Source organism: Sinimarinibacterium arenosum, assembly GCF_005047655.1.
Taxonomy (GTDB): Bacteria; Pseudomonadota; Gammaproteobacteria; order Nevskiales; family Nevskiaceae; genus Solimonas.
Map to the genome: position 1 here is coordinate 226884 of NZ_SUKF01000003.1, position 115343 is coordinate 342226.

General features: G+C 61.6%; 101 protein-coding genes and 3 tRNA genes (1 of these 104 only partly in view). 74 read left to right on the top strand and 30 right to left on the bottom strand.

The features are described from left to right. Positions 1-55: 55 nt before the first annotated feature. Positions 56-1048, bottom strand: a complete 993-nt coding sequence (locus E4T66_RS07390; RefSeq protein ID WP_136848273.1) for a ketopantoate reductase family protein — start codon at positions 1046-1048, stop codon at positions 56-58. 170 nt (positions 1049-1218) lie between these two features. Here E4T66_RS07390 and E4T66_RS07395 point away from each other — a divergent pair, with 170 nt between their 5' ends. The 5 genes from E4T66_RS07395 (at position 1219) to greB (ending at position 9496) form a co-directional block, all read left to right on the top strand. Further along, a complete protein-coding gene (locus E4T66_RS07395) occupies positions 1219-4464 on the top strand; it encodes an ATP-binding protein (RefSeq protein WP_169577533.1) in 3246 nt (1081 codons plus the stop codon). Between the two features lie 35 nt (positions 4465-4499). Beyond that, complete coding sequence (locus E4T66_RS07400; protein WP_169577534.1) at positions 4500-5291, top strand: outer membrane lipoprotein-sorting protein; 792 nt, start codon at positions 4500-4502, stop codon at positions 5289-5291. 25 nt (positions 5292-5316) lie between these two features. Then, positions 5317-8034: an MMPL family transporter gene (locus E4T66_RS07405; protein ID WP_136848276.1), complete on the top strand. Its 2718-nt coding sequence runs from the start codon at positions 5317-5319 to the stop codon at positions 8032-8034. A 105-nt stretch (positions 8035-8139) separates the two neighbouring features. Next, a complete protein-coding gene (locus E4T66_RS07410) occupies positions 8140-8991 on the top strand; it encodes an SDR family oxidoreductase (RefSeq protein ID WP_136848278.1) in 852 nt (283 codons plus the stop codon). A 10-nt stretch (positions 8992-9001) separates the two neighbouring features. Next, positions 9002-9496 carry a transcription elongation factor GreB gene (gene greB / locus E4T66_RS07415; protein ID WP_136848682.1) on the top strand — a complete coding sequence of 165 codons (495 nt, stop codon included), beginning with the start codon at positions 9002-9004 and terminating at the stop codon, positions 9494-9496. Here greB and E4T66_RS07420 read toward each other — a convergent pair. Then, positions 9490-10167, bottom strand: a complete 678-nt coding sequence (locus E4T66_RS07420; RefSeq protein ID WP_136848279.1) for a TetR/AcrR family transcriptional regulator — start codon at positions 10165-10167, stop codon at positions 9490-9492. The two genes, greB and E4T66_RS07420, sit on opposite strands and share 7 nt — an antisense overlap. An 84-nt stretch (positions 10168-10251) precedes the next feature. Here E4T66_RS07420 and E4T66_RS07425 point away from each other — a divergent pair, with 84 nt between their 5' ends. Beyond that, complete coding sequence (locus E4T66_RS07425; RefSeq protein ID WP_136848281.1) at positions 10252-11871, top strand: amidohydrolase; 1620 nt, start codon at positions 10252-10254, stop codon at positions 11869-11871. 130 nt (positions 11872-12001) lie between these two features. On the opposite strand, the gene E4T66_RS07430 is transcribed toward E4T66_RS07425, so the two are convergent. Then, positions 12002-12078 (bottom strand) — tRNA-Pro (locus E4T66_RS07430). A gap of 8 nt (positions 12079-12086) precedes the next feature. Further along, positions 12087-13055: a polyprenyl synthetase family protein gene (locus E4T66_RS07435; protein ID WP_136848283.1), complete on the bottom strand. Its 969-nt coding sequence runs from the start codon at positions 13053-13055 to the stop codon at positions 12087-12089. Between the two features lie 202 nt (positions 13056-13257). On the opposite strand from E4T66_RS07435, the gene rplU reads away from it, so the two are divergent. From rplU to proB, 4 genes are all read left to right on the top strand, one after another. Then, the gene (rplU, locus tag E4T66_RS07440; protein WP_136848285.1) at positions 13258-13572 is read left to right on the top strand and encodes a 50S ribosomal protein L21; all 315 of its coding nucleotides are present in this window, start codon (positions 13258-13260) and stop codon (positions 13570-13572) included. Between the two features lie 22 nt (positions 13573-13594). Beyond that, positions 13595-13852, top strand: a complete 258-nt coding sequence (rpmA, locus tag E4T66_RS07445) for a 50S ribosomal protein L27 (RefSeq protein ID WP_136848287.1) — start codon at positions 13595-13597, stop codon at positions 13850-13852. A gap of 90 nt (positions 13853-13942) precedes the next feature. Then, the gene (cgtA, locus tag E4T66_RS07450) at positions 13943-15145 is read left to right on the top strand and encodes an Obg family GTPase CgtA (protein WP_136848289.1); all 1203 of its coding nucleotides are present in this window, start codon (positions 13943-13945) and stop codon (positions 15143-15145) included. Positions 15146-15184: 39 nt separating this feature from the next. Then, on the top strand, positions 15185-16315 hold the full coding sequence (proB, locus tag E4T66_RS07455; RefSeq protein ID WP_136848291.1) for a glutamate 5-kinase: 1131 nt from the start codon (positions 15185-15187) through the stop codon (positions 16313-16315). 106 nt (positions 16316-16421) lie between these two features. Here proB and E4T66_RS07460 read toward each other — a convergent pair whose 3' ends face one another. Both E4T66_RS07460 and rpsT read right to left on the bottom strand, forming a co-directional pair. Next, the gene (locus E4T66_RS07460) at positions 16422-19232 is read right to left on the bottom strand and encodes a TonB-dependent receptor plug domain-containing protein (protein WP_136848292.1); all 2811 of its coding nucleotides are present in this window, start codon (positions 19230-19232) and stop codon (positions 16422-16424) included. 258 nt (positions 19233-19490) lie between these two features. Then, on the bottom strand, positions 19491-19754 hold the full coding sequence (rpsT, locus tag E4T66_RS07465) for a 30S ribosomal protein S20 (protein WP_136848294.1): 264 nt from the start codon (positions 19752-19754) through the stop codon (positions 19491-19493). Positions 19755-19930: 176 nt separating this feature from the next. On the opposite strand from rpsT, the gene murJ reads away from it, so the two are divergent. The 6 genes from murJ (at position 19931) to E4T66_RS07495 (ending at position 27947) form a co-directional block, all read left to right on the top strand. After that, positions 19931-21487: a murein biosynthesis integral membrane protein MurJ gene (gene murJ / locus E4T66_RS07470; protein ID WP_136848296.1), complete on the top strand. Its 1557-nt coding sequence runs from the start codon at positions 19931-19933 to the stop codon at positions 21485-21487. Then, complete coding sequence (ribF, locus tag E4T66_RS07475; RefSeq protein ID WP_136848298.1) at positions 21484-22455, top strand: bifunctional riboflavin kinase/FAD synthetase; 972 nt, start codon at positions 21484-21486, stop codon at positions 22453-22455. Before murJ ends, ribF begins: the two co-directional genes overlap by 4 nt. A 105-nt stretch (positions 22456-22560) precedes the next feature. Further along, on the top strand, positions 22561-25374 hold the full coding sequence (ileS, locus tag E4T66_RS07480; protein WP_136848300.1) for an isoleucine--tRNA ligase: 2814 nt from the start codon (positions 22561-22563) through the stop codon (positions 25372-25374). A 59-nt stretch (positions 25375-25433) separates the two neighbouring features. Beyond that, on the top strand, positions 25434-25967 hold the full coding sequence (gene lspA, locus E4T66_RS07485; protein ID WP_136848302.1) for a signal peptidase II: 534 nt from the start codon (positions 25434-25436) through the stop codon (positions 25965-25967). Further along, complete coding sequence (gene ispH, locus E4T66_RS07490) at positions 25967-26926, top strand: 4-hydroxy-3-methylbut-2-enyl diphosphate reductase (protein ID WP_136848304.1); 960 nt, start codon at positions 25967-25969, stop codon at positions 26924-26926. The genes lspA and ispH overlap by 1 nt, the downstream gene beginning before the upstream one ends. Before the next feature lie 49 nt (positions 26927-26975). Beyond that, entirely contained in the window at positions 26976-27947 is a 972-nt protein-coding gene (locus E4T66_RS07495; protein WP_136848306.1) for an NAD(P)/FAD-dependent oxidoreductase, read from the top strand. 17 nt (positions 27948-27964) lie between these two features. Here E4T66_RS07495 and E4T66_RS21785 read toward each other — a convergent pair whose 3' ends face one another. Next, positions 27965-28498, bottom strand: coding sequence for a type IV pilin protein (locus tag E4T66_RS21785; RefSeq protein ID WP_282706989.1), 534 nt, complete (start codon positions 28496-28498; stop codon positions 27965-27967). Positions 28499-28580: 82 nt separating this feature from the next. Here E4T66_RS21785 and E4T66_RS07505 point away from each other — a divergent pair, with 82 nt between their 5' ends. From E4T66_RS07505 to E4T66_RS07525, 5 genes are all read left to right on the top strand, one after another. Next, positions 28581-29183 (top strand): GspH/FimT family pseudopilin, encoded by a 603-nt coding sequence (locus E4T66_RS07505; protein WP_169577535.1) that lies wholly within the window; start codon positions 28581-28583, stop codon positions 29181-29183. 20 nt (positions 29184-29203) lie between these two features. Next, entirely contained in the window at positions 29204-30115 is a 912-nt protein-coding gene (locus E4T66_RS07510; RefSeq protein ID WP_136848308.1) for a prepilin-type N-terminal cleavage/methylation domain-containing protein, read from the top strand. A gap of 22 nt (positions 30116-30137) precedes the next feature. After that, on the top strand, positions 30138-31550 hold the full coding sequence (locus E4T66_RS07515) for a PilX N-terminal domain-containing pilus assembly protein (protein ID WP_136848309.1): 1413 nt from the start codon (positions 30138-30140) through the stop codon (positions 31548-31550). 23 nt (positions 31551-31573) lie between these two features. Next, entirely contained in the window at positions 31574-34660 is a 3087-nt protein-coding gene (locus tag E4T66_RS07520) for a hypothetical protein (RefSeq protein ID WP_136848311.1), read from the top strand. 88 nt (positions 34661-34748) lie between these two features. Next, positions 34749-34824, top strand: a tRNA-Thr gene (locus E4T66_RS07525). Positions 34825-34962: 138 nt separating this feature from the next. Here the strand turns inward: E4T66_RS07525 and E4T66_RS07530 are convergent. Next, positions 34963-35050: transfer RNA gene (locus E4T66_RS07530), tRNA-Ser, on the bottom strand. A gap of 141 nt (positions 35051-35191) precedes the next feature. Here E4T66_RS07530 and E4T66_RS07535 point away from each other — a divergent pair. Next, positions 35192-36205, top strand: coding sequence for a class I fructose-bisphosphate aldolase (locus E4T66_RS07535; RefSeq protein WP_136848313.1), 1014 nt, complete (start codon positions 35192-35194; stop codon positions 36203-36205). Positions 36206-36297: 92 nt separating this feature from the next. Here E4T66_RS07535 and E4T66_RS07540 read toward each other — a convergent pair whose 3' ends face one another. The 5 genes from E4T66_RS07540 to map all read right to left on the bottom strand — a co-directional run bounded on the left by E4T66_RS07540 (position 36298) and on the right by map (position 42839). Further along, complete coding sequence (locus tag E4T66_RS07540) at positions 36298-37308, bottom strand: YheT family hydrolase (RefSeq protein WP_136848315.1); 1011 nt, start codon at positions 37306-37308, stop codon at positions 36298-36300. Then, the gene (dapE, locus tag E4T66_RS07545; RefSeq protein ID WP_136848317.1) at positions 37305-38435 is read right to left on the bottom strand and encodes a succinyl-diaminopimelate desuccinylase; all 1131 of its coding nucleotides are present in this window, start codon (positions 38433-38435) and stop codon (positions 37305-37307) included. Before dapE ends, E4T66_RS07540 begins: the two co-directional genes overlap by 4 nt. A 5-nt stretch (positions 38436-38440) precedes the next feature. Further along, entirely contained in the window at positions 38441-39256 is an 816-nt protein-coding gene (gene dapD / locus E4T66_RS07550) for a 2,3,4,5-tetrahydropyridine-2,6-dicarboxylate N-succinyltransferase (protein ID WP_136848685.1), read from the bottom strand. Positions 39257-39335: 79 nt separating this feature from the next. After that, complete coding sequence (gene glnD / locus E4T66_RS07555; RefSeq protein WP_136848319.1) at positions 39336-42014, bottom strand: [protein-PII] uridylyltransferase; 2679 nt, start codon at positions 42012-42014, stop codon at positions 39336-39338. A gap of 60 nt (positions 42015-42074) precedes the next feature. Next, positions 42075-42839 (bottom strand): type I methionyl aminopeptidase, encoded by a 765-nt coding sequence (gene map, locus E4T66_RS07560; RefSeq protein WP_136848321.1) that lies wholly within the window; start codon positions 42837-42839, stop codon positions 42075-42077. Between the two features lie 222 nt (positions 42840-43061). Here map and rpsB point away from each other — a divergent pair, with 222 nt between their 5' ends. From rpsB to kdsA, 20 genes are all read left to right on the top strand, one after another. Then, entirely contained in the window at positions 43062-43883 is an 822-nt protein-coding gene (gene rpsB / locus E4T66_RS07565) for a 30S ribosomal protein S2 (protein WP_136848323.1), read from the top strand. Between the two features lie 3 nt (positions 43884-43886). Next, positions 43887-44792, top strand: coding sequence for a translation elongation factor Ts (gene tsf, locus E4T66_RS07570; RefSeq protein WP_136848324.1), 906 nt, complete (start codon positions 43887-43889; stop codon positions 44790-44792). Positions 44793-44871: 79 nt separating this feature from the next. After that, entirely contained in the window at positions 44872-45600 is a 729-nt protein-coding gene (gene pyrH, locus E4T66_RS07575; protein ID WP_136848326.1) for a UMP kinase, read from the top strand. Between the two features lie 39 nt (positions 45601-45639). Next, entirely contained in the window at positions 45640-46197 is a 558-nt protein-coding gene (gene frr / locus E4T66_RS07580) for a ribosome recycling factor (RefSeq protein WP_136848328.1), read from the top strand. Between the two features lie 18 nt (positions 46198-46215). Continuing rightward, on the top strand, positions 46216-46935 hold the full coding sequence (uppS, locus tag E4T66_RS07585; RefSeq protein ID WP_136848330.1) for a polyprenyl diphosphate synthase: 720 nt from the start codon (positions 46216-46218) through the stop codon (positions 46933-46935). 22 nt (positions 46936-46957) lie between these two features. After that, a complete protein-coding gene (locus tag E4T66_RS07590) occupies positions 46958-47788 on the top strand; it encodes a phosphatidate cytidylyltransferase (RefSeq protein WP_136848332.1) in 831 nt (276 codons plus the stop codon). Continuing rightward, entirely contained in the window at positions 47789-48970 is a 1182-nt protein-coding gene (dxr, locus tag E4T66_RS07595; protein WP_136848334.1) for a 1-deoxy-D-xylulose-5-phosphate reductoisomerase, read from the top strand. Further along, the gene (gene rseP / locus E4T66_RS07600; protein ID WP_136848336.1) at positions 48963-50318 is read left to right on the top strand and encodes an RIP metalloprotease RseP; all 1356 of its coding nucleotides are present in this window, start codon (positions 48963-48965) and stop codon (positions 50316-50318) included. The genes dxr and rseP overlap by 8 nt, the downstream gene beginning before the upstream one ends. Before the next feature lie 82 nt (positions 50319-50400). Next, positions 50401-52650, top strand: a complete 2250-nt coding sequence (gene bamA / locus E4T66_RS07605) for an outer membrane protein assembly factor BamA (protein ID WP_248679517.1) — start codon at positions 50401-50403, stop codon at positions 52648-52650. A 55-nt stretch (positions 52651-52705) separates the two neighbouring features. Next, positions 52706-53218: an OmpH/Skp family outer membrane protein gene (locus tag E4T66_RS07610; protein WP_136848338.1), complete on the top strand. Its 513-nt coding sequence runs from the start codon at positions 52706-52708 to the stop codon at positions 53216-53218. 151 nt (positions 53219-53369) lie between these two features. After that, positions 53370-54446, top strand: coding sequence for a UDP-3-O-(3-hydroxymyristoyl)glucosamine N-acyltransferase (gene lpxD / locus E4T66_RS07615; RefSeq protein ID WP_136848340.1), 1077 nt, complete (start codon positions 53370-53372; stop codon positions 54444-54446). Continuing rightward, a complete protein-coding gene (fabZ, locus tag E4T66_RS07620; RefSeq protein WP_136848341.1) occupies positions 54439-54885 on the top strand; it encodes a 3-hydroxyacyl-ACP dehydratase FabZ in 447 nt (148 codons plus the stop codon). Before lpxD ends, fabZ begins: the two co-directional genes overlap by 8 nt. 13 nt (positions 54886-54898) lie before the next feature. Next, positions 54899-55678, top strand: coding sequence for an acyl-ACP--UDP-N-acetylglucosamine O-acyltransferase (gene lpxA, locus E4T66_RS07625; protein WP_136848343.1), 780 nt, complete (start codon positions 54899-54901; stop codon positions 55676-55678). 8 nt (positions 55679-55686) lie between these two features. Continuing rightward, on the top strand, positions 55687-56865 hold the full coding sequence (gene lpxB, locus E4T66_RS07630; RefSeq protein WP_136848345.1) for a lipid-A-disaccharide synthase: 1179 nt from the start codon (positions 55687-55689) through the stop codon (positions 56863-56865). Then, complete coding sequence (locus tag E4T66_RS07635; RefSeq protein WP_248679519.1) at positions 56865-57476, top strand: ribonuclease HII; 612 nt, start codon at positions 56865-56867, stop codon at positions 57474-57476. Before lpxB ends, E4T66_RS07635 begins: the two co-directional genes overlap by 1 nt. Beyond that, a complete protein-coding gene (gene dnaE / locus E4T66_RS07640) occupies positions 57473-61120 on the top strand; it encodes a DNA polymerase III subunit alpha (RefSeq protein ID WP_136848348.1) in 3648 nt (1215 codons plus the stop codon). Before E4T66_RS07635 ends, dnaE begins: the two co-directional genes overlap by 4 nt. 40 nt (positions 61121-61160) lie before the next feature. After that, positions 61161-62123, top strand: coding sequence for an acetyl-CoA carboxylase carboxyltransferase subunit alpha (locus tag E4T66_RS07645; RefSeq protein WP_136848349.1), 963 nt, complete (start codon positions 61161-61163; stop codon positions 62121-62123). Between the two features lie 19 nt (positions 62124-62142). Then, positions 62143-63504: a tRNA lysidine(34) synthetase TilS gene (gene tilS, locus E4T66_RS07650; RefSeq protein WP_136848351.1), complete on the top strand. Its 1362-nt coding sequence runs from the start codon at positions 62143-62145 to the stop codon at positions 63502-63504. A 34-nt stretch (positions 63505-63538) separates the two neighbouring features. Continuing rightward, positions 63539-65230, top strand: a complete 1692-nt coding sequence (locus tag E4T66_RS07655; protein WP_136848353.1) for a CTP synthase — start codon at positions 63539-63541, stop codon at positions 65228-65230. Then, a complete protein-coding gene (kdsA, locus tag E4T66_RS07660; protein ID WP_136848355.1) occupies positions 65227-66060 on the top strand; it encodes a 3-deoxy-8-phosphooctulonate synthase in 834 nt (277 codons plus the stop codon). The genes E4T66_RS07655 and kdsA overlap by 4 nt, the downstream gene beginning before the upstream one ends. Before the next feature lie 64 nt (positions 66061-66124). On the opposite strand, the gene E4T66_RS07665 is transcribed toward kdsA, so the two are convergent. Next, positions 66125-68749, bottom strand: a complete 2625-nt coding sequence (locus E4T66_RS07665; RefSeq protein WP_169577536.1) for a M4 family metallopeptidase — start codon at positions 68747-68749, stop codon at positions 66125-66127. Positions 68750-68917: 168 nt separating this feature from the next. Here E4T66_RS07665 and eno point away from each other — a divergent pair, with 168 nt between their 5' ends. The 9 genes from eno to alr all read left to right on the top strand — a co-directional run bounded on the left by eno (position 68918) and on the right by alr (position 75687). Continuing rightward, positions 68918-70213: a phosphopyruvate hydratase gene (eno, locus tag E4T66_RS07670; RefSeq protein ID WP_136848359.1), complete on the top strand. Its 1296-nt coding sequence runs from the start codon at positions 68918-68920 to the stop codon at positions 70211-70213. 9 nt (positions 70214-70222) lie between these two features. Further along, positions 70223-70504, top strand: coding sequence for a septum formation initiator family protein (locus tag E4T66_RS07675; protein ID WP_136848361.1), 282 nt, complete (start codon positions 70223-70225; stop codon positions 70502-70504). 30 nt (positions 70505-70534) lie between these two features. Then, positions 70535-71218: a 2-C-methyl-D-erythritol 4-phosphate cytidylyltransferase gene (gene ispD / locus E4T66_RS07680; protein ID WP_282706991.1), complete on the top strand. Its 684-nt coding sequence runs from the start codon at positions 70535-70537 to the stop codon at positions 71216-71218. 42 nt (positions 71219-71260) lie between these two features. After that, positions 71261-71782 (top strand): 2-C-methyl-D-erythritol 2,4-cyclodiphosphate synthase, encoded by a 522-nt coding sequence (gene ispF / locus E4T66_RS07685; protein ID WP_136848364.1) that lies wholly within the window; start codon positions 71261-71263, stop codon positions 71780-71782. Between the two features lie 149 nt (positions 71783-71931). After that, complete coding sequence (rpsF, locus tag E4T66_RS07690; RefSeq protein WP_136848366.1) at positions 71932-72381, top strand: 30S ribosomal protein S6; 450 nt, start codon at positions 71932-71934, stop codon at positions 72379-72381. 3 nt (positions 72382-72384) lie between these two features. After that, positions 72385-72612 (top strand): 30S ribosomal protein S18, encoded by a 228-nt coding sequence (rpsR, locus tag E4T66_RS07695; protein WP_136848368.1) that lies wholly within the window; start codon positions 72385-72387, stop codon positions 72610-72612. An 11-nt stretch (positions 72613-72623) separates the two neighbouring features. Then, positions 72624-73085 carry a 50S ribosomal protein L9 gene (rplI, locus tag E4T66_RS07700; RefSeq protein WP_136848369.1) on the top strand — a complete coding sequence of 154 codons (462 nt, stop codon included), beginning with the start codon at positions 72624-72626 and terminating at the stop codon, positions 73083-73085. Positions 73086-73234: 149 nt separating this feature from the next. Continuing rightward, complete coding sequence (gene dnaB / locus E4T66_RS07705) at positions 73235-74593, top strand: replicative DNA helicase (RefSeq protein ID WP_136848687.1); 1359 nt, start codon at positions 73235-73237, stop codon at positions 74591-74593. Further along, entirely contained in the window at positions 74590-75687 is a 1098-nt protein-coding gene (alr, locus tag E4T66_RS07710) for an alanine racemase (protein WP_136848371.1), read from the top strand. The genes dnaB and alr overlap by 4 nt, the downstream gene beginning before the upstream one ends. A 34-nt stretch (positions 75688-75721) precedes the next feature. Here the strand turns inward: alr and E4T66_RS07715 are convergent, their stop codons facing one another. The 4 genes from E4T66_RS07715 to E4T66_RS07730 form a co-directional block, all read right to left on the bottom strand. After that, complete coding sequence (locus E4T66_RS07715) at positions 75722-76015, bottom strand: hypothetical protein (protein ID WP_136848373.1); 294 nt, start codon at positions 76013-76015, stop codon at positions 75722-75724. Between the two features lie 101 nt (positions 76016-76116). Then, on the bottom strand, positions 76117-76812 hold the full coding sequence (locus tag E4T66_RS07720; protein WP_136848375.1) for an FHA domain-containing protein: 696 nt from the start codon (positions 76810-76812) through the stop codon (positions 76117-76119). After that, the gene (locus E4T66_RS07725; RefSeq protein ID WP_136848377.1) at positions 76813-77634 is read right to left on the bottom strand and encodes a Stp1/IreP family PP2C-type Ser/Thr phosphatase; all 822 of its coding nucleotides are present in this window, start codon (positions 77632-77634) and stop codon (positions 76813-76815) included. It abuts the gene before it with no gap. A gap of 3 nt (positions 77635-77637) precedes the next feature. Further along, positions 77638-80301, bottom strand: coding sequence for a CHASE2 domain-containing serine/threonine-protein kinase (locus E4T66_RS07730; RefSeq protein ID WP_248679523.1), 2664 nt, complete (start codon positions 80299-80301; stop codon positions 77638-77640). A 107-nt stretch (positions 80302-80408) separates the two neighbouring features. On the opposite strand from E4T66_RS07730, the gene radA reads away from it, so the two are divergent. Next, positions 80409-81767, top strand: a complete 1359-nt coding sequence (radA, locus tag E4T66_RS07735) for a DNA repair protein RadA (RefSeq protein WP_136848379.1) — start codon at positions 80409-80411, stop codon at positions 81765-81767. A 40-nt stretch (positions 81768-81807) separates the two neighbouring features. On the opposite strand, the gene E4T66_RS07740 is transcribed toward radA, so the two are convergent. Both E4T66_RS07740 and E4T66_RS07745 read right to left on the bottom strand, forming a co-directional pair. Beyond that, complete coding sequence (locus tag E4T66_RS07740; RefSeq protein ID WP_136848381.1) at positions 81808-83109, bottom strand: HlyC/CorC family transporter; 1302 nt, start codon at positions 83107-83109, stop codon at positions 81808-81810. Positions 83110-83196: 87 nt separating this feature from the next. Next, the gene (locus E4T66_RS07745; protein WP_136848382.1) at positions 83197-83982 is read right to left on the bottom strand and encodes a cytochrome C assembly family protein; all 786 of its coding nucleotides are present in this window, start codon (positions 83980-83982) and stop codon (positions 83197-83199) included. Positions 83983-84078: 96 nt separating this feature from the next. On the opposite strand from E4T66_RS07745, the gene E4T66_RS07750 reads away from it, so the two are divergent. The 14 genes from E4T66_RS07750 to htpG all read left to right on the top strand — a co-directional run bounded on the left by E4T66_RS07750 (position 84079) and on the right by htpG (position 95819). Next, positions 84079-84849, top strand: a complete 771-nt coding sequence (locus E4T66_RS07750) for an MBL fold metallo-hydrolase (protein WP_136848384.1) — start codon at positions 84079-84081, stop codon at positions 84847-84849. 72 nt (positions 84850-84921) lie between these two features. Continuing rightward, positions 84922-86286 carry a signal recognition particle protein gene (gene ffh / locus E4T66_RS07755; RefSeq protein ID WP_136848386.1) on the top strand — a complete coding sequence of 455 codons (1365 nt, stop codon included), beginning with the start codon at positions 84922-84924 and terminating at the stop codon, positions 86284-86286. Between the two features lie 2 nt (positions 86287-86288). Next, complete coding sequence (locus tag E4T66_RS07760; RefSeq protein ID WP_136848388.1) at positions 86289-86873, top strand: TlpA family protein disulfide reductase; 585 nt, start codon at positions 86289-86291, stop codon at positions 86871-86873. A gap of 67 nt (positions 86874-86940) precedes the next feature. After that, complete coding sequence (gene rpsP / locus E4T66_RS07765) at positions 86941-87192, top strand: 30S ribosomal protein S16 (protein WP_136848390.1); 252 nt, start codon at positions 86941-86943, stop codon at positions 87190-87192. Positions 87193-87195: 3 nt separating this feature from the next. Further along, a complete protein-coding gene (gene rimM, locus E4T66_RS07770) occupies positions 87196-87720 on the top strand; it encodes a ribosome maturation factor RimM (RefSeq protein ID WP_136848392.1) in 525 nt (174 codons plus the stop codon). Beyond that, complete coding sequence (gene trmD, locus E4T66_RS07775) at positions 87720-88469, top strand: tRNA (guanosine(37)-N1)-methyltransferase TrmD (RefSeq protein ID WP_136848394.1); 750 nt, start codon at positions 87720-87722, stop codon at positions 88467-88469. The genes rimM and trmD overlap by 1 nt, the downstream gene beginning before the upstream one ends. A gap of 5 nt (positions 88470-88474) precedes the next feature. Then, positions 88475-88828, top strand: a complete 354-nt coding sequence (gene rplS / locus E4T66_RS07780) for a 50S ribosomal protein L19 (protein WP_136848395.1) — start codon at positions 88475-88477, stop codon at positions 88826-88828. Positions 88829-88989: 161 nt separating this feature from the next. Beyond that, complete coding sequence (locus tag E4T66_RS07785; protein WP_169577554.1) at positions 88990-89841, top strand: SPFH domain-containing protein; 852 nt, start codon at positions 88990-88992, stop codon at positions 89839-89841. A 12-nt stretch (positions 89842-89853) separates the two neighbouring features. After that, a complete protein-coding gene (locus E4T66_RS07790; protein WP_136848399.1) occupies positions 89854-90057 on the top strand; it encodes a type II toxin-antitoxin system antitoxin in 204 nt (67 codons plus the stop codon). An 88-nt stretch (positions 90058-90145) separates the two neighbouring features. Then, on the top strand, positions 90146-90805 hold the full coding sequence (locus E4T66_RS07795; protein WP_136848401.1) for a CerR family C-terminal domain-containing protein: 660 nt from the start codon (positions 90146-90148) through the stop codon (positions 90803-90805). Next, positions 90802-91788 carry an HlyD family secretion protein gene (locus E4T66_RS07800; RefSeq protein ID WP_136848403.1) on the top strand — a complete coding sequence of 329 codons (987 nt, stop codon included), beginning with the start codon at positions 90802-90804 and terminating at the stop codon, positions 91786-91788. Before E4T66_RS07795 ends, E4T66_RS07800 begins: the two co-directional genes overlap by 4 nt. Further along, positions 91785-92735, top strand: a complete 951-nt coding sequence (locus E4T66_RS07805) for an ABC transporter ATP-binding protein (protein WP_136848405.1) — start codon at positions 91785-91787, stop codon at positions 92733-92735. The genes E4T66_RS07800 and E4T66_RS07805 overlap by 4 nt, the downstream gene beginning before the upstream one ends. Then, positions 92732-93868 carry an ABC transporter permease gene (locus E4T66_RS07810; protein WP_136848407.1) on the top strand — a complete coding sequence of 379 codons (1137 nt, stop codon included), beginning with the start codon at positions 92732-92734 and terminating at the stop codon, positions 93866-93868. Before E4T66_RS07805 ends, E4T66_RS07810 begins: the two co-directional genes overlap by 4 nt. A gap of 70 nt (positions 93869-93938) precedes the next feature. Then, a complete protein-coding gene (htpG, locus tag E4T66_RS07815; protein ID WP_136848408.1) occupies positions 93939-95819 on the top strand; it encodes a molecular chaperone HtpG in 1881 nt (626 codons plus the stop codon). Here htpG and E4T66_RS07820 read toward each other — a convergent pair. The 6 genes from E4T66_RS07820 to E4T66_RS07845 form a co-directional block, all read right to left on the bottom strand. Beyond that, positions 95806-97473: an ArnT family glycosyltransferase gene (locus tag E4T66_RS07820; protein WP_136848411.1), complete on the bottom strand. Its 1668-nt coding sequence runs from the start codon at positions 97471-97473 to the stop codon at positions 95806-95808. The genes htpG and E4T66_RS07820 overlap by 14 nt on opposite strands. 17 nt (positions 97474-97490) lie before the next feature. Next, on the bottom strand, positions 97491-97958 hold the full coding sequence (locus E4T66_RS07825) for a C40 family peptidase (RefSeq protein ID WP_136848412.1): 468 nt from the start codon (positions 97956-97958) through the stop codon (positions 97491-97493). An 8-nt stretch (positions 97959-97966) separates the two neighbouring features. Then, positions 97967-98572, bottom strand: coding sequence for a glutathione S-transferase family protein (locus E4T66_RS07830; protein ID WP_136848421.1), 606 nt, complete (start codon positions 98570-98572; stop codon positions 97967-97969). Positions 98573-98606: 34 nt separating this feature from the next. Beyond that, a complete protein-coding gene (locus E4T66_RS07835) occupies positions 98607-99167 on the bottom strand; it encodes a flavodoxin family protein (protein ID WP_211242815.1) in 561 nt (186 codons plus the stop codon). Positions 99168-99229: 62 nt separating this feature from the next. Next, a complete protein-coding gene (trxB, locus tag E4T66_RS07840) occupies positions 99230-100186 on the bottom strand; it encodes a thioredoxin-disulfide reductase (RefSeq protein ID WP_136848425.1) in 957 nt (318 codons plus the stop codon). 94 nt (positions 100187-100280) lie between these two features. Further along, a complete protein-coding gene (locus E4T66_RS07845) occupies positions 100281-100877 on the bottom strand; it encodes a peroxiredoxin (protein WP_136848427.1) in 597 nt (198 codons plus the stop codon). Positions 100878-101116: 239 nt separating this feature from the next. Here E4T66_RS07845 and phoB point away from each other — a divergent pair, with 239 nt between their 5' ends. Beyond that, positions 101117-101809, top strand: coding sequence for a phosphate regulon transcriptional regulator PhoB (phoB, locus tag E4T66_RS07850; protein ID WP_169577555.1), 693 nt, complete (start codon positions 101117-101119; stop codon positions 101807-101809). A 4-nt stretch (positions 101810-101813) separates the two neighbouring features. Further along, a complete protein-coding gene (gene phoR, locus E4T66_RS07855) occupies positions 101814-103247 on the top strand; it encodes a phosphate regulon sensor histidine kinase PhoR (RefSeq protein WP_136848429.1) in 1434 nt (477 codons plus the stop codon). Positions 103248-103383: 136 nt separating this feature from the next. On the opposite strand, the gene pstB is transcribed toward phoR, so the two are convergent. The 4 genes from pstB to pstS all read right to left on the bottom strand — a co-directional run bounded on the left by pstB (position 103384) and on the right by pstS (position 107229). Beyond that, positions 103384-104205, bottom strand: a complete 822-nt coding sequence (gene pstB / locus E4T66_RS07860) for a phosphate ABC transporter ATP-binding protein PstB (protein ID WP_136848431.1) — start codon at positions 104203-104205, stop codon at positions 103384-103386. 29 nt (positions 104206-104234) lie between these two features. Further along, positions 104235-105035, bottom strand: a complete 801-nt coding sequence (pstA, locus tag E4T66_RS07865) for a phosphate ABC transporter permease PstA (RefSeq protein ID WP_136848690.1) — start codon at positions 105033-105035, stop codon at positions 104235-104237. 58 nt (positions 105036-105093) lie between these two features. After that, entirely contained in the window at positions 105094-106026 is a 933-nt protein-coding gene (gene pstC, locus E4T66_RS07870; RefSeq protein WP_136848691.1) for a phosphate ABC transporter permease subunit PstC, read from the bottom strand. Positions 106027-106182: 156 nt separating this feature from the next. Further along, on the bottom strand, positions 106183-107229 hold the full coding sequence (pstS, locus tag E4T66_RS07875) for a phosphate ABC transporter substrate-binding protein PstS (RefSeq protein WP_136848433.1): 1047 nt from the start codon (positions 107227-107229) through the stop codon (positions 106183-106185). Positions 107230-107498: 269 nt separating this feature from the next. On the opposite strand from pstS, the gene phoU reads away from it, so the two are divergent. The 6 genes from phoU to E4T66_RS07905 form a co-directional block, all read left to right on the top strand. Beyond that, positions 107499-108212 carry a phosphate signaling complex protein PhoU gene (gene phoU / locus E4T66_RS07880; protein ID WP_136848435.1) on the top strand — a complete coding sequence of 238 codons (714 nt, stop codon included), beginning with the start codon at positions 107499-107501 and terminating at the stop codon, positions 108210-108212. A gap of 127 nt (positions 108213-108339) precedes the next feature. After that, positions 108340-109092 carry a DUF2057 family protein gene (locus E4T66_RS07885; protein ID WP_248679565.1) on the top strand — a complete coding sequence of 251 codons (753 nt, stop codon included), beginning with the start codon at positions 108340-108342 and terminating at the stop codon, positions 109090-109092. A gap of 300 nt (positions 109093-109392) precedes the next feature. Further along, on the top strand, positions 109393-110436 hold the full coding sequence (locus tag E4T66_RS07890; protein ID WP_136848439.1) for a porin: 1044 nt from the start codon (positions 109393-109395) through the stop codon (positions 110434-110436). 141 nt (positions 110437-110577) lie between these two features. Further along, entirely contained in the window at positions 110578-112902 is a 2325-nt protein-coding gene (gene mrcB / locus E4T66_RS07895) for a penicillin-binding protein 1B (RefSeq protein ID WP_136848441.1), read from the top strand. Positions 112903-112976: 74 nt separating this feature from the next. Continuing rightward, on the top strand, positions 112977-113528 hold the full coding sequence (locus tag E4T66_RS07900; protein WP_169577538.1) for a tetratricopeptide repeat protein: 552 nt from the start codon (positions 112977-112979) through the stop codon (positions 113526-113528). Further along, a protein-coding gene (locus E4T66_RS07905) for an ATP-dependent DNA helicase (protein ID WP_136848445.1) crosses the window boundary here: on the top strand, positions 113525-115343 show its 5' portion. 125 nt of this gene lie beyond the right edge of the window; 1819 of the gene's 1944 nt are visible here — the first part of the coding sequence; the start codon lies at positions 113525-113527; its stop codon lies off the right edge, out of view. Before E4T66_RS07900 ends, E4T66_RS07905 begins: the two co-directional genes overlap by 4 nt.

Here is a 115343-nt window from a genome sequence, read left to right on the forward strand (position 1 = left end):
ATTGCCCCGTCCGGCGGGGCAATTCAGCATTGGTATAGGCGACACCGCTTTGGCGCTAGACGCCCAGGCGTCCGCGCAGTTCCGCCGGGGTCAGATAGGGCGGCTGCGTCATCCCTTCCAGTTTTCTCACCAGGCTGACCAGCTCGGCGTTCACCGGAGTCGGCTTGCCATGCTCCAGGCCCAGGCGGACGATCTCGCCATTGAGCTGGTCGATTTCGGTGGTACGCCCGGCGTCGACGTCGGCAACCATCGAGGGATACGAGCCATCGCGCAGGCCGTTGCGCCAGCGCGCAAACCACCAGGGCAGCCGGGTGCGGCCCGCGATCAGACTCCGATACCAGCGGTAGGGTATCGGTGACGGCAACTGGTAGGTGATGCCGGCGTGTTCGAGCAGGCCGACGGCTTCGTCCAGCACGGCGGTGTAGATTGCGCGCAGATCCTGCTGTGTCAGCAGATCCTTGAACGTGGTGTGGGTCAGCGCGCCGATCGCGTTTGCCAGATTGATCAGCAGCTTGCCCCAGGCGGCCGCTTCGCCGGTCGTTCGGGTGACGTCCATGCCGCTGCCGACGAAGGCCCCGCACAGGCGCCCGGTTTCGCAATCGACCAGGATCTGTGGCCGCGTGGTGATGCGCGCATGCAGGGGTTCCAGCATCTGCCCGTTGAACATGACCGTCAGCGCGACGACGCGTGCTTGCGGCAGACGCTCGTGAATGCGACGCAGCGCGCCGACGCCGTTGAGCGTGCAGACAATGGCGCAGCGCTGCGGAATCGGTGGAAGTGCGTCAAGCACGGTATCCAGGTCGCGAAATTTGACGCACAGGAACAGGAAGTCAACGTCGTCCAGTGACAGCGACTGCGTCAGGATCGGCTTGGGTGCGACGATCGGCGGATGCCCGGCTCCCGCGTGCTCGACGCGCAGGTTCTGGACTGTCTGCAGAGTGGTCACATCCTTGTCGCGTACATAGAGCTTGACCGGCTCCCGTCGCACACTCATCAGATAGGTGGACAGGATCGTTCCCACGGCGCCAGCGCCGACGACCAGAATCATCTGCAATTTCTCCCCGGGCCAGATGGCCCGCCCTTGCTCGCGAGGCCTCAAGCATAGCGCGGTATGTCGGAAGTATCCCCGTGCCGTCAGTCCTCGGGGAACGGATGCGTCGGGTTGCGCCGCGTGCTTCAATAGCTGCCTGCCAGCGCACGAGGAGAGTGACGGAGGCGATGTCGACCGATTCGATCGAATGTCCGGCCTGCGCGCAGCGCAATCCCCAGGAAGCACGCTTCTGCAATCAGTGCGGCGCCCGGCTGCAGGCGCCTGCGGAAGGCGGCTATACGCCGCGTCATCTGGAGCAAACGATCCATCGCCCGGCGGCGGTGCAGGGTGAGCGCAAGCGCGTGACGGTGCTGTTCGCAGACATCAAGGGTTCGACGCGCCTCGCCGAGCAGGCCGGTGCGGAGTTGTGGCATCACATCCTGGACCGTTTCTTCGCGATCCTGGGCGCGGCGGTGCACCGCTACCAGGGCACGGTTAACCAGTACACCGGCGACGGCATCATGGCTCTGTTCGGCGCGCCGCAGGCGCTTGAAGACCATGCCGCGCATGCAGCGTTCGCCGCGCTCGACATGCAGCGTGAAGTGCGGCGCTATGCCGACGAGCTGCGTCTTCAGCACGGCATCAATCTTTCCCTGCGTGTTGGCTTGAACAGCGGTGATGTCGTTGTCGGCCGGATCGGTGACGATCTGCGCAGCGACTACACCGCGCAGGGGCCGACCGTGCATATGGCGGCGCGGATGGAGCAGATCTGTGAGCCGGGTCGGATTTATGTCAGCACCCATACTGCCGGGTTGCTGGAAGGATCGTTTCGCCTGCGCAGCCTCGGCGCGACGCAGATCGCCGGTTTCGATGCGCCGGTCGCAGTCAGCGAACTGGAGGGGGTGGCCAATGGTCTGCGCACGCGGCTGGATCGCAGCTTGGCGCGATCCGGGGCGCCGCTGATCGGGCGTGAGCCGGAGATGCAGCAGCTGATGTCTGCGTTCGAGCGTGTGCGTCAGGGTGAGGGGCAGGTCGTGGCGGTGATCGGCAATGCCGGCATTGGCAAATCCAGGCTGTGTCGTGAATTTGTCGTCGCCTGCGAGCGCGAGGGCGTCGCGGTCCATCGAACCACTGGCGTGCCGTATGCCAGTCGCTTGCCGCTGCTGCCGATCCGGCACCTGCTGCGCAGCAAGCTGGGCGTGCCGGATGATGCGACGCCCGAAGATACACGGCGCTGGGTTGCTGGCGCACTGCTGCTGGAAGATCCGGCGAATGCCGCGGTTCTGCCGCATGTATTCGAATTTCTTGGCGTGCGCGAACAATTCGAGCAACAGCCGGAAACCCTGAACAGCGCGCGCGATCAGATGCTGGAACAACTGGCGGACTACCTGCCATGCAGTGGCGAACCGACCATCCTGCTGGTCGAGGATCTGCACTTTCTCGATGCGGGCAGTGAAGCGTTCCTGGCGCACCTGTGTCGCAGCGTTGCGAGAAAGAATTGCCTGCTGCTGCTGAATTTCCGTCCCGACTACGCGTCGGAGTGGTTGCAGCCTCTGGTGCATGAATCGATTCCGCTGACGGCGCTGAATGCGCAACATCTGTTGCAGCTGGCGCGGACGCTGTTGGGCGATGATCCCAGCATTGCCGAGGTGGCCGAGGTGGTTGCGCAACGTGCCGGCGGCAATCCCTATTTCGTCGAAGAGGCGGTGCTGGCGCTGGTCGACGGGGGCTGGCTGCAAGGCCAGTCGCGGGCGTGGAAGCTGGTTCGCGCAGTCGATGAGTGGCCGATGCCCGATAGTGTGCAGGCGCTGCTGGCTGCACGAATCGACCGCCTGCCGGACGCGGCGCGCAGTCTGCTGCAGGCGGCCGCAGTGATTGGCCAGCAGTTTGATCAGGATCTGCTGCAGACGCTTGCGGGTGTCGATGCGGACCATGTCGCGGCACAGCTGGGGCTGCTTGAAGAGCTGGGATTTGTGCACACGCTCGACGACGGCTTCGCGTTCTGTCATCCGCTGGTGCAGGAGGTGGCGTACCTGGGGCAGCTGGAAAGTCGGCGCCGTGCGGTGCATGCCCAGCTTGCCGAATTGCTGGAGCAACGCCATGGCCAGGACGACACCGCCAGCGAACTTTCGGTGCGGATCGCCGAGCATTGGCAGCGCGCCGGGGAATGGGTACGTGCCGGAAGCTGGAACCTGAAAGGCTTTCGCTGGGCGATGGTGCGGGATGCGGACCTGGCTCTGGATCAGTGCCGACGCGCGGTGATTCATTTTGACCGTGCTGCGGACAGTCCTGAAGTGGCGCGCGGCCGGGTTCTTGCCCGCGCCGCACTAATCCGGATGGCGCAGTTCGCCCAGATTCCGGCCGAAGAAATCGAACGCGCATGGCGCGACGCGCGAGCAATGGCGGAGGATGATTTGGCGGCTCAGGTCGAGCTGCAGATTTCCTACGGCAATGAACTGCTGCATCGCGGCCAGGTCGACGCCGCCGCACGCGTTCATCAGGAGGCTGCGCAGCGATGTCTAGACACCGGACAGGCTGCGCTGCTGAATCGGTTTCGCTTGGCGGTGCTGCTGTCCAGCAATGCGGCCGGGCAGGTGCGTAGCGGACTGGAGATTCTTGATCGCGCCGGGGGCGACTGGCGCCGCCGGCCGATCGATGAAGAAAATCATGCCTCGCGTGGCTTCTACGGACTGATGCTGACCTGGCAGGGACGGCTGGATTTGGCGCGAGCCGAGCTGGACGGGGCCTTGGCATTCGCGGAAGCGCAGCAACAGCCGGTCAGCTGGATGTATGCCAATCGCGTGGATTTTGGCTTGATCAGCGGCGATCTGAGCGGGATCGAGCAGTCGGCCTATCGCAGTCTGGAATATGCCCAGCAGCATGGCAGTCCGTTCTTCCGTTCGGTCGCATTGCGCGCGGTGGCGCTGGCGCATCTGCTGCACGGCAGGGCGCAGCCGGCGATCGATGCCTTGATGGAAGCACGGCCGATGGTAGTTGCCGGCGCTCCCGCACACCAATTTGAGTCCAATCATCTGTCGACGCACGCGCTGGCGTTGTTGGTTGCGCAGCGCGACGGTGAGGCAGAAGACATGGCGCTGCAGGCACGTGACAGTGCATTGCGCTCCGGTTCGCGCGTCTGGGAGATCATCGCACTGGTGGCGTGGCTGCGCCTGGAGCCGACTCCTCAGCGGCGGCAGCGGATCGCGGAAACCATGCAGCGCATGCAGTGGCTGGTTGACGATACCGGGGCGGAGGGATTCCGGCCCTGGCTGGAATTGGCTCGAGGCCATTGGACCACCGATCCCGCCGAGCGCGCCGCCGCGCATCTGCGCGCGCAGCGCGCGTTCGAGGCAATTGGAGCGCGTGCATATGCACGCCGTATCGCCGACAAGCGCAGCGCCGAGCCTGAGGGCATGGGACAATCACTGCAGTGAATCGTGCCGGCGGGACCGGCCTTTGGGGGAAGATGATGCGCATAAAACGAATCAGGACTGCCGTGGGCGCGCTGGCCTGTGCGCTGGCGGCGTGGTCGTCCACAGTCATGGCGGACGAGGCGCTCGACAGTGTCATCGGTTGCATGCGCGCGAACATACCGAACACCGTGCAGATCAAGGAGGTCGAATTGATCTCCACTGACCGCGTGGGTGCCACGCGCACGCTGCGGGGCCGTTTGTACGGCACGCGCGAGGATGACCGCCTGCGCGCGATGATGAAGATCGGGTCGCCCGCCGATCTTGCCGGCGCGGCCTATCTGATGCGTGAGAAGGCGGAGGGCGACGAGATGTACGTGTATGTCCCGGCGCTGCAGAAAGTTCGCCGCATCACCGGAGCCGGTGTTGATGGTGCATTGTGGGGGACGGACATTTCCTATGGCGACGTGCGCCAGCTCAACAATGCATTCACCTCCGGTCGCAGTGTCCTCGAAGGCGGCGGCGAACTCGGCGGGCGCAAGGTGCATCATCTGGCCGTGACGCCGGACCCGGCGGAAGCCTCCCGTTTCTCGATGGTCAAGGTCTGGGTTGATCAGCAGAGCTGTGTCAGCCTGCGCGCCGACTTCATGGAGGGTGGTTTGGTCGGCAAGCGGCTGGAGATCGATCCGGCCTCGCTGCGGCAGTCCGGTACCCACTGGTACGCGGGTGAAGCCTTGATGACTGACCTGAAAGAAGGCACGCAGACGCGCCTGAAAGTGTTGGGTCTGTCCAGCGACGTCAATCTGTCGGGGCGTTATTTCAATCCCAGCACGTTCTACCTGGGAAGCTGAGCGGCAGCGCGTCCGCAGGAATTCGATGCAGCGACTGATTCTCTGGCTGTCGTCTCATCCGCTGGTTGTCATCGCGGCGACCTTGCTGTTGTCGTTTGCAGCGGCGCTGTGCCTGATCGATCCGCGTGACGCGAGCCTGCGTCTCAAGGTCGATCCGTCGCTGGAGCGGCTGCTGCCGACGCAGGACGACGATCGAGCCCTGTTCGACCGGGTCCGCGCGCAGTTCGGTGAGACCGACCCGGTACTGCTCGCAGTCGGCTTTGACAATGTCTACACGCCGGACAGCATCGAAAAGATCGATGCGCTGACGCGCAAGCTCGGCGAGATTGAGGGCGTGCGTCAGGTGATGTCGATCGCCAACGTTGCCAATCCGGTTGCCGATGATTTCGGTATCGACCTCAGCACCTTTGCCACGCAGGCACGCGTTCACCCCGAACGGGTCAAGGACTTTCCTGCGCAGGTCAACGACAATCCGATCTATCGCAATGCGCTGGTTTCGGCAGACGGCAAGGTTGCGGCATTTGCGTTGTCGCTCAACGGCGTCGATGAAAACCGTTTCCGGCGCGAGCATTACACGGACCGAATCCGCTCGCTGGCGGGTGAGGTCACAGGCTCTGACACCGTGTGGATCACCGGAAGTCCGGTGATCATGGCCGAGACCACCAACGCGATTCTGCGGGCGCAGAAATTCACCATTCCTGCGATCTTCGGCTTGGTGGTATTGCTGTTGTACATCGGCTTTCGCAGCGTGCGTGCCGTGCTGTTGTCGACCTTGACCATTGGCCTGGCGCTGTTGTGGACGATGGCATCGGCCGTGCTGATGGATCTGCCGCTGAATCTGGTGACGGCACTGGTGCCGCCATTGGTGACAACCCTGTGTCTGTCGTACGCAGTGCATCTGCTGGCGGAATTCTACGAGCGGCACCATCAGGATGGCGGCGCCTTGCGGCTAGAGCGTGTGTTCCGCCGAATGGGCGTCAGCCTGCTGTTATCCGGGGGCACCACGATTGCCGGCTTCATGGCGCTGGTGCCGGGCTCGCTGCCCGCGGTCGCGCAGTTCGCCGGTCTGTCGGCACTGGGTGTCGCGTTCTCAGTTCTGCTGACCCTGGTGTTTCTGCCGGCCATTCTGACCTACGCCGGACCGAAGCGGCCGCTCAGGATTCTGGGCGATGCGATGATGGCGCGAAAGGCGCGCAAGCTGGCCTTGTTTGATCTGAAGTGGCGGAACTGGATCATCACCTTTGCGGTATTGTTGATTCCGATTGATCTGTATTTCGCCAGCAACATTCGCGTCGGCACCGAATACATCAAGAGCTTCGGTCCGGATGCCACGGTCCGCCGCGACTACGAAGCGATCAACCGGGTCTTCGATGGCGCCAATCCGGTGGCTGTGGTGATCGAGACCTATGTCAACGATGCTTTGACCGATCCGGCGCTGATTCGCGAGATCGAAGGCCTGCAGAAATGGTTGCAGGCGCAGCCTGAAGTCGGCGCTGTGGTGTCCTATGTCGACCATCTGAAGTTGATCAATCGCAATCTGAATGACGGTGATCCTGCCTACTATCGAGTGCCGACCGACGCTACCGCGGTGAAGCAGTTGCTGGTTTTTGGTGGCAGCGACGAAATCCGGCGACTGATCGATTCCCGCTTTCGCACGTCCATGATCGCAGTACGGATCAAGGTGGACAGCTCGATACAGATTGCGGATTTCGTGCAGCGCACCGAGGCGCGCCTGCGCGAGATGCCGCCGCCGCTGAACGGCCGCGTGACCGGAAGTCCGGTCCTGGCAACGCGCACCGTCAATGAAATCGCTTCGGGGCAGCTGACGTCGCTGCTGGTGGCTTTTGGTGCGATCTGGGCAATGCTCGCGCTGATGTTCACTTCGGCCCGATCGGCATTGCTGGCGATGCTGCCGAACATTCTCCCGGTCGGTGTCTACTTCGGCACCCTGGGCTTGCTTGATATCTCGCTCAATCCTACGACCAGTCTGATTGCCTGCGTGGTGCTCGGCATTGCGGTGGATGACACGATTCATTTTCTTGCGCGCCTGAATACCGATGCGCGCGCCAAGGGCAATGAGAAAGCGGCGGTCAAGAGCGCACTGTCGGCAGTGCTGCGACCAGTGACGTTCACGATGATCGCGCTGTGTCTGGGATTTCTGATTTTCACCGGCAGCGAGTTGCAGAACCAGGTGCAGTTCGGTGCGTTGGCGGCGTTCACGATCTTTGTCGCTTGGTTGGCCGACATCACGTTGACGCCCGCTTTGGGATCGAAGCTGCGCATTGTCACCTTGTGGGACATCCTGCGCCTGGATCTGGGCCAGTCGCCGCAGCATACGATTCCGCTGTTGTCGGGCCTGAGTCTGCGCCAGGCGCGAGTGTTCGCGCTGATGTCCAAGCTGGAGCACCACAAAGTCGGCGAGCGCATCATTCAGCATGGCGACTATGCGCGCGACATCTATGTGGTGATCGACGGCGTGCTGCAGGTCTGGGTTGACCGCGGCGGCGAACGCAAAACCTTGTCCACGCTGCAGCGCGGCGCTGTGATGGGGGAAACCGGATATTTCGGACAGCGCCGCACCGCCAATGTCGACGCGCAAACGCCGGTGCGTCTGCTGCGTTTCGATTCCCAGGATCTCGAGCGATTGCGTCAGCGCTATCCGCGCATTGCCGCGGTGATCTATCGCAATCTGAATCGGATTCAGGCTGAACGGCTGGCGCGTGCGACAGCAATGCTGCAGTAGTCAAGCTACCCGGGCGTGTAGCGTCTCTGTGGCCCGGGTCGGCCATAATTCAGGCGGCCGACGTCCTGTGCGACGAGGAGAGCAATTCATGAACAAGGAAATCCAATGAGTCTGAAGAACAAGACGCTGTTCATCACCGGTGGATCGCGTGGTATTGGTGAGGCGATCGCCCTGCGTGCTGCGCGCGATGGCGCCAACGTGGTCATTGCGGCCAAGACGGGCGAGCCGCACGCGAAATTGCCCGGGACGATTTATTCGGTCGCCGAGGCGATTGAACAGGCTGGCGGCAAGGCGCTGCCCCTGCTGTGCGATATCCGCGATGAAGTACAGGTGAAGTCTGCCGTTGAAAAGACGGTGGAAACCTTCGGTGGGATCGACATCCTGGTCAACAATGCCAGCGCGATCGGCCTGACTGGAACTTTACAGACGGACATGAAGCGCTACGATCTGATGAACGGGATCAATGCGCGCGGCACTTTCATGACCGGCAAGTACTGCATTCCGCATCTGAAGAAGGCAGTCAATCCGCACATCCTGACCTTGTCGCCACCGCTGGACTTTCAGGCCAAGTGGTTTGCGCCCCATGTTGCCTATTCAATCGCCAAGTACGGCATGAGCCTGTGCACTCTGGCCTGGGCGCAGGAGTTCCGTAAGGAGGGCATTGCTGCGAATTCGCTGTGGCCGCGCACGACCATTGCCACCGCTGCGATTACCCTGGTCGGTGGCGACGCGGTGACCCGGATTTCGCGTACGCCGGCGATCATGGCCGATGCCGCGCACGCAATCCTGTGCAAGTCCTCGCGCGAGTTCACCGGCCAGTTCTGCATTGATGAGTATGTGCTCAAGGATGCCGGCATCAACGATTTCTCCGGCTATGCTGCAGTGCCGGGCACGCCCGATAGCGCCATCGCGCCGGACTTGTTCCTGCCGGATGGCCTTCCGCCAATCGGCGGCTGAGCACGCGCAGGTGTCGCGCTGGCGCCCGCCACGGCCAAAGTCTTCGCCGCACATCACTGCGGAGGGACATGCGCGGCTGAAGGCCGAGTTCGAGCAGTTGTGGCGCCAGCGCCGGCCGGAGGTGGTGCGGGCTCTGTCGGCCGCTGCCGCCGAGGGCGATCGCAGTGAAAACGCCGAGTATCAATACCGCAAGAAGGAACTGCGCGAGATCGATGCGCGTCTGAAGTACCTGACCACGCGTCTGCAGGAGGTCAAGGTGGTCGATGTGGTGCCGCGAGATGACGGGCGCGTCTACTTCGGGGCCCGCGTCGAGTTGGCGAACGTGGATGATCAGCGCACTCACTATCGCATTGTCGGCGCAGACGAAGCCGACAGTGCGCGGGGTGCGATCAGCGTTGATGCTCCGCTCGCGCGCGCGTTGCTGGGAAAATCGGTGGGTGATGTGGTGACGGTGGACCTGCCCGGCGGTCCGGCAGAATTTGAAGTGCTGGAAGTCGGTTATTGAGCCCTATTTCGGCGCCTTTTTTGTTCTGAGGCTTTGGGCTCAGCAGCTGCGGCACTGCATATCGCGTCAATGATCCACTTCAGGCGGCTTCCGCAGGACTTGACGTTGCCGCCGGCCAGAAATTGCAGAATCAGGCCGTCCATGGCTGCGATGCACGCGGCCGCGATCTGTTCGAGCTGCGCGCGCGGACGGTGCGGTTCGATGTGCGCGAAAGTGTGAAGCAGGATGTCGACGTATCCGTCGTACTGTTTTCGTGCCAGATCCGGGCTGTTGGGGGATGTCAGGGCATACAACGTCAGCTCGTACTGGGCCTTGTGCAATGCCGGATTGATCTGCACGTGTTTCCAGTAGGCCGCCGAGGCGCGGCGAATGGCCTTCTCAAGTGTGACGGCGCTACGTGCACCTTTCTCAATGATCGTTCGTGCCTCGCCATGCATCGCATCGAGTACTGCGAGCAAAAGCTCCTCTTTGCTTGCGAAGGTGTAGTGCAGCATGGCCTGATTCATTCCGGCTTCGAGGGCGACGGAGCGCGTTGAAGTCGCCGGCAGGCCGTCGCGTGCAATCACGCAGATTGCTGCCTGGATCAGTCGCGAATGCCGCTCTGCGGCGCTGATCGGGGTCCAGCGCTTGCGCTCGCTGTGTCGTTTTCCGTCTATGTCCTTGGTATCCATTTCTGCAGTACCATCGGGTCTATTTAGTCAATCGACTAATTAAGTTTTCTCTGACTTCAATCATAGCCGTATGGAGTCCTTCCGATGCTTCTGGAAAATGCAACCGTCTGGTCGGGTCCGACCGCACAGCCCACAGTCGCTTCTCTGGGAGTGCAGGCGGGGGTCGTAGCGTCCTGCGGCGCGACTCGACCAAATGACGCGGCAGGCGGTCCGCGTCGCGATCTTTCCGGCCACCATATCGTTCCCGGCTTCGTCGACGCGCACTCGCATTTGACGGTGAGCGCGTGGATTCCGGAGTGGCTGGATGGATCCGAGTGGACCAATGCGGATCAGGCACTTGCCGCCTTGCGAGATCTGTCTCGAGTGCGTCCGCACGCACCGTGGCTAATTGCCATGCAGGTTGACTTCGATCTGTGGGCAGGCGGCCTGCCAGCCCGGTCGCATCTTGACGATGCCGTGTCCGGTCGGCCGGCCATCATCATGGATGGTTCGTTGCACCGCTGCTGGATCTCGTCGGCAGCCGCCGAAGTCTGCGGAATATCGACCTTGTCTCCCGGCGTAGCGGGTGACATTGAGCGCCGCCGTGGCCGGCCGACGGGGATGCTCTGGGAAGCGGTCAGCGCGATGGCGTTCCAGCGCGCACTGGCGGAGTCGGCGGAGCACCTTGGAGAGGCGGGTTACGACGCCTTGCTGCAGGCCGAGGCGCAGCGGCATCTGTCAGTCGGGATCACCGCCTGTCACGATCCGCTGGTGCCGCCGTCGTTGCAGGACGCGATGCAACGCCTGCGTCGGGCGACGCCACTGCGCCTGTCGTGGTCGAGGGTGTCCGAGGCGAGTCTGTTACAAGCGCCGGAATCCGGTGAGGTCTGTCCCGATTGCGGTGAGGGTCCGGCCAGCGCCAAGCTGTTCATGGACGGAGCGCACCGATGCGCATTGTGTCTTGATCCTGCGCACGTGATGGCGATGGCTGCAGGCGCGATGACGCAGCTGTTCGGGGGCAACACACGGCCGATGCGCGATCTGTTGCGATATCGCACGGTCTATCGGGATCGTCGCTTCTACGTGCCGTATCTGAGAATGAGCGTCGATGCATTGACGCAGCGGTTGGACATGCTTTCAGGTCAGGCTGTTCGACCGAGAATTCACGCCCTGGGTAACCACGCGGTCGCCTGCAGTTGCGCCGCGCTGCGACGGCTCGGTATCCGCGATGCCACACTGGAACACTTGGTGGTGGTGGGTGATAGCGATATGGATGCTGTTGCCGCAAGCGGTGCGCTGGCTTCTCTGCAACCCGGCTTTATCGATCACTATGGCGCTGCGCTGATCGAGCGTCGGACGATGCCGGCGCTGCATGTGCTCCCTGCGGCTTCTTTGCTGCGACGCGGGGTTCCGCTTGCACTGTCATCAGACAATCCGTGCGGTCCACTGAATCCGCTGCACAATCTGCGAGTGGCAGTGGAACGGCGGCTGCCGGATGGTCGAACCGTTGATGCGGACGAAGCCATATCGATCGAGGACGCCGTGGCCGCCTATAGCATTGGCGGCCATCAAGCCGTGCATGGACAGCCGTCGGTTGGATTAACGGTTGGCGCGCCAGCTGACTTTGCGGTGCTGAATGGCCATCCGATGAATCCGCAAACCCGTGTCGTCGAAACCTGGATTGCCGGAACGCGGGTGTGGCCTCTGACGATGGAAGCGAATTGAGCGCCCTGCATTGAGTGTTCAGGTATGCGGACGCAGTGCTTCGCTGGCCGCCCAGCGCTGGGGCCTAGCGAGCAGATCACATAGTGAAGTCGCCAAGGGGGCGGAAATGCCCTTGAGCGGATGACCGAATTGGTCGGGGTGATAGGATTCGAACCTACGGCCTCTTGCTCCCGAAGCAAGCGCTCTACCAAGCTGAGCTACACCCCGTACGTCGGTCAGGCGGCGCGATGCAAGTTGTATTGCGCCAGCTGAACCAGTGCATTTTTATATCGCGAATCGGGAATTTCGCTTAATGACTGGACCGCTTCGCGGCCATGCCGCTCAGCGAGGGCGCGAGTGTACGGAATTGCCCCGGTGGATTCAACAGCTGCGAGCACTTCGTCGAGACGATCGACCTGGCCGCTGCGAATGGCTTCGCGAATGATCTCGGCGCGTGCGGGATCGGCTTCGCGCATGGCCTGGATCAAAGGCAGGGTCGGCTTGCCTTCCGCCAGATCGGTGCCGACGTTCTTGCCGCTGACCGCGGGGTCTGCGAGGTAGTCGAGCAGGTCGTCGACGAGCTGGAACGACAGACCGAGATGGTGGCCGTAAGCAGCCATGGCAGACTGCACGGACTCCGGTTGATCGGCGGCGATAGCGCCGAGACGGCATCCACCTTCAAACAGGCGGGCAGTTTTCAGTTCGATGACCTGCATGTAGCGCGCTTCGTCGACATCCGGGTCGCCGCAGTTGAGCAATTGCAGGACTTCACCTTCGGCGATCGCGTTGGTGGTGTCTGACATCACGCGCATGACTTCCATGCGTCCGCTGTCGACCATCATCTGGAAACTGCGCGAGTACACGAAGTCGCCGGACAGCACCGCGCCGGCGTTGCCCCAGACCGCGTTGGCAGTCTTGCGTCCGCGGCGCAGGCCGGATTCATCCACGACGTCGTCGTGCAAGAGCGTTGCGGTGTGAATGAATTCAATCGTCGCGGCGTGCAGGATGGCTTCATCGCCGCTACACCCGAGCGCTCGGGCACTGAGCAGGACCAGTGCCGGGCGCATGCGTTTGCCGCCAGCATTGACGATGTATTCGCCGATTTCGCGAATGAGAACGACCTGGGACTGGAGCCGGGCGCGAATTGTGGCGTCGACCTGCCGCATGTCGTCGGCGATCGGGGCGAGAATGTCTTGTAGATTCATAGGATCGCGGCGATGCTAGGGACGCGGTGAGGTCGCGTCAATCCGGCATCCGGCACGTCATAGTAGAATGTCGCCGCGCAGCGTCGCTGTCGCGCGCGGCGGTTGTGAATATTTGTTGACGTTTACAGGGTCCGCCCCTACAATTGCGGGCTCTTTGCGGCCGGACCCCCGGTCGGTTACAAAAAATCATTTGGAGTCAACGATGTACGCCGTGATCAAGACGGGTGGCAAGCAGTACAAAGTCGCCCCGGGCGAAACGCTCAAGATCGAGAGCCTGGATGCCGAAGTCGGCAATACCGTGGCCTTCGAAGAGGTGCTGATGGTATCCAACGGCGATCAGTTGACGGTCGGCGCTCCGATGGTTGCTGGCGGCGTTGTCAAGGCTGAAGTGCTTTCGCACGGCCGCGGCGACAAGATCCGCATCGTCAAGCATCGTCGTCGCAAGCACTATCACAAGGAACAGGGCCATCGGCAGAACTTCACGGAAGTGAAGATCACCGATATCGTCGGCGCCTGATTCAGATTCCGGAGTTTACGAAATGGCACATAAGAAGGCAGGCGGCAGTACTCGTAACGGCCGCGATTCCGAAAGCAAACGCCTGGGCGTGAAGAAGTTTGGCGGCGAAGCGGTTATCGCCGGCAACATCATCGTGCGCCAGCGCGGAACCCAGTTTCATGCAGGCAGCAATGTCGGCCTCGGCCGCGATCACACGCTGTTTGCGCTGTCGCCGGGTCGTGTGCAGTTTGCGCGACGCGGTCCGGACAACAAGTCCTTCGTGGACGTGATTCCGGCCTGACGCCCACACAGCGAATGAAAAAGCCCCGGACTCCGGGGCTTTTTTGTGCGCTATCTTTGGCCGTGTTGTCCACCTGAACTGAGAGCTGCCGTGAAATTCGTCGATGAAGCGAAAATACTTGTCGAAGGCGGCAAGGGCGGCAATGGCTGTGTCAGTTTTCTGCGGCTCAAATTCATTCCGTTCGGGGGGCCGGACGGCGGCGATGGCGGCGAGGGTGGAAGCATCTGGGCGGTGGCCGAGCCCAATCTGAACACGCTTGCTGATTTTCGCTATACCCGCAAATTCCGCGCGGAGTCCGGGCAAAGTGGTCAGGGTTCAAATCTGACGGGCTCTGCCGGCAAGGATCTTGAAATTCGGGTGCCCCTGGGTACGCGCATTTTCGATGCCGGAACCGAAGAGTTGATCGGTGAACTGATGCGTCCCGGTCAGCGCGTCAAGGTCGCTCAGGGCGGCTATCGCGGTCTGGGCAATCCGCACTTCAAATCGTCAGTCAACCGTACGCCTTACAAGGCGACTAAGGGTGCGGATGGTGAAGTGCGCGAGCTGCGGCTCGAGCTTTCCCTGATGGCCGATGTCGGTCTGTTGGGCTTGCCCAATGCCGGTAAATCGACCTTGCTGTCAGCGGTGTCCGCAGCGCGGCCGAAGATCGCTGACTATCCGTTCACGACCTTGTACCCGCAGCCGGGCGTTGTGTCCTGTGGTGCCGCGCGCTCGTTTACGATGGTGGATATCCCGGGGCTGATTGAGGGGGCCGCAGAAGGCGCTGGACTCGGCGTGCGTTTTCTGAAGCATTTGCAGCGCACGCGGTTGCTGCTGCATCTGGTCGATGTGTTGCCGCCGGACGGTGGTGACATCGTCGAGCACATCCGCACCATCAATGGCGAGCTCAAGGCGTTCAGCGAGGGGGCTTCAGGCGCTGGTCTGGAGCAGAAGGAGCAGTGGCTGGTCTTCAACAAGACTGATCTGATGCCACCCGATGAAGCTGATGCGCTGATTCGTTCAGTGCTCAAACGTCTGAAGTGGAAAGCCCCGTGGTTCGCGATATCGGCGGCCACCCATGCTGGGTGCGACCAATTGTGCGAGGCGGCAATGGCCTGGGTCGAGACCCACGTGCCACAGATCGAAACGATCAGCCGTGACGAGGCGGAAGAGGCGAAGCCGGCGCCGAAGAAGCGCGCAGCGCGCCCCCGGCGCGACCCCAATGCCGTGGTGCCGAATAAGGATCTCGGACGACCGGTATCGACCAGCACGCGAAAGCGCCGCTCGCCGCCGCCCAAGCGGCCACTGGATTGAAACAGCGGAATTATTGAAGTTCAGCAGACGGAATTCGATATGACGGCGAGTCGTGCCAGACTGAATGGGACGCGACGTTGGGTGATCAAGGTCGGCAGTTCCCTGGTGACCGCAAAGGGCGCGGGTCTCGATCATGCGGCGATTGCCGATTGGTGCGCGCAGATCGCGGGCTTGCGGCGCGCCGGTCTGCAGGTGGTCCTCGTTTCCTCCGGTGCAGTTGCCGAGGGAATGGCGCGGTTAGGTTTACGCAAGCGCCCGGCGATACTTCACGAGCTGCAGGCGGCGGCGGCTGTCGGGCAGATGGGGTTGGTTCGTGCGTACGAGTCCGCGTTCGATACGCACAGCCTCCGTGCGGCGCAGGTACTACTGACCCACGAGGACGTGGCTGATCGCGATCGTTATCTCAATGCCCAGGGCACGCTGAACTCACTGCTCGACTTCGGTGTGGTTCCCGTCGTCAACGAGAACGATACCGTCTCCACCGACGAGATCAGGCTGGGTGACAACGACACCCTCGGAGCGCTGACCGTCAATCTGATTCAGGCTGATGTGCTGGTGCTGCTGACCGACCAGGATGGTCTGTTCGATGCCGATCCGAGGATCAATGCGGATGCCAAGCTGGTCAGCGAGGCGGAGTTGACCGACGCCCGCCTGAGCGCCATGGCCGGCGACAGCAAGGGTGAGTATGGTCGCGGCGGGATGCGTACGAAACTGGCGGCAGCGCACACGGCTGCGCGCTCCGGTGCTTCGACCTTGATCGCGCACGGTCGTCTGCCAGACGTGTTGTTGCGTCTGCATGCTGGGGAGGCGTTGGGCACTTTGCTGAAGCCAGCGCAAAGCGTCATGGCGGCGCGCAAGCGCTGGATCGCCGGGCAGCTGCAGGTGCGTGGAAAGCTGGTCCTCGACGACGGTGCAGTGCGTGTGCTGCGGGAGCAGGGACGAAGTCTGCTGCCGGTGGGTGTGCGCTCCGTAGAAGGGGCTTTCCAGTGTGGCGAGTTGGTGTCCTGTGTGGATCTGCAGGGTCGTGAGATCGCGCGCGGACTGTGCCGCTACGATGCTGATGATGCCCGACGTATCGCCGGTGCGCGGACTGAAGAGATTGCCCAGCGCCTCGGTGGACCGGGCGAACCTGAGATGATCCATCGCGACAATCTGGTGCTGGTGGGCTGAGTGCCGCGCCGCCTTGCGGTGAAATCGCAGCGCGCTGGCTGATGCCGGCGCGCAAAAGAAAAGGGGCCGCGAAGGCCCCTTTCTTTTGACATCAATGCGCTGATGATCAGAAGCGCTGAATCACACGCACGTACGGCATACGGCCCTGCGGCTCGTACAGTGTCTGATCGTAGTATGGGCTGGTCAGATTGAAGTTGGTCGACACGCCGCGATCGAAGACGTCACGGATGCCGAGGACCAGTGACCCATTCCACGGGTTGTCCCACTTGACCTGGACGTCATGAATCGCGTTCGACGCAACGTGACCAGAGCGCTGCAGTGCCAACGGGTTCGGATCGCCCGGATCGGTTGCCGCTGCGGTCGACGGGATGTAGCTGGTGTTCCAGGTCGCGGTGAAGGCGTCGACCGTCCACGGCAGGGTCAAGGAGACGCGGTATTCCGGTACGCCGGGGTCGCCAACCTGATCCCGTGCCGGCAGGACGCCATCATCTTCGGTGTATCCGAGCACATAGCTGACGGCCAGCGACGGACGGATCGAGCCCCAGTTGCCGAAATCAAAGCGCGAATTCAGCGTCAGGTCGATGCCGTCGGTCTGAATTTCGGAGATGTTGTCGGTGGTGGTTTCGACGAAGTCGATCGCGCCCGAATCACGGCGGTTGACCGCCGTGCCGTCAGGTAGGGTCTGGCCCAACAGCTCACGGAAAATGAGGCTCTGCACCGAATAGGTGGTCAACGAGTCCTTGATCGTGATGTTGTAGTAATCCAGCGTAAGGTCGAGCCACTCAAGCGGCTGCATGGCAATGCCGAAGCCGAACTGTGTCGAGGTTTCCGGGTTCAGATCCGGGTTGGCCTTGATGAAAGTGTCGTACTGCGATTCGGCGCATTGCGAATCGGCGACGCCGGCAGCGCGGCAGGTCACCAGATCGCGCGCGCTTTCGGCGCTGAACGCATCCTTGGCATTGAGTTCACTGAGCAGCGGAGCGCGGAATCCCTTGCCGACCGAGCCCCGCACCGTCAGGTTGTCCATTGCCTGCCAGCGCGCCGAGACCTTGGGGCTGAAGGCGCCGCCAGCTGCGTCGGAGTAGTGATCGTAGCGGGCCGCGACGTCGACTTCGACCTGGGCCGGCAACGGCACCACGACTTCGCCAAACATCGCATAGGCATTGCGATCGCCGCTGGACGAGTTGCCTGACGAGCCGCCAACGGTGCCGGCTTCCGACTGCGAGTCGTAGTTGTCAAAGAAGCGTTCCTGGCGGTACTCGCCGCCCCATGCGCTGTCGATGACGCCGCTGGAAGTGTCGAACAGAGGCACATGAACCGTGGCAAACAGCTCGCGGTACTCGGTCAGGCCATCCCGGGTGGTGGTGACGACCATCGAGTTCAGCGTGTCCTGATCGCCCGGGTTCGCCAGATCGAACGGGTTGTAGCTGCCGTCGGCCGCGGCGGAGGCCGCTACCGAGCGCAGCAGGTAGCCGCTGCCCAGCTCGGTGAAGGTGAAGCGGCTGATGCGCGCGCCGCCCTCAATGTCCCAGTCCCCGAAGTTGTAGCGCACCACGGGCAGGATGCTGAGCACGCCGGAACGATTGTTGTTGTCGCGGGTGCCCAGCGGCAGGAAACGATGGGCGACATAAACGTCTTCGCCATACGGGTTGGTGGGAGCGTCGCCCGGAACGAACAGCAAGTCCGGTGCCGGCGCGAAGCGGCCGAAACTCTCCGACTGTGCGTACGTTGCGGTGATCTCGAAGGACAGGTTGTAGTCAATGTCGTAGGCATACTTGACGAACACCGAGCTTGTGGTCAGCTCGGTGGTGTCGGCAGCGAACTGTGTGAAGTCGAAGCCGCACATGTCGCCGCCCTGAATGCCCGTGAAATTGCCGACATCGTCGACAAGGCGGTAGTACCCCAGCGATTCCTGGCAGCCCGCATCAGCGACCGCACGCGTTTCGCTGAAATCGCTGTTGAAGATGGTGTTGCCGAATCCGCTGATGCCTGCGGTTTCGGAGAAATTGTAGGTTCCGTCGGGATTCTGTGCGCCGAACTGGCTGCGGGAATAGTCGCGATCGCGCAGGAAGATCGGCTGTTTGTTGGTGTACGCAGCGCCAAACAGCATGCGGCTGTCGCCAGTCGACAGGCCCGCCACGATCGAGGCGTCTTCCTCGTCGCCGCCCGGATTGACCGGGCTGCCGAGGCCGGCGGAAATTTCGACGCCGTTGAAGTCCTTGCGCAGGATGACATTGATCACACCGCCAATGGCGTCCGAGCCATAGACCGCCGATGCGCCGTCAGACAGGACTTCGATGCGCTCAACTGCCGCGAGCGGGATCGTATTGAGGTCAACACCCGAGCCTTGCAGTGACGGCGAGGTCGCGATGCGGCGTCCGTCGACCAGCACCAATGTGCGGTTTGAGCCCAGACCGCGCAGTGACGCGACGCTCTGGCCCTGGCCGCTGCTGCCGGATATCGAGGTGTAGGAGCCAAAGCTGTTGAAGGTCGAGGAGCGCAGCGCGTCGGCGACCGAAATCTTGCCGCTGGACTGAATGGCGTCACGGCTGATAACGGTGACGGGCAGGGCGCCTTCCATCGCGGCACGGCTCAGGCGTGAGCCTGTCACTTCGATGGAATCAAGTTCAGCAGCGTCTTCGCGCAGCGGTTCCACTGGAACGGAATCGGCGACGACCGGAGCGTCTTCGTACTGAGACTCGGGGAACAGGGGTTCCGCGGGTGGGAGGTCAGCTGGCAGCGGTGCGTCCGCGGAAACGTCGACCGGAGCGCCCTCTGCGTCGATCGCAACCGGTGCCGGCAGTTCTGGATCAATGTCCTGCGCCCAGGCTGGCGCCGCAAAGCAGGTGATGATCGTTGCCGCGATCGCTGTCAGGCGCAGCGAACCCGACGGCGGGTTATGCCGTGAAGAATGCATCGTGTTACTCCCGTATCCCGTGTGAACTTGCCTGCCGCGACGCACGCATCCGGCAGCTTATGTGCGGTCACTGTTCCGGTCGCCGTCCCCACGGCTGCTGGACCGGAAATTTCTGACAACGCGGATCGAATGGTACCGACCCCGTCTGAAATCAGATAGAGGAATTTTACGGAGGTGAAATTGCCCTAACGGGAATCTGCGGGCACGAAAAAGGCGGGCCGAAGCCCGCCTTTTTGCAACTGCGGCACAGGCTTTAAATCAGCCCAGTGCCTTGATCGCTGCCGTCAGGCGTGCCTTATGACGCGCAGCCTTGTTCTTGTGGATCATGCCCTTGGTCGCGTAGCGATCAATCACCGGGACCATTGCGGTATACGCCGCCTGGGCGACCGCCTTATCCTGGCTTTCGATGGCCTTGACGACCTTCTTGATCGTGGTACGGACCATGGAGCGCTGAGCCACATTGCGGGCACGACGCACTTCTGATTGACGGGCGCGCTTTTTCGCGCTGGCAATATTGGCCAAGGTGCTGCTCCTGCGAAACCGGGCTGGACGCCGGCTAAAGAAAAAAAGGGCGCGAAGTATGTCCGTGCTCCGGGTCGTTGTCAATTGAGGGTTCTCAGCCAGGCGTTTTACGGAAGCAGCTGAAAAGGCACGTGTTTACCGGCACCAGTTGACCGGCACCAGTTAAACTGCGCGTCATGTCCCGTTCCCTGCTCAAATCCACCGGTCTAGTCGGACTGATGACGCTGTTGTCCCGCGTTCTGGGTCTGGTGCGCGAGATCATGCTGGCCAGCAAGTTCGGCGCCGGCGGCGGCATGGATGCGTTTCTGGTGGCGCTGATGATCCCGAACTTCGGGCGGCGCATGTTTGCCGAGGGCGCTTTCTCGCAGGCCTTCGTGCCGGTTTTCACTGAGGTCAAGACGACCGGCAGCCATGACGATGCGCGGGACATGGTCGCGGTGGTCGCAGGCACGCTCGGTGGCGTGCTGTCGGTAATCACGGTTCTGGGCTGCATGGCTGCGCCGCTGCTGGTTTGGGCATTCGCATCGGGGTTCGCGGTCGATCCTGACAAGGCGGCGCTCAGCGCACAGCTGCTGCGCTGGACCTTTCCGTATCTGATGTTCATCTCACTGACGTCAATGGCCGGAGGTGTCCTCAACGCCTATGGTCACTTCGGCGTGCCGGCGTTCACTCCTGTGATCCTGAATGTGTGCCTGATCGCGTCGGCATTCATCGATTCAGGCTCGGTGCAGGCGCTGGCGTGGGCGGTATTCGCTGCGGGCATCCTGCAATTCCTGTTTCAGTGGCCCTCACTGCTGCGCCTGCGGCTGCTGCCGCGGCCGCGCTGGGGCTGGCGCGATCCCCGGGTGCGACGCATCGTCAGCTTGATGGTGCCGGTCCTGATCGGATCATCGGTTGCACAGATCAGCTTGCTGCTGAACACCAACCTGTCGACGCATCTGGGTGACGGTCCGGTCAGCTGGCTGTACTACGCGAACCGTTTGATGGAATTCCCGTTGGGAATCTTCAGCATTGCGATTGGAACGGCGATCCTGCCGACTTTGTCGGCCCAGCACGCCTTGCGCTCAACCGAAGATTTCTCTGCAACGCTGGACTGGAGCCTGCGCCTGATGCTGGTGATCGGACTTCCAGCGGCTGTCGGCATGGTGGTCCTGGCCGGTCCGTTGGTGGCGACGGTGTACGGGTACGGCCGCTTCCAAGCCAGCGACATCACGATGACTGCCTATGCGCTGTGGGCCTATGGCGTTGGCTTCATCGGCTTTTCATTGATCAAGGTGCTGACCCCAGGTTTCTATGCCCGGCAGAACACTCGGCAGCCGGTGCGCTACGCGATGATCGGCCTGGCCGTTGGCATGACAGTCAGCGTCATTCTGTTTGTCCTTGCGCGACACTACGACGTCGCATTTGGACACGTGGGTCTGGCGGCATCGACGTCGATCACGGCCTGGGTCAATGCAATGCTGCTGCTGCGTCGCCTGCGCCGCGATGCGGTCTACTTGCCGGGAATTGCGTGGCGCCGCTTTGGCTTGCAGTTACTGGCGGCAAATCTGGTGCTGGCGCTGGTCGCATTCAGTTTTGCCGGCGCCCCGCAGTGGTGGAGCGAGGCCTCTGCTGCAATGCGTGCGTTGCGGTCTGCGGCATTGATCGGAGCGGGCATCTTCGTTTATTTCGGCACGCTCGCAATGACTGGCGTACGGCCGCGACATTTCCGGCGGCAAGTGGTGGCCCAATGAAACTGATTCGCGGCCTGCAGAACCTTCAGCGTGCCGGAATCGATTCCGCGTCCGGATGCGTGCTGACCATCGGCAATTTTGACGGCGTCCATCGCGGGCATCAGGCGCTGCTGACGCGAGCTGTCGAACTCGCAGAGCGCTACGGCGTTCCGGCCACGGTGCTCAGCTTCGAGCCAACACCGCGCGAGTACTTCAGCGGTGAGCGCGCGCCGGCGCGGGTCAGCAACCTGTGCACCAAACTGCTCGACCTGGGCAGTTTTGGTATCGGACAGGTAGTGCTGCATCGGTTCGGCAGTGCATTTGCGCAGCTTGAGGCGACCGTATTCGTGCGCGATGTTCTGGCGAGTCAGCTGGGAGTGCGCGCCATCGTGATTGGCGACGACTTCCGGTTCGGTGCCCGTCGTGCCGGTGATCTGGAGATGCTTCGAAGAGAAGGTGCGCGGCTGGGATTTGAGGTCGACGGGATTGCCAGTGTCTGCGCCGAGGGTTTGCGTTGCAGTTCGACTGCACTCAGGGATGCCCTGGCGGTGCCGGATCTTACGCATTGTGAGGCGTTGCTGGGGCGTCCGTACCGGCTCGTGGGGCGAGTTCGCGGGGGCCTGCGACTGGGGCGCACCTTGGGCATGCCCACTGCCAACGTCAACTTGCGACGGCAGCCGGCGCTACGCCTGGGGGTCTATGCCGTCGAGGCGAGGGCGTTGAATAGTGATGGCACTGGCGGCGAATTTCTGCCCGGCGTGGCCAATCTTGGCGTGCGCCCGACCTTGGGGCTGACCCGCTGTCTGCTGGAGACCCATCTGATCGATCACAGCGAAGACCTGTACGGCCGGCTGCTGGAAGTACGGTTTCGGCAGTTTCTGCGCCCCGAACAACGGTTTGATGATCTCTCGGCGCTGTCGGCGCAGATGCAGCGCGACAAGAGCGACGCCGCCGCCTTTTTTGCCAGCAAAAGCACCGGACCCGCATAATTCGAGGGCTGTGCATGGATCGACCCGCGGAACCGGCGTTGCATTGCCGCCCACAACGGATCGACCTCAATTTTGAAGAACACCGCTGCCGGGTCAGACTCCGCTGTGACCGACTACAAATCGACGATCAATCTTCCGCAAACCGAATTCCCGATGCAGGCCGGCTTGGCCAAGCGCGAGCCGGAAATGCTCGCGCGCTGGCAGCAGCAAGGTCTGTATGCCGCGGTGCAGTCCGAAACGCGTGAGCGGGCGCCATTCTGGTTCATCGATGGCCCCCCGTACGCCAATGGCGACATTCATATTGGGCATGCCGTCAACAAGGTGTTGAAGGATATTGTCGTCAAGTCGGCCCGATTGGACGGCCGCCATGCGCCGTTTACCCCTGGCTGGGACTGTCACGGTCTGCCGATCGAACTGCAGGTCGAGAAGAAATTCGGCAAGGTTGGCGACAAACTCGACGCAGCGGCATTTCGTGCCAAGTGCCGCGAATATGCGGGCGAGCAGGTCGAGCGTCAGCGTGTGGATTTCGAGCGGTTGGGCGTTCTGGCCGACTGGGACAAACCCTATCTGACCATGCAGCCCGCGTTCGAAGCGGAACAGCTGCGGGTGCTGGCGCGGATCGTTGATAACGGACATGTGGTGCGCGGTTTCAAGCCCGTGCACTGGTGCCTGGATTGCGGCTCCTCGCTGGCGGAGGCGGAGGTCGAATATCAGGACAAGCAGTCACATTCGATCTATGTGCGTTTCCGCGCGGTGGCATCACCCGCACTTTCAGCGCTGTTTGGTGACAAGGCCGAGGGGCGTCCGATCGACTTTCTGATCTGGACGACGACGCCGTGGACGCTGCCGGCAAACCAGGCAATCGCAGTTGGTGCGCAAATTCGCTATGACCTCGTGTCCTACGGCGACGGTTTCCTGGTGGTCGCCTCGGATCTGCGCGAAGCGCTGGGTCAGGCCATCGGCGCGGATCTGCAGTCCGTGTCGACGGTCGATGGTGCGCAACTGGAGCACCTGCGTGCACAGCATCCGTTCGCCGCACGCGAGGTTCCGCTGATTGTCGGTGAGCATGTGACGCTCGATGCAGGCACTGGGCTGGTTCATACCGCGCCGGCACACGGCCAGGAAGACTATGCGGTCGGATTGCACTATGACCTGCCGGTCGACAATCCGGTAGGCAGCAACGGGGTATTCATCGAAGGGACCCCCGTTGTCGGCGGACTGTTCGTCCGCAAGGCGGACGCGCCGATTCTTGATGCGCTGCGAGCGTCCGGCGCGCTGCTGCACGATCACGCGATCACGCACAGCTATCCGCACTGCTGGCGTCACAAGACGCCGCTGATCTTTCGCGCCACGCCGCAGTGGTTCATTTCAATGGACGCAGCCGGCCTGCGCAAGAACGCAATCGATGCGATTGCGAAAACGCAGTGGATCCCCGGCTGGGGCGAGAGCCGCATCCGTGAAATGGTGGCGGGACGGCCGGACTGGTGCATTTCCAGACAGCGTACCTGGGGTGTGCCAATGGCGGTGTTCGTCGACCGTCAGGCGCAGACCCTGCATCCGAAGACGTCCGAATTGCTGCGCCAGATTGCGGACCGGGTCGAGCAGGACGGACTGGAAGCCTGGTTCGGATCGTCGCCGTCGGACTGGGGCGTTGACGATGCGCAGTTCGAAAAGTGTCCGGATACGCTGGACGTGTGGTTCGACTCCGGCGTCGTGCATCAATGCGGCTTCAAGTCCGTGGCGCCGGACGTGCTGGACAATGGCCAGGCGCCGCAGGCCGATATCTACCTTGAAGGCTCCGATCAGCATCGCGGCTGGTTCCAGTCGTCGCTGCTGACCAGTGTGGCGATGCAGGGACGGGCGCCCTACAAGGCGGTTCTGACGCACGGATTCACCGTGGACGAGCAGGGTCGCAAGATGTCCAAGTCCCTGGGCAATGTTGTGGCGCCGCAGCAGGTGCTGAAGACCCTGGGGGCCGACGTGCTGCGCCTGTGGGTTGCTGCCAGTGATTACTCCGGCGAAATCGCGATCTCCGACAAGCTGCTGGCGCGGATGGCGGATGCCTATCGGCGTATTCGCAATACCGCGCGCTACCTGCTCGGAAATTTGCACGGGTTCGATCCGGTGCGCGATCTGGTTCCGGTGGATCGCATGGTTGGCGTCGATATCTGGGCGATCGCCGAAGCGCAGCGTCTGCAGGACGAGTTGCGCGCAGCGTATGGTGCCCGCGAGTTCCATCTGGTGTATCACAAGCTGCACAACTACTGCGTGGTGGATCTGGGCGGTCGTTATCTCGATCTGTTGAAAGACCGCCTGTATACCCTGCCGACCAATTCACTGGCACGGCGTTCGGCACAGACTGCCCTGTATCACCTGGCTGAAGCGCTGGTGCGCTGGATCGCCCCGATCCTGTCATTTACCGCGGACGAGATCTGGGCCCTGCTGCCCGGTGATCGCACGTCGTCGGTGTTTGCACAGCGCTGGCACAATCTGCCCGCAACCAGCAAACCGTCGGTGGATTGGGCTGTGTTGTGCGCAGTGCGCGAGGGCGTCAAGAAAGTGCTCGAGGATCTGCGTGCGGGTGGAGCGATCGGCTCGGGCCTGAACGCGGAAGTCGATCTCTACGCGGATGGCGCGGTGGCGGAAGCGTTGCACGAGGTCGGCGACGAACTCCGCTTCTGGTTCATTACGTCCGGGGCGCGGGTGCATGCTGCGGCACAGAAGCCCGCACAGGCAGTTGAGTTCACGCTCGATGGCGGCGACCGAATCTGGATCGCGGCGACAGCGTCGGGACATCAGAAGTGCGAGCGGTGCTGGCATCAGCGAGCCGACGTCGGCAGCATTGCAGCCCATCCGACGCTCTGCGGACGCTGTGCGGGCAACGTCGACGGCATTGCCGAAGTCCGTGAGTACATCTAAATGGATCGCTCCAACTTCTCGCGTACCCCAATAGCGTCAAGGACGCCGGTGAGTGCCTGATGTCATTCCAGTACAAGAATGTTTATCTGCTGTGGGTCTCGGTGCTGGTCATTCTGATCGATCAGATCACCAAGCAGTTGGTGGTCAGCAATCTCGAATGGTTTGAGCGGATTCCGTTGCTGCCCAGTCTCAATCTGGTGCACATGAAGAACACCGGCGCGGCATTTTCGATGCTGTCGAATGCGCCGCCGTTGTTGTTTGTCGCATTGGGCGTCAGTGTCAGCGTGGGCATCCTGTGGTGGCTGCGACGCAATCCGCGCGGTCAGACGATTCTGGCGACGGCGCTGTCGCTCATTCTGGGTGGGGCGCTGGGAAACGTCATTGACCGCGTCACGCGGGGTCACGTGGTCGACTTTGTCGACTTCTATGTTGGCAACTGGCATTTCGCTGCATTCAACGTGGCGGACATGGCAATCTCCTGTGGCACCGCCTTGCTGCTGCTGGATATGCTGCTCGATACGCGACGTAAGGCTTCGCTTGATGCGCGCCAGGCGAGTGCCGCGCGCAAAGCACCTGATTCGGGGAAGCCGTGATGGAGATCCTGCTGGCAAATCCGCGTGGATTCTGTGCCGGCGTCGATCGCGCGATCGAGATCGTGGAGCGTGCCCTGGAAGCGCTGGGCGCGCCGATCTACGTCCGGCATGAAGTGGTGCACAACCGGTTTGTGGTTGAGAAGCTGCGCGGGCAGGGGGCTGTGTTTGTCGAGGAAGTCGACGAAGTGCCGAATGGGGCGACCTGCATATTCTCCGCCCACGGTGTTTCGCAGGCGGTGCGCGAGGCAGCGGAGCAGCGGCAACTGACGGTGTTTGACGCTACCTGTCCGCTCGTGACCAAGGTACACATCGAGGTGCAGCGGTATTCGCGCGAGGGGCGCGAAGTGGTGCTGATTGGCCATACCGGGCATCCCGAAGTCGAAGGCACGATGGGGCAGTTCTCGACCGCAAATGGTGGACAGATCTACCTGGTTGAAACTCCCGAAGACGTCGCTGCGCTGCCGATTCGCGATCCTTCACGCATGGCCTATGTGACGCAGACAACGCTGTCCATGGATGATACCGCGCGAGTGATCGACGCCTTGCGTGCGCGTTTTCCCGAGATCAGTGGTCCGCGCAAGGACGACATCTGCTACGCCACTCAGAACCGGCAGGACGCGGTGAAAGAGCTGGCGAGCCGTTGTGATCTGGTGCTGGTGGTCGGTTCGCGCAACAGTTCCAATTCGAATCGGCTGCGCGAACTCGCAATGCAGCGCGGCGTGCCGTCCTATCTGATCGATGGTGCTGACGATATCCATCCGGAGTGGCTGCAGGGCAAGCACGCAATCGGCGTGACGGCCGGCGCGTCGGCACCTGAGGTGCTGGTGCAGGGTGTGATCGAACGTCTGAAAGCACTGGGCGGCACCATGGCCACCGAATTGCAGGGGCGCGAAGAGACCATCGTGTTTTCACTGCCGCCGGCTTTGCGCCGAGCGATGCGTTCCACCGAGGCCGAGTAGCCCGTGCGCCGGCTCAGCGCAGCATGCACACAACACAAAATGGAAGTTTGTGAACGCTGAAGCCGACATTGTCATCGTGGGCGCCGGCGTCGTCGGATTGTCGATTGCGTGGTCGCTGCGAGACAGCGGCGCAAAGATTGTCGTGATCGACCGGCAGCAACCGGGGCAGGGCGCGTCGTGGGCCGGCGGCGGCATCTTATGGCCCCTGCCTCCTGATCATATCGATCCGGTAATTGAGCCCTTGCTCACGCGCAGTCTTTCACTGTATCCGCGGTTCTGCGCCCAAATTCACGAACTGACCGGAATCGATCCGCAGTACTGGGCCTGCGGTGCGCGCTATGTCGCTGATGGACGAGAGCAGGCCTTTCCTCAGATCGGACAGATTCGCAATCCCCGCCTGCTGCAATCTCTCGCTGAAGCGGTGCGTCGCAGCGGGATAGAGATCATCGCCGATGTAGAGGCGACCGGCTGGATCAGCGCTGGAGGCAGCCTGCGGGGCATCCGTACGTCGGTCGGTGACTTTGCGTGCAGGAAAGCGGTGCTTGCAGCGGGTGCATGGTCTGCGAAGCTGCTGGATCTCCCGGTTCGACCGATCAAGGGTGAGATGGTCCTGCTGCGCGCCGCTCCGGGCGAGCTGGAGGAAATCGTGATCGGGTCGGACGTCTATCTGGTTCCGCGCCGCGACGGACTGGTCCTGGTGGGCAGCACGCTGGAGGACGTCGGATTCGATACAACGCCGACTGAGCACAATCGTGACTGGCTACTGGGGCGGGCGCGACAACTGCACGCGGGTGTCGATCGCTGGCCGATCGAACGTCATTGGGCGGGGTTGCGACCGGGCGTTGGAGAAGGCTACCCGATCATTTCGGGTGTTCCCTCGATGGCTGGGCTGTACTGTTGCACAGGGCACTATCGAATTGGTTTGACGCTGGCGCCGGCGTCCGCAGAACGGATCGCCGGCCTGATGCTGGGCACTATTCAGAGCAACCCCGCCGGGCCATTTGAATATCGGCCGCGATGAGGTGCGGAGAACAGGCGCTACCAGCAATTGGCCGGTGATCGCGTTCCACTCTGATCAACCGTCAACGTTGCGCAGGACGTGCCGCTCTGGGTGTCGTTTTGCTGTCCCATGCCGGCAATGGATGCGGCTTGAACCGTAAACGTCGACGCCGTCGCAGTTGGCACCGAGAAGGTGTAGTACTTGTACACGGTCGTGGTCGATGCGGGAGCGCCCACCTGCGTCGCGTCACTGGAGTAGGTCGAATTGTTGGTTCGCCATTTTTCCTGAAGGAGCTGCATGTTCACCAACGCGGCTTGGGCATCGGCGCGACGGGTCTTGCGCATGGCGCGGTCGTAGGATGGAATCGCGATCGCAGCCAGGATGGCGACGACTGCGGCGACGATCATGACTTCGATCAGGGTGAAGCCGGTTTGCGCTTGTCGATGCACGGGTAACTCCTGGTGGAGATGGGACTGTTGCATGATGTGAAGCAGGAAGGGGAGCTTCCATGAGTGAGTGGCGCGACGGGCGGTATGCTCAGCCAGACGGTCGGCTTGTATATAGGCAATCATCAGCTTATTTATGTAGGAATTTAGCCTAAGATACGGTCAGGAACTATCTTGGAGTCGTTGAGGTTCTGCCAGGAGGAGTGAAGTGCGCAAGGAAAGCATGCGTCGCAGAGTGAGCAAGGTCAAAGCGATCGTGCGCGGCTTCACGCTGCTTGAGCTGATGGTGACGATCACCGTGCTCGGCATTCTCGTTGCTCTGGCTGTTCCGAGCTATTCCAGCTTGATCAATCGCAACCGCGTGCGCAATGCGGCCGAGCAGATGCGCTCCGACTTCAGTCTGGCCCGCAGTGAGGCGCTGCGGCGCAGCAACAATGTCACCCTCAGCTTCACCCGCAGCGCCGACGGCGCAACGTGGTGCTACGGACTCAATACAGGCGGGAACTGCGACTGCACCGCGACCACGGGAGCCAACGTCTGCGCCCTCGATGTCGAAAGCGGTGTGCGCATCCGCCGGGTTGTGGACAGTGGTGCCTACCGCGGCGTTTCGATGACGAATCTGACGTACAGCGGCTGCTCCACCAGCTGCAACCTGACGCTGAATCCGGTGCGGCCGACCATGGCCGGCGGAACGGTGCAGTTCACGTCAATGGCGAATCAGGTTGTCAGGGTCGTGACGACGTCCATGGGGCGTATCCGGCTGTGTTCCCCGTCCGGCGCTGGCCACGTGATCTACTTCGAGACCTGCTAATCGTGAAGACGCCATTGCGCATGCATATTCACCAAAGAGGCTTGTCCCTGGTCGAGCTGATGGTGGCTCTGGTCGCCGGGTTGCTGCTGGCGGGTGTCGGCACCAGCCTGCTGGTCAACAGCCTGTCGGCGGACACCACCAACATGCGTTACACGCGTCTGAATCAGGATTTGCGCAGCGTGCTCAATTCAATGACGCACGATATTGCCCGAGCTGGTCAGTGGGGACTGGCCGATCAGGTCGTGCATCTGTCCAAGACCACCGAGCTGTCGTTCAGTGGGGATAGCGGAACGGTCACCGCAACCGGGCTCGATTCGGAAACATCAAGCACCAAGAATGCGTTTGCAGGTGCACTCGCCAACGGCTTGGTCGATCTGACCTTGTTCATGCTCCCATCCACGGGTACGCGGATCGACGGCACGATTGAGTCGGTACCGGATGCAGACACGCTGTCCGTGACGATCAATGCGTCGCCTGCAGCGAATCCGGGACCCTTGCCTGAAACCAGGATCTACGCGCAGAGCTGGACCGTCCTGAATCCGTTTGGGGTCATCTTCCCAGGCAGCGCGGACCCTGATGTCGGAAGCTGCATCATCGTGTCCTACGATCTGAATGGCGACGGTCTTTACGATGACGATCATGAGACCTTCGGCTATCGCTACGACGCTACCGACAAGGCCATCCGGATTTCGACGGGTGAAACCAGTTGTACGTCGGGCGACTGGTACAACCTGACCGATCCTGACTTCGTCGAGATTCCTGCCGGTGGATTTCAGGTGACGCGGATCCGGACCGCGGCCACGGCGTCCAATCAACTGGTTGGCTCAGTTGATGAATATCTGATCAGTATCAGTGGCACCTTGAAGTCCGACACGGCCGTGACCCGATCGCTGTCGGCGGCGGTCAAGGTCCGCAACAACGCATTCCACTGACTCCACCAGGGCTCCGATCGATATGAACACTATGCGCAGACATCGACGAATCGGGACACCGCAGAAGGGCGTGGTGGCCTTGGCGATTGCCCTGCTGATTGTCGTGGTCACCACCGTTGTGACCGTGGGAGTCTCGCAGATCGGCGTGGGCGAACAGAAGAACATGGCCAACGAGATGCGCAACCAGGAGGCCGCTGCTGCCGCCGACGCGGGTATCGCGCGCGGCATCATGTATCTGGCGAAGAACGCCAGTCAGATTCGTCAGAGTGCGGGCAGCGGATGGATGAATGTCGCATTAACACGCCATTGGACCGCTTGCACCAATGGCGGTACTGCGCTGCCGTGCGGAGATGGCACCGCTAACCAATTCGATAACAACTGGACCTACTACCAGGTTGAGCCACCGCCAATTCCTTCGCCGACCCCAAGCCCTCTGCCTGAGCGTTTGTTTTTGAATGGCGAAGATCTGAAAGATCATGTATCTGTTTGGTTCGTTGCGCGCAACGGCACGGCAGGCAGCGCGCTTCCGGGGCGGACCGTCTTCTACATCGTGGCGCAGGGTACCTCCATCGACGGCTCGGGAACGGTCCTGGCGAAACAGGCTTATTCGTTTGCGCCGTTCCTGGCGCGGACGCCGGATGCCCCCTTGATTGCTGCGGGAACGATCGCGACCACCGGTGCCCTCAATGTGGTCGCCAATCCCAATGGCGGCGGCTCAGGGGTGCCTCTGTCCAGCTGGTCGAATGGGGATACCGCTTTGGCGGGCTCCATGCAGACCTGCCAGATTGAAGAGTTTCTGAGTACGAACACGAACTACACCTATCAGGGTGATCCGGACGGCAACACGGTCACCCTGTGTCCATCCTGTTCCTGCCCAAACAACGCATCGCTGCAGATCAGCTCGTCCGGTGTCGAGGGTATCGACATCCTGGATGTAGATGGCAATACAGGCGTAAATCCGGACAGTACCAGTTTCCCTTCCGATCTTTTCCAATACGTATTTGGAGTCGCCGAAAGCGACTATCAGAAGGTCAAGGACAAGGCCAAGCTGATCAGCAACTGCGAGACCCTTGGGCCATCTTCATCCGGGTTGTACTGGCATCCGACCGGAACAGGCGATTGCCGGATGCCTACAGGCACTAACGTGGGCAGCGTTGCCGCGCCGGTGCTGCTGGTGGTCGAGGACACTCAGTTCCGGATGAACAACAACGGCGCGTTCTTCGGGTTGATTTTTGCATTCTCGCGAACGGCGTCTGCAGGGGTGGCCATCAATGGTGGTCCAACCCTCTATGGGTCGCTGATCTCGAACCAGAACATCAATCTGGGCAACGGTAACTACAACGCGCGTTACGACGCGACAGTGCTCGAGAATCTGGCCAAGAGTCTCGACAACGGTGGCATGTATGCCGTGCCCGGCAGTTGGAAGGATTACTGATGACGCCCCAGCGGAGCCGTACCATGAAAGATTCAGCCCGGCGAACATTCTTCTTGCGTGCTTTCTTGCGTGGAAGTTCGGGGCAGCGCGGCGTCGGCCTGATCGATGTTCTGCTGGCCGTCGTCGTGCTGGGCCTGGGCGCGGTCGGGCTGGTCAAGTTTCAGAGTGTGGTGATGCGCGAGGGTAACTCGACCAAGGCGCGCAGCGTTGCGGTGCAGATGGCCAAGGCCAAGCTGGATGATCTGCGCAGCTACAGTCAGCTGGCCGCCGGCGCCGCCGGCGTCTTCGGGTATGACGAGCTGGGTCCCACGACGGCTGCAGTCAATGCCAACGTTGGTGGAGCAGAAAAGGCCGACGGCACGCTCGAGTTGCCGAGTGGCAGTGTGACAGTTGGCGGCGTGAACTATACACGTAGCTGGACAACCACTCGGTACTATCTGTGCCGGGACAATGAAGCGGCGAAGTCGGTCAATTGTGCATCTACGCCGTGGCCCAGCGGATTGGCGGATAAGTCGCGACCGGATTTTTACGCATTGGCCGTGACGATCGCCTGGGCCGATGTTGACGGCAGTCGCCAGGTCGTCATGAACGATACTGCGGCGGCGGATGATCCGTTTACCGGAGCTCAGGGTCTGGCCAGCGCGTCCTCGGGAACCGCACCTGTGGTGACCTATGTACCGGGGGCTGCGCCGAACGTCATCGCGATCGACGTTGGCGGGGGCCAGAAGAAGGAAACCACCAATCCGACGCCGACGCTCCGGCGCCACGGCAACACGGTCAAGAATACCGTCGCGACCTACGAGACGATCCGCTACAACGCGACAACGGACACCATCACGCGTCAGCAGTTCGTGACGCTGAACTGCTCCTGCACACAGCTGGGAACGGGCACGGGCAAGAATCTGCTCGGCGAGCAGGTACAGAAGCACACCGGAAGGCCCTCGGATGACTTCCAGGCCTTCGAGTGCAAGATCTGCTGTCGCGATCACCACGACGACGCAACCTGCGATCCGAGCAGCGATACCGGGAAGAAGAACTGCTTTGATCCCTATCGCCCGACATCGGACTACCTGTATGACGCGGTGACGGGCGACGTGATCGACCACAAGCACTACACCGCCAATCAGCAGCTTGCGAACAGTACGGGGGACGATTACGTCGAGTCGTGCCGACTGGTGCGAACGGATGGTTATCTGCTGGTGGCGCAGGACTGGCGCATGCTCACCATCAATGCCATTCCTTCGTCGTTCTTCGGCACCGGCGGGGTGGCGAACGCGACCAACATCACCAACTACGGCACCTACGTCAAAAACTACGTATCGGCAGTCATTTCGGGCGGGACCGTGCCGTCGACAATCTGGTCGACCAGCGAGACAGTGAATCAGGATGCTACGGATCAGCTGCTGGCTCGCGGAATCTATCTCGACTACCTGGATGATGCGACCAAGACCACCTACACGGGCCGCATCAGTGCAAATGATGCGACGGTGTGGCAGGAGATCCCCTTCTATGAGGTCAACCTGACCAAGCTGGCGCAATGGGTGTCCGGCAACAATTCAGTGGCGACAGTGAGCAACGACGCGCTGGTCACCGAAACGGCTGGACAGGATCTGTACAGTCGCGGCCTGGTGCTGGCCAAGGCGGCCGGAACCACGGCGGCGACAGCGCGTGCGCGCGTCAGCAACACCGGCGTCATCAACGAGTTCATCACTACCGATCCGGATGATGGTGCGATCAACAAGACGTCGTCTGTGTCGATCACTGTGCCGGGCACTTCCTATACCCTCAGTGGCAGCATCAGCGGTCTGGCTGCAGGCACGGTCGTCACCGTCACCGGAACGGGCAGTGGCGGCAGCAGCAATGTGCTGTGCTCCTATTCCAGCGGTGCGGCCACGTTCAGTTGCAGCGTGCCCAGCGGATGGTCAGGCGTCATCACCGCTTCCGCCTCGGGGTATACGTTTACTCCGGGAAGCCTGACTTTGAGCAATGTCACGGCGAACAGCAGTTCGCTCAGTCTGGTGGCTGCCGCCGTCGTCAGCGTGAACTATACGATCAGCGGAACCGTGAGCCCCATTGTTGCCGGTGTCGTGTTCACGGCAAGCGGCAGCGGTTCGAATTCCGCAGGAACGTGCACCTATACGGATGCCAGTGGTGCCTATAGCTGCACCGTGCCGAACGGTTGGTCGGGAAGCGTCATTCCGGCATTGAGCGGCTATGCATTCACGCCCGGATCCTATTCGTTCAGCAACGTCACCAGTGACCAGACCGCGAATTTTGCTGCGTCCACGACGACCAGCAGTGACTACACGATCAGCGGCACGATCGGCGCCGCACCGACGCTGTCTACGGTGACGATGTCCGCCACCGGGTCGTCCACAGGAGCCTGTACTTACGATGCGGCAACAGGTGCCTACAGCTGTATCGTTCCCAGCGGCTGGACGGGTTCGGTCACGCCGACCTCGGATCAGGGCATCATCTTCGCTCCGAGTGCCTACAACTTCACCAGTGGCGTCAGTGGCAACATTCCCAGTCAGAATTTTTCGACGTCGTACACGATGTATGGCCTGATCAGCCAGAGCAGCGGAGTGCCGATTTCCGGGATCTCCATCACTGCCGGGGGTTCCGGCGGGAGTGCGAACGGAACCTGCGCCTATGACGGCTCGACCGGTTACTACAGCTGCGTGGTTGACGGGCTCTGGTACGGTTCAATCGTCCCAAGCCTCTCCGGTTACACGTTCTCGCCGTCGACCCGGTCTTACGCCAACGTGACCAGCACGTTCCCGTCGGAGAACTACACGGCGACGGCACAGACGTCGGCGACCTACACGATCACCGTCACCATGACCAACCTGAGCAACTCGGGAGCCAGTGGAGCGTCGGTGCAAAGCGTGAACGGACTGAGCTGCGGAAATCCGGCGACCAGTGGCAGTGGAAGCAATCGCACGGCCGTGATTGTATGCACCGTTCCGGCAGGCTGGAACGGGACGATTACCCCGCTGGTGCCGGTCAACGGCAATCAGACGGCAACGTTCTCGCCGGCGAGTCAGTCGTACTCGAATGTGGGCGCGAACCAGACCCGGTCGTTCAGCTGTTCTGGGAACGGATGCTGAGCATGGGCCTGTGTTTGCGAAGCCTGACGGGCAGGCATGTCGCCAAACGTTGTCGACGACATGCCGTGCCTCTATAATTCGCGCCCCCGCCGGGATAGCTCAGTCGGTAGAGCGACTGATTCGTAATCAGTAGGTCGCAGGTTCGATTCCTGTTCCCGGCACCAATCGCGAAGTAAACAGGCCCCGTCAGGGGCCTTTTTTCTGCTTGTGCGTTTATCGCTGCGTCGAGCCGGGATCGGCTTGCATGAGTGCGTGTGCGCCCCGCGATCCGGCTTGCATGCAGTCAGCTATTGCGGCGGATGTGGCGGAGAGGGAGGGATTCGAACCCCCGGAACCTTGCGGTTCAGCGGTTTTCAAGACCGCCGCAATCGACCACTCTGCCACCTCTCCGAATGGGTGCATCCAGGGTCTGCTGCGGCGCGATTGTAGCGGAACTGCCGTGACAATGGCTGATCACCGTGCCAGTTTCCGTTAAAATTCCGAGACTTTGCCGGTGAACCGGCAGTCCACGATAACGATTCGGAGCGATCGATGAACGAAAAGGTGTTGAATGCAACCGCGCTGGCGATGGTCGCCGACGGTCGCGGGCTTCTCGCTGCAGATGAAAGCACCGGCACGATCGGCAAGCGCTTCGACAGCATCAAGGTCGAGAATACCGAGGCGAATCGCCGCGCCTATCGCGACATGCTGTTTACGACGGCGGGTTTTGAAAAACACACCAGCGGTGTGATTCTGTATGAGGAAACGCTGTTCCAGTCTGCGCTGGACGGCACGCCATTTGCCAAGCTGCTGGCGTCCAAGGACGTCATCCCCGGGATCAAGGTCGACACCGGTGCCAAGCCGCTGCCGGGTTCGACGTCCGAAATGATCACCGAGGGTCTCGATGGTCTGCGCGAGCGTCTGGTGAAGTTCCACCAGGCCGGTGCGCGCTTCGCCAAGTGGCGGGCAGTGATCACTATCGGCGACGGCATTCCCAGCGATTACTGCATCCACACCAATGCTCACGCGCTGGCGCGTTACGCGATGCTGTGTCAGGAGGCCGGTATCGTGCCGATCGTCGAGCCGGAGGTCCTGATGGATGCCGACAACAGTCTAGAGGTCTGCGAGTCGGTAACCGACCGTACGCTGGAAGCGGTGTTCCACGAGCTGTATCAGCAGCGCGTACTGCTTGAAGGCATGATTCTGAAGCCGAACATGGTCATCGCGGGCAAGAAGTGCTCAGTGCAGGCTGATCGCAAGACGGTTGCTGCGGCGACCTTGCGGACCTTGAAGCGTCGCGTGCCGAGTGCGGTGCCAGGCATTGCGTTCCTGTCGGGCGGTCAGTCGGATGTCGATGCCACGGCGCATCTGGACGAGATGAACAAGCTCGGCCCAAGCACGTGGAAGCTGACGTTCTCCTACGGCCGCGCGTTGCAGGCGGCTGCGCTGAAGGCCTGGGGTGGTACGGATGCCGACGCCGGCCGCAAGGCGCATCTGCATCGCGCCCGCATGAACGGTCTGGCGGCGATGGGCCAGTGGAGTGCGGAGCTGGAGAAGGCGGCCTGATCGCGGCTTTTTGGAGCGAAAACGTTTTCAATGGCTGCCCGCGATCCGCGGGCAGCCATTTTTATGCCTGAGACGACGCGAACTCGGGATCGTCAGATTCCTGGGGATAGTGCCTGCTCGAACATTGCCAGTACGCGAGTTTCTGCCCAGCTTTGCAGGCCGACATTTTCGATGAAGCCGCAGTGTCCACCGTGGCGTGTGACCTCGAAGTGGCGCAGAGCACGCTCAGCACTCAGGCCGGAAAAATCGTCCAGCGGAATGACCGGATCGTCGGCCGCCGTGATGATCGCCAGTGGCGACGGTGCCTGCAGCAGCATTTCCGGCGTCAACGTGTAGGCGTCCAGATAGGGCTGCAGCGCGCCGTACTCGGTTTGTTCCTCGGCGAAGCGCGCGGTGATGTCCAGCAGGTTGTCCAGACGCAAATAGTTTTTGGCCGCTGTCGCGTACTCCGGCCACGCCGTGACCTTGGCCTCAACGGTCTTGCGCCACTTGTCCATGAAGTACCAGCGGAACAGGCGCGAGCCGTGATCGATGGCGTCGATGGTGCTGCGTGGATTGATCGAAGGGCAGATACCGACGGTCAGCCTGGGCGTAACGCCGGCGCTGGAGCCATAAAGCCCGACGCGCAGCGCGAAGTTTCCCCCCAGCGAAAAACCGATCACGAACATCGGCTGTGTCTGATCCATCGCTTGCACTACGCGTATGGCGCCGAGGACTTCATCGATGCGCGCAGAGTGGAACACTTCGCGGTTCAAATGGTGAGTGCCACCGTGGTCGCGCAGGTTCAGTCGAAACACGGAATAGCCGGCGTCAAACAGCGCGCAGGCCATCGAGTACAGATAAGTCGAGTCGTGACTGCCTTCCCAGCCGTGGATCAGAACCACAAGCCCACGTGCTTCCCGCTCGACACCGGCCTGCTGCGACAGGTAACCGGTCAGGCGCACATCGTTGCCAGCGTCGAGTTCGTGATACATCGCAACCGCTTCCATCCGGCAACCGCGGCGACGCCACTGGCGTTTGCGCGGACTCTTGGTCGCCAGGACCGATTGCAGCTGCGGGTTGCGCAGCAGCCACGGAGGCTGGAAGTCGGGAGCGTTGATCACAGCAACTGGTCGAGTACTGTCTCGTAGATCGCGCTGAGGCGGGGTAGGTCTGCCACCAATACGTGTTCGTTGACCTTGTGGATGCTGTCGTTGACCGGGCCAATCTCGACCACTTCCGCGCCCCATGGCGAGATGAAACGGCCATCGGAAGTGCCACCGCCAGTGAACAGCGCCGGGGTGTGGCTGGTCACTTGCTGCACGGCTTGCGTTACGGCGTCGATCAGCTTGCCGGGGCCGGTCAGAAACGGTTCGCCGCTGTGCCACCAGTCGGCCTCGTAGCTCAGACCATGGCGATCGAGCACTTCGGTGACGCGGGCTTTCAGATCCTCGGCGGTGGATTCGGTGCAGTAGCGGAAGTTGAAAACCAGATCGGCGTGTCCAGGAACAACATTGTTGGCGCCGGTACCGGCGTGCAGGTTGGAAATCTGGAACGATGTTGGTGGAAAGTGCGCGTTGCCTTCATCCCAGCGCGTGGCGACCAGTTCCGCGAGTGCCGGCGCCAGGCGGTGAATCGGGTTGTCGGCTTTTTCTGGGTAGGCCACATGGCCCTGCTTGCCATTGACTCGCAGATTGCAGCCCAGCGAGCCGCGGCGGCCAACCGTGACGCGGTCGCCCAGCGATTCGGCGGCAGTGGCTTCGCCGACGATGGCGTAGTCGGGCCGGACGCCCCGCTGCTTCAGTGTCTCGACCACATAACGCGTGCCGTAACGCGCAGAGCCCTCTTCGTCACTGGTGATCAGGAACGCCAGCTGCCCCGCGATCGAGCGCCGTGCGAGCAGGCGCTCGACGGCGCAGACCATCGCGGCGAGACCGGACTTCATGTCCGCTGCGCCACGGCCGTACAGCACGCCGTCGCGGACCGTGGGGACGAACGGGTCGCTGTGCCACTGCTCCAGCGGTCCGGTGGGAACGACGTCCGTGTGGCCGGCAAGGATCGTCAACGGACCGTTCTCGCCCAGCGTTGCCCACAGGTTGGTGACGCCACCCGCATTGATGCGTTCCAGCGTGAAGCCCAATGCGCTCAGGCGCTCGCCGATCAGATCGCAGCAGCCCGCATCATCGGGCGTCAGCGAGCGCCTTGCGATCAGCGCGCTGCATAGATCAAGAACAGCGGTATCGGAACTCATTGTGTTCAGAGATCACGCAACAGCGCGTTGATGCCGACCTTGTTGCGTGTCTTTTCGTCGACGCGCTTGACGATGACTGCGCAGTTCAGGTTGTAGCGACCGCCGTCCTTGGGTAGCGATCCGGCGACAACGACAGCGCCGGCCGGGACACGGCCGTAGCTGATCTCACTGGTTTCGCGATCATAGATCGGTGTGCTCTGACCGATGAAGACGCCCATCGAAATGACCGCGCCATGCTCGACAATGACGCCCTCGACGATTTCCGAGCGTGCACCGATGAAGCAGTTGTCTTCGATGATTGTCGGGTTGGCCTGCAGTGGTTCCAGTACGCCGCCGATGCCGACACCGCCGGACAGGTGGCAGTTGGCGCCGATCTGTGCGCAGGAGCCGACCGTGGCCCAGGTGTCCACCATCGTGCCACTGCCAACCCAGGCGCCAATGTTGACGTAGGACGGCATCAGGATTGCCCCCGGCGCGATATAACTGCCGATGCGCACTGCGGCCGGAGGCACCACACGCGCACCCTGCTGGGCGAAGTGTTCGGCGGTCCAGCCATCGAACTTCAGCGGCACCTTGTCGTATCCGCTGAGCGCGCCCATTTCGATCGGTGCATTGTCGTGAAGGCGGAAGTACAGCAGGACCGCCTTTTTCAGCCACTGGTTGACCTGCCAGCCGTCCGCAGTGGGTTCGGCGACACGGGCCTGACCCTGGTCGAGCAGGGCAATCGCCTGGGTTACCGCAGCGTGAACAGCGCTGTCGCTCTTGTTGAGCGTGTCGCGATTGTCCCATGCGGATTCGATCTGCTGCTTCAGAAGTTCAATGCTCATCGTGCTGGTTTTCTATAGGGGTCAATTTTGGGGATCGGCGGCAGCCGTCGTGTGAACGGGGGCTCGCACCGGCTTACTTGAGTTCGTGCCGATCCAGTGTGCGCACCAGAACTTCACGCAGCTCGTCGAGTGTGCGTTCGTCCTTGATCGGGCGATGCATGCGATCGGTGATGTAGAACACGTCTTCGGCACGTTCGCCGATGGTGGCGACCTTGGCGGCATTCAGCAGGATGCCGCGTTTCTGGAATACGCGACCGATCAGTGACAACAGGCCGGGCTGATCGGCGGCGACCAGTTCCAGCGTCGTGCGGTTGCGTGCCTCGTCCTGACCGAAGTACACCTGCGTTGGCGTGTCGAAATGCTTCAGGCGCTGTGACGTGCGGCGATTGACGTCGATTGTCGACATCTCGGGGTCGCTGAGCACCCGGCGCAAAGAATCGCGAATTTCGTCCTGGCGCATCTGCGAGTCCAGCGGCGTGTTGTCGCTTTCCAGCACGATGTAGGAATCCAGTACGAAGCCGTCGTCGGTCGTGTGCAGGCGGGCGTCCAGAATGTTGAGGCCCAGGCGTGCGAGTACACCGGTGGTCAGGCCGAACAGATGGTCGCGGTCGCGGGTGTAGACAAACACGGCGGTGCCGCGCCCCGCGACGGTCTGCACCATGACCAGCGGCAGATCGGCCTCCTGCACACGGGCAATTGCCGGCAGCTGCCAGGCCAACTCTTCAGGCGAGTGACGCAGGAAGTAGTCGTGGTCGAAGCGGGCCCAGACGCTCTCGGCGGTATCCGGGTCGATGTGCTGCTCTGCGAGGAGTCCCAGTGCGATCTGGCGGGTGTCGGCAGCGCGTTCGGTTTCCAGCGTGGCCTGGTCCACCACGCCTTCGAGTAGGCGCGCGCTCTGACGATACAGATCCTTGAGGAGCGATTCGCGCCAGGAGTTCCACAATGCCGGATTGGTGCCGCGAATGTCCGCGCAGGTGAGCAGAAAGATATAGTCGAGCCGGATACGGCTGCCGACGCGCTCCGCAAATGCGGCAACCACGCTGGCGTCGCTGATGTCCTGCTTCTGCGCGGTCAGCGACATCAGCAGGTGATCCCGTACCAGCCATGCGACCAAGGCGGCGTCGGCGTGCGACAGGCCGTGAACAAGGCAGAACTGCTCGGCCTCTGCGCTGCCGATTTCCGAGTGATCGCCGTCTCGGCCCTTACCAATGTCGTGCCACAACGCGGCCAGGTAAAGCAGCTCCGGTTTGGGCACGCGATCCATGATCTTGCTGCAGTACGGCAGTTCGTCACGGAAGCGCTGCATCGCGAAGCGTCGCGCGTTGCGCAGTACGTACAGGATGTGCTCGTCCACAGTCAGCGTGTGGAACAGGTCATACTGCATCAGGCCGACGATACGGCCGAACTCCGGCAAATACCGACCGAGCACGCCATAACGATTCATGCGACGCAGGTTGCGGGTCAGGCCGCGTCCCTCGCGGAACATTTCCATGAACAAGGCGCGTGAGCGGACGGAGTTGCGGACCTCATCGGTCATCAGCTTGCCGTCGCGCAGCACCATGCGCAGCGTCTGTGCGCGGATGCCATCGATTTTCGGGTTCTGCTGCAGCAGCAGGAACAGTTCAAGCAACGCCCAGGGCTGGCGCCGGAACACCTCGTCGTCGCGAGCTTCAAGATAACCGTTGCGGACCTGGAAGCGCGGATTCAGCGTGAGCGGCTCACCGGCGATCGGATGCACGATGGCTTCTTCAAACAGCTGCAGCAGCATATCGTTCAGGCACGACAGCGATTTGATCGTGCGGTAGTACAGCTGCATGAACTGCTCGACCGCCTTGTTCGAGCTGCTGTCGACGTAGCCAAACAGCTGTGCGACCTTGATCTGACTGTCGAACAGCAGGCGATCTTCACGTCGGCCGGTAATCATGTGCAGTGCGAAACGCACGCGCCACAGGAAATCCTGACCGGCGAAGAGTTCGTCGCATTCCTGCTTGGTCAGAAAGCCGTGTTCACGCAGTTCGCCCAGCGTTTGCGCGCCGAAATGACGTTTGGCCACCCAGCCGATGGTGTGGATGTCGCGAAGGCCTCCGGGGCTTTCCTTGACGTTCGGCTCGAGCTTGTAGCCAGTGTCGTCGTACTTGCGATAGCGCGCCGACTGCTCAGCCTTCTTGGCTTCAAAGAAGTCCTGGATCGACCAGATGCGATCCGGAGTCAGCGCCTGCTGCATTTGCTCGAACAGACTTTCATCGCCAATCAGGATCCGCGCTTCGAGCAGATTGGTGATGACGGTGATGTCCTTGGCCGCTTCGCTGACGCATTCGTCGACGGTGCGCACGCTCTGGCCGACTTCCAGGCCGATGTCCCAGTTGAACGCGGTGAGCGCTTCCAGGGACTTGCGGTGAAGCTCCAGCGCGCCGTCGGCGTGCAGCAGCAGGATGTCGATGTCCGAATGCGGCAGCAGCTCGCCGCGCCCATAGCCGCCGACAGCGACCAGTGTCAGGCCTTCGGTCACTTCCGGAAGAAATTTCTGCCAGGCCGCGCGCAGGACTTCGTCCACCAGATGGGTTCGTGCATGAACCAGGGAGTCTGCCGGCACGCCGTCATCGAACAGGCCATACAGACGGTCGCGGCCCCACTGCAGGGTCTCGCGAAAGGTGCTGATCGCGTAACCGCCATTGGCCAGGCGAGAGCGAATGCGATGCGCGCTGAAAATCGAGGCGGCTTCGTCGTCGCCCAGGTCGAGTTCAGCGCCCATGGCGATCGTGCCTCGGTGACAGGCATTGAGCCGTCTGCAGTTGCAAAGTCATGAAAAGCTTCACAGTTGGCCGTTGCGCAGGGTCAGAACTTCGTGGCCTTCCGGGGTCACCAGAATCGTGTGTTCCCACTGGGCCGAAAGGGAGTGGTCCTTGGTGACGACGGTCCAGCCGTCTGGCAGCAGTCGCACATCGGGTTTTCCAGCGTTGATCATCGGCTCGATGGTGAACGTCATGCCGGCCTGCAACTCGATGCCGGTTCCGGGGCGCCCATAGTGCAGCACCTGTGGATCTTCGTGGAAAACCTTGCCGATGCCATGGCCGCAGTACTCACGGACGACTGAAAAGCCGCGTTGTTCGGCGTGGCGCTGGATGACGTGGCCGATATCGCCCAGACGCACTCCCGGAGCGACCAGTTTGATGCCTTCGATCATCGCTTCGTGCGTGGTTTCCGTCAGGCGTCGGGCCAGGACGCTCGGCTCGCCGATATAGAACATGCGGCTGGTGTCGCCGTGGTAGCCGTCCTTGATGACCGTGATGTCGATGTTGATGACGTCACCTTTCTTCAGCATCTTGGCGCCCGGAATGCCGTGGCAGACCACATGGTTGACCGAGGTGCAGATCGACTTGGGGAAGCCCTTGTAATTCAGCGGTGCAGGAATGCAACCCTGTGTCTGCACAATATATTCGTGGCACAGGCGGTTGAGTTCTTCGGTCGAAACCCCGGGCTTTACATGCGGTTCGATCATCACCAGCACATCGGCGGCGGCGGCGCCGGCGGCGCGCATCTTGTCCTGCTCTTCGGGGGTCTTGATGGAAATCGTCATTCGCTGCGCCTGAAGGCCTCGTGGGCCGTTCTCGGGGTGGTTGGGAATCCGCGGCTGCGCATTGTGCGGCGACGGGAAACTCGTTGTTTTCAAAGGGGCGCTATGGTATAAAGCGCGCCCTTCAAAGGCAATGCGGAAACGTATTTGCCGTTGAAAATCCATCCGCGCCCGACTTGGGTGAGCCACCTGGGCGCGGTTAGCTCTAACCCAAGGAGATGCACCATGGCGGAAGTTACTATGCGCCAGTTGCTGGAAGCGGGCGTCCATTTCGGACACCGCACCCGCTACTGGAACCCGAAGATGGACCAGTTCATTTTCGGCGAGCGCAATCGCATTCACATCATCAATCTGGAACAGACGCTTCCGATGCTGAAGGACGCTTGCTCCTTCGCCGGTAAGCTCGCGGCCAGCGGTGGCCGCGTCCTGTTCGTCGGCACCAAGCGCGCAGCGCGTGAGACCGTCGAGGACGAAGCCCGTCGCGCCGGCATGCCGTTCGTCAACCAGCGTTGGTTGGGCGGCACCCTGACCAACTTCAAGACGGTCAAGGGTTCGATCAAGCGCCTGATCGAAATGGAAAAGCAGGTCGAGGACGGTTCGATCAACCGCCTGACCAAGAAGGAACAGCTGACGTTCCAGCGCGAGCTGGAGAAGCTTTCCCGTTCGCTCGGCGGCATCAAGGACATGCCGAGCCTGCCGGACTGCCTGTTCGTGATCGACACGGGCTACGAAAAGAACGCCGTGGCCGAAGCGCGCAAGCTGGGTATCCCGGTGATCGCGGTGGTCGATTCCAACAATGATCCGGCACCGGTCGATTTCGTCATTCCGGGCAACGACGACGCTACTCGTGCCATTCGTGTCTATGCGCAGTGCCTGGCGGACGCGATCATCGAAGGCCGTGGCAGCAATACCGTGGGTCGCTCGGAAGAGTTCGTCGAAGTGTCCGACGAGCCGTCGTCGCGTCGTCCGCGTGGTCCGGCTCGTAAGGGCGGCGACGCCAAACCCGGGCGCGCGCCTCAGGCCGCTGCCGAAAAGACGGAGGAGTAATCGATGGCGCAGATTTCCGCAGCCCTGGTCAAGGAACTTCGCGAGCGCACCGGTGCGGGTATCGGTGACTGCAAGAAGGCACTGGAAGCGACCGAGGGCAATCTCGATGCGGCCGCTGAAAAGCTGCGCATGGATGGTGCGGCCAAGGCTGACAAGAAGGCCGGCCGTACTGCAGCTGAAGGCATTCTGGCCATCGCCGAGGACGGTTCTGCGGTTGCGATCGTCGAGCTGAACAGCGAAACCGACTTTGTTGCCAAGGCGGGCGAGTTCCGTGATCTGGCCAAGCGTGCGGCAGAAGTGGCGCTGAAGCATCGTCCGGCAAGCGTCGAAGCGCTGGTTGCGATCGAAGACGGCGGCGAGTCGCTGGATACCCAGCGCCGTACCCTGATTGCCCGTATTGGCGAGAACATGGCGATTCGCCGGTTCGAGGTTGTCGAGAAGTCGGGTGGTCCGTTGGTGACCTACATGCATCCGGGCGACAAGACCGGTGTGATCGTGGCCATGGAGTCGGGTGACGAGGCTTTGGCTCGTGATCTGGCGATGCACATTGCGGCGATGAGCCCGATCTATCTGGACGTTGCTTCGATCCCGGCCGAGATGATCGAGGCCGAGCGTCGCGTGATCGAAGCCCAGGTTGCGGAGCAGGCTGAGGGCAAGCCGGCTGAAATCGTCGCCAAGATGGTGGACGGCAAGCTGCGCAAGTTCGCCGCCGAAATCACGCTGCTGGGTCAGCCGTTTGTGCGTAATGACGCCTACGGCATGAAGTCTGATGATGCGATTGCCAAGGTGCTCGAGAAGACCGGATCCAAGGTTGCGCGTTTCGTGCGCTTCTCGGTGGGCGAGGGCATTGAAAAGCAGAAGACGGATTTTGCAGCAGAAGTGATGGCGCAGGCGGGCATCAAGGCCTGATTGGCGTTAGAATCCGCTGCCACGAGGTTCGAGGCCCCGTTCTTCGGGGCCTTTTTGCAGGTAACGTTAATAAAATCAGATGCCTATGACCGCCAAGCCCGCCTATCAGAGAATCCTGCTAAAGCTCTCCGGTGAGGCCTTGATGGGCAGCGGCGAGTTCGGCATTTCGCCCGAAGTGATGAGCGGGCTGGCGCACGAAATCAAGGCGGTGATCGATTCCGGCGTTCAGGTCGCGCTGGTCGTGGGCGGCGGCAATATCTTTCGCGGCGAAGGGTTGGCGCGGGCCGGCATGGACCGCGTCACCGGCGATCACATGGGCATGTTGGCGACCGTGATCAACGCCTTGGCGCTGCAGGATGCGATTGAGCGCGTCGGCCTGCCGGTCCGGGTGCAGTCCGCCTTGCGGATTAACCAGGTCTGCGAGGACTACATCCGCCGTCGCGCCGTGCGTCACCTGGAAAAAGGCCGTGTCGTCATCTTTTCGGCCGGCACCGGAAATCCCTTTTTCACCACCGACTCGGCAGCGGCGTTGCGCGCCGTGGAGATCAATGCCGACTTGCTGCTGAAGGCGACCAAGGTCGACGGCATCTATACCGCTGATCCCAAAAAGCATCCGGATGCGGTCAAGTACCAGGAACTGACCTACGACGAAGCCTTGTCCAAGCGCCTTGGCGTCATGGATCAGACTGCGATGGTCCTGTGTCGCGACCATGGGATCAAACTCTGTGTTTACGACATGGACCGTGCCGGGGCGCTGCAAGCCATTATTAATGGCGACGACACGATTGGAACTCGCGTTTACGCCTGAGCGCCGGGTTGATCCGGCGACCGTTTTTCGGAGATCACGATGTTGAATCAAATCAAGAACGAGACATCTGCTCGCATGCAGAAGTCGGTCGATTCGTTGAAGACCGAACTGATGAAGCTGCGGACCGGGCGTGCCAATGCATCGTTGCTGGATCACGTCAAAGTCGATTATTACGGCTCCGAAGTGCCGATTTCTCAGGCCGCTTCGGTCACTGTGGAAGATGCGCGCACGATCATCATCACACCCTGGGACAAGGCGCTGGTCGGGGCGATCGAAAAGGCGATCATGACCTCTGACCTGGGGTTGACGCCGAACACCGCTGGAACAACGATTCGGATCGTCATCCCGCCATTGACCGAGGAGCGCCGCCGCGACCTGACCAAGGTCGTTCGCACCGAGGCCGAAGCGGCACGCGTTGCCGTGCGTAATGTGCGCCGTGACGCCAACCAGTCGATCAAGGATAGCGAAAAGAAGAAGGAAATCAGCGAAGACGACGTCAAACGCGGCGAGGCCGAGATCCAGAAGCTGACCGATCAGTTCGTCGCGAAAATCGACGAAGTTGCGGCCGTGAAGGAAAAAGAGCTGTTGTCGATGTAATGCTGCACAGGCTCGTTCATGTCCCATCAAGTCCCTGAGTTGACCGACACGCGGGTGCCGCGGCATGTCGCCATCATCATGGATGGCAACGGCCGCTGGGCGGTTGCACGCGGAAAACCGCGCTCGATGGGCCATCGAGCGGGCGTGCGTGCGGTGCGCAAGGTGATTCGAGCGGCGGCGGAGGCGGGTGTCGAAGTACTCACCCTGTTTGCGTTCTCACAGGAAAACTGGAACCGCCCCGATCTGGAGGTCAGGCTGCTGATCGAGCTGTTCAAGGCGACGTTGAAACGCGAGGCGAAGTCGCTCGACAAGAATGACATCCGGATGCGGTTCATTGGCGATCACCGTGACTTTCCGGCTGAACTTCGCGAGCAGATGAAAAGCGCAGAGGCGCAGACCGCCAGCAATGCCGGGATGACCCTGGTGGTCGCGGTGGGCTACGGCGGGCAATGGGATATCGTGCAGGCTGCCCAGCGTCTGGCTGCGGAAGGGCGAGACATCAATGCGGACTCACTGGCCGACGCGCTGGATACACGCGGTCTGCCGGACCCCGAGCTGCTGATTCGTACCGGGGGCGAAAGCCGGATCAGCAACTTTCTGTTGTGGCAGCTGGCCTATACCGAGTTGTATTTCACTCCGCAGCTATGGCCGGATTTTGACGGCACCGCGTTGATGCAGGCGCTGGACTGGTATGCGGGACGACAACGTCGCTTCGGACGCGTGCCGGAAGCTGCATGACCGCCATGGGGGAGACTAGGCGATGCTGATCCAGCGGGTGATTACCGCATTGGTGCTACTGCCGGGCGTGCTGGCGCTGGTCTGGTTTGCGCCGACCCAGGTGTTGTATGCGGTTTTTGCCGGTGCGGGTCTGTTGATTGCCTGGGAATGGGCGGCACTGATGCGCTGGACCGAGCCTGCACGACGTTGGAGCTATGTCGCCATTGTTGGTGCGATGCTGCTTGCCGTAGGGGTCGTCAGTCAGGTTCCACAGAGTCTGAGCCTGCTGAATGTGCTGACGGGCTTGGCTGTGCTGTGGTGGCTGGTGGTTCCGACGATATTTCCCGGATTTCCGGGCAACCTGCAACGCAATCCTCCTTCGGCGCTGGCGCTCGGCATGCTGGGCGTGGTCTTGATCGCGTCGACGGTGAGTGCCCTCGCGCAGCTGCATGCGATGCACAACGGGCCACTGCGCCTGCTGTTTGTACTGTTCCTCGTGTTCGCAGCGGACACCGGTGCCTTTCTGGCGGGACGCAGCCTGGGGCGGCACAAGCTGGCGCCCGGTATTTCTCCTGGCAAGACAGTCGAAGGCGCCATCGGCGGCGTCGTGTTGTGTGCGCTGTGGGCGTTGACCGCCGGGGTCTATGTGTTCGAAGTCGTTGGCGCCCAGGTACTGGTCCTGGTCGGGCTTTCAATCGTCGTAGCGCTGGCATCGATTGTCGGCGATCTGACCGAATCGATGTTCAAGCGCATGGTTGGAATCAAGGACAGCGGAACACTGCTGCCGGGTCACGGCGGCATTCTGGATCGGGTCGACAGCATCCTGGCGGCGGCGCCGGTGATGTTGTGCGGTCTGTATCTGACGGGCCTGTAAGTGCAGGGTCTGGTCATTCTGGGAGCGACCGGCACGATCGGGCGCAACACGCTGGATATCGTGCGTCGTCATCCAGAGCGCATTCGGGTTTTGGCGCTGAGCGCCAATCGCGATGTCGAAGCGATGGTGGGTTTGTGTCGCGAGTTTCGACCGCGGATTGCCGCGATGGCGGACTTCGCAGCGGCGGAGCAGCTGAAAAACCGGCTCCGTGAGCTTGATTTGAGCGTTGAGGTCCTGGGCGGTCCTGACGCCGCCACAACCGTTGCGGCGCTACCGGACGCCGATCAGGTGATGTCGGCGATCGTGGGGGCGGTTGGATTGCTGCCGACCCTGGCTGCGGTGCGTGCCGGCAAGCGTGTGCTGATTGCGAACAAGGAACCGCTGGTCATGGCGGGAGCCCTGGTGCTTGAAGAGGCGCAGCGCGCGGGAGCGCTGTTGCTCCCGATCGATTCCGAGCACAACGCCATCTTTCAATGTCTGCCGGCAGGGAGCCAGTGTGGAACGCCACCGCGTGGCGTACGCCGGTTAACCTTGACCGCTTCCGGCGGACCGTTCCGGCAGACGCCGCTGGACCAGCTGTCGTCGGTCACGCCTGCCCAGGCTGTGCGTCACCCGAATTGGGTGATGGGGCAGAAAATTTCTGTTGACTCGGCCACGATGATGAACAAGGGCCTGGAGTTGATTGAGGCGGCGGTCCTCTACGGCGTGTCGTCATCGCAAATCGATGTCGTCATCCATCCGCAGAGCGCGATTCATTCGATCGTCGAATATGTCGACGGCTCAATGCTGGCTCAGATCGGCCAGTCCGACATGCGCGTTCCAATTGCCCATGCGCTGGCGTGGCCCGAGCGCTGGACGTCTGGGGTTGATCCGCTTGACCTGCCGGCGCTCGGCCGCTTCGACTTCGAAGCGCCTGACCTGCGTCGCTTTCCGTGCCTGGTTTTGGCGCGCGCGGCGCTGGAGTCCGGCGGAATTGCGCCGCTGGCATTGAACGCAGCGAACGAAATCGCTGTCCAAGCGTTTCTGGACGGGCAGCTGCCCTATTTGGGGATTGCGGAGTTGATCGAACACACGATGTCCAAGGTTCACGGCGAAGCGCTGGGCCAAGGCCGGGCGCTGGATGAAATTCTGCACGCGGACGCGCGTGTCAGGGCGATCGCACAGGAGACACTGCATGCCTGATCTTGCATGGTCTGTGGGCGGATTCGTCATCGCCATCGCGGTACTCGTGGCGTTCCATGAGTTCGGTCACTACTGGGTTGCGCGCCGCTGCGGCGTCAAAGTGCTGCGCTTTTCGATTGGATTTGGCCGGCCGTTGTGGACGCATCGCAGTCGTGATGGCGTCGAATGGGTGATTGCAGCGGTGCCGCTGGGCGGCTACGTCAAGATGCTCGACGAACGCGAGCAGGCCGTCGCCCCAGGTGACCGACTGTTGGCGTTTAACAACGCGACGGTGGGGCGGCGCATGGCGATCGTTGCTGCGGGTCCCTTGTTCAATTTCGGCTTGGCCATTCTGTTGTACTGGGCCGTCTACGTCGTCGGCATTCAGGGCTATCGGCCGGTGCTGACGCAGCCACTCGCGCAGAGCGCTGCGGCGCAGGCTGGTCTGCAGCAGATGGACGAGGTTGTGGCTGTCGACGGCGACCCCGTTCAGACCTGGACGCAATTGCGCACCGAGCTGATCGGCCGAGCACTTGATCGAGGCCTGCTGCACCTGACGGTCAAGGCGCCGGATGGTCAGATGCGTGAGGCCGTTGTCGATCTGGACAGCGTGCGGGTCGACCCGGAATTTCTGTTTGATGATCTTGGGCTGAATCCGTACCAGCCACCAATTCCGGCGGTGCTGGCACAAATCGTTGCGGGCGAAGCGGCCGACAAGGCCGGTTTCCAGGTAGGCGACGAATTACTGAGTGTCAACGACCAACCGATCGAGTCATGGCAGCAGTGGGCCGACTGGGTCAAGGCGCATCCGGGCGAAGTGGCGCAGGTGCGAATCAAGCGCGACGGTGCGGAGCAGACCCGCACGACGATCATCGGTCATCTCGGCAGCGAAGGTCATGTCTACGGCCGATTTGGCGCCAGCGTAGCGAACCCGGGGGACTTGTGGCAGGATTTGCGCGCCGTCGACCGTCTCGGGGTGTTCGAGGCGGTGCCGGAGGCTGTTGCGCAGACTTGGCGCATATCATCTCTGACGCTGCGCATGCTTGGGCGGATGGTGACCGGAGACGTGTCGGTGCGCAACGTCAGTGGTCCAATCCAGATCGCGCAAGCTGCAGGGTTCTCGGCGCAGGGTGGGTTGGTTTCATTCCTGAGCTTCATGGCGATCGTCAGTATCAGCCTGGGCGTGTTGAATCTGCTGCCCGTGCCCGTGCTGGACGGAGGACATTTGTTGTACTACGCGGTTGAGGCAGTCAAGGGCTCACCTGTTTCCGAACGAACACAGGAAGCGGGTCAACGCTTGGGGCTTACGCTGCTGGCATTGCTGATGGGGCTGGCGTTCTACAACGATATTGTGCGCCTGTTGAATTGATCACACTCTAGAAGTCGACGAAGCGGTGACAAGAAAAATCAAATTCTCAAGGACCGCTATTGCCTGCGCTGCGGCCGCGCTTGTGCTGACGGCACAGGCTTATGCATTCGATCCGTTCACCATTACCGAGATCAAGGCCGAAGGTCTGCAGCGTCTCGAAATCGGAACGGTCCTGACCTATCTGCCGCTTGCGGTCGGTGACGAGGCCAATACGGCGACGACGCGGCAGGCGATCCGATCGCTGTATGCATCAGGTTTGTTTCAGGATGTAAAGGTCGAGCGCGATGGCAGTGCGTTGATCGTTCATCTGAAGGAACGCCCTGCAATTTCGAGTTTCAAGATCGAAGGCAACGACAAGGTTGGCGGTGACGAGCTGGACGAGTCGCTGAAGAACCTGGGACTTGCCGACGGCGAGCTGTTCCGTCGCGACCTGCTCGATCAGGTCGAGCAGGAACTGCGCCGACAGTACTATTCAAACGGCTACTACGATGTCGCGATCGACTCGAAGGTCACCGAGGAGCCGAACAATCGGGTCAGTCTCAATATCAAAGTGACCGAGGGTCGGGTCACCAAGATCACTGACATCAACATTCTCGGCAATACGGTTTTCAACGATCAGGAGCTGATTGATCAGTTCGAGCTGCGTTCGACCAACTGGATGCCATTTCAGCGTAGTGACCGCTACTCCAAGCAGAAGCTGGTCGGCGATCTGGAGAAGCTGCAGTCCTACTATCAGGACCGCGGTTATCTGAAGTTCAACGTCGATTCGGTTCAGGTCGCACTGACGCCGGACAAGGAGTCAATTTACGTCACCGTCAACGTCACTGAAGGGGATGTCTACACGGTCAAGGATCATCGCTTCTCGGGCGAAACGATCTTGAACGATGCGTTTCTGGAAGCACTGACGACAACGCGGTCCGGCGAGCGCTTCTCGCGCAAGGAAGCGACCGCGACGGCGGATCGCATCGAAGCTGCGCTGTCCGATGTCGGCTATGCCTTTGCCGAAGTGACGCCGTTGCCGGAGCTCGACGAAGACGGCAAGCAGGTCAGCATCAATTACTTCATCAAGCCGGGCAAGCGCGCCTACGTGCGCCGGATCAATTTCGTTGGAAACACTGGCACCAACGACGAGACTCTGCGTCGCGAAATGCGCCAGCTCGAAGCGGCGCCGTTTTCGAAATCGGCCGTCGAACGTTCGCGCGTGCGTCTGGCACGCCTGCCATTCATCGAAGAGGCTGAAGTCGATACGCGGCCGGTGCCCGGATCCGACGACCTGGTGGACGTGCAGTTCAAGGTCAAGGAACGTCCGCCGGGTTCGGTGCAGTTCGGTGTCGGCTATTCCGGTGCGCAGGGATTCCTGATCACTGGGCAGGTCACCCATACCAATTTCCTCGGGTCGGGCAATCGAATCAACGCCTCGGTCGAGAACAACACGGTTACGCGCAGCATCAATCTGGGCTGGACCGATCCGTACTTCACCGAAGACGGCATCAGTCAGACGGTCTCGCTGTCGTACCGCGAATCCGAATCGGTGATCCGTTATTCGTCGGGCTTCAACTCCAACATTCTGGGCGCCAACCTGATCTACGGCATTCCGCTGTCGGAATACGTGGCGCTGCGCGCTGGTGTGGGTGTCGAAGAAGTGGCGCTGGAAACGTTCCCGGCGAGCACTTCCGACGAGGTGCTGGATTTTGTCGTGCGTAACGGCACGCGTTTCGCGACCTATCAGATCCGGACAGGCATCAGCTATGACTCGCGCAACCGCACGTTCTTCGCGACACGTGGCGCCTCGCACTCGCTGAACGCGGACATCGCGATTCCGGGCAGCGATATCGAGTACTTCAATCTGAGCTACCGCAGTCAGGCCTACATCCCGTTGCCGTTCAAGTTCACCGCCGAGCTGACCGGGTCGGTCGGTTACGTCGACGGCTATGGCAGTGACAGCGATGTGCCACCGTATGAGAATTTCTTCGCGGGTGGTCCGCGCACCGTGCGCGGTTTCCGCGACGGCTCGTTGGGTCCGCTGGACACGCCGTTCGGCAATCCCTATGGCGGCAAACTGCGGACTACGGCGCAGGCCGAGCTGATCATTCCGCTACCGATCGAGAGCGACGGCAAGTCGACCCGGATGTCGGCGTTCTTCGATATCGGCAACGTCTTTGCCGAGCCTGGCGATTTCGCAGCCGGCGATTTGCGCCAATCGGCCGGTCTGGCATTCTCTTGGTTTACGCCGTTCCTGGGGCTGCTGGACCTGAGTTATGCGTACCCGCTGAACAGTGTCGCGAGCGATCGTACCGACCGCTTCCAGATCACCTTCGGTTCGGGCTTCTAGTCCCGAGCCTGCAGGTTGCTGCTTGACCAATAACTAAATTGAGACGAGAGAGACGATGACGATGTTGAAGACCTATCTGGCTACTGCTGCAATCGCTGCTGCTGCTGTATTTGCGACCCCGTCGTTTGCACAGACCGACAAGATCGCAACGATTCGTTCCAACGAACTGGTGCAGGCGTCGCCGCAATTCAAGGCAGGCCAGGAAAAGATGAAGCAGGAGTTCGAGCGTCGCGCGAACGATCTGCAGGCCGAAGCCAAGAAGCTGGGCGAGGATATCGAGTCCTTCAAGAAGGAAGCAGAACTGCTCTCGGCGTCCGATCGCGCGAAGAAAGAGAAGGATCTCAACACGCGCAAGATCGACTTCGAATACAAGAGCCGCCAGTTCCAGGAAGAGCGCAGCAATCGCGAGCGTGAGCTGTTCGCTGACATGATGGCCAAGATCAAGACGGTGATCGAGCAGGTAGCCAAAGAACGCGATCTGATGGTGGTGATCGAGAATCCGGTCTACACCGTGCCGAGCATCGACATCACGGCTGAAGTGCTGAAGCGCCTGCAGGCAACCAAGTAATCGGAGCGCGCGACCCGCTAGGGTCGTGCGGCGCCAGGGGCCGGGATTGGCTATGCTGAACCCGGCCTTTTTGTTGGTGTTCAGCGACGTCGGTGAACGCCCGGATTTTTGAGCCCCGGACGCCGGACTTCGATGTCGCCAGGGAGGAAACATGACCCGTTTCAGTCTGCGGGAACTGTCTGAGCGCTTTGATCTTGGCGTGCACGGCGATGCCGCCGAACAGGTCGATGGCGTCTGTACGCTGGAACCCGGTGTTCCCGGGAAACTGGGGTTTCTGTCCAATCCGAAGTTGCGCGGGCAACTGGCACAGACCCGGGCGACTGCGGTGATCGTCACCGAAAAAGATGTCGTGGCTTTGAACGGCAGCGGCCTGATCGCGCGTGATCCGTATCTGGCATATGCGCGCATCGCCGCCTTGTTTGATCCTGACCGCCACTTTGAGGCGGGGATCCATCCCAGCGCTACTGTGGATCCGACGGCGCGGGTGGCAGAGGGGTGCTGGGTCGGCCCCAACGCGGTCATCGAAGCGGGTGCGCAGATCGGTGCTGGCAGTTTCATCGGCCCCGGATGCGTCATTGCTCGAGACGTGCGCATCGGTGAGAGCTGCCGTCTGGTGGCGCAGGTTTACCTCGGGCCACGGGTCAGCCTTGGGGCGCGGTGCGAACTGCATCCGGGTAGCGTTGTTGGTGGGCGTGGTTTCGGTAACGCGCGCGGCCCAGAAGGCTGGGAGGCGGTTCCGCAGCTGGGCAGCGTCCGCGTCGGCAACGATGTCGAAATCGGTGCCAACACCTGTATTGATCGCGGTGCGCTGGACGATACCGTCATCGAAGACGGCGTGCGTCTCGACAATCTGATCCAGATTGCACACAACTGCCATATTGGTGCGCACACGGCAATTGCCGCTTGCACCGGCATCGCCGGCAGCGCGCGGGTCGGTCGCCGCTGTATGATCGCAGGCGGTGTAGGAATTGCCGGGCATATCGAGATTGCCGATGACGTTGTCATCCTCGGATTTGCGATGGTGACCGGCTCGGTGGCTCAGAAGGGTGTTTATGGTTCGGGCTTGCCGCTGGACGAAGCGCGGGAGTGGCGCAAGACCGTGGCGCGCCTGCGGCGTCTGGAGCGCACCGAGCAGCGGTTGAGAGTGCTGGAGCGTCGTGTCGAAGGTGGCCCGGAGGGCGCAACCGGCACGGGGAGTCAATCAGGGGAACCCATAAACGATGTTTGATATTCGCGACATTCTCAAGATGCTGCCGCATCGCTATCCGTTTCTGTTGATCGATCGCGTGATCGCGATGGATCTCGAAGCGGGGCGTCTGACGGCGCTGAAGAACGTCACCTACAACGAGCCTTTTTTTCCGGGGCATTTCCCCGGCTTGCCGACGATGCCGGGCGTGATCATTCTCGAAGCGATGGCGCAGGCCAGCGGCATCCTCGCGGTGCAGAAATCCGGCTTGCGTGCTGACACAGGGCTGATTCTCTATTTCGCGGGTATTGACGGAGCGCGCTTCAAGCGTCCGGTGGTACCGGGCGATCAACTGCATTTCGAAGTCGAACTGGACAAGCAGAAGCGCGACCTGTGGAAGTTCAAGGTCAACGCGATGGTCGGTGCCGAGCTGGCCTGCTGCGCAGAGTTGATGTGCGTGCTCAAGCAGATTGCGGACTGAGGTTGCGTTCATCATGAGCCTGATCCATCCCACTGCGATCGTCGATCCGTCGGCCGAACTGGACCCGACGGTCGAAGTCGGGCCTTACAGCATCATCGGTGCGGGCGTGCGCATCGGCGCGGACACTCGGGTCGGCCCGCACGTGGTCCTGCGTGGGCCGATGACGATCGGTCGCGGCAACCGTATCTTCCAGTTTTGCTCGTTGGGCGAAATCTCGCAGGACAAGTCTGCGCGCGACGACGACGCGACGCGCGTCGAAATCGGTGACCGCAATACCATTCGCGAGTACGTCACGATCCAGCGTGGCACCTTGAAAGAGCAGGGGCTGACCAAGGTAGGTGACGACAATTGGATCATGGCGCAGGCGCACATTGCCCACGATTGCATCGTCGGCTCCAACGTCATTCTGGCCAACGGGACGACACTGGCCGGCCACGTCACGATCGAAGACTACGTTGGCCTGGGCGGCTATACGTTGGTTCATCAGTTCTGTCGTGTTGGTGCCCATGCCTACACCGGCGGCGGTTCGATCGTGCTGCGTGATCTGCTGCCGTTTGTGATTGCTGAAGGCCATCCCGCACGTCCGCGCGGCATCAACGCCGAAGGACTGAAGCGACGCGGCTTTACGCCTGCCGATATTGATGCGATCAAGGACGCCTACAGGCTGATCTTCAAATCCGGCGAAGTGATCGCGGAGGTGAAGCGCAAGCTGGCCGAGTCGGCTGCCGCTTCGGTTCACGTAGCTGACATGCTGCGCTTCATCGAGGCGTCCAAGCGCGCGCTGGCGCGCTGACAGTGTCAATGGCGCAAGAGCCGCAACGGATCGCGCTGATCGCCGGCGAGATTTCAGGAGACATTCTGGGTGCTGCGATCGTTGCCGCGCTCCGGCGCAAGCGGCCTGATCTGCACTGTTATGGCGTGGCCGGGCCCCGGATGATCGCGGCGGGGTGCGAGGCGATCGAATCGATCGAGGCTTTGTCGGTCATGGGGCTGGCAGAAGTCGTGCGCGAGCTGCCGCGGTTGCTGCGCCTGCGTCGAACGCTGGTCCGGCGATTTGCCGAGGAACGCCCGGATGTTGTCGTCGGAATCGACGCGCCGGACTTCAATCTGGGGCTCGAAACGCAGATGCGCCGCTGCGGTATCCGCACCGTGCATGTTGTCAGTCCGACGGTTTGGGCTTGGCGACAGGGACGGGTCAAGGGCATCGCGCGAGCGGTCGATCGCATGCTGTGCCTGTTTCCATTCGAGCCGGCGTTTTACGCCGACTACGGTGTGGCTGCCGATTACATTGGCCATCCGCTGGCGGAGGAGCTGGTGGCAGATCCCGATCCGTCGCCGTATCGCCGCGCATTGGGTCTCGCTGATACCGGGCCGGTGGTGACGGTGATGCCGGGTAGTCGCGGCGGTGAAGTCCGCTATCTGGCCGAACCCTTCGCGCAGACGGCTGCCTGGCTCGCGACGCGTATTCCCGGGATTCGTTTCATTACGCCGGTGGCCAAGCCGGCACTGCGGGCGCCGATCGAAGCTGCCATACGCAACTCGGCACCAGGACTCGACTGGACAGTCGTCGATGGTGAATCACGCACGGCAATGCAGGCCGCGGATGCCGTGCTGCTGGCTTCGGGAACGGCGACGCTGGAATGTTTGCTGCTGGGGCGGCCGATGGTCGTTGCTTACAAGGCATCGGCACTGACCGCTTGGCTGATGTTGAAGCTGGGTTTGTTGAAGACGCGCTATGTCAGCCTGCCGAACCTGCTTTGTGCGCAGCCTCCAGTTACAGAATTGCTGCAGGATGCGGCAACGCCGGAAACCATGGGGAGCGAATTGCTGGCACTGCTGCAGCAGCCGCAGCGGCGTGCGCAACAGCTGCAGCAGTTTGGCGCGGTGCACGCGGAACTGCGACGGGGGGCGGCCGAACGCGCGGCCGATGCGATTCTGGCTGTGAGTTCCACGGCTGTGCCGCAGAGGAGGACGCGATGATGGACGGGATGCGCGCCTGCATTGCCGGTGTCGATGAGGCTGGGCGCGGGTGTCTCGCCGGCCCGGTCTACGCTGCGGCCGTCGTGCTGGGCGCCGACGTGCCCGACGGTTTGAACGATTCGAAAAAGCTGACGCCGCTGCGGCGCGAGCGCCTGTTCGACCAGATTCGCAACAGCGCCAGCGCCTGGTGTATTGCTCGCGCCGAGGTCGAGGAGATTGATCGGATCAATATCCTGCAGGCATCGTTGCTGGCCATGCAGCGCGCAATTGCCGGGCTGTCGGTGCGGCCCGATGAGGCCTGGGTCGATGGCAATCAGGCGCCACACCTTGCATGTCGCGTACGTACGATCATCAACGGGGACGCGCTGGAGCCTGCGATCATGGCCGCCAGCATTCTGGCGAAGGTGGCCCGAGATCGGGAACTGCTGCGGCTGGATACGGAATTTCCCGGTTATGGTTTTGCCCGGCACAAGGGCTACGGCACCGCACAGCATATTGCGGCCTTGACCGCATTGGGTCCGAGTGTGGTGCACCGGATGAGTTTTGCACCCTGCGCGCGACTGGTGTCGTGTGCGACTGACGTGCGTCTGCCGCAGGATGCAATGTCGTGACCGGCTTCGTTCACCTGCGCTTGCACACCGAATATTCGCTGATCGACGGCATCGTTCGCGTCGAGCCGCCCAAGCGCAAGGGTGGCGGTGCCGGTGCGACCTTGATTTCACGCACGGCCGAACTGGGTTTTCCCGCGGTTGCCATCACTGATCGCAACAACCTGTTCGCGATGGTGAAGTTCTACAAGTCTGCTGAATCCGCCGGCATCAAGCCGATCGTCGGCGTCGATATCTGGCTGGAAGAGCGGATCGCGCAGGACAGCCCCGAGCGCCTGACGCTGCTGGTGCAGAACGAGGCCGGCTATCGCAATCTGGCCCGGCTGATTTCGCTGGGTTACACCGATGGCCAGGGCAGGGGTCAGCCGCTGATTTCCTGGGATAACCTGCGTACACATGCCGACGGCCTGCTGGCCCTCACCGGCCGTGACGGCGGTGTGTTTCGCGCAGCGCTCGCGGATCAGGTCGAGCCGGCGCTCGAAGCGCTGGACGTGCTGCATCAGATCTTTCCGCAGCGGCTGTACCTGGAGATTGCGCGTTGCAATCGCATTGATGACGAGGACTGGGTCAGTGCCGCCTGCGCGCTTTCGCGTAAGACCACGATCCCGGTCGTCGCGACCAATGACGTGCGCTTTCTGGAGCGCTCGGAATTCGATGCGCACGAAGCCCGCGTGTGCATTTCCCAGGGGCGTGTGCTCGCCGACGAGAAGCGGCCGCGGGATTACACCCCCGAGCAGTATCTGAAATCCGATGCCGAGATGGCGGCGCTGTTTGCCGATCTCCCGGAGGCGCTAGCGAACAGTGTCGAGATTGCTCGGCGTTGTTCGCTGACCTTGAAGTTTGCGCCGCCGTACCACTTGCCGAATTTTCCGGTGCCGGACGGCTACACCACCGACACCTGGCTACGGCAGCGCGCCAACGAGGGCCTGCGGGAGCGTTTCGATGAGCTGGCCAAGGCCAGCGGTCTGGCCGGCAGCGAGGACGACTACCGGCAACGTCTCGATTACGAGCTTGGCATCATCGAGAAGATGGGCTTTGCCGGGTACTTCCTGGTGGTGTCGGACTTCATCCAGTGGGCCAAGACCCACGGCTGCCCGGTCGGACCGGGCCGCGGTTCGGGTGCCGGCTCGCTGGTGGCCTATGCAATCCGCATCACCGACCTCGATCCGCTGCCGTATAACCTGCTGTTCGAGCGCTTCCTGAATCCGGAGCGCGTGTCTATGCCGGACTTCGACGTCGACTTCTGCATGGATAACCGCGACCGCGTGATCGAGTACGTCACGCACAAGTACGGGCGTCCCCACGTCGGCCAGATCATCACTTACGCGACGATGGCGGCGCGCGGTGTGATCCGCGACGTCGCTCGCGTGCTCGGGCATGGCTATGGCTTTGCCGATTCGATCGCCAAGCTGGTGCCGGGAACGCCCGGCGCGACCCTGGTCGACGCTCTGGAAACGATGCCCGAGCTCAAGCGCCGCTACGACCAGGAAGAAGACACGCGCGCGGTCATCGACATGGGGCTGGCGCTGGAAGGTGTGACCCGTGGCGTCGGCGTACATGCCGGCGGCGTTGTCATCGCGCCGCAGCCGCTGTCCGACTACACGCCGATGTATTGCGAACCCGGCGGCGGTGGTATGCGCACGCAGTTCGACATGAAGGATCTCGAGGCGGTCGGCCTGGTCAAGTTCGACTTCCTCGGCCTGAAGACCTTGACGGTCATCGAAGAGGCGATCGTCAACATCGAGAAGCGGCATGGCCTGCGGCTGGATGCGCTGCAACTGCCGCTGAACGATCCGGAAACCTACGCGCTGTACACCAGTGGCAACACCGGGGCGGTGTTCCAGATGGAATCTCCGGGTATGCAGCGTGCGTCACGCGACCTCAAGCCGGACCGTTTCGAGGACATCATCGCGCTGGTGTCGCTATACCGACCGGGTCCTATGGACCAGATTCCGGAGTTCTGCGCGCGCAAGCGCGGTGAGTTCCAGTTCGAGTATCAGCATCCGGACATGGAATCGGTGCTGGCGCCGACCTACGGCATCTTTGTTTACCAGGAACAGGTGATGCAGATGTCGCAGCGTCTGGCCGGCTATACGCTGGGCGGCGCCGACCTGCTGCGCCGTGCCATGGGTAAGAAGAAGGCCGAGGAAATGGCCAAGCAACGCGAAATTTTCGAGCAAGGTGCCGCTGATCGCGGCATCGCGGCGGATGTTGCGCGTGAAGTGTTTGACCTGATGGAGAAGTTTGCCAACTACGGCTTCAACAAGTCGCACGCGGCTGCTTATGCGCTGGTGTCCTACCAGACCGCGTGGCTGAAGACGCATTATCCCGCCGAGTTCATGGCGGCAGTGATGTCCTGCGAAATGGCGCATCCTGATTCAGTCGTGGTGATGCGTACCGAGTGCCTGCGCATGGGGCTCAAAGTCACCCCGCCGGATATCAACCGTAGCCGGGTCCGCTTCACCGTGCCGGTCGACGGAGAAGTGCTGTACGGACTGGGCGCGATCAAGGGTGTCGGCGAGGCCGCTCTGGAAGACATTCTGGCGCAGCGTGACGCTGGCGGTGCGTTCACCGATCTGTTTGATTTCTGCCGACGGATCGATACGCGCAAGGCCAACAAGCGCGTGCTGGAGGCATTGATCTTCTCCGGCGCGCTGGATGCGCTCGGACTGAACCGGGCATCGTTGTTCAAGACACTGCCGCGGGCCCTGCAGGTGGCCGAAGCGGCCGCGCAGAGCGCCACCAGCGGTCAGGACGACCTGTTCGGACTGTCGACGCAAAGCGGCGCCGACTGCACAGTCAGCGTCGAGCCGGAGATCGAGCCCGAATGGACGCAGCGCGAGTTGCTGCAGCGCGAACGTGACACCCTGGGTTTCTACCAGTCCGGGCATCCGATCGAGGCCCACGCGGCCCTGATCGAGCAGATCTGCAGTGGACGGCTGGATGCGCTGATCAAGGCACAGCGGCAGGCGCAGCCGGCAGCGCCGGCTCCCGCTGCGAAGAGCGGCAAGGGTGGCAAGGGCGGAAAGCAGGCGTGGCAGCCGCGGACCAAGGCACTGGTCGCGGCGTGGGTCAAGGATCTGCGATTCTTCAAGGGTGATATCAGTCAGGAGGGTCGCGGTGGTCGTGCCTCCTACAAGGTGACACTGGAAGACGGCGACGAGGAGATCTCCTGCTGGATCGACGCCGACGCGTTTGCCAAATATCAGCCGCATGTGAAGACCGATGGCCTGATCTTCCTGATCTGTGAAGTCGGCATGTCACCGGCACGCGACGACCGCGATCCCGAACCGCGCCTGTACGCTCCGGAGTTCTTCAGCCTCGACCAGGTGATGCGCGAGTACGCCGTGAGCCTGGAGCTGGAGTGGGCGCGACCGCTAAGCGACGTGATGCATCTGCGCCGCCTGCTGCAGTCGCATCGGGACCCCGCCGGGGTGCCGGTGTCGATCCGTTACGCCAATGCGCGCGCAGCCTGTGTGATGGAGCTGTCCGGGGCCTGGCGTTTGCGCATGGATGACGCACTGCTGCTGGAACTGCAGCAGCTGTTGGGGGCTGAGTGCGCTAAAGTCCGCTACCGACAGTATGTGGCCCCGATTCCCGAGCGTCGCTTTGCGGCGGCATCGGGCGGGTCTTTCGACGACGAATGAACGCAAGGAAGGCGCCGGATTCCGATCCGGCCCATGAGCGATGAATCTGAACTATCTGGATTTCGAACAACCGATCGCCGAACTCGAACAGAAGATCGAGGAGCTGCGCTTTGCCACCTCCGGCTCCGGGGTCAATCTGACCGAGGAGATCGATCGCCTGCAGATGAAAAGCCGCGAGCTGACCGAGCAGATTTTCTCGAAGCTGACGCCGTGGCAGGTCGCCCAGTTGGCGCGTCATCCGCAACGGCCATACGCGCTGGATTACATCAAGACGCTCTTCAGCGACTGGGAAGAATTGCACGGCGACCGCCACTACGCCGACGACCCCAGCATTGTCAGCGGCTTGGCGCGCCTGGATGGGCGGGCCGTAGTTGTGGTGGGGCAGCAGAAAGGGCGCGACGCCAAGGAACGCGTCTATCGCAATTTCGGCATGCCCAAGCCCGAGGGCTACCGAAAGGCGATCCGGCTGATGAAGATGGCCGAGAAATTCAATCTGCCGGTACTGACCTTCATTGACACGCCAGGCGCGTATCCGGGGATCGGCGCTGAGGAGCGCAACCAGTCCGAGGCGATCGCACACAATCTGTTCGAACTGTCCAAGCTGCGCACACCGGTGCTGGCGACGATCATCGGCGAGGGTGGCTCTGGCGGCGCACTGGCGATCGGTGTGGCCGATCACGTGATGATGCTTCAGTACAGCATCTATTCGGTGATCTCGCCCGAGGGCTGCGCTTCGATCCTGTTCAAGAATGCCAGTCGTGCGTCAGAGGCAGCCGAAGCCATGCGCATCACCGCCAGCAATCTGTATGAACATCGTTTGATCGACGAAATCGTTCCGGAACCGCTAGGCGGAGCACACCGCGACGCGGCGGCGATGATGAATGCGCTGAAGCAGAAGCTTGCCGGCAACCTCGAGCGCCTGTGTCGGGTGCCGATGCAGAAGTTGCTGGAAACCCGCTACCAGCGGCTGATGGATTACGGGACGTTCAACGTCACGCCATAGCAATGGTTTCGCTGTGGGCATGAGCACGCCACTCCGGCTTGCGACCGCTCCGGTCGCCTCGGGTGGCACGCTATGGGTGGCTTACAGTGGCGGCGGCGATTCGACCGCCTTGCTGCATCTGCTGAGACAACAGCATTCCGGGCGACTGCGCGCGGTGCACGTGCATCACGGCCTGCAGCCTGTGGCGGACTCCTGGATTGGTCATTGCCGTCGGACTTGCCGTGAACTCGGCATCAGCCTGCGGGTATTGAAGGTCCGGGTCGAGGACTGCGGCGACGGGCCCGAGGCGGCCGCGCGTCGCGCGCGGTATACGGCCATTGCTGCCGTGCTGCGCCCCGGTGATGTGCTTGCAACCGCGCATCATCTGGATGATCAGGCCGAGACGGTGCTGCTGCGCGCAATTCGTGGGACGGGCATCAGCGGCCTTGGCGCGATGGCCGTCACCGCGCCGCTGGCTCCGGGCATGATCTGGCGACCGCTGTTGGGGTTCCGGCGGCAGCAGCTGCGGGCCTATCTGCGATCACAGTCTCTGCGCTGGGTTGAAGACCCGCAGAACCAGGATTCCGACTATGCCCGCGTGCAGTTGCGCAACGATGTAATGCCGCTTCTGCAGCGCCACTTCCCACAGGCGGCGGTCAGTCTGGCGCGGCTGGCCGCGCGCGCTCAGGTGGCGGATCAGTTGTTGGCCGAGCTTGCGCTCGAGGATCTGCGGCGGGCGGGGGCGAACGAGACGGCGTGGGGCGTGGCGGACAGCCCTGCCGATGCGCTGGATATCGCGGCGCTGCGGACGCTGTCTCCGCAGCGCCGACGCAATCTGCTGTATCAGCAATGGCGCGCGCTCGGGTTGCAGCCACCGGCCGAGGCCTGGTTCGAGCGGCTCGATCGCGAGGTCATCGGCGCCCGCAGTGATGCGACACCGGTTTTGCGCAGCGATGCCGGTGAAGTCCGGCGCTACCGTGATCGTCTGTTCCTGATGCCGGCCTTGCCGCCGGCGCCAGATGCGCAAATGCAGTTGTCGTGGGGACATCGCCGTACCCTGGTGCTGCCGCCGGGCTGCGGGGAGCTGAGCGCGCCGCGGGTGCCGCATCTGCAGGTGCGCTTTGCCCGGGGAGGCGAACGCCTGAAGCCGGCAGGCGACCGCCATACCCGCACGCTCAAGCAGCTGTGCCAGGGGGCGGGGATTCCGCCGTGGGGGCGTGAGCGCATGCCGCTGCTGCAGCGTGACGGCCAGCTGCTGGCGATTGCCGACTTCTGGCACAGCGCTGAGGCGCTCGAGTCCGGTCTCCAGGTGTCGTGGCGGCATGCGATTCCCGGCGTGCCGTCGCCGCCCGGAAGCAGGTCAGGTGATCACCCGGTTTCGCAGGGCGCCCCCATCCAGTAAAATCGCCGCAACTTCCACGTTGCCAACGACCCCCATGCCAGACGCGCCAGTGCAGACGCGATTCATCTTTGTTACCGGGGGCGTCGTCTCCTCACTCGGTAAAGGCATTGCAGCCGCTTCGCTCGGCGCAATTCTCGAATCACGCGGCCTCAAGGTCAGCATGATCAAGCTGGACCCGTACATCAACGTCGATGCCGGAACCATGAGTCCGTTCCAGCACGGCGAGGTATTCGTGACCGAGGACGGCGCCGAGACTGACCTCGATCTGGGTCATTACGAGCGATTCCTGCGCGGCAAGACCACGCGTTTCTCCAACGTCACCACCGGCCAGATCTACCGCAATGTGCTCGACAAGGAGCGCCGCGGCGACTATCTGGGCAAGACCGTGCAGGTGATTCCGCATATCACCGACGAGATCCAGTCCGCCGTGCTGAAGGGCACCGGCGGTGCGGACATCTGCCTGGTCGAGATCGGCGGCACCGTCGGCGATATCGAGTCGCTGCCATTTCTGGAGGCGATCCGCCAGATGGGCGTCGAGCTCGGCCGCGAGCGCACGCTGTACATGCATTTGACCCTGGTGCCGTTCGTCAAGGCTTCGGGCGAGCTGAAGACCAAGCCGACGCAGCATTCGGTCAAGGAACTGCGCGGCATTGGCATCCAGCCGGACATTCTGGTCTGCCGTAGCGAACGCCAGCTGCCGGACGGCGAGCGCCGCAAGATCGCGTTGTTCACCAATGTTCCGTACAAGGCGGTGATTGCCGCCGTCGATCTCGACGACATCTACAAGATCCCGCATTGGCTGAATCAGCAGGGGCTGGACGATCTGGTGGTGCAGCATTTCGGACTGGAATGCCGTCAGGCCGATCTGTCGGCCTGGGATAATCTGGTGGAGGCGCGCAGCTCGGCGGATGCCGAGGTGCAGGTCGCGATGGTTGGTAAGTACGTTGATCTGGCTGATGCCTACAAGTCGCTCAACGAAGCGCTGCATCATGCCGGCATGCATACCAGTACCCGCGTGAAGATCCGCTATGTGGAGTCGGAGACCCTGGAAACCCAGGGGCTGCGTGCGCTACAGGGCGCCGACGCGATTCTGGTGCCGGGTGGATTCGGTGAACGTGGGATCGACGGCAAGATTCTGGCCGCACGCTATGCCCGCGAAAACAAGATTCCGTATCTGGGGATTTGTCTGGGCATGCAGGTGGCCGTGATCGAGTACGCGCGCAATGTCTGTGGCCTGACCAGTGCGCACAGCACCGAGTTCGATCCGCACACGCCGCATCCGGTCATTGCACTGGTCAGCGAGTGGCGCGATGCCGAGGGCCGTGTGCACACGCGGACCTTGGAGTCGAACAAGGGCGGCACGATGCGTCTGGGTTCGCAGGCCTGCCGCCTGCGTGCAGGGTCCAAGTCGCGCGCGCTGTACAACGCCGAGGTCATCAGCGAGCGCCATCGGCATCGCTTTGAATTCAACAACAACTACAAGCAGACCCTCAGCGAGGGTGGTCTGGATCTGGTCGCTGAATCGGTTGAGAACGAGCTGGTCGAGATGATCGAGCTGCCGGATCACCCGTTCTACATCGGCTGTCAGTTCCATCCGGAATTCACGTCGACGCCGCGTGACGGACATCCGCTGTTCGAAGGCTTTGTCAAAGCGGCGCGCGAGCATCATCTGGCGCACCAGGCTGGCGCCGATTCCACGCAGGGCTCACAGGTGAAAGTCGCATGAAGTTGCTCGGACGTGAAATTGGCGGGCTCAACCCGATCTTTCTGATCGCCGGTCCCGATACGCTGGAATCACAGCAGCTTGCGCTGGATGTCGCGGGACACATCAAACCGATCGCCGAGCGTCTGGGCATCCTGTACGTATTCAAGGGTTCCTTCGACAAGGCCAACCGCAGCTCGCATACCTCGTATCGTGGTCCGGGCCTGGATGAAGGTCTGAAGATCATGCAGGCGGTCAAGCAGCAGATCGGCGTGCCGGTGTTGACCGACGTGCACGAAGACACTCCACTGGACGAGGTGGCCGAAGTCATCGACGTGATTCAGACCCCGGCCTTCCTGTGCCGGCAGACCAACTTCATGCAGAAGGTGGCGCTGACGGGGCGGCCGATCAACGTCAAGAAAGGCCAGTTCATGTCGCCCTGGGAAATGGGCAATGTGATCGAAAAGATGAAAGCGGTGGCCGAGCCGAACTTCATGCTGTGCGAGCGCGGATTCTCGTTTGGCTACAACAACCTGGTCGCCGACATGCGCGGGCTTGCCGTCATGCGCAACTACGCGCCGGTGGTGTTCGACGGCACGCATACCGTGCAGTTGCCGGGTGGGCAGGGTAATGCTTCGGGCGGGCAGCGCGAGTTCATCCCGGTGCTGACCCGGGCGGCAATCGGCGCCGGCGTTGCCGGCGTGTTCATGGAAACCCATCCGAATCCGGATCAGGCGCTGTGCGATGGCCCCAACTCGCTGCCGCTGAAGCATATCGGCGAGCTGCTGGAAACCCTGCTCGAGTTGGACCGGGTTGTGAAGAAGTCCGGCATGCTGGAGCAGAAGCTCGTCTGACCCTGCGGGGCGCGACAATAAAAAAAGGCCGGGCTATGCCCGGCCTTTTGTTTGCGCGCCTAAATCAGTGGCGCCATGTGCGCCGCCGCAGTGTGCCGATGCCCAGCAGCGGCAACAGCAGCCAGAGACTCAGTGCACCGCCAAAGCGGCCCTGGTCGCCGTTGTCGGTGTCGCCGCCGCCGTTACCCCCGCCATCGCCGCCGCCACTGGTGGGCAGGCCGCTGCCACCGGCCTTGCAGCTGAAGACCGCGGTGTCGTCGACATACCAGCCGAGATTTCCGCCGCAGCCGTCGTTGCCGAACTCCCAGCGGAACTGCACGGTATCGCCCGCATTGGCACCCAGATCAGCCAGCGAAACCACGGTGCGGCCCCAGCTTCCGGTGGCTTCGCCCTGGTCCGATCCGGTCCATGCCGCTTCGCTGGCGAGCGGGTTGGTGTTCTGACCGGCTGGCGCGGCGGCTTCGAATTCGCCGTTGTGGCCGTTGTGGGTGAAGGCGGCGTCCGGTACCACCGAGAAGTCACTGCCGTTGAGGCTGTATTTCAGATTGCCACCGTCGTAGCCCTGCTCGGACTGCATGAAGTGCGTGAAAGTCAGGAAGCTGTCGGCAATCGCGACGTCGATCACCGGCGAATCCATCCAGTAGGAGCCGGATATGTCGCCGCCTGCGGCGCAGGTGCCGCCGGTGTCGTCGACGGCAAAGGCCGCCTTGCCACTGTGCGGCGCCGGTAAATCGGCAGTGACCTCAAACCGGAACACGGCTGGCTCGGTGTCACCGGTCAGATTCTTGCCCAGCGTCCAGGTGGCCGGGACACTGCCGCTTTCCCAGGTTTCAGAGAAGCTGGGTTCCGGCGCCTGGCCAGAGGGGCATAGCGCCGGGGTTTCGTCCTCGGGTGCCAGCACCGGAAGATAGCCACACTTTTCGACCGGGCTTTCGCGCATCTCCACTGCCACCATCGCAGCATGCACTGCGTCGCAATCGGTGGCGGTGATGACCTGATCCGAGACCTCGCCGAACACATCGTTCAGTGGCGCGCCGATGAGGTCGTGGCACGACTGCTCCAGCGCGTCGGCGTGCTGGGCGAAGTTCGTTGTCGGCGTCTGGTAGTGCGTTTCCGCGTGGAAGTAGATTTGCGCGGCCTTGATCATGCCGATCGCGGGGATCGTGACGCCGTTGAACTCCTTGCCGTCCACCAGCATGGCGTAGGCATGGTTGGGCACGCCGGAGTTGGTGTGCACACCGCCGCCGTCGCCCGTGCCGCAGTAGTAGTTCTGGGAGGTGATGACACTGCCGGGAGAGGGCGCAAACGTCACTGCCGGAATGCCGACGATCGGGACATGCACACTGAAGTTGTCAGGATCCCACATGTCACGCAGCAGCAGCGCAGCGGCGGTTTCCGACAGGTCCTCGCCCAGCACCCAGCGGCTGCCGCCGTTTTCGTAGTACTCGCCTTCGGTCAAGGTGACCCCGAGCGGTCCTTCGATGCCGTTTACCAGATCGTAGGTCTCACCAAAGATGTCCGAGTAGCTCTCGTTCAGTGCGCCGGACTGGTACTGGTAGACCAGACCATGTGTGTATTCGGTGTAGGCATGGCTCCACTCGTGGCTGACGACGTCATCGGCGTCGAAGCCGGGGCAGTAGTTGGTCGAAGTGCCGTCCCAGTAGGCGTTGGGGCAGTTTTCGTTGATCAGGTAGACGCTGCGCTGGACCTGCTCTTCCGGCGGCATGGCGCCGTCGTCGTAACCCTCGCGACCGAACAGGTTCTTGTACAGCGCATAGGTGCCGCCGGCGAAGATGTAAAGATTATCGGTCGGCAGGTTGGCGCTGCGGGTCGAACCGGTGACGTCGCCGCTGAACGGCGGATCGGCCGGTGCCAGGGCGCTGCCTTCGGTCAGCAGCGGGGGGGCATCCAGGGTCGGCGTATGAATTTCGCGGTTCAGCAGACTGTGAATTTCATTGATGCGGTTCAGGACCGCGCCGGTGTTGGCGTCGAGGATGACGCGCTCACGGACTGCTTCACCGGGAGCGCCGGCGACCACAGCTTCGTATGCCAGAAAATTGCGGCCGTGCAGGCCTTTGAGCAGGCCGCTGCGATAGATCATCAGGCGTCCGCTTTCCAGCGACAGCGTTGCCTGCGGGTGTGCTTTGCGGCCCGCGGCGAGCGCGCGCTGATGCAGATCGGCGATGCGCATTGCCGGCTCGATCGACAGCCCGTCGAGACCATTGATGAATACGCCGTTGACGCCGGTCACGCCGCCCGGACCCAGGTGAACGACCATGCGCGCACCAAAGACTGGCAGGCCGCGGTAGGTTTGATCCAGATGAACATGCTGGAAGCCGGCGGCATCGGTTGAGGTTCGGCGCGGCGACAGCTGTGTCAGCGGATCGGTGATCCCGGCGACGCTACCGTAGACCGACAGGAAGAACTGAGCGCGCTGCAACGGGGTCGCCGCGGTATCGTCAGCCAGCATGGGCAGGCTACCGGTGGCGCTGATCGCGACATAGTCATCAGCCGTGATGCGCGTCTGCTGGATGGCTCCTGCGGTGTTGTCCCGCAGTTGCTGCAGCAACTGCTCAATGGATCCGGAAGACGCCGCGGGCAATGCCGGCGCCGTTGTTGCACTCATGGTCAGTGCCGCACCGATCAGGCGAAGCGCGATAGCCCGGCTGCGGGTCGTTTCGAAAAGCATGGTCATCCCCGAAAAACGTCTAGTCATGCAGGGCTTCATTCCCGAAGGCGAGCCCTGCTGTGTCAGCGAATGGCGAGTCCGTCGCGGCGGTATCTCGTGACGCTGGAGTGCAAGGGCTTTAAAATACGTCATACAAAGACACCACAACAGCAGGAAAAATACCCACCCATGTCGGCCATCGCTAAAGTTTCCGCGCTTGAAATCATCGATTCCCGGGGTAACCCGACCGTGGAGGCAGTGGTTGAGCTGACCTCTGGAGCCTGCGGACGCGCTGCGGCCCCGTCGGGCGCCTCGACCGGCAGTCGCGAAGCCGTCGAACTTCGCGATGGCGTTCCCGCCAAGGGACGTGCCCGCTATCTGGGCAAGGGCGTCAGCAAGGCGGTCAAGAATGCGCAGACGGTGATTGCCAAAGCAGTGACCGGACTGGATGCACAGGACCAAGCGCTGGTCGATGCGACGATGATCGCGTTGGATGGCACTGACAATAAATCCAAGCTGGGTGCCAACGCGATTCTTGCAGTGTCGCTGGCGACCGCGAAAGCTGCGGCGCAGGAAAAGGGCCTGCCGCTGTACCGCCATCTCGGCGGTATTTCCAGCGTGACGCTGCCGGTGCCGATGATGAATGTCATCAACGGCGGCGCGCACGCTGACAATAACGTCGACGTTCAGGAGTTCATGATCCTGCCGGTGGGTGCGCCCAGTTTCAGTGAGGCACTGCGCTATGGCGCGGAGATCTTCCATGCGCTCAAGGCGGTGCTGAAGGGCCGCAAACTGAATACCGCAGTGGGTGACGAAGGCGGATTCGCCCCCGACCTGCCGTCCAATGCTGCGGCGCTGGACTGCCTGCTACAGGCGATCGAGAAGGCGGGTTACAAGGCGGGCAAGGATGTCTACCTGGGCCTGGACGTGGCCAGCAGTGAGTTCTATTCCAAGGGCAAGTATCACCTTGCCGGCGAGGGACGCTCGTTCACCTCGGAAGAATTCGCCAGCTATCTGGCCAAGCTGTGCGCCGACTATCCGATCATCTCGATCGAGGACGGCTGCGCCGAAAACGACTGGAAGGGCTGGAAGGTTCTGACCGAAAAGCTCGGGGGCACGATTCAGCTCGTCGGTGACGATCTGTTCGTGACCAATACCAAAATTCTGGCCGAGGGCATCAGCAAGGGCATCGCCAACTCGATCCTGATCAAGCCGAATCAGATCGGTACGCTGACCGAGACGCTGGAGGCGATCCAGATGGCGACAGAAGCCGGGTACGCCAGTGTCGTTTCGCATCGCTCGGGTGAGACCGAGGACGCCACCATTGCGGATATCGCTGTCGGCACCACGGCAACCCAGATCAAGACCGGTTCGCTGTGCCGTTCCGATCGTATGGCGAAGTACAACCAGCTGCTGCGGATCGAGCAGGCGCTCGGTGCGCGTGCGCGCTATCCGGGCAAGCTGGCATTCCCGGTCGCGGTGTAGTATCCGGGCATGAACCGGCGCACAGCCATCATTGCGGGTCTGGTCCTGGTGTTGCTGGGATTGCAGTGGCGGCTGTGGATTGCTGACGGTGGTGTGTCGCATACCCATCGCTTGAAGCAGCAGGTCGCGAAATTCAGCGACCAGAACGAGCAGCTGCGCGTGCGCAATGCGGCACTGGATGCCGAGGTCCGTGATCTCGGCACCGGCACCGCGGCGATCGAGGCGCGGGCGCGGACGACGCTGGGCATGATCAAGCAAGGCGAGACGTTCTATCTGGTTGTCCATCGCTGATCCGTGCCGCTCGCTTGCCGCTATTGGGCTGTGATCCCTGCCGCGGGTGGCGGCAGTCGCATGGGCGTTGCCCGACCCAAGCAGTACCTGCCCCTGCGCGGGCGGGCGTTGCTGGAATGGAGCGTGGCTCCATTTCTCGATCTGGAATGGATCGATGGTGTGGTGGTGGTGCTGGCGCGCAATGACACCGAGTTCGGGAAATTGCCTCTGGCCCGACACCCGCGCCTGACCACGATCGTCGGCGGCAGCGCGCGGGCGGATTCGGTGCTTGCCGGACTCGCGTTGGTGGCTGAGCGCAGCATCGCCGGCGCCGAGGTTCGGGTGCTGGTTCATGATGCGGCGCGGCCATGTGTCAGCTGGGCCGACGTCGAACGTCTGCGCGACGAAGCCAGTGATCGCGACGGGGGGCTGTTGGCGTTACCCGTTGCCGACACGCTGAAGCGTGCTCATCAGGGGCGTGTTGCCGAGACCGTTGATCGTGCGCAGTACTGGCGCGCGCAGACGCCGCAGCTGTTTCGGCTTGATCTACTGCTGGCGGCGCTGCGGGCGGCGGCGGCCCGCAAGACCGAAGTCACCGACGAGGCCAGTGCGATGGAGCAGGCGGGCTACGCCCCCCGGTTGGTCCGCGGTCGTGAATCGAATATCAAGGTCACATTTCCTGAGGACCTCAAGCTGGCGGAGTTCTGGCTGGCGCAACAGCAGTATCTGTCGTGAGCGCCGCTCCCTGATGTTCGCAATGTATGCCAGTCTAGGACGATGAGTTCGCACGAATCAGAAGCGACGCCTCCGTCGCGGCGCGCCCTTCGCATCGGTCAGGGCTATGACATCCACAGGCTCGAGCCTGGCAACGGTGTCACCCTGGGTGGAGTCTTCATCGCCTGCGAGTACCGCATCGTTGCGCACTCGGATGGCGATGTTCTGATTCATGCGTTGTGTGATGCCCTGCTGGGCGCCATTGCGGGCGGCGATATCGGACATCTGTTTCCGGACTCCGACCCGCGCTTCGCCGGAGTCGATAGTCGCCGGTTGCTCGCCGAAGTGATGCAGCGGGTGCGCGTAGCGGGTTACGCAGTTGGTAACGTCGATCTGTGTCTGATCGCGCAGGCGCCGCGGGTTGCGGCGCATGTCAATGCCATGCGCGCGGTGCTGGCGGCCGATCTGGGCGTGCCGCCTGACTGCGTCAATGTCAAGGCGACGACCAACGAGGCGCTCGACGCGATCGGGCGCCGCGAAGGTCTGGCCGCCCAGGCGGTGGTGCTGCTTGAGGCTCACCCCTGATACGCCGATTGCATCAAGCCGCTGATTAACCTAAGATTCGCGCCCCGCGCACGTTGCTGCGTGGGATTTTGTTGTTCCCACTTGCCCCACGACGTTTTAGATGATCGGGGGCCATGCGACAGAAATTCGCATGTTCACAAGGAGATACGATGCGTCACTACGAAATCGTGGTCATGGTGCACCCGGACCAGAGTGATCAGGTTCCGGCCATGATCGAACGCTACAAGGGCATGGTCGAGGCCGGCAACGGCAAGGTCCATCGCCTCGAAGATTGGGGCCGCCGCCAGTTGGCGTATCCGATCGCCAAGGCGCACAAGGCGCACTACGTTCTGATGAACGTGGAAATCGGTCCGGAGACGCTCGACGAGTTCGAAAACGCGTTCCGTTTCAACGACGCGGTGATCCGTCGCCTCGTGGTGAAGACCGACAAGGCCGTGACGGCGCAATCGGCGCTGTTCAAGGTTCCCGAGGAAGAGAAGAAGCCTGGCGAGTATCGCAATCGCCGCGACGATTCCGATGAAGGGACCGACGGTAGCGATGACAATGTGGATAACGGCAGCGCGGACAACAGCCCCGCTGCAGAAGAGACAGGAGCCTAAGCCATGGCGCAGTTTTTCCGTCGCAAGAAGTCGTGCCGGTTCAGCGCCGAGGGCGCCCCGGAGATCGACTACAAGGATCTCAACGTGCTGAAGCAGTACGTTGGTGAGAATGGCAAGATCGTGCCGGCCCGCATTACGGGGACCAAGTCGCGCTATCAGCGTGAACTGGCGCTCGCGATCAAGCGCGCCCGCTTCCTGGCGCTGTTGCCGTACAGCGACAGCCACGGCTAAGGGGAAGCTCAATGCAAGTCATTCTGCTCGAGAAGATCAAGAAGCTTGGCGATCTCGGTGATACGGTCGAGGTCAAAGCCGGTTTCGGACGTAACTACCTGCTGCCGCAGGGCAAGGCGCTGCCGGCGACCGAGAGCAACCGCGCAGTGTTTGAAGCGCGCAAGGCCGAGCTGCTGAAGAAGGCGCAGGACAGCGTCAAGGCGGCCAAGCTGCGTGCCGAGAAGATTGCCGGTCTGACCTTGACGATCAAAGCGCTGTCCAGCGAAGAAGGCAAGCTCTACGGTTCGGTCGGTCCGGCTGAAATCGTCGATGCCGCCGCTGCGGTCGGTGTGGATCTGCACAAGAACGAAATCGACATGGTCAGCGGCCCGATCCGCGCGACCGGCAGCTTCGACGTCGAAGTGCAGCTGCACTCTGAGGTTATTGTCGGCCTGACGGTTCTGGTCCAGGACAGCAAGGGTCCGGTTGCCTGATCGCGCTGCGTTCATGTGCTGTGAAAAGTGGCCCGCCTCCAGTGCGGGCCACTTTGTTTTTACCGCTGTATGCGTCCGAGCTGCCGCGGTAACATGCCTCTTCTGCAATGGCTGATCGCGATCCTACCTTGAGCATTCCTGCTGCCAAGCTGCAAGCGCAACCCAAGTTGCCGCCGTATTCGATCGAGGCGGAACAGTCGGTCCTGGGCGGTCTGATGCTGGACAACCGTGTCTGGCCCGATCTTGCCGGGTACCTTTCACCCGAGCATTTCTATCGCGAAGATCATCAGCTGATTTACCGCGCGATCTGCGAGCTGGTGGGTGGCAATCGCCCCTGTGACTTTGTGACCCTGTCCGAGCATCTCAAGGCGCAGGGCAAGCTTGAGGAGGCTGGCGGCCTCGGCTATCTCGGCAGCATCGCCAATGAAACCCCGAACGCGGCCAATGTGCAGGCCTACGCGGAGATCGTGCGCGAGCGCGCGGTGTTGCGTGGGCTGGTCCAGGTCGGCGGCAACGTGGCCGAGCTCGGTTATCGGCCGGAGGGCAGACACTACTCCGAGCTGCTGGATGTCGCCGAGCAACAGGTCCAGGGTTTGAGGTCGCGCGCCGAAAATGCGCGGTCGACCTACTTCGACATGCCCGAGCTGATGAACAAGCTCGAACGCAAGATCGAGCATCTGCGCCAGAATCCAGGCGGTCTCGCCGGATTGTCCACCGGTCTTACGGATCTCGATGCCAAGACCACAGGTCTGCATCCAGGGGATCTGGTGATCCTCGCTGGTCGTCCGGCGATGGGTAAAACCAGTCTCGCGCTGGGCATCGCAGAGCATGTGGTGCTGTACGAGCGCAAATCAGTCGCAGTGTTCAGCATGGAAATGCCGGCCGAGCAGCTGGCAATGCGTATGGTGTCATCGTTTGCCCGAATTCCAATGGGCAAGCTGCGCAGCGGCGAGCTTGAGGATCGCGACTGGGATCGCCTGATTTCCCAGGGCAGCCTGATCCGGGATGCGCCGCTGTATATCGATGAGACCGGCGGCTTGTCGCCGTTGGAAATCCGTGCGCGCGCGCGCCGGATCAAATCACGGCATGGTCTCGGCCTGATTGTGGTCGACTACCTGCAGCTGATGCAGGTGCCGGGCACCAAGGACAATCGTACCGGTGAGATCGCCGAGATTTCGCGCAGTCTCAAGGCGATGGCCAAGGAATTGGAAGTGCCGGTGATTGCGCTGTCGCAGCTGAATCGCGGCGTCGAGCAGCGTGACAACAAGCGGCCGCGGATGTCCGACTTGCGCGAGTCCGGCGGTATCGAACAGGACGCTGACCTTGTTGCGATGATCTACCGGGACGAGGTTTACAACGAGAACACCCCGGACAAGGGCATCGCCGAGATCATCATTACCAAGCAGCGCAATGGTGAGCTGGGCACGGTGAGGGTGTCGTTCCTCGGGCAGTACACCCGGTTCGAGAATCTCGCGCAGGGTTACGCCGACTACGATCATTCCGAATGATTCCGCGCGTTACAGCGACGATCGATCTGGCAGCGATCCGCAACAATCTGGCGGTAATCCGGCGGCTAGCGCCGAAATCCCGCGTTATGGCTGCGGTCAAGGCCGATGCCTACGGCCACGGCGCGGTTGCAGTGGCGCGTACTCTCGAGGCAGCATCAGTGGACGCCTTGGCGGTGGCCTGCCTCGAGGAGGCGATGACCTTGCGTCAGGCGCATATCCAGGCGCCGATTGCTCTGTTGGAGGGAGTGATTTCGATCGAGGAGGCAGCGCTCGCTGTGTACGAGCGTCTGCAGGTCGTTGTCCATGATCACTGGCAGATCGCCCTGCTGGAGCAGCTCCCGCAAACCGCGCGTTTGTCGCTTTGGTTCAAGCTGGATAGCGGAATGCATCGGCTGGGCTTTCCGTTGAGCGACGTGCCGCGTCTGGCTGAAGTCTTGCGGCGTCATCCAGGATGGCAGTTCGAGGGTTGGATGACGCATCTGGCCTGCGCCGATGAGCCGGACAATCCGTTCACAGCGACACAGATCGAAGCGTTCGACACCGCGTTGCGCGGCGTGCCCGGTCACCGTTCGATTGCCAATTCCGCTGGGATCATCGGCTGGCCGCAGGCGCGCGTTGATTGGGTGCGGCCGGGCTTGGCAATCTATGGCTGCTCGCCAATGCCGGACGCCGATGCGCGCAGTCTCGGACTGCAGCCAGCGATGCGTCTGGAGGCGAGGGTGCTCGCGGTGCGCCGATTTGCTGCTGGCGAAAGTATCGGCTACGGGCGCAAATTTATTTGCACCGAGGAAATGCCGATTGCGGTGGCATCGATCGGTTATGCCGATGGAATGCATCGAGCGTTTCGTGACGGTACGCCGGTTCGAGTGCGAAATCGCACCGCAGTACTGGCGGGGCGGATATCGATGGACATGATCACGATCGACGTGCGTGCGGTTCCGGACGTCCAGGTTGGTGATCCGGTTCTGCTATGGGGCGGCGACCTGCCGGCCGAAGAGGTTGCCCGCTATGCCGGGACCCTGTCGTACGAACTGTTCTGCGGCCTGACCCAGCGTGTCAAGTTTCGGCACATCAACGGCGCCGGTATCGCTTGATGCCGCGGCAGCGGCGCAAGAAGGTCCGCCTGGATTAACGAACGGCTGGGGATAGCTTGCGCAGGGCGTCTGCGGTCGTGGCGGCACCGCTGCGGTCAATCTGCTCACGGGTAATGACCTGGCCGGGAGCATTGACACAAGGGTGTTTGGCATCGCGTTGCAGATGGCTGCCCGTCTGGGTCAAACAGTTTTCCGTTTCCGCGGGGGCAGTGGCGGATTCCTGTTGTTCAGACTCTGCTGTAGCGGACTGTACATCGGCCGCATATAGGGCTACGGGGGCAAGCGCGATTGCGCTGACGGCCACCAGTTGTAGAATCCGGAATTGCATGGCCAAGGCTCCAGACCAAGTCGATTACCAAAGTATGCGCTTTCGCGGCTGGTGACTGCCAGCGCGAAAACCGTGTCCGAATGCAGCGCGCGGGTGCAGTGTTACTTGAGCAGCATGAAGGTCATTTGAGTGCCGACCAGTTCCACACTGTCGCCATCGCTGAGCTTGCGAGCGGTTGACTCGACGGGGGCGCCATTGTGCAAAGGCTTGGCGCCGCCGCTCTCGCCGCCGACGTGGACGATGTAGTAGCCGTCGGCGCGTCTAGTAATTGCGGCCACTTGCACGCCAGGCTTGCCGATCGTGGTCAGTGCCTTGGACAGCTCCAGTTCCTTGCCTTGGTTGGGGCCACTGGTAACACGGAGTTTGCCCAGCAGCGGGCGCGCCGTGGTTGGCGGAGGCGACCCCGGAATACTGCCTGCTTCTGTTGCAGCGCCGATGTGCCGGTCGAACGCGGCGCCCAATTGCCCCGGCTTGAGGATCATGGTCTTTTCGAAGTCGTCGTCTGCAGCGGCTTCGCCTTCGTACTTCAGTGTGTTGCGTCCGATGCTGATCAGATCGCCATCAGAAAGCGGATGCTTGGCGATTGCTTTGCCATTGACCTGGGTGCCGTTGGTCGAGTCGAGATCTTCGAGAAACGAATCCTGCAGGATCGTGATCACCACCGCGTGATGCCCGGACACGGCCTTGTCGTTGAGCGGGATGTCGTTGTCCGGGTGCCGTCCGATCGTGACCCGTTCCTTGGTCAGCGGAAAATCCTGCGACTGGCCGGTGCTGTCGGTGATGATGAGCTTGCCCATTTAGAACCATTCCATTAGACGTTCGTACCAACGCCGGCCCCGTGCGAATGATGAGTCGATTCGCGCGAGTACGACGGAAACATTGTCCTTGCCACCATTCTGGTTGGCGATCTCGACCAGCGCTGCCGCCATTTTCTCCAGATTATCAGCATACTTTCCGACAGTTGCGCTAATGATTTCATCCGCGACCATGTCGGTCAAACCATCTGAGCACAGCAGCAGGATGTCACCAACCTCGACGGGTTCTTCGATGATGTCGACCAGCACGTCGGGTTCGACCCCCAGCGCCCGCGTGACAATGTTCTTCCGCACCAGCCGGGAGGCCTCTTCGCGGCTGTAGTGCCCGCGGGCGATCAGTTCTTCGAGCAGGGAATGATCGCGGGTGATTTGCTCCAGATGTCCGCTGCGATAGCGATACAGGCGAGAATCGCCGACGTACGCGATCGAGGCGCGGTCATCGTGCAGGACGCACACGACGATGGTAGTGCCCATTCCTGCGCATTGCGGCTGGCTGATGGACGCGCCATGAATGGCGCGGTGAGCCTGCTCAACCGCATCCTTGATGATCAGCGCTTCACCGCTGTAGCCACTTTCTGCATCAATGTGTCCTGTGCGGCGTTCGCTCCAGCGGCGCTGTGTCACGTCGAGAACGGTGGCGACTGCGATCCCGCTGGCAATCTCGCCGGCGTTATAACCCCCCATGCCGTCCGCAAGCACCAGCAGTCCGATATCTGGCACTTCTCCGACCGCGTCCTCGTTGTTGTTGCGTACGAGACCTGTATGGGTCATCGACGCCGAGGCCACCTTGCCGTTCAGAGCCATCGGTCAGGCCGTGCCGAGTGTTGCCAGCACACCGCGAAGGTCGCGCGCAAACTCAGCGCCGCGCTGATAACGCGCATCTGCATTTTTCTGCAACGCGCGATCAATGATCGGGTCGAGACCGGGCGGCAGGTCGGGACGCAGCATTGACAGCGGTGCGTGCGGTTCGTTGGTGATTTTCATCATCAGCGCCGCCATCGATTCGGCCTGGAACGGCAACGATCCACACAACAGCTGGTAGAGCGTGACGCCGAGTGAGAACAGATCCGAACGTCCGTCGACCTTCTTGCCGGCGAGCTGCTCAGGTGACATATAGCTGGGAGAGCCCAGTACCATGCCGGTCTTTGTTTTGCTTGAATCCGTGATCCGGGCGATGCCGAAGTCCATTAGCTTGAGTGTGCTGGTGGCTTCTATCAGCATCATGTTTGCCGGCTTGATGTCACGGTGCACGATGCCATTGCCGTGAGCGTAGTCGAGTGCATCCGCAGCGTCAGAAATCAGACGCAGCACGTCGCCGACCGGCAGCAGATTATTTGCCTTCACATGACGGGTCAGATCATGACCGCGGATGAACTCCATCGCGATGAATGCCAAATCGTGTTCCTCGCCGGCGTCGAAGATTGACACGATGTTCGGATGCGTCAGGCGGCCGGCAGTTTCAGCTTCCCGGAAGAAGCGTTCCTTCACACTTTGCAGTTCGTCTGGCTCGAACTCCTGGGACAGTGCCATGGTCTTGATGGCAACCTGACGCCCGATCTTCGGATCCTTGCCCATGTAGACGATGCCCATGGCGCCCTTGCCCAACTCTCTCTCGACCTGGTAGCGGCCGAGCATGGGCTTCTCCAGTTGCTGGGTCGCATCCAGCACCATCGTGCCCCCGGGATGCGATCCGCTACCGCCCAGAATCACTGTTTCCGACAGCTTCTTCGCGCGGCTGAGCTTCTGCTGGATATCGCGGAAATCGCGATTGAATCCGGCGATGTATTGATACGCTGATTCGGCTTTGTTGAATTGGCGCTTGCGCTCGAAGTCCAGCGCCAAGTTGTAGATCAGATCAAGCAGCTTGTCATCGACCGGCTGCACGCGGCGGAATTTCTCGAACGCCATGTCGAGCTGTCCCTGACCTTGAAACGCAAGGCCGAGCATTCGGTTGGACTCGGCGCCTTCGGTTTCGCTGCTGAGTTTGAGGCGTTCGGTGATATTGAATTTCTTGACCGTCATGAACGCATGACCGCTGAGCAGCAGCAGCGTGGCGACGGTGAGCTTGATCCACATGGCCTCGCCGGCCATCAAGCCAATTTGTGCGGCCAGCAGGCTGATGGCAAGAGCGACGGTCAGAATGGCGGCAGCGGTCGCCTTCAGGCGGGGCAGCAGCAGCGCGAGATACAGGCCGATCGCGAGCAGCACGCCCAGTTCCGCCCACGCGGCCCAGGCCGGGCGGACGAAGAAGTCCTGCTGCAGTAGGCTGGACACGCTGTGGGCAAGCGTGATGACCGGGGAGGTTGATGCAGATACCGGGGTCGCGAAAGTGTCACCAGTGCCGATCGCGGTTGTCCCGATCAGCACAATCTTGCCCTTGTATTTTTCCAGCGGAAGCTTGCCGCTGAGCAGGTCGTAGGCTGAATCCACGGGGAATGGCGGCTGGCCGTCGGCGCCTGCATAGAAATGCGTATACATACGCAGCGCCGGGCTGGTGGCGATGCTCAGTCCGCCCAGATTGACGCCTTCGCCCAGGCGCACTTCGATGTCAGCGGGTGTCAGGTTTAGCGCGCGGGCTGCGATCATCAGCGACAGCGAGGGATAGAACTCATCGAAGTACTGCAGTACCAGCGGTTCGAAGCGCACTGCGCCGTCGACGTCGGGGGTTGCGTTCAGGTGTCCGACGGCGACCGCTGCTGCGCCCAGCTCGGCGATCGGTGCCTGGAGGCCGCGGACAGGGATGGGCAGTGCTCCACGGGTGCGGGCATCCACGCGATCGGCGATGTTAGTCAGCGCATCACGTCGAATGTAGTCCGGCAACGGGGCGTCAGGTCGGCCTTGCGGGCGCCCGATTTCGAACACCATGGGCAGCACCACATCACCACTGGAGGTGATTGACTCGGCCAGTGCTTTGTCCGGTGCGCCAATGCGGTCTGCTGCCTCCGATAGGCGCTGCAACAGCGCGGTCATCAGTGACCGATAGTCGCGGCTCAGCGCCGACTCATGAAATGCCTGGGCGACGCCTGCAATGACGGGTGCGGATTTCGCGGTTTCCTCCAGCATCAGATTGAAAGTGTCGATTTCAACCGGAATCTGCTGTGTGAGGGGTGACGCTGCCAATTCATCGGCAGTCTGCTGTAAGACAGCGGCGCCCTCACTCTGCTCGGGCTCGAGATATAGCGCTGTGCTGCCGATGACCTTGGCACCGCCTTGATGCAGTCGGTCGATCAGTTGCGCCTGTAGCTTACGCGGCCATGGCCAGCGACCCAGATTGCGGATCGATTCGTCATCGATCGCGACCACCGCGATGCGATCCGACGGCGTGCGTTCACGAGTGCGCACGCCGAGGTCGTAGCTGTAGCGCTCGATCGACTGGAAGGTGTCGCTGAACACGCCGTATGCCAACGCGAGAAAAATGACAGTGAATATGGACGCCGCGAGCCAGTCCTTTGACCAGATCTTATTGTTCACCGGCAGCTCCCCCTGAGCGATTGGGCTAATCTGATAGTACCGGTTTTCGGGCGCGGAATATGTCGAGCAGCGCACGTCGTTGCTGCCGACTCAAGGGATGATCGTTGATGGCCAAGTCGCGTAGCGAGTATGTCTGCCAGAGTTGTGGCGGAGTTCAGCCCAAGTGGGCCGGGCAATGTCCGGAATGTGGCAGCTGGAACAGTCTGGTCGAGGTTGCGGCCGCGGGGCCGCGTACGTCGCGCAGCGGCGGCATGACCGGTGCCGCATCGACAAGGATCCAGATGCTGTCAGAGGTTGCGGTGGATGAAGCGCCGCGTGCTGCCACCGGTATGCCGGAAATTGATCGTGTACTCGGGGGTGGCGTGGTCCCCGGAGCAGTGATTCTGATTGGTGGGGATCCGGGCATTGGCAAGTCCACCCTGCTGCTACAGGTACTGTCAGCGCTGCAGGGGCGCTTGTCGACGTTGTATGTGACGGGTGAAGAGTCGCTGGCGCAGGTGCACCTCAGGGCACAACGTCTGGGACTGGTGGATCTCGACTTGCCGGTGTTGGCAGAAACCTCAGTCGAACAGATCCTCGCGCAACTGTCGCGGTCGAATCCCGGCTTCGTGGTCATTGATTCTATTCAGACGCTGTACACCGAGACGCTGGATTCGGCGCCGGGATCAGTGTCGCAGCTGCGCGAAACCGCAGCACAGCTTGTGCGATACGCAAAATCAACGCGCACCGCAATCGTGTTGGTGGGGCATGTCACCAAGGACGGCGCAATCGCTGGTCCTCGGGTTTTGGAGCATATGGTCGACACCGTGCTGTATTTCGAGCACGACCCCGGTTCACGCTTCCGCATCATCCGAGCGATCAAGAACCGCTTCGGCGCCGTCAATGAGCTTGGCGTGTTTGCGATGACGGACGGAGGCCTGAAGGAGGTCAGCAATCCTTCCGCGTTGTTTCTGTCACGCCACGCCGAGCCGGTGCCGGGTAGCGTGGTGACGGTGGCCCGTCAGGGCAGCCGCCCGCTGTTGGTCGAAGTCCAGGCTTTGGTGGATCGTTCCATGGTCGGGACACCCCGGCGTGTAACGTTGGGCCTCGAAGGCAATCGCCTGAACATGCTGATGGCGGTGCTCCACCGGCATGGTGGTATCGCGCTGGGCGATCAGGATGTGTTTGCGAACGTCGTTGGCGGTATGCGCATCCAGGAGACCGCGGCTGATCTGCCGTTGCTGCTTGCGGTGCTATCGAGCTTTCGTTCACGTCCCTGGCCGGGAGACTGGGTCGTGTTCGGCGAGATTGGTCTGGCCGGGGAGGTGCGGCCGGTGGCTGGTGGCGAGGAGCGCCTGATCGAGGCGGCCAAGCATGGATTCAAGCGCGCCATTGTGCCCGCGGGCAACAAGCCGCGACGCAGCCTCAGTTCAGCGTTGGAGATCGTTGCTGTGGGGCGACTGTCCGAGGCAATCGAACAGTTCTAGCTTTTAGCTGGCCGCTGTGCGCGACGGTGCGAGGCAAGGCTCAGGCACGCGCGGCCTTCGCGGCTTTGCCGAGCAGATTGGCGGCTGCAGGTGGCCAGATCCGAGTGCCCTTGATCGCGTTTGCGCGCATTTCGGTGATCTCGAACTGGTATCCGCCGATGGCGACTTTGGCGCCAGGCTGCGGCAGGCTTTCAAGCTTCTCCAGCAGCAGGCCATTGATGGTCTTGGGGCCGTTGGTGGGCAGCTTCCAGCTGAGATTCTTGTTCAGGCTGCGGATCGTCACAGAGCCCGTTACCCGATAGCTGCCGTCCGGATCTGCATACACGTTCTTGATGCGGGTGGCGGGATCCGAGGTGAACTCGCCGATGACTTCTTCGAGGATGTCCTCGAGCGTGACCAGGCCCTGGATGTCACCGTATTCGTCAACCACGAAGCCGATGCGACGCTTCTGGTTCTGAAAATTCAGCAACTGCTGATTCAGCGGTGTTCCTTCGGGGACAAAGTAGGGTTCACGCGCTAGCCCCTGCAATTCGGAGACATCGAGTTTGCCTTCGGAGACCAGCCCGACAACGCGACGCAGATGGACCACACCCTTGAGATTGTCGATCGAACCGTCAAACAACGGCAGCCGCGTGTGCTGACTGCTGATGACGGATTCGAGTAGGGTTTCCCAAGGTTCCGAGATATCGATGCCGATGATTTCGTTACGCGGCACCATGATGTCCTCGACCGTTGCCTTCTCGAGGTCGAGAATCGACAGCAGCATCTTTTGGTGGCGCTGAGGAATCATTGCGCCGGCTTCGGCGACCACAGTGCGCAGCTCTTCGGTGCTCAGGCTGTGCTGTGCCGCATCTTCGGGCGTCACCCCGATCAGTCGCAGCAAGCCATTGCTGATCAGGTTTACAGCCCAGACCAACGGATAAATCAGTCGCAGCAAAGGCCACAACACATACGCAGCAGGAACGCCGATGCGTTCAGGGTGTAGTGCGGCGAGGGTCTTGGGTGTGACTTCGGCAAAAATCAGCAGCAGCAGCGTGGTTGCGGCCGTGGCAACGGCGATGCCGGTGTCGCCTGGGAAAATACGCAGACCAATTATGGTTGCGACCGAGGCAGCGAGCGTATTGATGAAGTTGTTGCCGAGCAGAATCGTGCCGATCAATCGATCCGGACGTTGCAGCAGACTGTGCGCAAGTTTGGCGCCGCGCTCGCCTTTCTGCGCCCGGGTCTTGATTCGATACCGGTTCAGCGTCATCAGCCCCGTTTCGGAGCCAGAGAAAAAGGCAGAGCAGGCTAGCAGTACCAGCAGCAACCCGAAGAGGGCAGGTAACGGAATATCGTCCAAGAGCGCGGTCAGCGGTGGCCGTGTCGAATCTGCTAGTTATCGAAAGCAGAGGGGGTCTGTCAACTGGGGCTACATTAAGAAGCTGCGCTAACTCCAGTGCTCACCAAGAATTTGTTCTAAAACCAGCTTGCTGCCGAAGTATGCCAGGACCAGGACAAGATAGCCTGTCAGCGTCCAGCGGATCGCGGCGCGGCCGCGCCATCCGTGGCGCAGGCGCCCCCACAGCAGGACCCCAAAGATTAGCCAGGCGGTGATCGACAGGACGGTTTTGTGAGCCAGATGCTGAGCCATCCAGTCGCGGATGAACCAGAGTCCCGACAGTAACGTCAGAGACAGCAGGACAAAACCAATGCCGATCAGCTGGAATAACAGGCGTTCCATCGTCTGCAGGGGCGGCAGGGCACGTGCCATCGGTGTGACGCGGCGTCCGTGCAGCAGGCGATCCTGCACCGCCAGCAGTCCTGCTTGAACCGCAGCAAGCGTCAACAGGCCGGCCGACAGCAGGGACAGCACGATATGAGTCCGTGCCTTCCAGTCGACGCTTTCGATATTGCTGATCGGTGAGGGGAAGGCGCTGGCGATCATCGCTGCGAGGCCGGCGATGGGGTAGATCGCGGCGCCCATCATTTTCAAGGGTTCACGGAAACACAGTGCCCACAGCAGCAGTGCGGACTGCCAGGTGAACAGCGAGATGGCTTCGTTGATCCCGATCGTGACCGCGCCACCATGGAATACATGATGTCCGAGGGTCCAGCCGTGCAGGGCCAACGCCAGTGGCGGTAGCCAGTGGTCGAGCGCCTGGTAGGTATTGCGGCGTGCCACCAGGGCGGCCGCAACCAGGTAGATAATGAGAGCAATCGCACTGAATATCATGGGGGTCGCAGCATATCATTGGCGCTCGGTGGCGTTGCCGGATTGCTGACGACGCTGTGCTAGCATGCGTAAAACGCGAATGAGGGCCCCTGGTGCATGCGGATCAAGGTGCTCGGATGTAGTGGTGGCGTCGGGCCTGGACTTCGGACGACCAGCCTGCTGGTCGATGACGATTATCTGATCGATGCTGGCACGGGCGTCGGCGATCTTTCGCTTGCGCAGCAGCAGCGCATCAAGCGGGTATTCCTGACGCACAGCCACCTGGACCACATCTGTGGACTGGCGTTTATGGCAGACAACTTGTTTGGACTGATCGATCGGCCGCTGGAGGTCTATGCCACCTCTGAAACGCTGGCAGCGATTCGCGAACACATCTTCAACTGGCAGATTTGGCCGGATTTTTCGATGCTTCCGGATGAAACCACGCCGTTGCTGAAGTGGTGCGAGCTGGGCGTCGGGCAGACTTTCGAGCTGGACGAGCAGCGACGTCTGACAGCGTTTCGTGTTTTGCACACGGTTCCGGCGGTGGGCTACGCCATCGAAGGGCGCCGAGGCATCTTTGCCTTCAGCGGCGACACCTACGCGGACGACCAGCTGTGGGCATTTCTCAACTCCCTGCCTCAACTCGACAAGCTGATCATCGAAATCGCGTTCCCGGACGAGCAGGCTGCGCTGGGGTACGCGTCCAAGCATTTCACGCCGTCACTGCTGGCGGCTGAGCTGCAGAAGCTGAACCATCGACCGCGTTTGTACCTGACCCATGCCAAGCCGGGCTGCGAGGCGGTCATCGAGCGACAGTGCAAACAGGCCTTGCGGGGATGGGATTACGATCACCTTCGCCGCGGTGACACCATCAGTTTCGATTAAATGCAGCGCTGAAACGGGCGGTTACAACGGCAGACCGCTACAATCGGCGCCTTTCCATGTGTGTCGAAATCCATGTTTGAAAATCTCACAACGCGCCTTTCGCGGGTGCTCGACAGCATTCGGGGCCAGGGACGGCTGACCGAAGACCAGATTAACGCCGCCGCACGTGAGCTGCGTATGGCGTTGCTGGAAGCGGATGTTGCGCTACCTGTCGTCAAGGACTTCATCGAGCAGATCAAGCAGAAAGCGTTGGGTGTCGAGATCACCCAGTCGTTGACGCCTGGTCAGGAATTCCTGCGTCTGGTGCAGCGCCAGCTGACAGAGACCCTGGGTGGCAGTGCGGAACCGCTGAATCTGCGCCAGCAGCCGCCGGCGATCATTCTGATGGCGGGTCTGCAGGGTTCCGGCAAGACCACGACGACGGGCAAGCTCGCGCTGCTGCTGAAGGAGCGGGAAAAGAAAAAGGTAATGGTTGTCTCCTGCGACGTCTATCGCCCGGCGGCAATCGAGCAGCTGCGAATCGTGTCCGGAAACGTCGGCGTGGACTTCTTTGGATCGGAGGTCGGGCAGGACCCCGTGTCCATCGCCAAGGCGGCTTTGGCCGAGGCCAAGAAGCAATATGCCGACGTGTTGATCGTTGACACCGCGGGCCGTACCACGGTCGATGCTGCGATGATGCAGGAGATTGCGGCACTGCATGAAGCATTGCAGCCGGTCGAGACGCTGTTCGTGGTCGACAGCATGACCGGTCAGGATGCAGCCAAGACTGCGCGTGCGTTTGCCGACGTGCTGCCGCTGACCGGCGTGATTCTGACCAAGGTCGACGGCGATGCCCGCGGTGGAGCGGCGTTGTCGGTGCGGCAGGTCACCGGCAGGCCGATCAAGTTCATCGGCGTCGGTGAAAAGTCCGACAAGCTGGAAGTGTTCCATCCCGACCGCATCGCTACGCGGATTCTCGGCCAGGGTGACATGCTTGGCCTGATCGAGGAGACCGCGCGCAAGGTTGATCAGGACAAGGCGCAGAAATTCGCCGAGAAGCTGAAAAAGACCAAGCGTTTCGATCTGGAGGATTTTCGCGAGCAGATGATGCAGGTGCAGAATATGGGCAGCATGGCCTCACTGCTCGAGAAGCTGCCCGGTGGCGCGCAGATGCAGGCGCAGTTGCAGAACGTCAATGCCGACAAGCAGGTTCAGCGCACCATTGCGATCATCAATTCGATGACCCATCAGGAGCGCAAATTCCCGGATCTGATCAAGGCTTCGCGTAAACGGCGCATCGCCGCCGGCAGCGGCGTTGAGGTTCAGGAAATCAATAAATTGATGCGTCAGTTCGAAACCACGCGCGACATGATGAAGAAGGTTGCCAGCGGAGGGATGGGCAAGTTGATGCGCGGTCTGGCTGGGCGTTTGCCGCCCGGCATGATGCCGAGGCGCTAGGCATGCGCCGCGTTTGGCGGGGGGCACTGCTGGGTGCGCTGCTATCCTCGGCCTGCGCGTCGGCGTTTGCCGTGGACCCCGGGGTAGTTGCGCCTGAGGCTGCGGGCATCGTGCTTAACGGTGTAGCTGATCAGGCCAGAGTCAGTGCGCTGAAGGGGCGAGTGCTGGTGGTCGAGTTCTGGGCGTCCTGGTGCGGCCCCTGTGTGGAATCGATGCCGCGTCTGAATCAATTGCGTACCGAGTTGCACGGCGCAGGCTATGCCGATCGCTTTGAAGTGCTGGCCGTCGGTCTCGATACCTCGGTCGATCGGGCGCGGCGGTTTCTGGATCTGCACCCGGTGGGTTTCCCGGTGGTGGTCGATACCATTGGTATTGCGTCGAGAAATTACGGGGTATGGCGGTTGCCGGCCACTTTCCTGGTCGCTCCGGATGGGCATATCAACCAGATCTATCACGGTTATGGCCCCGAGTTCAGTGGTGACTTGCGAACGCGGGTGCTCGCGCTTTTACGTGCGGGACCGAATGCTGTTCAGAGCAAACCCGGGACCCTTCCGTTCGAATCTTCGCACGGCGCTGGAATTCCGTGAGGAAATCGCTACAATACGCGGCCTTTCAGCGGCCTGGCGCCGCTTTTGTCATTGGATAACGTCGAAGATGGTCACAATTCGTTTGGCTCGTGCAGGTGCAAAGAAGCGCCCGTTCTATCATGTCGTGGCAACCGAGAAGTCCAGCCCGCGTGATGGCCGTTTCATTGAGCGCGTGGGATTCTATAACCCGCTTGCGCGCGGAAACGAGCAGAAGCTGGTACTGGATCTGGCTCGCGTGGACTACTGGAAGCAGAACGGCGCGCAAGTGTCTGATCGCGTAGCGTTCCTGATCAAGGCCGCGCCGAAGCCGGCTGCCTGATTCATGGCGGCGACTCGGGTGACGCTGGGCCGCGTCGCCGGAGTGTACGGCGTGCGGGGGTGGCTGCGGGTGCATTCGCAGACGCGACCGGCAGAAAAGATTCTGGATTACCGGCGCTGGTGGATTCTTCAGCACGGTGAGGCCTATCCGGCAGAAGTGCTGGAAGGGCATGCACAGGGTAGCGGGCTGGTCGCGCAGATCAGCGACGCACGTGGCGAAGCGATCACCGATCGTGACGTGGCGGCCTCGCTACTTGGTGCGGAGATTCAGGTTGACCGCGCCGATTTGCCGCGGTTGCCGGATGGAGAGTTTTATTGGGTCGATCTGATCGGCCTGAAGGTTGAGAACGAGGCGGGCGTGCCCTTGGGGCAAGTTCGTGACGTTACAAGTAATGGCCCACAGGACATTCTGGTGGTCAAAGACGATGCTGGTGGCGAACGCTTGATCCCGTTTGTGCGGCCACAAATCGTCAAGAATGTGGAGCTGGACGCCGGTCGCATCGTTTGCGACTGGGATCCGGAGTACTGATGCGGATAGAGGTGATCAGCCTGTTCCCGGAGCTGGTGGAGCAGGTGGCGCGGCATGGAATGCCGCGGATCGCCGCTGAATCCGGGCAGCTGACGTTGTCGACGCGCAATCCGCGCGACTACAGCGTCAACCGCTGGCGACGTGTCGATGACCGGCCGTACGGCGGTGGGCCGGGCATGGTGATGGAGGCCGAGCCGCTGAGTGCGGCGGTGGCGGCATCGAAGCAGGCACTTGGCGTGGCGCGGGTTGTGGCATTGTCGCCGCAGGGTGAGCGCTTCGATCAGGCTTGGGCTCAACGATTGAGCGCGGAGCAGAATCTGATTCTGCTCTGTGGGCGTTACGAGGGGCTGGACGAGCGCTTCGTGGCGGCAGAAGTGGATTTGGAGTTGTCGCTGGGCGATTTTGTGTTGTCCGGTGGCGAACTGGCAGCAATGGTGGTGATCGATGCGATTGCTCGCCTGCTGCCAGGGGTGCTGGGACATGCAGAGTCTGCGGTGAACGATTCGTTCTCGGCAGGTTTGCTGGACCATCCGCACTACACGCGGCCAGAGTTGTGGCGCGGAGGCGGAGTGCCCGAGGTGCTGCTGAGTGGCGACCATGCGCGCATTACGCGCTGGCGTTTGAAGCAGGCGCTGGGTCAGACGTGGTTGAAGCGGCCCGATTTGCTGGAGCAGATTGGGCTCGATGATGACAAGAGAGTGCTGTTGGCGGAATTCATCCGTGAGCAGCGAGTAGACGAGCAAAGGTGAGCACGATGCGCACGAACAAGATCATTGCCGCGATCGAAGCGGAACAGATGAACAAAGAGGTGCCGAAGTTTGGCGCTGGCGATACGGTCGAGGTCAAGGTCAAGGTTCGCGAAGGCGACCGTGAGCGCCTGCAGGCATTCGAGGGCATCGTGATTGCCAAGCGCAATCGCGGCATGCATTCGGCGTTCACCGTGCGCAAGATGTCGCACGGTGAAGGGGTCGAGCGTGTGTTCCAGACCTACAGCCCGCAGGTTGCCGAGATCAAGGTCAAGCGTCGCGGTGACGTGCGTCGGGCCAAGCTTTACTTCCTGCGCGGTCTCTCGGGCAAGAAGGCCCGCATCGCAGAAAAACTCGACTAATCAGTGTGCTCGAGCGAAAAGCTCGAGCATATTCGAGTCAAATCCCGCAACTCCTTTGAGTTGCGGGATTTTTGTTGTCTGCGATTTTATGTGACATCGAATTGATATCACTTTAGTATTTCTCGCATCGTCGCCATTCCTTTCAGACGGGGAGCGCCATGATTAGAGAAACCGAACGTCGTACGGCAAATGGGCTGCTGGCACTGGCTGTCATGTTGCTGGCGCACCTCATTGGCGTGGTCATGCTGATCGGGCCGGCCAAATTTCTCGGCATCACGATCAATGTGCTGGCAGGTTTCTGCTGGATTGGCCTGTTCATGGTGCAGCCAAATCAAGCCAAGGTACTGCAGCTGTTTGGCGATTACGTCGGTACCGTCAGGACGCCCGGGTTGCGTTGGGCCAACCCTTTCCTAAGCAAGAAGCCGGTGTCGTTACGGATCCGCAATTTCGATAGCGACAAACTGAAGGTCAACGATCTGCACGGTAGTCCGATCGAGATTGGTGCGGTCATCGTCTGGCAAGTCGTTGATACCGCGGAAGCGGTGTTCGAGGTCGACGACTACGAACATTTCGTCAAGATCCAGGCTGAGTCGGCGCTGCGAGGTCTGGCGACGCGCTATCCCTACGATCTGGATGACGATGACAGGTCTTCACTGGCATTGCGCAGCCATGCCGATGCTGTCGCCCAACAGCTCGCGAGTGACGTCCAGGAGCGTTTGTCAAAAGCCGGGGTGCATGTGATTGAAGCGCGCATCAGTCACTTGGCGTACGCAGCGGAGATCGCCGGAGCGATGCTGCAGCGCCAGCAGGCAGCGGCCATCATTTCGGCGCGTCGGCGTATCGTCGATGGTGCCGTCGGAATGGTTGAGATGGCGCTCAATGAACTGGCGCAGAAGCAGGTCGTGAACCTGGATGAAGAACGTCGCGCGGCGATGGTGAGCAATCTGCTGGTGGTGTTGTGCAGCGATCGCGCAGTGACACCGGTGGTCAACACCGGCACCCTGTACAGCTAGCAAATCCCCGCCATGGCTGAGCGCAAAGCGTTCGCGCTGCGATTGCGTGCCGACGTGTTCAACGCGCTGCGGCGCTGGGCCGATGACGACATGCGCAGCGTCAACGCTCAGATTGAATTTTTGTTGCGTGACGCCTTGCTGCGGAAAGGGCGTCTGCCTGCGCCCGATGGTAATCGTCCCATCGCGGACGAAACCTCCGGCGACGCTAACGCCTGATGGTGTGCTGGGCGATTATTGAATCGTGCTTTACAGCGGATGCATTGCGGCGTACGGTAAACAAACGTTTGAATCGGTTGTTTGAATTGTGGCTGACAGTCGCGATGAAACAGATCGTTCCGGAGACGCGACAGCCGAGGCAGTCCTAGCGGCCGCCACGGAAGAGTTCGCCGCGCGCGGATTTCATCTGACGCGGGTGCGGGACATTGCGACGCGAGCCGGAGCCAACGTTGCGGCGATCAGCTACCACTTCGGAGGCAAGCAGGAACTCTATCTGGAGGTCCTGAGACGCCAGGCGAGGGCGCGGATTCGGCGCTATCCGATTCCATCGCCCGATGCAGCCACGCCTGACATTGCGCTGAGATTTGCGATCACGGCCATTCTGAGCCGGTTTCTGGCTGACGATGACAGTGCGGTCGTCCCCAAGCTGTTTGTCCGCGAACTGGGCGCTCCGACGCCCGCGCTGAGGACAATGATCGAGGATGTGATTCGGCCGCAGTTTTCTGCGCTCAGTGCGATCGTTGCGCAACTGCTCGGCCCCGACGCTGGTCCGGAGCTGGTTCAACGCTCAGCATTCAGCATCGTCAGTCAGTGCATCTTCTATTTGTTCGCACGCCCGATCGTCGAAGTGTTGTCTCCGCAGACCCTGGATGGCGATGCGGTGGAACGCTTGGCGTTGCACATCGCCCGATTTTCCCTCGGGGGTCTGGGTGCGCTGCGACAGCAGCTTGAGGAGAAAGACGCATGAGTTCTGATTCGAAGCGGTCGCAGTCTCAGGTCTTGATGTCGATCATTAGTCTGGTAATGACGGCCATTGCTGTCAGTGCCTGCTCGGCCGATGTTTCGCCGAGCGTTCAGGGATATGTCGAGGGTGAGTCACTGCGCATGGGGCCTGGTCGTGCCGGCCGGCTGGATGCGATTGATGTCACGCGCGGGACGGAGGTCGCAGCAGGGCAGCGCCTGTTCGCAGTCGACGCCGCTTCCGAGCAGGCTGCGTTACAGCAGGCCGAGGCGAATCTGTCAGCGGCAAAGGCGCGGTTGCAGGATCTGAGCAAAGGCAAACGCGAGTCGGAGGTGGCAACGATTCGCGAGCAGCTGGCGCAGGCCACGGCGCAATTACAGCTCAGTACTCTTCAGTTGCGTCGGATCGAGACTTTGTTCCAGCGCGATGCGGTTAGCGCCGACGAGCGTGATCAAGCGCGAGCGCAGAAGGAGCGGGACGGTGCGAGGGTGCGCGAGCTGCAGGCGACGATCCTGACTGCCGAGCTGGCCGGGCGCGAAGACGCTCTGCAGGCGGCCGCTGACGAGGTGCGGGTTGCGGCTGCGGCGGTCGAGCAGGCGCAGTGGAATCTGGATCAGAAGTCCGTCTCCGCGCCGGCGGCCGGAGTCATTGAGGATGTGTATTACCGTGTTGGCGAGTGGGTCGGCGCGGGCGCGCCGGTTGTTGCCGTCCTGCCCCCACAAAACAGGATCCTGCGCTTCTTTGTCGATGAGCGCCGTCTCGGCGCGTTGAAGATCGGACAGCAGGTCAAGGTTCACTGTGATGGCTGCGGCGACGCCGTGACGGCGACAATTCAATTCATCGCATCCTCTGCTGAATTCACGCCTCCGGTGATCTACTCGCGCGAGCAGCGTGCGCGTCTGGTTTTCCGGGTTGAAGCCACGCCGACGGCGGACGCCGCAACGCGCCTGCATCCGGGGCAGCCAGTCGACATCGAGTTGGGCGTGTGAGTACTGCCAATGACAGCTGGGCGATTGAGGTCAAAGGGCTGAGCAAGTCGTTTGGCGCCAAGCGCGTCGTTGATCAGCTGGATCTGCAGGTGCGTCGCGGCGAAATATTTGGTTTTCTCGGACCCAACGGTAGCGGAAAGACCACCTCGATCCGCATGCTCTGCGGGCTGCTGACGCCGGATGCCGGAAGGGGGCAGTGCCTGGGCTACGACATCCTCAGCGACAGCGCGCGGATCAAGCGTGAAGTTGGCTACATGACACAGCGGTTCAGTTTCTACGAGGATCTTTCGATCCGAGAGAATCTGGAGTTCGTGGCGGCGGTTTACCGGATGCCGAGGCAACGTACGGTGGTCGACGAAGCATTGCGTGAGCTCGGTTTGTCGGATCGACAAAAACAACTCGCCGGCTCGCTGTCTGGTGGCTGGAAACAGCGTATGGCGCTGGCGGCCTGCCTGCTGCACCGACCCAAACTCCTGCTGCTGGACGAGCCGACGGCGGGCGTCGATCCCAGCGCGCGTCGGGATTTCTGGGCGGAAATTCATCGCCTGGCAGCGTCGGGGATTACCGTTCTGGTTTCGACGCATTACATGGATGAAGCCGAGCGTTGCCACCGCCTTGCCTATCTGGCGTACGGCAAACTGCTGGCGCAGGGTTCGCCGACGGAACTGGTTACCACCTCCGGGCTTTCAACCTGGACTGTTATCGGGGGAGATATCGATCGCCTGCAACACGAGTTGCTGCAGCTGTCTGCGTCAGAACAGGTTGTGCCTTTCGGCAATAGCCTGCACGTCAGCAGCGCTGACGGCGCGGAGCTCGAGCGGCAGCTGCAAAGCTATTTCGAGCGCCCCGATCTGCGCTGGACGCGCGACCAGGTGCGCTTGGAGGACGTCTTCATCCATCTGATGCGCGGTGCGGCGGACAACTACGCGGAGGGGGCGGCGCGATGATCGGACGGTTCTCGTTTGCGCGCTTGGGCGCGATGGTGCGCAAGGAGTTCATTCAGGTCCGTCGGGATCGACTGACTTTCGCGATGATGATCGGGATCCCGGTGGTACAGCTGGCGCTGTTTGGATTTGCGATCAATTCCGACCCCAAGCATCTGCCGACGGCAGTCGTGGTCGAGGATCACAGTGCGTTTTCACGCAGCCTGCTCGCATCGATGCAAGCGTCGGACTATTTCGATCTGGTTGAGACACACGCCAGAATCGATGCAGCGCAGGGGATGTTACGGGATGGAGATGTGCAGTTTCTGTTGACGATCCCCACCGACTTCGCGCGGACGCTGGTGCGTGGCGAGCGGCCTGCCTTGCTGCTTGAGGCGGATGCCTCCGATCCGGCAGCTACCAGCAACGCCCTGGCGGTGCTGGATCCGCTGGTGCGCTCGGCGATGACCGCGGAGCTGCGCGGTCCGCTGGCCTCTCTGGCTACGGCATCCGCGCCCTTCGAGTGGAATGTCCATCGCCTCTACAATCCGGAAGGCATCACGCAGTACAACATCGTGCCCGGGCTGATGGGCGTGATCCTGACGATGACGATGATCATCATGACGGCGTTGGGGGTGACCCGCGAAATTGAGCGCGGTACGATGGAGAATCTGCTGGCGATGCCGGTTCGGCCGCTGGAAGTGTTGATCGGCAAGATCTTGCCGTATGTCCTGGTGGGTTACGTCCAGGTGCTGGTCATTCTGTTGGCATCACACTACGTTTTTGCGGTGCCGATTGTCGGCAGTCTGGCCTGGCTGGTGATCTGCGTTCTGGTTTTCATCGTTGCCAATCTGACCGTCGGCATCACGTTTTCCAGCATCGCGCGCAATCAGACCCAGGCGATGCAGATGGGCTTTTTCTTCTTCTTGCCGACGATTCTTCTGTCGGGCTTCATGTTTCCGTTTCGCGGTATGCCGCACTGGGCGCAGATGCTCGGTGAGATTCTGCCGTTGACGCACTTCTTGCGTCTGGTGCGCGGCATCATGCTCAAGGGCTACGGGGTTGCGGAGAGCTGGCCCAATCTGTGGCCGCTGATGGTGTTTACCGCAGTGGTACTGGCGATCGGCTTGAAGCGCTACCGACAGACGCTGGACTGAGCAGACCCTTGAAAAGACGATCGTTCGCCCACACAAGACGGCGCACTGAATCAATTTCTGAGGGGATTGCATGACCACCGAGACCGGCAAGGAAACCCGCGAGTTTCAGACTGAAGTGCGGCAGCTGCTGCACCTGATGATTCACTCGCTGTATTCGAATCGCGAAATCTTCCTGCGCGAGCTGATCTCCAATGCCTCGGATGCCTGTGACAAGCTGCGCTTTCTGGCGATCGAGGATCCACAGCTGTTGGGCGCCGATGAACTGGCAATCGAGCTGATTCCGGACCCTGCAAGCGGCACCTTGACGGTGCGCGACAACGGCATCGGCATGTCGCGCGAGGAAGTCATCGACAATCTGGGTACGATTGCACGTTCCGGCACCAAGCGTTTCATGGAGTCGATGTCCGGTGACCAGAAGCAGGATGCCCAGTTGATCGGACAGTTCGGCGTCGGCTTCTACTCAGCGTTCATCGTCGCCGACAAGGTCAGCGTCGTCACCCGGCGTGCAGGAAGCGACGAGGCCGTTCGTTGGGAGTCTGCTGGCGAAGGTGAATTCAGTATCGAGGCTGCGGACAAGGCGGAGCGTGGCACTGAGATCATCCTGCACCTGCGTGACGACGCCCGCGAATTTCTCGAGGACTATCGGCTGGGCAATATCGTCCGGCGCTATTCCGATCACATCGGTCTGCCTGTCCGCCTGAAGAAGGAGCAGGGCGAGCCGGAAACCCTGAATCAGGCTCGTGCGTTCTGGACCCGGTCGAAGAGTGAACTGGGCGACGACGACTACCGCCAGTTCTACCAGCATCTGACCCACGATACCGACGCGCCGCTGGCCTGGGCGCACCACAAGGTCGAAGGCACGCTGGAGTACATTTCGCTGCTGTACATCCCCGAGCGTGCGCCGTTCGATCTGTGGGATCGCGAGCATGCACGTGGCGTGCAGCTTTACATCAAGCGCGTGTTCGTCATGGACAAGGCGGCGGAGCTGTTGCCGTCGTATCTGCGATTTGTTCGCGGCCTGGTGGATACCGCCGATTTGCCGCTGAACGTCTCTCGCGAGATTCTTCAGGGCAATCGCACGACTGACAAGATTCGCGCGGCATTGGTCAAGCGCGTGCTCGACATGCTTGAAGACATGGCTGAGAAGCGGCCGGACGACTACGCACGGTTCTGGTCTGTATTTGGTGCGGTGCTGAAGGAAGGTCTGGTCGAGGATGCCAGTAATCAGGCCCGCATCGCCAAGCTATGTCGTTTCTATTCCACTACCGAGACTACCGCGCAGTCGGTGAGTCTGACTGCCTATCTGGAGCGTATGGCGGAAGGGCAGGAAAAGATCTACTACCACACCGCCGAAACCCTGGCCGCAGCCAAGAGCAGTCCCCATCTGGAGGGCTTCATCGCACGGGGATATGAGGTGCTGCTGCTGACCGATCGCATCGACGAATGGGTTGTAGCGCATCTGACTGAGTTTGAGGGCAAGCCGCTGGAGTCGGTGGCACGGGCTTCAAAGGATCTTGAGAGCAAGATCGAGACCCCAGACAAGGCACGATTGGAAGGCGAGTATAAGGACACCCTGGAGCGTATTCAGAGAGTGCTCGGGGTCCGTGTCGAGTCCGTGCGCCTGTCATCGCGTCTGACCGAGTCGCCATCCTGCCTTGTCGCGGGGGAGCATGGCTTGTCTCGCCGCCTTGAGGAGATGCTGCGGCGTGCGGGTGAGAATGTGCCGGGCTCACAGCCGATTCTCGAACTCAATGGTGAGCACCCGCTGGTACAGCGACTGAAGCAGACTTCTGACGATGCGGTATTTGCAGATCTGGTGGAGTTGCTGTTCGGGCAGGCAGTGTTGGCCGAGGGCGGTCAGCTTGAAGATCCGGCAGGCTTCGTGAAGCGCCTGAATACCCTGGTGCTGCGCGGCGCTGCGAGTGAAGAAAGTCGCATCATCGTGGGTTGATTATTGCGGGCGCGGATGGCTCAGCGCGGCGGCGGAACAGACCAAAGGCGTCGCTGCGCCCATCCGGATAGGGGACGACGCCCACCTGTTCCCAATCTGCTAATGAAACCTGTGGGAAGGGCGCGACGACGTACAACGTTGGTTTTTGATCGTGTTGCTGTTCAAGTGCGCCGCTGCGAACTTCGAGGCCCGCGTGCAGGTGGTGGCCGTTCTGCCAGCGTTGCGGGTCATCATCAGAGTAAAACAGCGCGAAGATGTACGGCTGGTAGTAGATGCCCTGTGTCAGCAGAACCACGGTTTCGTCGGCGCGGCGTAGCTGTTCTGACTGCGCCAACGCTTCGCGGTATCCGTACTGCAGCCATCCTGCGGAAACTTGTGGATAGAAGTGGCGTGCATAGCTGAAGTAGCGCTGTGCGTGCCAGAGCCCCAGCGCCATGATGAGTGCGCAGAAACCCCCGGCGGCATAGCGTCCAAGATGCCGATCGCGCAGCGTCTGCATCGTGCGCCACCCGCCTATCGCTGCGATCAGATCCAGCGAGGGGTGGACGATGATCCAGCGGCCGGTATGCGGAATGCTTTCCCACGTCAGTGCCGCAGGTATCGGGGATAGCAGCAGCCAGGCCAGCAGCAAGCGATCGAAGCGGTCCCGTTTCCACGGCATGCTGATCAGGCCCAGTGCCAGTAATGGTGCGGCATGCAGGCCGAGCACTCCGAAGGCCGGTGTTCCATAGATCAGGTGATCACCCCCCGAGAGAAACAGGTATCTCGGGTTGAGATAAGACAGGTAATGCAGCAACACCATCAGATTGCGCGTGAGCAGAGGATGCTCCTGTGCTTCAATCCCACCGAGGGATGCCAGCAATGTTGCCGCCTTGCGCCAGGACCAGCTGTACTGTTGCGCGAAGGGTGAGGTGTAGACGTTCAGGTAGTCAACTCGCCCGAGGAAATCGTCGATCGTCAGCAGGTAGTAAACGAACGGCACCGCGCTCAATCCGGCAATAGCGCAGAACATCGTCATGCGTGACCAGCCCGAGGCCATCACTTGCTCTCGATAGATCCACAGCGCGGTGAGCACGAATAACGGCACGAAAGGGCGTGCGGGTGGATAGGTATAGAACGCGACGGAGAATGTGAGTGCAGATAGCCACAGGGCGCCGCGGTGCCGGTTGTTCAGTCCGTGCAATAACAACAGGACTGACAATGTCAGCAACATCGGCAATGCGGTGAGATTGAATGCCAGATGCGAGTAATGATTCAGCCACGGTTCGATAGCCATGATGGCAACGGCGATCAGGCCGGCCCCGGCGCTGACCTGCTGCCGCAACAACAGGTAGGCCAGCACCATCGTCAAGGACATGAATAGCGCAGACGGCAGGCGGGTGGCGAACTCGCTCTTGCCGAACATGGCGGTGCTGACTGCCGCGCTGTAGATGTACAAGGGCGGCTTGTATTCACCGAATGCCTTGAAGAACAGGGGGAACGCGACTCCGTGTTCGTCGTGCCCGGTTTTGGCAATGCTGTAGGCGTTGTATCCGATCGAGGCTTCGTCACAGAAGAAGCCGAGGGTGTTGCTGCGCAGATCGGCAACTCGAAAGCCGAAGCTGAATGCGATGATGACAGCCGCCAGAGCGGGGATCAGGTATTTCCGGCGCATGTCATTTGCATATCGCCTCAGTGCAGCACGCGTACGGCTTGAACAAAATGATTTTGCCAGTACGGTAGATCCACGCCGGCGACGATGACTGCGCGGCCGCTGGCCGGTGCATGGATTGCTTCACCGTCTCCCAGGTAGAGCGCGACGTGATCCACCGGGCCGCTATTGAAGCGATAGAACAGCAGATCGCCGGGCTCCAGCGCGGTGCGATCCACCGGCGTGCCGACGCGATACTGCTCGCGCGTGCTGCGTGGCAGTTTGACTCCGGCTTGCGCATAGGCGAATTGCACCAGGCCGCTGCAGTCGAAGCCCTCCGGAGTAGTGCCGCCGTAGCGATACGGCCGTCCCACTTGGCCCAGCGCCTCCAGGACCACAGTATGTTGCAGCTGCGGGTCGGATGGTGCCGGCACGGTGGATGCACACGCAGCAATGAACAGGCAAAGCCATGCTGCCAGCGCAAAGCGAAGTGAACTGTCCGGAGTCATGCGGGGGCTTAGGTCTCGGGCGGCCGCGTCAGCTGCATGGAAGCGCGCTCGGAGAACTGCTCGTGCCACGCTTCAAGCGCTGAGTGCGATTTGCGCCAGGCGACGTAGGGCATGCGGAAGTCCAGATACGACAGTGCCACTCCGACGGTGATTTCCACCACGCTCGGAGTCTGCGTGCCGAGCATGCTCACTTCGAGATTCAGCAGTTCGAGACTGCGTTCGATCGAGGCCAGTTGCCGATCAAGATGCGGCACGTAAACGATGCTCTCGGGGCGACGTTTCTCAAAAACAGTCGCGACAGCCGCATCAATGACGCCTTCCCCGATCTGACGCAGGCGCAGTGCGGCCCAGCGGCGGCTGCCGCGCGGCAGTGCAGCGATTCCACTGAACCGGGCTTGCAGATACTCAAGTATCAGGTCCGACGATGGCAGCGCCTCGCCCCGGTCAGTAACCAAGGTAGGAATTTTCGATAGAGGATTTGCCGCAAGAAATTCCGCGGTCGGGTTGAATGGATCGATCAGGATTTCGTCGACGCGATCGGTTATGCCCAGTTCAATCAGGGCAATGCGCACTTTGCGGGAGTACGGCGAGGTCTTGCTGCAGTACAGCTGCATGAGCGGTCCTCTGAGCGCGGTAGAAGATCCCTAATCAGCCGTCGATTCGCATTCGTGCGCAGGTTTCAGCAACACGACGCCCGAGCCGACGAGCAGTTTCAAGGTCCGATGCCGGCGGATTGTCAGGGCCGACCGGCGTGTCACGCGATTCTGTCATGACCCCGAGATAGCTGCCTGAGCGATTGAGCCCGGTGTCCGGATCGCAGGGGGTATCGTTGCCAATCCAAAGCATGCCGTGTTGAGCGGCGAATAGTGTCAGCGCGATCAGTGTCTGCAGTTTGTCGCCCGACGGTGAGCCGGAATTGGTGAAGCCGGCGGCCAGTTTGTTGCGCCAGCGCTGTTGCAGCCAGCGGCTGCCACTCGCATCCATGAACGCCTTGAAGCCGGCTGTCACGTTGCCCATGTAGGTCGGGCAGCCGAAGATCAGCGCGTCAGCGGCGTCGAGTTGTTGCCAATGACTATCGACGGCATCGACGCTGATCACGGTCGCGGTGCTGGTGCCTGCGCTGGTGACACCGTCTGCGATGGCGTTCGCAACGGCAGCGGTGTGCCCCCAGGGGCTATGGTAGACAACGACGATCTGATTCATGCGCATATGAAAACACCCTCTGGGCCGGAAGCACAGAGGGTGTTTTCACGCGGGTCGTAATGACGCAATCAGCCGTCGGCAAGTTTGTCGAGATAACGCTCGGCATCCAGGGCGGCCTGGCAGCCGGTTCCCGCCGAGGTGATGGCCTGGCGATAGACGTGATCCATCACGTCGCCGGCCGCGAACACGCCGGCCACGCTGGCGGCGGTGGCGTCACCTTCGGAACCGCTTTGAACCTTGATATAGCCGCCGGCCATGTCGAGCTGACCTTCGAAGATGCCGGTGTTGGGCGAATGACCAATGGCGATGAACACGCCCTTGAGGTCTACGTCGCGTGTCTGGCCGCTCTGCACATCCTTGACGCGCATGCCGGTCACGCCGGTGGTGTCGCCCAGCACTTCATCCAGCGTGCTGTTCCAGATGATTTCGACCTTGCCTTCTTCCACGCGCTTGAACAGCTTGTCGTGAAGGATCTTCTCGCCCTTGAACTTGTCGCGACGGTGCACGACATAGACTTTATTGGCGATATTGGCCAAGTACAGCGCTTCCTCGACGGCGGTATTGCCGCCACCGATCACCGCGACATCCTGACCGCGATAGAAGAAGCCATCGCAGGTGGCGCAGGCGGAGACGCCCTTACCGCGGAAGGTCTGTTCGCTCTCCAGTCCAAGATATTTTGCACTGGCGCCGGTGCAGATGATCAGTGCGTCGCAGGTGTATTCACCCTGATCTCCCCGCAGCGTAAAAGGACGCTGCTTGAGGTTGACCTCGTGAATGTGGTCGTAGATGAACTGGGTGTCGAAACGCTCCGCATGCTTCTGCATGCGCGTCATCAGATCGGGCCCCAGCAAGCCTTCAACGTCCCCCGGCCAGTTATCGACTTCGGTGGTCGTCATCAGCTGTCCGCCGACTTCGAGGCCAGTGATCATCACAGGATTCAGGTTGGCGCGCGCGGCGTACACGGCGGCGGTATAACCAGCCGGGCCGGAGCCGAGAATCACAAGTCGGTGGTGCTGCGCAGTCATCGGTCGCTCTCAGTCGGTTCAATGCAGGGTCAATATGCGTGGGGCCGGTTTCCCGGCCCCGACGCGGTTACAGCCTTTGGGGTCGAAGCGCCGATCAGAGCTTGTCGGCGTTCTTGGCCAGGTATTCAGCCACACCTTCGGTCGAAGCCTTCATGCCGGCATCACCCTTCTTCCAGCCGGCCGGGCAGACTTCGCCGTGCTCTTCGGTGAACTGCAGTGCGTCGACCAGACGCAGCGCTTCGTCGACATTGCGGCCCAGCGGCAGGTTGTTGACGGTGGCGTGCTGCACGATGCCTGCCTTGTCGATCAGGAAGGTTGCACGGAAGGCAACGCTGTCCTGATGCTCGACGCCGAATGCGCGGGTGATTTCATGATTGACGTCGGCCACCAGCGGGAACTTGACCGGGCCGATGCCGCCATTGTTGATCGGCGTGTTGCGCCAGGCGAAGTGAGAGAAATGGCTGTCGATCGACACGCCGATAACCTGCACATTGCGGTCTTCGAATTCCTTCAGGCGATGATCGTGCGCGATGATCTCGGATGGGCAGACGAAGGTGAAGTCCAGCGGGTAGAAGAACAGCAGAACGTACTTGCCCTGGTAATCAGAGAGTTTGATGTCCTTGAAGCTGCCATCACCCATGACGGCGGTGGCCTTGAAATCGGGGGCGGGGCGGTTAACGAGAGTGCTCATTCAGTTCGTCCTTCTAGGGTGGGTGAGTCGTGGGATCAGGTCGCAGGAATGCTGTCACGACCGGTGCCGCAGTCAGTGTCGAGCGCAATCCTACGAGTTCAAATCTGATAGGTCAAAGCATTATTTTTTATCTGGTTCATAGCCTTGACCAATCGAAAAAAATCGCTGTGACGGGCTTTGTAACGGATTCTTCATCTCTTGTTCATATGCTCCGCGTGGTTTCTAATGGACTTATGCCAATGCAAGGAAAACTGATCCTCGTGGTCGAGGATGAGGCCCCCATCCGCGAGATGCTGCGCTTCGCGCTGAACCGGGCCGAATTTCGGGTGGCGGAAGCCTCCGGAGCGCAGGAGGCACGCTTGCGTGTTGCCGACGAGCGTCCTGATCTGATTCTGATGGACTGGATGATGCCGGGCATCTCCGGGGTGGAACTGACGCGCGAATTCAAGGCTCAGGCGACGACCCGGGATATTCCGATCATCATGGTGACCGCGCGCGCCGAGGAAGAAGACAAGATTCGGGGGCTCAACATCGGTTGTGACGACTATGTGTCCAAGCCGTTTTCATATCCCGAGTTGATCGCACGCATTCAGGCGGTCTTGCGCCGTGCGGTTCCCGGCGGAGAGGAAGAGCGAGTTGCGATTAACGGTCTTGAAGTCGACGCTGCAAGCCAGCGCGTCACCGCCAAAGGTCAGCCGGTGCGCCTCGGTCCGACCGAATATCGTTTGTTGCACTTCTTCGTCAGTCATCCTGAGCGTGTCTACACCCGCGAACAGGTCTTGGATCGGGTCTGGGGACAGAACGTGTATGTCGAGGAGCGCACGGTGGACGTGCATATCCGGAGGCTGCGCAAGGCACTAGAGCCGTTTGGGTATGACGCAATGATCCAGACGGTGCGCGGTTCCGGATATCGGTTCTCAGAAACCCTCTGAGGCCATGTCCAGCCGGCCTGAACTTGCACGGCCGGCCGTCGCGCCGACCGATTCGGCAACGCCGCCGAATGCGGTACAGCGACGTCCGGAATTTCGGGGCTGGACTCTGTGGCGTCGCGAATTGTTGCGACTCGCTGTCGTGGCCACAATCGGCGCTCTGGTCGGCGTCTGGTTTGACGCGCCGGTTGCCGGTGTCGCTGTCGTGCTGGTCCTGGTTCTGTTGGTCCAGATAAGGCACCTGATTCAGCTGCGGATCTGGCTGCAGCATCCGAAGCGCTATGACCTCCCTGAGCCGGGCGGGTTGTGGGGTGAAGCCTTTGACGCGCTGCTGGACTTGCAGCGCAAGAACCGGAAGAAAAAGAAAAAGCTCGCAGCGATCCTGGCGCAGTTCCAGGCGTCGACGGCGGCGCTGCCGGACGGCGCCGTTGTGCTCGGGCCGCGCGGAGAGATTTCCTGGTTCAACACTGCGGCGCGGACGCTGCTTGGGCTGCGGGTGCCGCAGGACATCGGGATTCGCGTACCCAATCTGATCCGGCATCCGATCTTCACCGACTATTTCGAGAAGGCGCACTTCGAGGGTGAGGTTGAGGTGCCGTCACCGGTTAACAACAGCAAGACCCTGCTGTTGCGGGTGATTCCCTATGGCAACAATCAGCGTCTGCTGATCGCGCGTGACGTCTCGGAACGTCAGATGCTGGAGGTGGCACGGCGCGATTTTGTCGCCAATGCCTCCCATGAGTTGCGTACGCCCCTGACGGTGCTGCGTGGTTATCTGGACATGATGGAAATGGATGCCCAGGGCAACGGTGTGTTGTCGCCGTGGGCGGCACCGTTGTCGGAGATGCGCAATCAAGCATTGCGGATGGAGTCGCTGGTCAATGACATGCTCAAGTTGGCGCGCTTGGAGGCCGGTCGTGCTCAGGCGCGCGATGAGAAGCTTGATCCGCCGGGTCTGATTCGACGCACCGTCGAAGAGGCACGCACCCTGTCCAAGGGACAGCATCGTTTCGAGGTCGAGATCGACGAGGGACTGAAGTTGACCGGCCCTGAAGCTGCGTTGCACAGCATTTTCCAGAATCTGGTCACCAACGCCGTGCGCTACACCCCGGTTGGAGGTGCGGTGCATGTGAGCTGGCGCGAAACAGCAGAAGGCGCTCGCTTTGCGGTCGAGGACACCGGCATTGGTGTTGCGCCGCAGGATATTCCGAGATTGACCGAGCGCTTCTATCGTGTCGATGTGGGTCGATCCCGCGCCAGCGGCGGGACCGGGCTGGGGTTATCGATTGTCAAACACGCATTGGATGCATTTGATGCGCAGCTGGATGTCGACAGCGAGATCGGTGTCGGTAGCACTTTTGCCTGTATGTTTCCGCCGCATCGCGTCATCCGGGATCCGGTGCCGGGTTCCACAAAGGATAGTCTGCCTACCGCGCATTGACGCTTGGTGCGTCAAAGGATCTGTTTTTTCCGCACAACCCCTGCAGGCAGCTGCGGCGGGTGACTGACGGTTCGGGGGCAGGTGAAAACAAAAAAAGACCGCCTGACGGCGGTCTCTTCGTTTGTTGCAACGGTTGTCAGCCGAAACGACCGGTAATGTAGTCCTCTGTACGGGTTTCACGTGGCTTGGTGAACAGCTGGTCGGTTGTGCCATATTCGACCAGATCCCCGAGATACATGAAGGCCGAAAAGTCCGATGCACGTGCAGCTTGCTGCATGTTATGCGTGACGATTGCGATCGTGTAATCGGTCTTCAGCTGGTAAATCAGCTCCTCGATCTTGGCCGTGGAAATCGGGTCCAATGCCGAGGTCGGTTCGTCCAGCAGCAGCACCGACGGCCGCACTGCGACCGAGCGGGCGATGCACAAACGTTGCTGCTGGCCGCCTGACAGGCCCAAGCCACTGGCGTTGAGCTTGTCCTTGACTTCATCCCACAAAGCGGTGCGCTTCAGCGCATCCTCGACGCGGTCGTTCATCTCGGACTTCGGCAGCTTTTCGTACAAGCGAATGCCGTAGGCGATATTGTCGTAGATCGACATCGGAAACGGGGTCGGCTTCTGAAACACCATGCCCACGCGTGCGCGCAGCATGTTCAGGTCGGTGCCGGGTGCCAGGATGTTTTGGCCGTCAAGCAGCACCTCGCCTTCGGCGCGCTGTCCCGGATACAGGTCATACATCCGATTGAGGATGCGCAGCAGTGTCGACTTTCCGCAGCCGGAGGGGCCGATGAATGCCGTCACGCGACGATCGAACAGCGGCAGCGAGATCGAGTTCAGCGCGCGATTTTCGCCGTAGTAGAAGTTCAGATTGCGAATCGAAATCTTCTCTGCGGGCGTCTCTACCTTCGTGTCATCGGTTATCACGGTTTTGGTCAGATCCACGTTGGGACGTTCTTGCATGGCGGATACCGTTTTGGATTCTAGATCGTTCATCGATCGGACGCTCGCTGGGCGGACAGCGCGCGCGCTGCGATATTCAGCGACAACACGGCCAGCGTGATGATCAGCGCGCCGACCCAGGCCAGGCGCTGCCAGTCTTCGTACGGCGATAGCGCGAACTGGAAGATCACGACAGGCAGGTTGGCCATCGGCGCATTCATGTCGGTGCTCCAGAACTGGTTGTTCAGCGAGGTGAACAGCAGCGGAGCGGTTTCGCCGCTGATACGGGCGATCGCCAACAGAATGCCGGTAATCAATCCGGCGCGGGCAGCGCGATAGCAGATCTGCTGAATCACCATCCAGCGAGGTGCGCCCAGAGCCGATGCGGCCTCGCGCAGGCTGTCAGGCACCAGCAGCAGCATGTCTTCAGTGGTTCGGACGACTACGGGCAACACCAGGATTGCCAGGGCGACCGAGCCGGCCCAAGCTGAGAAGTGCCCCATCGGTCGCACCATGATCTCGTACACAAACAGACCAACGACGATGGAGGGAGCAGACAGCAGCACATCGTTGATGAATCGAACGACCATGGTGAGCTTGGTATTGCGGCCGTACTCGGCCATGAAGGTGCCGGCGAGCATGCCGATCGGCGTGCCGATCAGCGTCGCGACCACGGTCTGCACGATGCTGCCGAAAATCGGATTCAGCAGTCCGCCCTCACCCCCGGGCGGCGGAGTCATCTCAGAGAACACCGCCCAGTTCAGTCCGCCGAACCCCTTGGCGAAAAGTGTCGCAAGGATCCATGCCAGGGCCAGAAGGCCCAGGGCTGCGGCTGCAAATGAGCAAACCATCGCGATTTTGTGCGAGCGCTTGCGGCGCGCGTATTGCTTGAGGACTGCCGGATTCATGTTATTTGCCTTCCGCGCGCTTCATTCGGGCCAGCAGCAATCTCGCGCCGGCCAGAACAATGAAGGTGATCACGAACAGGATCAGGCCGAGTGCGATCAATGAGGAGGTGTACAACTCGCCGTCAGCTTCGGTGAACTCGTTGGCGATGCTGGCAGAGATTGTGGTACCCGGTGCCAGCAGAGAATTGGCGATGCGATGAGCGTTGCCGATCACGAACGTCACCGCCATGGTCTCGCCCAGTGCACGACCCAAACCCAGCATGACGCCGCCGATGACGCCGGTGCGCGTGTAGGGCAGCACGATGTCGCGAACGACTTCCCAGGTTGTGCAGCCGAGGCCGTAGGCTGACTCCTTGAGCATCGGGGGAACCGTTTCGAACACGTCGCGGGTGATGGATGTGATGAACGGCAGCACCATGATGCTGAGGATCAGGGCTGCGGTCAGAATACCGATGCCGTAGGGCGGCCCGGCGAACAGATTGGACAGGACCGGAATGTCCTCGAACGCACTGATCAGCCACGGCTGCAAGGTGCGCTGGAGTAGCGGCGCGAGTACAAACAATCCCCAGATGCCATAAATGATGCTGGGGATGCCGGCGAGCAGCTCGATCGCGGTGCTGATCGGGCGCTTCAAGCGCGGCGGGCACAGCTCAGTCAGGAAAATGGCAATGCCGAGGCTCAACGGTACGCCGATCAGCATGGCAATGAAGGAGGTCACCACGGTACCGAAAATCGGAGCGGCTGCGCCGAATTTTTCGGTGACCGGATTCCAGGATTCGGTGTAGATGAATGAAAATCCGTAGGCGCGCAGCGCCGGGATTGAGCCGTCGACCAGGGCCACGATAACGCCGCCAAGCATGACCAGTACGGTGATTGCGGCGATGCGGGTCAATACCTTGACCACGCCGTCCAGCATTTGATTGCGTCTCAACATCGGGAGCGCACTGGCGCTGGGTGAAAGACCGCTGTCGACTGCGTTCAAGACTAACCTCTGCGTTCTGGCAGTACCGGGGCAGAATCCTGCCCGGTGTTCAGACGGAAGGGAAGCGGGCCGATGGCCCGCTTCCCTTTGCCTCAGCGTAAAACAGACTTACTTCCAGATCGAGGCGCCAGAAGCGTCCTTGATCTCACCCCATGTCTTCTCAACCATCTCGACCACCGCAGCCGGCATCGGCACGTAGTCGAGTTCCAGCGCCATGTCGCCACCGTTCTTGTAGGCCCAGTCGAAGAACTTGAGGGCCGACTTGACGTCATCAGCGTTCTGCGGCTTGGCATAGACCAGAATGAAAGTCGCGGCGGTGATCGGCCAGCTGTCAGCGCCTGGCTGGTTGGCGAGGATCACGCCATAGCCCGGAACCGACGACCAGTCGGCATTCGCTGCCGCAGCCTGGAATGTCGAACCGTCCGGCGAAACCGTCTTGCCGTCCTTGTTCAGCATCTTGGCGTAGGACATCTTGTTCTGCTTGGCATAGGCATACTCGACGTAGCCGATCGCACCATTGGTCTGCGAGACCATGTTGGCGACGCCTTCGTTGCCCTTGCCGCCGATACCGACCGGCCATTCAACCGACTTGTCGACACCGACGTTGACGCGCCAGTTGTTGCTGACCGCACCCAGGTAATAGGTGAAGTTGTAGGTGGTGCCTGAGCCGTCCGAGCGATGCACCACCGCAATGGCGGTCTTCGGCAGCGTCAATCCGGGGTTCAGCGCGGCAATTGCCTTGTCGTTCCACTTCGAGATCTTGCCGTAGAAGATGTCGGCCAGAGTCGGGCCGTCGAGGACGAGCTGTCCGGCTTCAATGCCCTTGACGTTGATTACCGGCACGACGCCGCCCATGACCATCGGGAACTGGATCAACCCGGTTTCCGTGAGCTCGCTGCCGCTCAGCGGTGCATCGGTGGCACCGAAAGTCACCGTCTTGGCCTTGATCTGCTTGATGCCGCCGCCAGAGCCGATCGACTGATAGTTCAGTCCGATATTGGTCTCCTTCTTATACGCGTCGGCCCATTTGGCATAGATGGGGTAGGGAAAGGTAGCGCCCGCGCCTGAAATGTCAGCGGCGAAAGCGTTGCATGCGACGACAGCGCCGGCGACAGCCAGCGATGCACGTGCAATAGACTTGCGAAACAGGGTCACGAGTGTCTCCTCAGTGGGACTGAAAATTCGACGCGAGGTTAGCCGCGTTACTTTGCAGTTTCGTTGCAGTCGTGCAATTGCCGATTCCAGCCGTCTGCCCGGAATGTCATCAAATTGTCACAATGGCTTCATCTGCGGGTCATCGTGCCGGCGCACAGTGATACGTCGGGGCGCGATGGGGTCGAGCGCGCCAGCTAGGAAATTCGCCGGCCCGATGTCATAGTTTTGAGTCAGTTGGCCATCTCATTATTAAGGATAAAGCTCCATCCATGGAAACCTCGAATCTGCGCCAGCATATCTCGACCCAGTTCAATGCAGAACTGGAGGACGTCCGTCAGCGCGTCATGGCGATGGGGGGGCTGGTCGAGCAACAGATCATCGATGCGACTGAAGCTCTGTCGATGATGGATGCCGATATGGCGGATCGTGTCGCAGCAGCTGATTTTCGTATCAATCAGCTGGAAGTGGCGATCGATGAGGAGTGCTCATTGATCCTGGCGCGGCGTCAGCCCGCCGCCGGCGATCTGAGGCTGGTCTATGCGGTCATCAAGACGATTACGGATCTCGAGCGGATCGGCGACGAGGCGGCCAAGATCGCACGCATGGCGCATGACCTGTCCGCCCATGAGCGCCTGACTGAGAGGGTATTCGAGGTCACGCATCTGTCACGGCAGGTGTCCGGCATGGTCCATGGTGCGCTCGACGCATTTGCGCGGATGGATGTCGACGCCGCCCTTGCGGTCGCGCGCCAGGATCGCGAAGTCGATCGCGAGTACGAGGCGCTGATGCGTCAGTGCATCACATTCATGATGGAAGATCCGCGCACGATTCGCCGGGTCATCGACATTCTTTGGTGCGTGCGTGCGCTCGAGCGGATTGGCGACCACGCGAAGAACATCTCGGAGTACGTCATTTATCTGGTGAAGGGAAAAGACGTGCGCCACCTGTCAATCGAGTCGATGGAAAGCGAACTCAAGCGCTGATTCCGGAGACAGGAGCGCCGTACCGGGTTGGATGCTGGGCGGAAATCAGCAGCCATTGACGCTGGGGGCGGGAATGCTCCATACACGAGGAAATTGAATGTCACGCCAGTGGGTTCGAGTGCTGCTGATGGCCGTTTTGGCGTCTCAGATCGTGGCTTGTGCTCAGAGCCAAGTCCGCCTGTATGACGGACCGGAGCGGACAGTCGCTGAAATCGCCACCGTGACATTGCCGGAGGCCCTTGAGGTCGAGAAGATCAATGGGGCCCAGGTCCGTGGCGCCAGCGGCATGTTGCGCAAGGGCGATGTTGACCTGCAGCTTGTGCCTGGACGTTACGAGCTGCTGGTCTATTACAAGGAAATCTGGAACCTGGGCGGAAGCGACGATGCCTTGCGCTCCGATCCGGCGCGCTTCGTGCTCGATGCTCAGGCTGGCCATCACTATCGAATCGAGTACGCCCACCCGGCGGACTATGAGGCGGCAAAGAAGCTGACAGCGAGTTTCTCCGGCTGGGTCGACGACACAACGACCGGTCAGCGGGTCATGTCGCAGGATAGCGGCCTTCAGTTCAAGCGTGGCCTTGCGGCGCAGTTGAGTGCTGATCACGAACTCGAGCGGGTGGCAGAGAAGACTGACGGGCAGCAGGTCGTGCAGCCGTTGCCGGTTCCGACACCCGGCTCCGTTACGGCGACCGCGCCCGTGCCAGTATCGGGGCGATTGCCTCCTGTTGATGCGTCGGCGTCGAACGCCACGTCGCCGGCGGGCTCCGAAGGAGAATGGCTGCCGGTCATGAAAAGCTGGTGGTCGCAGGCAACGCCGTCGGAACGGCGCGCGTTCCTGCTCTGGGTTGGCGAGCGGACAGACAGCCCGTCGCAGCCCTGACTTCATACTGACGATCCGGCACTCCCGCGGCCGTGCTCGTCAGGGCGCTGACGATCGAATGACGGAACGGCGTCTGTTGTGAAGGCCGTGCGCTCCATGTACTCCGCTCATTGCGGCATTGCGGTTGTTTGTCACACAACTGTCAGAAAAATGAAAAACGAGCGTCACGGCCGCTCCTGATACTGCGCGCAGATTGCAGACCGCGATACATGGGGCGCGCTGGCCGCGAAGATTCCGCAAGGTGCCCGCGTGCTGTGGTCAATACAACATACTTTCCCATCCTGATCAGGAGATGTTTGCGTGAAGAAGACTCTGCTTGCAGTCGCTGTGGGGGCGACCTTTCTGGCACCGTCGATCGCCTCGGCTGCGCCGAAGGTCTACGGCAAGTTCAACTTCGGCCTCGAAAGCACCAAAGAGGAAATCGGCAATCCGGGCGCCGATGCCGTGTGGGCACTCAACGACAACTCAAACTCTTCGCGCCTTGGTTTCAAGGGTGACGAGGAACTGGGCATCGCCGGGCTGAAGGCGTTCTATCAGCTGGAATACGGTATTGACCAGTTCCGTGACGAAGGCACTCCGTTCTCGGAGCGCAATATCTTTGCCGGCATCAAGGGCGGCTTTGGTAGCCTGCGCTTCGGTGGTTTCGATACTTCGGTCAAGGACATCGGCAGCAAGATCGACCTGTTCAACGACCAGGATCTGGCTGACTTTGCGAGCATTCTCGCCGGTGAGACCCGCAACAAGAATCTGATCCAGTACACCACGCCGAAACTGGGTGATGTGTTCGAATTCGAACTGACTGCACAGCCGGGCGAAGGTCGCACCGCAGCAACCGACAGCACCGACACCGACACCGGCGTCGCCGATACGTTCTACGCTGCCGCCAAGTTCGACCTGGGCATGGTCAAGCTGAACGCCGCCTACGCCGCCAACGAAACCACTTCGCTGAAGGCGGACAAGGGTGCGATCGGCAGCCAGGGCAAGAGCATCGACATCATGCGCGTCACCGCCCAGTTCATTCCGTTCAAGGATCTGCAGGTGGGTGCGCTGTATCAGCTGGCGACGGAAGCGGACGACGACTCGACCGCGGCCGACGAGAGCGACAACCAGGACACCAGCTTCGTGGTTTCCGCCGGCTACACGATCAACGCCTTTACGATGAAGGCTGAGTTCGGCCAGACCGAAGGCGACGTCAGCAGCGAAAAGCTGACCGAAACCGCGTTCGGTTTCGATTACAAGCTGAGCAAGTCGTTCATGACGCAGACGCACTACGTGACCATCGAGCAGGATTCGACCAGCGACAAGGACACCCAGTACGGTGTTTCGGTGATTTACAGCTTCTAATCGAAGCCTGAGCTGCAGAATTCGGAGAGCCCGGCACTGGTTGCCGGGCTCTTTTCGTTGGGGTACAGCGTACCGCTGCCTGCAATCCTTTCGTCAGGGGCAAGCCATGATGGGAGGCGATGCACTAAACTCCGCGCCCTAATGGCACGACGCAATACCAAACCCAAGGCCCGGGCAACGCCCCGCAGAAGCCGGTTCCGCTGGATCGCGCCGTTGATCGTACTGATCAGCGTTGCAATCGTGGCATTCAGTGTTTATTTGCTGGGCCTTGATCGGCAAATTCGCGAACGTTTTGCCGGCGCCCGCTGGGCGCTGCCTGCGCAGGTCTATGCTGCGCCGATGGAGCTGTACGCTGGGCTGTCGGTTGGCGAGAACGAACTGCTGCATGAGCTGGGGCGGCTCGGCTACCGGGAAGATCCACGTCTGGCGACGACCGGCAGCTACATGCCGGGGCGTGGGCGTGTCGACATCCACGTGCGCGCGTTCGACTTCTGGGACGGGCCGCAGGCGGCGATGCGTCTGTCCGTCGGGTTCAGCGGCGATACGATCAGCAGCTTGCGCAGTCTCGACGGCGAGGCGTCCCCCGCGATTGCGCGGCTGGACCCGATGCTCATCGGAAGTATTTATCCGCAGCAGGGGGAGGACCGTGTGCTGCTGCGGATTGAGGACGTGCCGCGGCTGCTGCCCAAGGGACTGGTGGCCGTCGAGGATCGTCATTTCTACAGTCACATCGGTGTCAGTCCGCGCGGAATTCTGCGCGCGATGGTTGCGAACCTGCGCGCGGGCCGGGTTGTGCAGGGCGGAAGCACCATCACCCAGCAGCTGATCAAGAACTTTTTTCTCAGCAGCCGACAGACCTGGGCGCGCAAGATCAACGAAGCGTTCATGGCGCTGTTGATCGAGCGGCACTACAGCAAGGACCAGATTCTTGAGGCGTATCTGAACGAAGTGCATCTGGGCCAGGATGGTGGCCGAGCTGTGCACGGCTTCGGCCTGGGCGCCCAGTTCTACTTCAACAAGCCGCTGTCCGAGTTGCAGCCGCAAGAGACCGCCTTGCTGGTCGGTTTGGTCAAGGGGCCGTCGTATTACAACCCTCGGCGCAATCCGCAGCGTGCCAAGGAGCGTCGCGATCTGGTGCTGGGAGTGTTTCGTGAAGAGGGTCTGATTGATGAAGCCGCGTACCAGCGTGCCCTGCTGGCGCCGCTGGGTGTCGATGCCGGCCGTACCGGCGGCGTTGAGCGTTATCCGGCCTTTGTCGATCTGGTCAAGCGCCAGCTGCGTGGCCAGTACCGCGACGAGGACCTGACTGACGAAGGTCTGCGCATTTTCACGACACTGGACCCGCGGGCTCAGGAGGCGACCGAGCGTCGCATCGTCGAGACGCTGCCGGAACTGGAGCGCGCGCGCAAGATTCCCGGAGGCACGTTGCAGGCGGCAGCTGTCGTTGTCAGTGCCGAGGGCGGCGAAGTGCTGGCGCTGGTGGGTGGCCGCGAGGTGCGTTATTCGGGTTTCAATCGTGCGCTCGATACGCAAAGGCCGATCGGTTCGCTGGTCAAACCTTTCGTCTATCTGACGGCGCTGTCGCAGCCGGATCGCTACACACTGGTCACGCCGCTGGCGGACGAGGCGATCGAACTGCGGCTGCCCAACGGCCAGATCTGGAAACCCAACAACTACGACCGCAAACTGCATGGGCCGCAGCCGTTGTACATGGCGCTGACGGAGTCAATGAACCTGCCGACGGTGCGACTGGGTCTCGACATCGGTCTCGAAACGGTGATGCGGACCCTGCATGCCGCCGGCTATTCCGGCGATGCGCCTGCGCTGCCGTCGATGCTGCTGGGCGCACTGCCGATCGCACCGCTGGAAGTGGCGCAGATGTACGCCACTCTGGCGGCGGGCGGCTTTCAGGCGCCGTTGCTGGCGATTCGGGAGGTCCAGACCAAGGAAGGTCAGCCGTTGTCGCGCTATCCGATTCAGGTGCGCCAGACCTTGGCTGATGCGCCGGTGTATCTGACGGGTTGGGCGCTGCGCCAGGTGGTGGCACGCGGGACCGGACGGGGTGTGCACGCCGCGCTGCCGGCGAATACGGTCGTGGCCGGCAAGACCGGTACCACGGATGATTATCGCGACAGCTGGTTTGCCGGATTTGGCGGCGACCGCGTTGGTGTCGTGTGGGTGGGGCGTGACGACAACCAGCCGACCGGCCTGTCCGGCTCCTCCGGAGCGTTGCCGATCTGGGCGCGCATCATGAACGACATCGGCGTGCAGAGCCTCGATCCGATCCCGCCATCCGATATCGACGAAGTGCTGGTGGACCCGGCCTCGGGTCTGCGCGCGGACGATCATTGCGCTGGCGCGGAGACGGTGCCGTTTGCTCGGGGATCGGCGCCGGAGGGCTGGGCGCCCTGCGCAGATGCGCGCCCGTTCGACCCCAGTTCCTGGTGGCGCAGCATTTTTCGATGAACGTCTGCGCGGCGGTGCCGCGAGCTCGACGCCGTGCGGATACACTAGCGCCTCCTTGAATTGACGAGATGCTGATGCTGTTGCGCAGATTGTTCATCGTGGCCGCGACGATGGCGCTGGCCGCGTGTGCGACGACCCGGGGTGACAAGCAGATCTGGCCGTATCCGGAGCCGCCGATCGTGAGCTATCCGGCGCCTGCCTCCGAAGCGCCGTCGAACTCCAATGTTGGCGTCGGCGCTCCGGTCGTGACACCGCCGCAGACAGCGGAAGCCGTGAGCGGCGAGGCAGTCACCGCGTTGATGCGGCAGGCACGCGCTGCGCTGGACGCCGGCCATCCGGATCAGGCCGCGTCCTCGCTCGAGCGCGCCATTCGCATCGAGCCGCGCAACGCCTTTGTGTGGTCGCTGCTCGGCAAGACCTATCTGGCACAGGACAACTTTGTTCAGGCCGAAAATGTCTGCAGCAAATCCAACGCGCTGGCGCGTGGCAATCCCTATGTCCAGCTCGACAACTGGCGCACGATTCGGGCGGCGCGTGCCGCGCGGGGGGATGGCGCAGGTGCCGCCGAGGCCGCACGGCAAGTCGATGCCCTGGAGCAATCGTTGTCGGCATATCCCGCTCGGTGAGCGCGCAAGACGCCGCCGAGTTGCTCAGTAGTGACGGCCCGCTGGCGCAGCGGGTCGCCGGATTCGCGCCGCGCGCCGCGCAGCAGCAGATGGCGGCTAGCGTGGCGTCGGCACTTGAAGCCAATTCCGCGCTGATCGTCGAAGCCGGCACCGGGACCGGCAAGACTTATGCATATCTGGTTCCGGCGCTGCTGTCGGGCCGGCGCACGGTGATTTCCACCGGAACCCGCACCCTGCAGGATCAGTTGTTCCATCGCGATCTGCCGCGCGTGCGCGAAGCGCTCGCAGCGCCGGTGCGGGCCGCCTTGCTGAAAGGGCGCTCGAATTATCTGTGTTTGTACCGGATGAAGCGCGCTCGGCAGCAGCCGTCATTACGCTGGGCGTTCGATCGCCTGCGCGAAGTCGAGGAATGGGCGCGGCGCTCCGATGCCGGCGAACTTTCCGAGTTGGGCGAGTTTCGTGATGACGATCCGCTGACACGGCAAATCACATCGACCGCTGAAAACTGCCTGGGCGCGCGCTGCGAGGACTTCGAGAAATGCTTTGTCGCGCGGGCGCGGCGTAATGCGCAGGCCGCCGATCTGGTGGTGATCAATCATCACCTCCTGTTTGCGGACTTCCTGCTGAAAGACAACGGCTTCGGCCAGATCCTTTCCGGTGCTGACGCCGTCATCGTCGACGAGGCGCATCAGTTGCCGGAACTGGCCGCTCAGTTTTTCGGCAAGCGCGTATCGACGCGGCAGCTGCAGGAACTGGCCCGTGATGCGCAGCTGGAAGCGCAGAACTGCGGCGATCTGGGTGATGTCATCGAGTGCGCGCAGCGCCTTTCGGCTGACGTGAGCAGGCTGGAGCGGTGCTTCGTTTCAATGCGTGGCCGCCAGACCCTGCAGCAGCTGCGCGCTGCGGGCGAAGGTGAAATATCGCTGGCCCGTGTGCGCCAGTCGCTCGATGAGATGTACACGCTGTTGCTGCCGCTGGAGGAGCGCAACGCCGAACTCGCCGCGGTGCTGGAGCGCTGCGCTCAGATACGCGACAACTGGATTCATGTGCTGGCTGACGTCGCTGCGACAGATGAGGTCGCGGCCGAGTCCGAGGAAGTGCGTTGGGTCGAGCCCTTGCAGCGCGGGGGCAGTCTCAATGCAACGCCGATCGATCTTTCGAACGGCTTTCAGCGGATGCGTGCGACCTACCCGGGTGCCTGGATTTTTACGTCGGCCACCTTGGCTGCGGCCGGGGACTTTGGTCACTTTGTGCGGGCGTTGGGCTTGGACGATGCGCAGACGCAGTGCCTCGACAGTCCGTTTGATTTTGCGCAGCAGGCTCAGCTGTATCTGCCGCGCGGCTTGCCCGACCCGAACATGCAGGGCTACGCCGAGGCTGTTGCTGACGCGGCCCGGCCGTTGATCGAAGCCGCCGGCGGCGGCGCCTTCGTCTTGTGCACCAGCCATCGTGCGCTGCGGATCATCGCCGAGCGTCTCAGGGCCGCGCTGCCGATGCAGGTGCTGGTGCAGGGTGAGGACGGCCGCTCGGCATTGCTGGATCGCTTCACCGAAGACGGCAATGCGGTGCTGGTTGGCACCAGCAGTTTCTGGGAGGGGGTCGACGTACGTGGAAGTGCGCTGCGTGTGGTGATCATTGACCGCCTGCCGTTCGCGGCGCCGGGTGACCCGGTGTTCGAGGCCAAACTTGCCGCAATCCGTGCACGTGGCGGCAAGCCGTTCTTCGAGCTGCAGCTACCGGAGGCGATCGTGGCCCTGCGTCAGGGCGTTGGCCGGCTGATTCGCGATCCGGATGATCGTGGGCTGATCATGCTGT

What these genes read in the sequence shown, in the direction of transcription:
- fabZ (WP_136848341.1), top strand. Translation starts at nt 54,439, where the DNA reads ATGTTTGATATTCGCGACATTCTCAAGATGCTGCCGCATCGCTATCCG.
- E4T66_RS07750 (WP_136848384.1), top strand. Translation starts at nt 84,079, where the DNA reads ATGCGGATCAAGGTGCTCGGATGTAGTGGTGGCGTCGGGCCTGGACTT.
- E4T66_RS07745 (WP_136848382.1), bottom strand. Translation starts at nt 83,982, where the DNA reads ATGATATTCAGTGCGATTGCTCTCATTATCTACCTGGTTGCGGCCGCC.
- pyrH (WP_136848326.1), top strand. Translation starts at nt 44,872, where the DNA reads ATGCCTATGACCGCCAAGCCCGCCTATCAGAGAATCCTGCTAAAGCTC.
- E4T66_RS07655 (WP_136848353.1), top strand. Translation starts at nt 63,539, where the DNA reads ATGCCAGACGCGCCAGTGCAGACGCGATTCATCTTTGTTACCGGGGGC.
- trmD (WP_136848394.1), top strand. Translation starts at nt 87,720, where the DNA reads ATGCGGATAGAGGTGATCAGCCTGTTCCCGGAGCTGGTGGAGCAGGTG.
- E4T66_RS07425 (WP_136848281.1), top strand. Translation starts at nt 10,252, where the DNA reads ATGCTTCTGGAAAATGCAACCGTCTGGTCGGGTCCGACCGCACAGCCC.
- E4T66_RS07720 (WP_136848375.1), bottom strand. Translation starts at nt 76,812, where the DNA reads ATGGGCAAGCTCATCATCACCGACAGCACCGGCCAGTCGCAGGATTTT.
- trxB (WP_136848425.1), bottom strand. Translation starts at nt 100,186, where the DNA reads ATGACTGCGCAGCACCACCGACTTGTGATTCTCGGCTCCGGCCCGGCT.
- rseP (WP_136848336.1), top strand. Translation starts at nt 48,963, where the DNA reads ATGCCTGATCTTGCATGGTCTGTGGGCGGATTCGTCATCGCCATCGCG.
- tilS (WP_136848351.1), top strand. Translation starts at nt 62,143, where the DNA reads ATGAGCACGCCACTCCGGCTTGCGACCGCTCCGGTCGCCTCGGGTGGC.
- lpxD (WP_136848340.1), top strand. Translation starts at nt 53,370, where the DNA reads ATGACCCGTTTCAGTCTGCGGGAACTGTCTGAGCGCTTTGATCTTGGC.
- proB (WP_136848291.1), top strand. Translation starts at nt 15,185, where the DNA reads ATGACGGCGAGTCGTGCCAGACTGAATGGGACGCGACGTTGGGTGATC.
- E4T66_RS07820 (WP_136848411.1), bottom strand. Translation starts at nt 97,473, where the DNA reads ATGCGCCGGAAATACCTGATCCCCGCTCTGGCGGCTGTCATCATCGCA.
- uppS (WP_136848330.1), top strand. Translation starts at nt 46,216, where the DNA reads ATGTCCCATCAAGTCCCTGAGTTGACCGACACGCGGGTGCCGCGGCAT.
- E4T66_RS07420 (WP_136848279.1), bottom strand. Translation starts at nt 10,167, where the DNA reads ATGGATACCAAGGACATAGACGGAAAACGACACAGCGAGCGCAAGCGC.
- E4T66_RS07400 (WP_169577534.1), top strand. Translation starts at nt 4,500, where the DNA reads ATGCGCATAAAACGAATCAGGACTGCCGTGGGCGCGCTGGCCTGTGCG.
- pstA (WP_136848690.1), bottom strand. Translation starts at nt 105,035, where the DNA reads ATGGTTTGCTCATTTGCAGCCGCAGCCCTGGGCCTTCTGGCCCTGGCA.
- E4T66_RS07835 (WP_211242815.1), bottom strand. Translation starts at nt 99,167, where the DNA reads ATGCGCATGAATCAGATCGTCGTTGTCTACCATAGCCCCTGGGGGCAC.
- ispF (WP_136848364.1), top strand. Translation starts at nt 71,261, where the DNA reads ATGAGTTCGCACGAATCAGAAGCGACGCCTCCGTCGCGGCGCGCCCTT.
- E4T66_RS07800 (WP_136848403.1), top strand. Translation starts at nt 90,802, where the DNA reads ATGAGTTCTGATTCGAAGCGGTCGCAGTCTCAGGTCTTGATGTCGATC.
- phoR (WP_136848429.1), top strand. Translation starts at nt 101,814, where the DNA reads ATGTCCAGCCGGCCTGAACTTGCACGGCCGGCCGTCGCGCCGACCGAT.
- E4T66_RS07645 (WP_136848349.1), top strand. Translation starts at nt 61,161, where the DNA reads ATGAATCTGAACTATCTGGATTTCGAACAACCGATCGCCGAACTCGAA.
- rpsF (WP_136848366.1), top strand. Translation starts at nt 71,932, where the DNA reads ATGCGTCACTACGAAATCGTGGTCATGGTGCACCCGGACCAGAGTGAT.
- murJ (WP_136848296.1), top strand. Translation starts at nt 19,931, where the DNA reads ATGTCCCGTTCCCTGCTCAAATCCACCGGTCTAGTCGGACTGATGACG.
- E4T66_RS07675 (WP_136848361.1), top strand. Translation starts at nt 70,223, where the DNA reads ATGAACCGGCGCACAGCCATCATTGCGGGTCTGGTCCTGGTGTTGCTG.
- E4T66_RS07590 (WP_136848332.1), top strand. Translation starts at nt 46,958, where the DNA reads ATGCTGATCCAGCGGGTGATTACCGCATTGGTGCTACTGCCGGGCGTG.
- rpsP (WP_136848390.1), top strand. Translation starts at nt 86,941, where the DNA reads ATGGTCACAATTCGTTTGGCTCGTGCAGGTGCAAAGAAGCGCCCGTTC.
- rplU (WP_136848285.1), top strand. Translation starts at nt 13,258, where the DNA reads ATGTACGCCGTGATCAAGACGGGTGGCAAGCAGTACAAAGTCGCCCCG.
- E4T66_RS07520 (WP_136848311.1), top strand. Translation starts at nt 31,574, where the DNA reads ATGAAAGATTCAGCCCGGCGAACATTCTTCTTGCGTGCTTTCTTGCGT.
- E4T66_RS07405 (WP_136848276.1), top strand. Translation starts at nt 5,317, where the DNA reads ATGCAGCGACTGATTCTCTGGCTGTCGTCTCATCCGCTGGTTGTCATC.
- E4T66_RS07790 (WP_136848399.1), top strand. Translation starts at nt 89,854, where the DNA reads ATGGCTGAGCGCAAAGCGTTCGCGCTGCGATTGCGTGCCGACGTGTTC.
- E4T66_RS07635 (WP_248679519.1), top strand. Translation starts at nt 56,865, where the DNA reads ATGGACGGGATGCGCGCCTGCATTGCCGGTGTCGATGAGGCTGGGCGC.
- lpxA (WP_136848343.1), top strand. Translation starts at nt 54,899, where the DNA reads ATGAGCCTGATCCATCCCACTGCGATCGTCGATCCGTCGGCCGAACTG.
- E4T66_RS07535 (WP_136848313.1), top strand. Translation starts at nt 35,192, where the DNA reads ATGAACGAAAAGGTGTTGAATGCAACCGCGCTGGCGATGGTCGCCGAC.
- rplS (WP_136848395.1), top strand. Translation starts at nt 88,475, where the DNA reads ATGCGCACGAACAAGATCATTGCCGCGATCGAAGCGGAACAGATGAAC.
- E4T66_RS07810 (WP_136848407.1), top strand. Translation starts at nt 92,732, where the DNA reads ATGATCGGACGGTTCTCGTTTGCGCGCTTGGGCGCGATGGTGCGCAAG.
- dapE (WP_136848317.1), bottom strand. Translation starts at nt 38,435, where the DNA reads ATGAGTTCCGATACCGCTGTTCTTGATCTATGCAGCGCGCTGATCGCA.
- rplI (WP_136848369.1), top strand. Translation starts at nt 72,624, where the DNA reads ATGCAAGTCATTCTGCTCGAGAAGATCAAGAAGCTTGGCGATCTCGGT.
- tsf (WP_136848324.1), top strand. Translation starts at nt 43,887, where the DNA reads ATGGCGCAGATTTCCGCAGCCCTGGTCAAGGAACTTCGCGAGCGCACC.
- E4T66_RS07760 (WP_136848388.1), top strand. Translation starts at nt 86,289, where the DNA reads ATGCGCCGCGTTTGGCGGGGGGCACTGCTGGGTGCGCTGCTATCCTCG.
- ffh (WP_136848386.1), top strand. Translation starts at nt 84,922, where the DNA reads ATGTTTGAAAATCTCACAACGCGCCTTTCGCGGGTGCTCGACAGCATT.
- phoU (WP_136848435.1), top strand. Translation starts at nt 107,499, where the DNA reads ATGGAAACCTCGAATCTGCGCCAGCATATCTCGACCCAGTTCAATGCA.
- lspA (WP_136848302.1), top strand. Translation starts at nt 25,434, where the DNA reads ATGTCATTCCAGTACAAGAATGTTTATCTGCTGTGGGTCTCGGTGCTG.
- E4T66_RS07510 (WP_136848308.1), top strand. Translation starts at nt 29,204, where the DNA reads ATGCATATTCACCAAAGAGGCTTGTCCCTGGTCGAGCTGATGGTGGCT.
- E4T66_RS07830 (WP_136848421.1), bottom strand. Translation starts at nt 98,572, where the DNA reads ATGCAGCTGTACTGCAGCAAGACCTCGCCGTACTCCCGCAAAGTGCGC.
- E4T66_RS07900 (WP_169577538.1), top strand. Translation starts at nt 112,977, where the DNA reads ATGCTGTTGCGCAGATTGTTCATCGTGGCCGCGACGATGGCGCTGGCC.
- E4T66_RS07725 (WP_136848377.1), bottom strand. Translation starts at nt 77,634, where the DNA reads ATGGCTCTGAACGGCAAGGTGGCCTCGGCGTCGATGACCCATACAGGT.
- E4T66_RS21785 (WP_282706989.1), bottom strand. Translation starts at nt 28,498, where the DNA reads ATGATTGCCTATATACAAGCCGACCGTCTGGCTGAGCATACCGCCCGT.
- map (WP_136848321.1), bottom strand. Translation starts at nt 42,839, where the DNA reads ATGACGATTTCCATCAAGACCCCCGAAGAGCAGGACAAGATGCGCGCC.
- ispH (WP_136848304.1), top strand. Translation starts at nt 25,967, where the DNA reads ATGGAGATCCTGCTGGCAAATCCGCGTGGATTCTGTGCCGGCGTCGAT.
- E4T66_RS07515 (WP_136848309.1), top strand. Translation starts at nt 30,138, where the DNA reads ATGAACACTATGCGCAGACATCGACGAATCGGGACACCGCAGAAGGGC.
- rimM (WP_136848392.1), top strand. Translation starts at nt 87,196, where the DNA reads ATGGCGGCGACTCGGGTGACGCTGGGCCGCGTCGCCGGAGTGTACGGC.
- alr (WP_136848371.1), top strand. Translation starts at nt 74,590, where the DNA reads ATGATTCCGCGCGTTACAGCGACGATCGATCTGGCAGCGATCCGCAAC.
- E4T66_RS07460 (WP_136848292.1), bottom strand. Translation starts at nt 19,232, where the DNA reads ATGCATTCTTCACGGCATAACCCGCCGTCGGGTTCGCTGCGCCTGACA.
- radA (WP_136848379.1), top strand. Translation starts at nt 80,409, where the DNA reads ATGGCCAAGTCGCGTAGCGAGTATGTCTGCCAGAGTTGTGGCGGAGTT.
- rpmA (WP_136848287.1), top strand. Translation starts at nt 13,595, where the DNA reads ATGGCACATAAGAAGGCAGGCGGCAGTACTCGTAACGGCCGCGATTCC.
- E4T66_RS07395 (WP_169577533.1), top strand. Translation starts at nt 1,219, where the DNA reads ATGTCGACCGATTCGATCGAATGTCCGGCCTGCGCGCAGCGCAATCCC.
- E4T66_RS07845 (WP_136848427.1), bottom strand. Translation starts at nt 100,877, where the DNA reads ATGAGCACTCTCGTTAACCGCCCCGCCCCCGATTTCAAGGCCACCGCC.
- eno (WP_136848359.1), top strand. Translation starts at nt 68,918, where the DNA reads ATGTCGGCCATCGCTAAAGTTTCCGCGCTTGAAATCATCGATTCCCGG.
- frr (WP_136848328.1), top strand. Translation starts at nt 45,640, where the DNA reads ATGTTGAATCAAATCAAGAACGAGACATCTGCTCGCATGCAGAAGTCG.
- mrcB (WP_136848441.1), top strand. Translation starts at nt 110,578, where the DNA reads ATGGCACGACGCAATACCAAACCCAAGGCCCGGGCAACGCCCCGCAGA.
- E4T66_RS07825 (WP_136848412.1), bottom strand. Translation starts at nt 97,958, where the DNA reads ATGACTCCGGACAGTTCACTTCGCTTTGCGCTGGCAGCATGGCTTTGC.
- glnD (WP_136848319.1), bottom strand. Translation starts at nt 42,014, where the DNA reads ATGGGCGCTGAACTCGACCTGGGCGACGACGAAGCCGCCTCGATTTTC.
- E4T66_RS07885 (WP_248679565.1), top strand. Translation starts at nt 108,340, where the DNA reads ATGGCCGTTTTGGCGTCTCAGATCGTGGCTTGTGCTCAGAGCCAAGTC.
- E4T66_RS07410 (WP_136848278.1), top strand. Translation starts at nt 8,140, where the DNA reads ATGAGTCTGAAGAACAAGACGCTGTTCATCACCGGTGGATCGCGTGGT.
- ribF (WP_136848298.1), top strand. Translation starts at nt 21,484, where the DNA reads ATGAAACTGATTCGCGGCCTGCAGAACCTTCAGCGTGCCGGAATCGAT.
- phoB (WP_169577555.1), top strand. Translation starts at nt 101,117, where the DNA reads ATGCAAGGAAAACTGATCCTCGTGGTCGAGGATGAGGCCCCCATCCGC.
- E4T66_RS07665 (WP_169577536.1), bottom strand. Translation starts at nt 68,749, where the DNA reads ATGCTTTTCGAAACGACCCGCAGCCGGGCTATCGCGCTTCGCCTGATC.
- rpsB (WP_136848323.1), top strand. Translation starts at nt 43,062, where the DNA reads ATGGCGGAAGTTACTATGCGCCAGTTGCTGGAAGCGGGCGTCCATTTC.
- lpxB (WP_136848345.1), top strand. Translation starts at nt 55,687, where the DNA reads ATGGCGCAAGAGCCGCAACGGATCGCGCTGATCGCCGGCGAGATTTCA.
- pstC (WP_136848691.1), bottom strand. Translation starts at nt 106,026, where the DNA reads ATGTTGAGACGCAATCAAATGCTGGACGGCGTGGTCAAGGTATTGACC.
- E4T66_RS07610 (WP_136848338.1), top strand. Translation starts at nt 52,706, where the DNA reads ATGACGATGTTGAAGACCTATCTGGCTACTGCTGCAATCGCTGCTGCT.
- E4T66_RS07435 (WP_136848283.1), bottom strand. Translation starts at nt 13,055, where the DNA reads ATGAATCTACAAGACATTCTCGCCCCGATCGCCGACGACATGCGGCAG.
- E4T66_RS07390 (WP_136848273.1), bottom strand. Translation starts at nt 1,048, where the DNA reads ATGATTCTGGTCGTCGGCGCTGGCGCCGTGGGAACGATCCTGTCCACC.
- htpG (WP_136848408.1), top strand. Translation starts at nt 93,939, where the DNA reads ATGACCACCGAGACCGGCAAGGAAACCCGCGAGTTTCAGACTGAAGTG.
- kdsA (WP_136848355.1), top strand. Translation starts at nt 65,227, where the DNA reads ATGAAGTTGCTCGGACGTGAAATTGGCGGGCTCAACCCGATCTTTCTG.
- pstB (WP_136848431.1), bottom strand. Translation starts at nt 104,205, where the DNA reads ATGCAAGAACGTCCCAACGTGGATCTGACCAAAACCGTGATAACCGAT.
- E4T66_RS07715 (WP_136848373.1), bottom strand. Translation starts at nt 76,015, where the DNA reads ATGCAATTCCGGATTCTACAACTGGTGGCCGTCAGCGCAATCGCGCTT.
- rpsR (WP_136848368.1), top strand. Translation starts at nt 72,385, where the DNA reads ATGGCGCAGTTTTTCCGTCGCAAGAAGTCGTGCCGGTTCAGCGCCGAG.